The organism is Micromonospora sp. PLK6-60, assembly GCF_019890675.1.
Classification (GTDB): domain Bacteria; phylum Actinomycetota; class Actinomycetes; order Mycobacteriales; family Micromonosporaceae; genus Micromonospora.
Map to the genome: position 1 here is coordinate 1 of NZ_JAIOAA010000018.1, position 110,175 is coordinate 110,175.

Below are 110,175 nucleotides of genomic sequence, written 5' to 3' on the forward strand. Positions count from 1 at the left end.
CGATCCGGAAGAGGCGCCGGCGGCGTACCCGGAAAATGCCCGGGGTCAGCGGGTCTGCATGCCCTCGCGCATCTGGCGGAACAGCGGCCCGGCGGCGTCCACGCCGCGGCCGGCGAACATGGCCATCACGGCGCTGCCGTGGTCGGCCCAGCCGCAGACCGCGAAGTCACCGCCGTCGCCGCTGGTGGTGCCGCACTTCATCACTCCACCGAGCCGCCCGGCGTCGACCTTCCGCAGCCCGGCCACCCGGCCGGCCTCGTCGGCCATCAGCCGGAAGAGGCTGTCCAGGTCCCGCTCCGGCTGCCAGAGCAGGGTGGTGCCGCCGAAGACGAGCACCGAGCGCCGCTCGTCGGCCGGGTCGCGGTAGACCGTGCCGAAGCTGCGGTCCAGCTCGATGTCGGCGGCGAACCCGCTGCGCAGGTAGTCGGCGGTGCTGCGGGCCGCCTCGCTGTCGTCCCGCTGCAGCCCGGCCAGCTGCGCCGGCGTCTCCACCCGGGTGTCCTTCTCCTGGAAGACCCGCCAGCCGGCGACACCGGACGCCACCACCCCGGCGGCGACGACGGCCGCGACGACGCCCAGCACCACCCGCCGGCCACGTGAGCGCGGCCGATCGGCCGCGTCGTCCGGGTCGTGGTTGCTCAGCCGGATCGGCTCGTCGGTCAGGTCGACCGGCTCGGGACCCCCGTCCACCGGACGCTCGGTGAGATGTGCGTCGGACATGTTCGCCACCGTACGCGAACAACCGATGGCGCACGTCGGGTCCGCCGAAGCGCTCCGTAGACTTTGAGCGTGACCGACAGACTGGATGCCCGACGCCCCGACGCCCCGACCCTCGCCGGCCAGTACCAGCCCGGCGAGGTAGAGCAGCGACGGTACGAGCAGTGGGTAGCCGCCGGCCACTTCCGGGCGTCGGCGAGCAGCGACAAGCCCCCCTTCACCATCGTCATCCCGCCGCCGAACGTCACCGGCTCCCTGCACATGGGGCACGCGTTCGAGCACACGCTCATGGACGCGCTGACCCGGCGCAAGAAGATGCAGGGCTTCGAGGCGCTCTGGCTGCCCGGCATGGACCACGCCGGCATCGCCACCCAGAACCTGGTCGAGCGGCAGCTCGCCGGCGAGGGGCTGTCCCGGCACGACCTGGGCCGGGAGAAGTTCGTCGAGCGGGTCTGGCAGTGGAAGGCCGAGTCCGGTGGCGCGATCCTCGGCCAGATGCGCCGGCTCGGCGACGCGGTCGACTGGGACCGTGAGCGGTTCACCATGGACGAGGGCCTGTCCCGGGCCGTGCAGACCATGTTCAAGAAGCTCTTCGACGACGGGCTGATCTACCGGGCGAACCGGATCATCAACTGGTGCCCGCGCTGCCTGACCGCGCTGTCCGACATCGAGGTGGAACACACCGAGGACGACGGCGAGCTGGTCTCGATCCGCTACAGCGACGACGTGGTGGTGGCCACCACCCGGGCCGAGACCATGCTCGGCGACACCGCGGTGGCCGTGCACCCGGACGACGAGCGGTACCGGCACCTGATCGGCACGGAGGTGGCGCTCCCGCTCACCGACCGGCGGATCCCGATCGTCGGGGACGAGCACGTCGACCCGAGCTTCGGCACCGGCATGGTCAAGGTGACCCCGGCGCACGACCCGAACGACTTCGAGATCGGGCAGCGGCACGACCTGCCGTCGCTGACGATCATGGACGAGCGCGGTGTGATCACCGCGCCCGGCCCGTTCCAGGGCCTGGACCGGTACGAGGCCCGCCCGGCGATCGTGGCCGCGCTGCGTGAGCAGGGCCGGATCGTGGCCGAGAAGCGGCCCTACCAGCACTCGGTCGGGCACTGCTCGCGGTGCAAGACCACCGTCGAGCCGCGGCTGTCGTTGCAGTGGTTCGTCAACACCGGCCCGCTGGCCAAGGCCGCCGGTGACGCGGTGCGCGACGGCCGGGTGAAGATCGAGCCGGCGGAGCTGGCCAAGCGGTACTTCGCCTGGGTCGACAACATGCACGACTGGTGCATCTCCCGGCAGCTCTGGTGGGGCCACCGCATCCCCGTCTGGTACGGCCCGGCCGGCGAGATCGTCTGCGTCGGCCCGGACGAGGCGCCGCCGACCGGCGAGGGCTGGCGGCAGGACGAGGACGTGCTGGACACCTGGTTCTCCAGCGGCCTGTGGCCGTTCTCCACCCTCGGCTGGCCCGAGCGCACCCCGGACCTGGCGAAGTTCTATCCGACAAGCGTCCTGGTGACCGGCTACGACATCCTGTTCTTCTGGGTCGCCCGGATGATGATGTTCGGCCTGTACGCGATGGACGGCGTGCAGCCGTTCGACGTGGTCGCCCTGCACGGCATGGTCCGCGACGAGCACGGCAAGAAGATGTCGAAGTCGTTCGGCAACGTGGTCGACCCGCTCGACTGGATCGACCGGTTCGGCGCCGACGCCACCCGGTTCACCCTGGCCCGGGGCGCCAACCCCGGGCAGGACGTGCCGGTCAGCGAGGAGTGGTGCCAGGGCTCCCGCAACTTCTGCAACAAGCTCTGGAACGCCACCCGGTTCGCGCTGCTCAACGGCGCGCACACCGACGGGCCGCTGCCGGCGGCCGACACGCTCTCGACCGTCGACCGGTGGATCCTGTCCCGGCTGGCGCACGTCACCGCCGAGGTGGACGAGCAGTTCGAGGCGTACGAGTTCGCGAAGGTCTGCGACCTGCTGTACCACTTCGCCTGGGACGACGTCTGCGACTGGTACGTGGAGCTGAGCAAGCCGGTGCTCGCCGAGGGCGGCCCGGCCGCCGAGGCCACCCGGCGGGTGCTCGGTCACGTGCTGGACCAGCTGCTGCGGCTGCTGCACCCGGTGATCCCGTTCGTCACCGACGAACTGTGGTCGGCGTTGACCGGCGGCGAGACGGTGCTGACGGCGGACTGGCCGGTGGCGGACCGTACCGGAGTCGACGACGCCGCGGAGGGTGAGATCGGCACCCTCCAACGGGTGGTCACCGAGATCCGCCGGTTCCGGTCCGACCAGGGGCTGCGGCCCACCCAGCGGGTGGCCGCCCGGCTGGACGGCCTGGCCGTGGCCGGCATCGCCGCGCACGAGCCGCTGATCCGTTCGCTGGCCCGCCTCGACGCGGCCGGCGACGACTTCCAGGCCGGCGCCACCCTCGCCATGCCGGGCGAGGTGAGCGTCGCGCTGGACACCCGGGGTGCCATCGACGTGGCCGCCGAGCGGGCCCGGCTCACCAAGGACCGGGCGGCCGCCGAGAAGGAGGCCGCGCAGGCGCGGGCGAAGCTGGACAACCCGGCGTTCGTCGGCAAGGCCCCGGAGCACGTGGTTGCCAAGATCCGTGAGCGGCTGGCGGTGGCCGAGGCGGACCTGATCCGGATCGACGCCGCCCTGGGGGCGCTCGCATCGTGACCGACCGTACCGAATTCGCCGAGGTGGAAGCCGCGCTCAACGCGCGCGGCTTCACCCGGATGCGTTTCGAGCTGGAGAAGATCGAGTCCCTGCTCGACCTGCTCGGCAGCCCGCAGCGGGCATACCCGTCGATCCACCTGACCGGGACCAACGGCAAGACCTCCACGGCCCGGATGATCGACTCGCTGCTGCGGGCGTTCGGGCTGCACACCGGCCGCTACACCAGCCCGCACCTGGAGACCGTCCGGGAGCGGATCAGCCTGGACGGGGAACCGGTGAGCGAGGAGCGCTTCGTCGCCACCTACCGGGAGGTGGCGCCGCTGGCCGAGCTGGTCGACCAGCGCTCCGCCGAGCCGCTCACCTACTTCGACCTGACCACCGCGCTGGCGTTCGCCACGTTCGCCGACGCGCCGGTGGACGTGGCGGTGGTCGAGGTGGGTCTCGGCGGCGCGGAGGACGCGACGAACGTGATCCAGGCCGGGGTCGCCGTGATCACCCCGATCGGGCTGGACCACACCGAGTGGCTCGGCGACACCATCGAGGACATCGCGCTGCACAAGGCGGGCATCATCCACCAGGGGGCCACCGTGATCGCGGCGGCCCAGGAGGAGGAGGCCGCCCGGCCGATCCTGGAGCGCTGCGCCGAGGTCGGCGCCACCGTCGCCCGCGAGGGCGCCGAGTTCGGCGTGCTGCGCCGGGCGGTGGCCGTCGGCGGCCAGGTGCTCACCATCCAGGGCCTGGGCGGGGTGTACGAGGAGATCTTCATCCCGCTGCACGGCGCCCACCAGGCGCAGAACGCGGCGGTGGCGCTCGCCGCGGTGGAGGCGTTCCTCGGCGCGGGCGCGAAGCGTCAGCTCGACATCGACGCCGTCCGGGAGGGTTTCGCGGCGACCAGCTCGCCGGGCCGGCTGGAGAAGGTGCGCAACGCGCCGACCATCCTGCTCGACGGCGCGCACAACCCGCACGGGATGGCCGCCACGGTGACCGCGTTGCAGGAGGAGTTCGCCTTCAGCAAGCTGGTCGGGGTGCTCGCCGTGCTCGGCGACAAGGACGCCGCCAGCCTGCTGGAGCTGCTGGAACCGGTGCTGGACTCGCTGGTGGTCACCCGGAACACCTCACCCCGGGCGATGCCGGTCGACGAGCTGGCCGCGCTGGCCCGGGAGGTCTTCGGGGCGGAGCGGGTGCAGGTCGCCGAGGAGATGCCGGACGCCATCGAGGCGGCCGTCGCGGAGGCCGAGTCGGAGGTGCCGGGCGAGCTGTCCGGGGTCGGCGTGCTCATCACCGGGTCGGTGGTGACCGTGGCCGACGCCCGCCGGCTGCTCAAGCGATGACCGACCCCGGAGCCGACCGGCCCGGCGGGGCCCGGCGCTCGGGGCTGCGCGACCCGGACCGGGCCGTACGCGGCCTCGGCGCGGGCACGCTCGCGCTGGAGGCGCTGGTGCTGCTGCTCGCCATCCAGCCGATCCGGCTGGTCGGCGGGGACCTGGGTGGCCCGGCCATCGCGGCGATCGTGGCGCTGGCCGTGGCGTGCGTGCTGCTGGCCGGCCAGATGAAGCGGCGGTGGGCGTGGCCGGCCGGCACCGCCGTGCAGGGCGCGTTGCTGCTCTGCGGGCTGCTGCACTGGTCGCTGCTGGTGCTCGGGGTCATCTTCGCGCTGGTGTGGGGGTACGCCCTGCACGTGCGGCGGGTCATCCTCGGCTGAGTGTCAGGGCCCCTGCTGTCCGGTAGGCGATGACAGGGGCCCTCCTTGCCGGTCAGGCGTCGGCGGTGAGGGCGCGCCACTCGGTCAGGGCGACGCCGTGGCCGTCCGGGTCGCGGAACGCCGCGGCCCACGCCTCCATCTTCGCGCCCCGGTTGACCACCCGCGGCGCGTACGTGAAGCGCACCCCGGCGTCCCGCAGCCGCTGGTACGCGCCCTGGATGTCGGCGACGTCCAGGTTGACGTGGACCAGCCGGCGGTTGATCGGCGCCGCGCCGTTGACCTGGCGCAGCACCAGCCGGGTGGCGCCGGAGACGAGCACGGCGTTGCCGGACCCCCGGTCGAACTCGGCGAAGCCCAGCACGTCCCGGTAGAACTCCACGGACCGGTCCAGCTCGGACACGAGCAGGGTGATGCCCACCCCGTTGATCGGCGCGGCCGCCTCCACCGGGTCGCCGGCCGGGGCGTACCCGCCGAAGACCGCCTCGTCGAGCTCCTCCGGGCCGGGCGTCGTCGGCTCGTCCAGCGGGACGTCGATCGGGTCGACCGGCACCGTGCTGACCGGCACCGTGTCGGCCGGCTCCGGGTCGAACCGTTCCTCGGCGGGCGGGCGCGGCGACGGGGCCCGCTTGGGCAGCGGCCCGGTGGGCGGCGGCTCGACCAGGATGCCCTCCAGCACCACCGGGCCGCCCGGCCGCTGGTGCACCACCACCGGCTCGCGCTCCTCGGGCCGCAGCGGGACGTCCTCCGCCAGCGGATCCGGCGCCGGCGGGTAGTCGTCGCGGAAGTCGTCCTCCGGGACGCGGTCGGCCCACGGCGGGGCCTCCTGCGCGATCAGCACCTCGTCGATCGGCTCGGTGGCGACGAAGTCGGGGGGAAGGTCCGCCACGGCGGCGCTCTCGGCGTGGGTGGGCACCTCGTCCCAGAGGACCCGGACGTGGCGCGGGTCGTCCAGGGCCACCCGGATCGGCAGCGCCTGGCCGAGCGAGGGCCACTTCGCCACCGGCACCCGCGGCTCGATGATCTTCTTGGACCGGGGCGGCAGGCCGGGCGCGTCGATCACCAGCTGGAGCTCGCACCGGCCGAAGGCGTACTGGGTGGGCGGCTCGGAGGCGCTGTGCACGTGACCGACGCCGACCACCCAGGTCCGGCCGCCGCCGCGCACCGTGGCCAGCGCGATGGCCAGCACCAGCAGGGCCACCCCGAGGGCGACGATCGCCCAGCTGGTCATCCCCAGCCCGAACAGCACCACGAAGGTCGCCACGGTGCCCAGCACCGCGCCGATCAGCTTGCGTACCGGCGCGATGGACCGGCTCCCGCCATTCGCCACAGTGGACCTCCCTGGGGTCAAGGCCAGGCTAGGCCGGAGCGGCAACGCTAGGGAAGGCGCAGCCGCCGCGCCGACGCCGGGACCGGGTCGCTACGCTGACGGTACCCAGCCAGACCGGCTTCCGCGCACAGGAGGAACCCAGCGTGTCCAGCAGCAGCCCGGATGAGCGCTCGCTCGTACTGATCAAGCCGGACGCGGTGCGCCGCGGCCTGGTGGGGGAGATCCTCACCCGGTTCGAGCGCAAGGGCCTGCGGATCGACGCCCTGGAGGTGCGGACGCTGACCGGCGAGTTCGCCGACGAGCACTACGCCGAGCACGTCGACAAGCCGTTCTACCCGCCGCTGAAGGCGTTCATGACGGGTGGCCCGCTGGTGGCGCTGGTGCTCGCCGGCGACCAGGTCATCGAGGTCGTCCGGGGCATGATCGGCAGCACCGACGGGCGCAAGGCCGCCGCCGGCACCGTCCGGGGCGACCTGTCCCTGTCGAACCGGGAGAACCTGGTGCACGCCTCCGACTCGCCGGACAGCGCCAAGCGGGAGATCGCCCTCTGGTTCCCGCAGCTGGGCTGACGTTCTTCCCGACGGCCCCGGTTCCCCCGCGTGGGACCGGGGCCGTCGCCTGCGCTCAGCCGCCGACCCGGGTCAGCTTGTCGGGGTTGCCGACCAGGTAGACGCCGGTGATCCGGCCGCCGGCGGCGGCGACAGCGAGCGTGTAGCGGGCGCCGTTCGGCCAGGTCAGCAGCAGTGCGGGCGCGGCGTTGAGCTCGACGGGCGTGGCCCGTACCCCGGGGCGGCGGCGGCCGTACACCCCGGCGAAGAAGCGGGCGATCCGGTCCGCGCCGGACACCGGGTTGCGGGCCGCGCGGATCCGCCCGCCGCCGTCGGACCAGGCGGTGGCGTCGGCCGCGACCAGGTCGGTCAGCCGGGCCAGGTCGCCGTCGCGCGCGGCGGCGAGGAAGGCGTCGAGCAGCCGGCGCTGCTCGGCCGGATCCGCGGTGAACCGGCGCCGCTCCGCGGCGAGCCGGGCCGCCGCGCGGTGGTGCAGCTGCCGGCAGTCCGCCGCCGACCGGTCCAGGATGTCGGCGATCTCCGCGTACGGCAGGGCGAAGGCGGTGTGCAGCACGTACACCGCCCGCTCCGGCGGGGTGAGCCGTTCCAGCAGGTGCAGCAGGGCGGTGGAGATCGTCTCCCGCAGCTCGACGGTCTCCAGCGGCCCGAACGGCGACGGGTCGGTGGGCACCGGCTCGGGCAGCCACGGGCCGACGTACGTCTCCCGGGTGGCCTGCCGGGCGCGCAGCCGGTCCAGGGCCAGCCGGGTCACCACCCGGGACAGGTACCGGCGCGGCTCGGCGACCGCCCCCCGGTCGACGTCGAGCCAGCGCAGGTACGCCTCCTGGAGCACGTCCTCGGCGTCGTGCAGGCTGCCCAGCAGCCGGTACGCCAGCCCGAGCAGCATCGGCCGGTGCGCGGTGAGCGCACCGGCCGCCTCCGCCGCCCCGGTGGTGGTCACACCTCGATCGGCGGCTGGGTCCGGCTGCTGATCACGATCCGGTTCCACACGTTGATTGTGGCGATCGCGACGACGAGGTCGGCCAGCTCCTTCTCCGACCAGACCTTCGCGGCGGCGTCCCACACCTCGTCGGGCACGCCGTGCTCGCCGAGCCGGGTGACCGCGTCGGTCAGGGCCAGCGCGGTCCGCTCCCGCTCGTCGAAGAACGACGGGGCCTCCCGCCAGGCGGCCAGGACGAAGAGTCGCCGGCTGTCCTCCCCGGCGCCGAGCGCCTCCCGGGTGTGCATGTCCACGCAGAACGCGCAGCCGTTGAGCATCGACGCCCGCACCTTCACCAGTTTCAGCACGGTGTGGTCCAGGTTCGCCCGGGCGTAGCGCTCCAGCCCCAGCACCGCCTGGTACGCCTCCGGCGCCACCGCCGCCAGGTTGATCCGGCTCATCGCCGCCTCCTCGTGTCGTGGGTACGCCCGAACGACGGATCCCGGCCGGGCCGGTGTGACGGCGCGGGCTGTGACGGTGGTCATGGGGGCGCGCTGAGGTGTTAGGAGGGGGCCCTTCCTATACAGAATGCGTTAACAAGGGCCCCCTCCTTTCCTCCGGATACTCGGGGGCGGGGTGGTGGGCGGGTCGAGTACGCTTGACCGCACACAGGCGACGACCCGGCCATCACCGGTGAGCCTCCGGAAGAACGGCCGGGTGACCGGCTCAGTAGAACCGGACGGGACGGCCCGTCACAGCCGGCCAACGAGCGGGCGGTCAGCACCTTGACCGCCAAGCGGGGTGGTACCGCGGGCCCGGCCCGGCACGCCGTCACGGCGCACCGGAACGGGGTCGTCCTCGCAGACCCACAGGAACATGTGAGCTGCTGAGGAGAGCGACAGGCGATGGCCTATCCGTTGCACGACCCGACCGCCGCCGGCGTCCCGGCGAGCCCGGACCTGCCCGCGGTCGAGCGGCGGGTGCTGGAGCACTGGACGGCCGACAAGACCTTCGAGGCCAGCGTCGAGGCCCGCCCGACCGGCGACGACGGCAAGAACGAGTACGTCTTCTACGACGGCCCGCCGTTCGCCAACGGCCTGCCGCACTACGGCCACCTCTTCACCGGGTACGTCAAGGACGTGGTGCCGCGCTACCAGACCATGCGCGGCAAGCACGTCGAGCGCCGCTTCGGCTGGGACTGCCACGGCCTGCCGGCCGAGGTGGTGGCCGAGAAGCAGCTCGGCATCACCAGCAAGGCGGAGATCCTCGACCTTGGGGTGGCCCGGTTCAACGACGCCTGCCGCGCCAGCGTGCTGGAGTTCACCCAGGACTGGGAGCGGTACGTCACCCGGCAGGCCCGCTGGGTGGACTTCGCCAACGACTACAAGACGCTCGACCTGGACTACATGGAAAGCGTCATGTGGGCCTTCAAGACCCTGCACGACAAGGGCCTGGTCTACGAGGGCTTCCGGGTGCTGGCGTACTGCTGGCGGTGCGAGACCCCGCTGTCGAACACCGAGACCCGGATGGACGACGTCTACCGGGACCGGCACGACCCGACGCTGACCGTGTGGTTCGAGCTGACCGGCGACGAGTCCGCGCCGGAGCCGGTGCGCGGGCCGGTCCGGCTGGGCGTCTGGACCACCACGCCGTGGACCCTGCCGTCGAACCTGGCGCTCGCCGTCGGCCCGGACATCGAGTACGCGGTGCTGGAGCGCGACGGCCAGCGGTACGTGGTCGGCGCGGCGCGGCTCGGGGCGTACGCCAAGGAGTTGGAGGGCTACGAGCAGGTCGGCACGGTGTACGGCCGGGACCTGGTCGGGCGCCGGTACACGCCGCTGTTCGACTTCCTGGTCGAGCAGGCGGGCGAGCACGCCTACCAGGTGCTCGGGGCGGAGTTCGTCACCACCGAGGACGGCACCGGGATCGTCCACCTGGCCCCGGCCTTCGGCGAGGACGACCAGAACGTCTGCAACGCGGCCGGCATCCCGACCGTCGTCACGGTGGACGACCACACCCGGTTCACCGCGCTGGTCCCGCCCTACGAGGGCGAGCAGGTCTTCGACGTGAACAAGCCGGTGATCCGGGAGCTGAAGGAGCGGGGGGTGGTGCTCAAGCAGGACACCTACACCCACTCGTACCCGCACTGCTGGCGCTGCGACACCCCGCTGGTCTACAAGGCGGTGTCGTCGTGGTTCGTCGCGGTGACCCGGTTCAAGGACCGGATGGTCGAGCTGAACCAGCAGATCAACTGGACGCCGGGGCACATCAAGGACGGCTCGTTCGGCAAGTGGCTGGCCAACGCCCGGGACTGGTCGATCAGCCGGAACCGGTTCTGGGGCTCGCCGATCCCGGTGTGGAAGTCCGACGACCCGAACTACCCGCGGATCGACGTGTACGGGTCGCTGGAGCAGCTCGAGCGGGACTTCGGGGTACGCCTGAGCGACCTGCACCGGCCGGCGGTGGACGACCTGGTCCGCCCCAACCCGGACGACCCGACCGGTCAGTCGATGATGCGCCGGGTGCCGGAGGTGCTGGACTGCTGGTTCGAGTCCGGCTCGATGCCGTTCGCCCAGGTGCACTACCCGTTCGAGAACCGCGACTGGTTCGAGCACCACTACCCGGGTGACTTCATCGTCGAGTACATCGGGCAGACCCGGGGCTGGTTCTACACCATGCACGTGCTGGCCACCGCGCTGTTCGACCGGCCGGCGTTCCGCAACTGCCTCAGCCACGGCATCCTGCTCGGCTCGGACGGGCGCAAGATGTCCAAGAGCCTGCGCAACTACCCGGACGTCTACCACGTCTTCGACTCGTACGGGTCGGACGCGATGCGCTGGATGCTGATGTCCTCGCCGGTGCTGCGCGGCGGCGACATGCCGGTGACCGAGACGCTGATCCGGGACTCGGTGCGCCAGGTGCTGCTGCCGCTGTGGAACGTCTGGTACTTCTTCTCGCTCTACGCCAACGCGGACGGGCACACCGCCCGGCGCCGGGTGGACAGCACGCACCTGCTCGACCGGTACGTGCTGGCCAAGACGAACGAGCTGGTGTCGACGGTCGGCGCGCAGATGGACGCGTACGACATCTCGGGCGCCTGCGCGTCCGTCCGGTCCTTCCTGGACGCGTTGACCAACTGGTACGTGCGTCGTTCCCGGGACCGGTTCTGGGCCGGCGACGCGGAGGCGTTCGACACGTTGTGGACGGTGCTGGAGACGCTCTGCCGGGTGGTGGCGCCGCTGGCGCCGCTGACCGCGGAGGAGATCTGGCGCGGCCTGACCGGCGAGCGGTCGGTGCACCTGACCGACTGGCCGTCGGCGGACGAGTTCCCGGCCGACCACGAGCTGGTCTCCGCGATGGACAACGTGCGGGCGGTCGCCTCGGCGACGCTGTCGCTGCGCAAGGCGAAGGGGCTGCGGGTCCGGCTGCCGCTGGCGAGTCTGACCGTGGCCTCGCCGGCCGCCGCCCAGCTGCGTCCCTTCGCCGACCTGGTCGCCGACGAGGTCAACGTGAAGGCGGTGGAGTTCACCGACGAGGTGGCGAACTACTGCCAGCAGGTGCTGACCGTGGTGCCCCGGGCGCTGGGCCCGCGGGTCGGCAAGGCGGTGCAGCAGGTGATCAGGGCGGTCAAGGCGGGGGAGTGGGAGTTGGTCGACGGCGCCCCGGTCGCCGCCGGGGTCACCCTCGCCGAGGGCGAGTACGAGCTGCGCCTGGTCGCCGCCGATGTCGAGCACTCCGCGCCGCTGCCCGGCGGCGAGGGCGTGGTCGTGCTGGACACCCAGGTCACCCCGGAGCTGGCCGCCGAGGGGCTGGCCCGGGACGTGATCCGGGTGGTGCAGCAGGCCCGCCGCGACGCCGACCTGGACGTCTCGGACCGGATCACGCTGACCGTCGCCGCGCCGGCCGAGGTGCGGGACGCGGTCAGCGGGTTCTCGTCCTTCGTGGCCCGGGAGGTGTTGGCCGACTCGGTCGAGTTCGCCGACTCGGTCGACGGCTTCACCGGCGAGGTGGGCGAGGGCGAGCGGGTGACCGTGGCCGTGCGCCGGGTATGAGATGCAAGGAGGGGCCCCCTGTTAACGCATTCTGTATAGGAGGGGGCCCCTCCTAACCGCCACCCAGCGGGCCGGCGGGCCTCCCGGTCCGCGCGGTGTGGGGGCGTCCGCTACCGTGACACCGCCTGTTTCGCGTACGACCGCCGGAGGACCAGTGCCCCTGCTCTACACCATCGGCAAGCTCACCGTGGCGCCCGCGCTCCGGTTGGCCTTCCGTCCGCACGTGGAGGGGCTGGAGCACATTCCGGCGACCGGCGGTGCCATCTTCGCCAGCAACCACCTCTCGGTCGCCGACGAGCTGCTCCTCGGCACCGTGGTGCCCCGGCACCTCGCCTTCTGGGCGAAGGCGGAGTACTTCACCGGCACCGGCCTCAAGGGCGGCTTCTCCAAGTTCGTGCTCACCGGGCTGGGGGCGATCCCGGTGGAGCGCGCCGGGGGCCGGGCGGCGCTGTCCGCGTTCGACGCGGCCATCCCGGTGCTCAAGGCCGGCGATCTGGTGGCCGTCTATCCGGAGGGCACCCGCTCCCCGGACGGGCGCCTCTACCGGGGGCGGACCGGGGCGGCCCGGCTGGCGGTGGCCGCCGGTGTGCCGATCATCCCGGTCGGGGTGACCGGCACCGACAAGGCCCAGCCGATCGGCACCCGGGTGCCCCGACCGGGCCGGGCCAAGATCAGCATCAAGTTCGGCAAGCCGCTGGACTTCACCGGCCGGCCCGACGACCGCACGTCGTTGCGGGAGATGACCGACGAGTTGATGGCCGAGATCCAGAAGATCACCGGCCAGGAGTACGTCCCCCGCTACGCCCCCAAGCGCGGCGAACCGGCGGCCTGAGCGGTCACGGTGGGGTGCCCGCGCGGCGCTTCACCTGATCGAGCACCGCGTCCAGGTCGGTGCGCCGGCCACGAACCGGGCCATGCCCCGATTGTCGCCGCTGTGCCGATTCACCGGCGATGCGGGCGCGCATCCCCGGTTCAGGCGCCGTCGGGCGTGACGATCTGCTGGCGCATCCGGTCCAGCAGGGCCGCGCTGTCGTCCAGCGACAGCCGGGTGAACACGCCGGTGGCCAGGCTGCCGTGGTCCACCGAGGTGCAGACCACCACCGCCGCGCCGTCGTCCCGGCCCACCGCGCACCGCTCGTGCCGGCCGCGGACCCCGGTGTCCACCGGCACCGCGGCGTCGAGCGCGTACCGCTCGGTGAGGCGGGCCATCTCCTCGTCCGCGTCCGACTCCGGGCTGAGCCGGATGCCGGTGCCACCGAACACCGTCACCCGCTTGCCCTCCGGCGTGCTGTAGACACCGGCGAAGGTGTCCTCGATCAGCAGGCTGGACCCGCGTACCTCGGCCTCCAGCTCGCGGACCGCGGCCCGGTCGGCCGGATCGTCCCGCAGGCGCAGGCCGGCCACCTGGTCCGGGAGGGTCGCGCTGGCCGGGTACTGGGTGGAGAGCGGCTGCGCCCACCACAGCGGCAGTCCGCAGCAGCAGACCACGCTGAGCAGCAGCACCCAGGGCCAGCGCCGCCGGCGGCGGACCGGCACCGGGACGTACCCCTTGGGGGCCTGCCAGCCCGGTGGCGGGGTGACCGGCGGCGGTGCGGCGGCCCGGCGGCGCTGCTTCGGTGGCCGGGTCGGTGCGGGCGGCGCCGGCCGGGGCGGCGACACCGGGGCCGCCGGCGGAAATCCGCCGGACGGCGGCGCGGACGCCGGGTACGGCGCGGACGCCGGGTACGGCGCGGACGCCGGGTACGGCGTGGTCGGGTGCGGTGCGGGCACCGGGTGCGGCGGGTGTGGCGGGGGTGCCGGGGTGACCGGGCGTGCCGGGTACGGCGGGGTGTGGGCGAGCGTCGGCGGCAGCGCGGGGAAGTCGGTCGACGGCAGCTCCCAGCCGCCGGTGTCGGCGCCGGCCCACGGGTCCACCGGCACCTGGTGCTCGGGCGAGGCCGCCGGCGGCGGAGTCGGCTCGGCCGACTCACCCCAGGCGCGCTTGCGCGACGGCGGGGGCGGGACCGCCGCCGACCCGCTCCACCGGGGCGACTGCGTCTCCACCCGGGTGGGTTCCGGCCCGCCAGCGGTCGACGCGCCGGCCTGGTCGGCGCGGGTGGGGTCAGGGCTGCCCGGGGCGGTCGCGTCGGCCTGGCCGGACCGGCCGGGCCCGGCCCCGGTGGGGGTGGCGGCCGTCGCGTCGGCCTGGTCGGCCCGGGTGGCGGCCGACGCTCCCGAACCGGCCGGCGACCTGAGAGCGTCGGCCGATGCCGGGACGGCGTCGGCCGGGCCGGGAGCGGCATCGCCTGGCGACCCGGGGGCGTCGGCTGGTGTCGGGACGGCGTCGGCCGGCGACCCCGGAGCGTCGGCCGGGCCGGAAGTGGCATCGCCCGGCGACCCGGGAGCGTCGGCTGGTGTCGGGGCGGCGTCGGCTGGTGTCGGGACGGCGTCGGCCGGCCCAGGGGCGGCGTCGCCCGGGGGGACGGGGGCGGTGGGCGGCTCGTCGGCGACCGCCGGATCCGGGTTCCCGCCCGTGGCGGGGGCACCCTGGTCGGCCGGCCGGTCTGCGCCCGGCTGCGGCTCCGGCATCGCGGCAATCTCCTCTCGCGCCAGCTTGCGAGGTTAGTACCGGTCCGCCACCGACGCCGAATCCGCTGCTCCGCGAAGGCGACCCCGGGGGAGCGGGCGACCGCGCGGGCGGTGGGGTGCGGTGGTGCGGTGCGGCGTGGTGGGCGGCGGGGCACCGCGTACCCTTGGGCATCATGAGTGCCCCGTCCACGACGCCGCGCCCGACCGCGGCCAACTCCGTGTGGCCCCGGCTGGAGCCGCTGCTGCCCCAGGTGACCAAGCCCATCCAGTACGTGGGCGGTGAGCTGGGCGCGGTGGTCAAGGACTGGGACGCGGCGACCGTCCGGTGGGCGCTGATGTATCCCGACGCGTACGAGGTGGGCCTGCCCAACCAGGGCGTGCAGATCCTCTACGAGGTGCTCAACGAGCTGCCGGACGTGCTCGCCGAGCGGACGTACGCGGTCTGGCCGGACCTGGAGACGCTGATGCGCGCGCACGGCGTGCCGCAGTTCACCGTCGACGCGCACCGCTCGGTGCGCGACTTCGACGTGTTCGGCGTCTCGTTCTCCACCGAGCTGGGCTACACCAACCTGCTCACCGCGATCGACCTGGCCGGCATCCCGCTGCTGGCGGCCGACCGCACCGACGCCGACCCGGTGATCGTGGCCGGCGGGCACGCCGCCTTCAACCCGGAGCCGATCGCCGACTTCGTCGACGCCGCCGTGCTCGGCGACGGCGAGGAGGCGGTGCTGGAGATCACCCAGATCGTCCGGGAGTGGAAGGCGGAGGGCTCGCCCGGCGGCCGGGACGAGCTGCTGCTGCGGCTGGCCCGCACCGAGAGCGTCTACGTGCCGCGCTTCTACGACGTGGACTACCTGCCCGACGGCCGGATCCAGCGGGTCGTGCCGAACCGCCCGGACGTGCCGTTCCGGGTGCACAAGCGCACGACGATGGACCTGGACGCCTGGCCGTACCCGAAGAAGCCCCTGGTGCCGCTGGCCGAGACGGTGCACGAGCGGTACGCGGTGGAGATCTTCCGGGGCTGCACCCGGGGCTGCCGGTTCTGCCAGGCCGGCATGATCACCCGTCCGGTGCGGGAGCGCTCGATCACCACCGTCGGTCAGATGGTCAAGGAGGGGCTGGAGTTCTCCGGCTTCCACGAGGTGGGCCTGCTGTCGCTGTCGTCGGCCGACCACTCCGAGATCGGCGACATGTGCTCCGGCCTGGCCGAACAGTACGCGGGCACCAACGTCTCGCTGTCGCTGCCGTCGACCCGGGTGGACGCCTTCAACATCGACCTGGCGCAGGAGCTGTCCCGCAACGGGCGGCGGACCGGCCTGACCTTCGCCCCGGAGGGCGGCTCGGAGCGGATCCGCAAGGTCATCAACAAGATGGTGTCCAAGGAAGACCTGATCCGTACGGTCGTCACCGCGTACACCAACGGCTGGCGGCAGGTGAAGCTCTACTTCATGTGCGGCCTGCCCACCGAGACCGACGAGGACGTCCTCGAGATCGCCGACATGGCGCACGAGGTGATCCGGGCCGGCCGGGCCGCCACCGGTTCCAAGGACATCCGCTGCACGGTGTCGATCGGCGGGTTCGTGCCGAAGCCGCACACCCCGTTCCAGTGGGCGTCGATGTCGAGCCCGGAGGTCATCGACAACCGGCTCAAGCTGCTCAAGCAGGCCATCAACTCGGACCGCTCGTTGGGCCGGGCGATCGGCTTCCGCTACCACGACGGCGAGCCGTCGCTGATCGAGGGCCTGCTCTCCCGGGGTGACCGCCGGGTCGGCGCGGTGATCCGCAAGGTGTGGGAGAACGGCGGCCGGTTCGACGGCTGGAGCGAGCACTTCTCGTACCAGCGCTGGGTGGACGCCGCCGCCGAGGTGCTGCCGTCCTTCGGGGTGGACCTCGACTGGTACACCACCCGGGAGCGTACGGAGCTGGAGGTCCTGCCCTGGGACCACCTCGACTCCGGCCTGGACAAGGACTGGCTCTGGCAGGACTGGCAGGACTCGCTGTCGGAGTACGAGCAGGACGACTGCCGGTGGACCCCGTGCTTCGACTGCGGCGTCTGCCCGTCGATGGACACCGAGATCCAGATCGGCCCGACGGGCCGGAAGCTGCTCCCGCTGACCCCGGTCAACGGCATGAAGCTGCCCACCGGCGCCCAGCAGTAGGGTCGCCTCCGGCGACTCGCGGCAGGTCGGCCTGTCCCCGCGCCGGGACGGGCCGACTCGCGGCAGGTCGGCTGTTCCTTCCCGCCCGCCCCGCCCCCGGCCCCGGCCGGGCCGCCCCGGCTGGCCGTCGCGGTGGACGCTGCGTCAGGATGGGGCGGACACGCAGCCAGCACCCGAGGAGTTCACGATCGCCAGAAAGCCTCAACCCGAGGGCGGGCAGGCCCCGGTCGTCCAGCGCGTCCGGATCCGGTACGCCAAGCGCGGGCCGTTGCGGTTCACCTCGCACCGGGACTTCGCCCGGGCCTTCGAGCGTGCGCTGCGCCGGGCCGGCGTGCCGGTGGCCTTCTCCCAGGGCTTCACCCCGCACCCCAAGATCTCCTATGCCTCGGCCGCGCCCACCGGGGTGGCCAGTGAGGCGGAGTACCTCGAGATCGGCCTGCGCGCCGAGGTCGATCCGGGCGAGCTGCGGGCCGCCCTGGACGCCGCGCTGTCGCCGGGCCTGGACGTGCTGGACGCGGTGGTGGCCACCGGTGGCAGTCTCGCCGACCGGATCGAGGCCTCGCGCTGGCGCATCGAGCTGCCCGAGGTCGACCCGGCTGTGCTGGAACGGGCGGTTTCCGCCTTCCTGGCCGCCGACGAGGTACGCGTCGAGCGGATGACCAAGCAGGGCCGGCGCGCCTTCGACGCGCGTGCCGCCGTGATGAGCATCGATGTGCTGCCCGCCGTGGACCCGCCTTCCGGGGCGCCGGCGGTGTCATGTGCGATACTCGAAATGGTCGTGCGGCAGGTCACCCCGTCCGTACGACCCGATGACGTCCTTTCCGGCCTCCGCGCGGTGGCCGACCTGGAGCCGCCGGTACCACCCAGGGTGATCCGGCTGGCGCAGGGCACGGTGACCGCACAGGGGGCGATCGCGGATCCGTTGGAAGCGGACCGCGACGGGGCAACCATCGGATGAGGGCTGGCCGACGGCCAGCGCTCTAGGCAGGCAGACTTCGACGGTCGCGCACGCGCCCGGCGGAAACACCTTTGCGGCAACCCTGCGTGGCAGCGCTCACCCGCGCCCGGGGCGGCCAGAACTGGAGAACGTCCATGCTCGAGAACGAGCCCGAGGGCGGCGAACGGACCGGCGCCCAGCCGGTCGGCGAGTTCGCCGAAGGCAGCACCGAGAACAGCGCCCCCGTCGCGCCGCGCAAGCGGGCCACCCGGCGCCGGGCCGCCCCGCTCAACCAGCCGGAGCAGACCGACGCGCCCGCCGAGGCGCCCGGCGCCGCCGCGTCCGCGACCGACGAGTCGCACCAGGCCGAGGTCGTCGCCCCGGTCGCCGGTGAGTTGGAGACCCCACCCAAGACCACCCGGCGTCGTCGGAAGGCCACCCCGGCCAAGGCGGCCGAGGAGCCGGTCGTCGCCACCGGCGTCGAGGAGGGCTCCGCCGAGCTCGTACCGCCGGTCAAGGTGACCCGGACGCGCCGTAAGAAGGCCGCGGCCCCGGCCGCCGCCGAGCCGGCTCCGCCCGCCGCCGAGCCGGGCGAGGCGACGCCTGCCGTGGAGTCCGTCACCGAGGCGCCCGCCGAGGCCGCGCCCGAGCCGACCGAGCAGGCGGTGGCCGAGCCCGCCGACGAGGAGGCGGTCGAGCCCGCCGCCGGAACCACCCCCGCGGTCGAGGGCCTGACCGGCGCGGTCGCCGCGGCGGCCGAGGCGCCCGCCGGGGAGGTGGCCCCCGGAGCCGCCGTCCCGGGCACCGCCGAGCCGGTGGCCGAGCCGGCGCCGCGCACCCGGCGCCGCCGCGCCGCGCTCACCGCGCCCACCGTGCTCTTCATGGCCCCGCAGCCGGACGAGGTCCAGGTCGTCAGCCTGCCGACCGCCGAGCCGGTCGCCGAGGAGCCCGCCGAGCCGCCCCGGCGCCGCCGCCGGGGCCGCCGGGAGGCCGACCAGGTGGAGGCGGTCGAGCCGACCGAGGAGGTCGAGGAGGCCGAGGAGCCCACCGCCGAGGCCGAGCCGGCCGAGGATGAGGCCGAGGACGAGGACGAGGCCAGCGCTCGCCGCCGCCGTCGCCGGGGCCGGCGTGGTCGTGGCCGCGGCAAGGGCGGGGCCGACGAGGCCGAGGACGAGGCCGAGGAGGGCGTCCGCGCCGAGGCCGAGGAGGACGCCGAGGCCGAGGAGAGCGACGAGGGCGACGAGGGCGAAGGCGACGGGATGACCCGCCGCCGCCGTCGGCGGCGCCGCCGGGGCGCGGGTGACGTCGAGGCGGGGGCCGACGACGGCGTACCGACCGTGGTCAAGATCCGCGAGCCGCGCAAGGTCGCCGACGAGGTGCAGGGCGTCTCCGGCTCCACCCGGCTGGAGGCCAAGCGCCAGCGCCGTCGGGACGGTCGCGAGCAGCGCCGGACCCGCCCGCCGATCCTCAGCGAGTCGGAGTTCCTGGCCCGCCGGGAGGCGGTCGACCGGGTGATGGCCGTACGCCAGCGCGGCGACCGGACCCAGATCGCCGTCCTGGAGGACGGCGTGCTGGTGGAGCACTACGTGACCCGCAACTCGTCGGCCACCATGGCGGGCAACGTCTACCTGGGCAAGGTGCAGAACGTGCTGCCCAGCATGGAGGCGGCCTTCGTCGACATCGGCCGGGGCCGCAACGCCGTGCTGTACGCGGGCGAGGTCAACTGGGACACCACCGGCCTGGAGGGCCGGGCGCGCTCGATCGAGCAGGCGCTGAAGTCCGGCGACTCGGTGCTGGTGCAGGTCACCAAGGACCCGATCGGGCACAAGGGTGCCCGGCTGACCAGCCACGTCGCCCTCTCCGGGCGGCACCTGGTCTACGTGCCGAACGGCAACGCCTCCGGCATCAGCCGCAAGCTGCCGGACACCGAGCGCAAGCGGCTGCGGGACATCCTCAAGAAGCTGGTGCCGGACGGCGCCGGGGTGATCGTCCGAACCGCCGCTGAGGGGGCGAGCGAGGACGAGCTGGCCCGCGACGTCAAGCGGCTCCAGGCCCAGTGGGAGGACATCCAGGCCAAGTCGACCGAGGGTGGCGCCCCGGTGCTGCTCTACGCCGAGCCCGACCTGGTCATCCGGGTGGTCCGGGACCTCTTCAACGAGGACTTCCGGGAGTTGGTGATCGAGGGCGACGAGGCGTACTCGGTGGTCGACTCGTACCTGTCGCACGTCTCGCCGGACCTGGTCGAGCGGCTGCGCCGGCACGTCGGCACCACCGACGTCTTCGCCGAGTACCGGATCGACGAGCAGATCATCAAGGGGCTGGACCGCAAGGTCTTCCTGCCCTCCGGCGGCTCGCTGGTGATCGACCGCACCGAGGCGATGACCGTCATCGACGTCAACACCGGCAAGTACACCGGCTCCGGCGGCAACCTGGAGGAGACGGTCACCCGGAACAACCTGGAGGCGGCCGAGGAGATCGTCCGGCAGCTGCGGCTGCGCGACCTCGGTGGCATCGTGGTGATCGACTTCATCGACATGGTGCTGGAGTCGAACCGGGAGCTGGTGCTGCGCCGGCTCACCGAGTGCCTCGGCCGGGACCGGACCAAGCACCAGGTCACCGAGATCACCTCGCTCGGCCTGGTGCAGATGACCCGCAAGCGGATCGGCGCCGGCCTGCTGGAGGCGTTCAGCGAGACCTGCGAGTGCTGCAAGGGCCGCGGTCTGATCATCCACACCGAGCCGGTGCCGGAGAAGAAGTCCGGTGGCGCGGGGGAGAAGGTCAAGGCGGTGGCCACGGCGGCCACCCCCACCGAGCCCGCCGCCGGCTCGTCCCGCCGGCGGGGCCGCAAGGCCGCGGCCGCCGAACGGGCCGCCGCCGAGCCGGCCGAGGCCGACGCGGAGCAGCCGGAGCGCACCGTGGTGGAGACCACCGACGCCACCGGCGAGGACTACTACGACACCATGGGCTACGACCTGTCCCGGTACGCGGCGGAGACGTCGGCCGCGCCGGCGGTCGCGGACAGCCAGCAGGGCGAGTCGGCCCGGCTGGCCGGGGCGGACGACCCGGACGCGCTGGGCGACGCCGACGACGAGACCGCCGAGTCGGGCGGCGGGCGCCGCCGGTCCCGCCGGGGCGGGGCGCGACGGCGTACCCGGCCCTGACCGGCGGTGCACGCGGAACGGGGGCCCGCCCGGTCGGGAGGGCCCCCGTTCGGCGTTCGCGCGGCCGGCGGGTGTGCCGAAGGGCACACCGACGGCCCTGACCTGGGGGCTCCGCGACTAGGCCCGTGGGGGCCGGTCACGGCCGGGACAGCCCGACCCGCCGCAAGCGGGCCGCTCGGGTGGCCGGGACGGGCCGAGATGCCGCGAGTGGGCCGCTCGCGTCCCCGGGACGGGCCGACCCGCCGCAAGTCGGCCGATTACGTCGCCCGGGGCGGGCCGGTGTGCCGCTGAGCGGGCCGGTTTGGGTGCGGGGGCACCGATGGCGTACGCTGTCTTGCGGTGCACTTTGGTGCGCTGAGTTCCCGCGTGCCCGCGCCGCCGGCGTCACGGACCGGTGTCACGGCCCAGCCGTGGCCCGATCCGGTGTCACGGCCCGGTGTCACCCTCCGGTGTCACCGCCGCCCGGCGAGCCGCCGTGGGAGCAACCTGCCGGTAACGGTGGGAAAAAGACGCTAGCAGCCTCAACGACAGGGAGTCCGCCTCCGATGTACGCGATCGTCAAGACCGGCGGCAAGCAGTACAAGGTCGCCGAGGGCGACGTGATCGAGGTCGAGAAGCTCGCCGGTGCCCCCGGCGACGCGGTGAAGCTCACCGCGGTGCTCCTCGTCGACGGTGACGACCTGGTGACCGACGCGGCGAAGCTTGCCAAGGTCTCGGTGGCGGGCGAGATCGCCGCGCACACCAAGGGCCCGAAGATCCGGATCCACAAGTTCAAGAACAAGACCGGCTACCACAAGCGCCAGGGTCACCGCCAGCCGCTGACCCAGGTGAAGGTGACCGGCATCTCCAACAGCGGGAAGTAGGTCGTCCTTCAATGGCTCACAAAAAGGGTGCGTCCAGCTCGCGTAACGGCCGTGACTCCGCGGCCCAGCGGCTCGGCGTGAAGCGCTTCGGTGGTCAGGTCGTCAGCGCGGGTGAGATCCTCATCCGTCAGCGTGGCACCAAGTTCCACCCCGGTGACCTGGTTGGCCGCGGTGGCGACGACACGCTCTTCGCCCTGGCCGCCGGTGCGGTCCAGTTCGGCACCAAGCGCGGTCGCAAGACCGTCAGCATCGTGCCGCAGCAGTAGTTCTCCGGCGCAAGCGGGCCGCGGACCTCGGGTCCCGGCCCGCTTCGTCTTTTCGCGTGCGGGGCGGACCCCGCTGGAAGGATTGGCGTCGTGACGACGTTCGTTGACCGGGTCGTCCTGCACCTGCAGGCCGGCGACGGCGGGCACGGCTGTGTCTCGATCCACCGGGAGAAGTTCAAGCCCTTCGGCGGCCCGGACGGCGGCAACGGCGGGCACGGCGGCAGCGTCTCGCTGGTGGTCGACCCGCAGGTGACCACGCTGCTGGACTTCCACTTCCGCCCGCACCTCAAGGCCGACAACGGCAAGGGGGGCGCCGGCTCGAACCGGGACGGGGCCAACGGCCGCGACCTGGTGATCAAGGTGCCGAACGGCACCGTCGTGCAGACCCTCGACGGTGAGGTGCTGGCCGACCTGGTCGGCGCGGGCACCACGTTCGAGGCGGCCCGGGGCGGTCGCGGCGGCCGGGGCAACGCCTCGCTGGCCAACGCCCGCCGCAAGGCCCCCGGCTTCGCCGAGCTGGGCGAGCCCGGCGACAAGCTCGACGTGGTGCTGGAGCTCAAGAGCGTCGCCGACGTCGGCCTGGTCGGCTTCCCGTCGGCCGGCAAGTCGTCGCTGATCTCGGTGATCTCCGCCGCCAAGCCGAAGATCGCCGACTACCCGTTCACCACCCTGGTGCCCAACCTGGGCGTGGTACGGGTGGACAACCACACCTTCACGGTGGCCGACGTGCCGGGCCTGATTCCCGGCGCGGCCACCGGCAAGGGCCTCGGGCTGGAGTTCCTCCGCCACGTCGAGCGCTGCGCCGTGCTGGTGCACGTGGTCGACACCGCGACGTTGGAGCCGGGTCGGGACCCGCTGGCCGACATCGACACCATCGAGGCCGAGCTGACCCAGTACGGCGGGCTGGCCGACCGGCCCCGGCTGGTCGCGCTGAACAAGGTCGACGTGCCGGACGGGCAGGACCTGGCCGACATCGTCCGGCCGGACCTGGAGGCCCGCGGCTTCCGGGTGTTCGACGTCTCCGCCGCCACCCGCGAGGGGCTCAAGGAGTTCACCTTCGCGTTGGCCGAGCTGGTCGAGCAGGCCCGCCGCGCGGCACCGCCGGCCGAGCCGACCCGGATCGTGATCCGGCCGAAGGCGGTCGACGACGCCGGCTTCACCATCGAGGCGGCAGCGGACGGGTCGTACACGGTCCGCGGCACCCGCCCGGAGCGCTGGGTGCGGCAGACGAACTTCGACAACGACGAGGCGGTCGGCTTCCTGGCCGACCGGTTGGCCCGCCTCGGCGTCGAGGAGAAGCTGGCCAAGGCCGGCGCCCAGCCCGGTGACCTGGTGCGGATCGGCGAGCGCGAGTTCGACTGGCAGCCGACGCTCTACGCCGGCGTGGACTTCGTCCCGGGCAACCGGGGCACCGACGTGCGGCTGGAGGAGAAGTCCAACCGCCCGTCGGCCGTCGAGCGGCTGGCCGCCCGCAAGGCCCGCCGCCAGCGCCCGGCCGACGAGGTCGAGGCCGCCGCGGCGCCGGAGGCGGACGACGACGAGGACTGGGAGTAGTCGCCTGCCGTCCGGGTTGCCGTCGATGGTCCGAAACCTCCGCGAAATCCACGGCCCCTAGCGTGACGGAATGCTGATCGCGTCCCGTCCCGCCACCGACCCGGAGCTCGCCGCCCTGGTCGTCGCCCAGCAGCGCGAGCTGCGCGAGGCGGACGGCGGCCTCGACGGCCAGGTGACCGTCACCCACGACGACATCCACTACCTGGTGGTGGTCGACGGCGGGCGGGCGGTGGCCTGCGGCGGGGTCCAGTCGCTGGACGCCGACACCGGGGAGCTGAAGCGGATGTACGTCCGCCCGGCCTACCGGGGGCGGGGCATCGCCCGGCAGTTGCTCACCGCGCTGGAGGAGTTGGCCTTCCAGCGCGGGCACACCGTGGTGTGCCTGGAGACCGGCACGTACCTGCCGGCCGCGATCGGGCTCTACACCTCCTGCGGGTACGAGCCGATCCCGGTGTACGGCGAGTACGTCGACAACCCGTTCAGCGTCTGCTTCGCCAAGCGGCTGCCGGTGGCCGCCTGACGGCCCGCGTTCAGGCGCCGGTCTCGGCGTGCGCGGCGGTGACCGGCTTGGACTCCGGGCTGCCGTGCTGGCGCAGCTCAGGGGCGGTCGACGGGGGTGTCCGGCCGGCCGCCGGTGCCCGCGTCGTTGGAGAGCAGCAGGCCCAGCGCGAGCATGCCGAAGCCGAGGAAGAGGTGCAGCCAGTTCCCGGGCCCGTCCACCGGCATCCAGTTCACTCCCTCGTGCCCCTCGGTGGCGAAGCCGTACAGCCAGACCCCCAGGTAGAGCGCGCCGCCGATGGCCAGGAAGCCGCGCGCCCCGGCGACGGTGCGGGCCAGGCCCAGCCCGACCAGGCCGGTGATCAGGTGTACCAGGTTGTGTAGCACCGAGACCTGGAACAGGCCGAGCAGCTTGGCCCCCGAGTGGTGGCCGGCGAAGGTCAGCTCCCCGTAGTGCGTGGTGACGCCCGGGATGAAGCCGAGCACGCCGATCAGCACGAAGAGGGCCGCCACCGCCGCGGCGACCGTCTGGATCCGGGGCCGGCGGCCGGCCGTAGCGCGGCCGCGCACGTCACGTGCCATCCGATGTCACCTCCGCGAGCGCCGCCGACCCGTAGTCGGACACTCCTCACATTCTGTGACCGAACGGCAACGTGTCGTGGAGAAACGGTGAATCAGGCATGGACCCGACTTCGAGGGGTAGGTCAATGGTGACGCCGACGCGAGTCGGCGCGATCCCCCGAGGACTACCGCGACGATCATCCGAGCGGAAGGGACATCATGACTTACGATCTCACGCCCACCACGTCCACGTACGAGTCGACGAACGGTGGCGTCCGGGACCAGGCCCGCCAGGTCGGCGCGGATGCGGCGAACGCGGGCGGCCAGGTCGCCGGCACCGCCAAGGAGCAGGGTAGGGAGGTGGTGGGCGAGGCCACCCGGCAGGCCCGCAACCTCTACGGCGAGGCCCGTAGCCAGCTCACCGCGCAGAGCAGCCAGCAGCAGCAGCGGGCCGCCGGCGGCCTGCGGTCGCTGGCCGAGGAGATGCGCACCATGGCGCAGAACGGCGGCGGCTCCGGTCCGGTCACCGAGCTGGCCCACCAGGCCGCCGACCGGGTGCACGGGGTGGCCGGCTGGCTGGAGCAGCGCGAGCCGGGCGACCTGCTCAACGAGGTGAAGGGCTACGCCCGCCGCAACCCGGGCACGTTCCTGGTCGGCGCGGCGCTGCTCGGCGTGGTCGCCGGCCGGCTGACCCGCAACATCAGCGCCCTGGGCGACGGCTCCACCGGCACGCACTCGGCGTACGACCCGGACCGCACCGCGGTGATCCCCACCCCGCCGGCCCCGCGGGCCGTGCCGGACGCGGTGCCGCCGGGCGGTTACCTCGACCCGCAGCCGGGCAGCTACGCCGACCCGAACACCGGCTACGCCGACCCGACGCCGGGTGGTTACACCGACCCGACCCGGGGCGGGTACGCCGAGCCCACCGGCACCGGCCAGCCGCTGCCGCCGGTGAGCCAGACCGACCCGCTGCCGGGCGTGCCGTCCAGCGGCACCACCCGCCCGTGACCGACCGGACCACCCGAAGGGAGACCTCGGCATGACCATGCCGACACAGGGCCCGGGAGTGGACTCCGGGTACGCGGGCACCACGCCCGGCGCCGACGGGTACGCGGGCGCACCGCACACCGCCGACGAGGTGCGCAGCAGCTCCATCGGTGAGCTGCTGCGCCAGGTCACCACCGACATGTCGACGCTGCTGCGCCAGGAGGTGGAGCTGGCCAAGGCCGAGATCCGCCAGGAGGGGAAGAAGGCGGGCAAGGCCGCCGGCCTCTACGGCGGCGCCGGCTTCGGCGGCTACATGGTGGCGCTGTTCGTCTCCATCGCGGTGTGGCAGTTCCTGGACAACGTGATGGATTCGGGCCTGGCGGCCCTGATCGTGGCCGTCATCTGGGCCGCGGTGGCCGCCGTCCTCTACTCCAAGGCGAAGAAGAACGCGGAGACCGTGCGCGGCCTCAAGCAGACCAAGGACAGCGTGCAGCGCGTCCCCGACGCGCTCAAGCCGCACCCGGAGGGAGTCACCCGATGAGCACCGATCCCGATCAGATCCGCCGGGAGATCGAGGCCACCCGCAACAACCTCAGCTCCGACGTGGACGCGCTGGCGTACAAGGTCAGCCCCGGCCGCATCGTCGACGACCGCAAGCAGCGGGCGCGCAACGCGCTGCAGAATGTGAGGGACAAGGTAATGGGCACCGCTTCCGACCTCGGTCACGCCGGCAGCCACGCCGGCCACTCGGTGGGCGACCACGCCTCGTCGGCGGCCCACACGGTCAGCGACAAGGCGCACTCCGCCGCGTCGACGGTGGGCGACGCCGCGCACCGGGCGCCGTACAAGGTGCGGGAGAAGACCGAGGGCAACCCGCTGGCCGCCGGCCTGATCGCCTTCGGGGTGGGCATGCTCGCCTCGTCGCTGCTGCCGGCCACCCGGCGCGAGCAGCAGGTGGCGAGCCAGGTCAAGGAGCGCGCCGCCGAGCACAGCGACACCGTCAAGCAGAAGCTGGGCGAGGTCGCCAGCGAGGTGCGCGACGAGCTGCGCGAGCCGGCCCAGCAGGCGACCGAGTCGGTCAAGTCGACCGCGCAGGACGCCGTACACGCGGTGCAGGACGACACCCGTAGCGCCGCGCACGACGTGCGGGACTCCGCCCAGCAGTCGCGCGACCAGGTGCGTTACTGACCGCGCCACCGCACGCCGCAGCTCGCGGCCACCGCCCGGCCCGCCGGGAGGTGGCCGCGAGCTGTCGTGTGCGGTGCCCACGGCCGGAATACGACTGATCATGGCGTGGTGTCGTTCCGGCCGGCGCTGGCCGGATAGCGCCCGCACCGTCCTGCGCCCGCAGCCGGCCTGACCGGAGGGTGGGCCGCCCACGGTCGGGCCGCCCACCCGCCTCACGGGCGCAGGTCGGTGCGCGCCCGCCCGGTCTCCGGCGCGAAGGGGTACGAGACGTGCTGGTGCACCAGCCGCCAGTCGCCGTCCACCCGCCGGAACACCCGGGTGCCGCGGGACCAGTGCTCGGTCGGGTCATCCGGCTCGCCGACCACCACCCGGTTGAGCCCCCAGGCGACGGCGAGGTCCCCGGCGGTGCGCACCGTCAGGTCCGGCACCTCCCACCGGACCTGCGCCGGGCCGGCCCGCAGCCCGCGCTCGCAGACGTCCCGGACCTGGTCGACGCCGACGTACCGCAGCGGCGCCTCGTGCTCGTAGGAGACGACGTCGGTGGCGACCGGGGCCATCAGGCCGTCCAGGTCGCCGGCCGCGGTGGCGGCGTACCACCGCCGGTGCAGGTCCCGCACCTCCCGCTCGGCGTCGAGGGTCCCGGAGGTGTCGGCGAACGAGTGGTGCTCGTGGCTGACCAGCCAGCGTCCGTCCTCCCGGCGCAGCCCGAGGGTCAGCCGGAGCCGCGGCTGCGGGTCACCGGCCAGGTCGTCCGGGGTGCCGCAGCGCAGCAGCGCGTGGGCGAACGCGACGGTGTCGCCGACGGTGACCGCCAGCTCGGTGATCTCGAACCGGGCGCCCTGCGCCTGCCAGCGCAGGAACGGCGGCCAGCTGTCGCGGTAGGCGGCCAAACCGCGGGCCTCCGCCGGTACGTCGAACATGACGATGTCGTCGGTGTGGTCGGCCAGTACGCCGGCCAGCTCGCCGCGGTGCACCGCCGCCGCCCAGTCCTCGATCAACCGCCGGATCAGTTCCTCGTCCGTGGCGCTCGCCGCCGGTCCTGTGGTTGTTTCCATGCGCTGCCTCCCGTGGGTCGTGGTCGGGGTCAGCGGTACAACCCGCGCAACGGCCCGAACTCATCGCCCGTGGCGGCGTGGCGGCTGATCAGCCACCAGCGACGCCGGCAGGCCGAACGCGGTCAGGTCGGCGGTCAGGAACGAGACGACCTCGGCGACCCGGTCGCCCCGCAGGGCCAGCACGTCCAGCCCCGAGGGCAGCCAGGCCCCCGCCACCCACCGGTAGGTGCCGAACGCCAGCTGGCCGTTGGCCGCCGTCGGGAGCAGCCGCCACCGCCAGCGCAGCGGCCCGTCGAGCAGGAACGCCCGGATGCCCGCCGGGCCCGCGTACCAGGTGGGCAGCGGGGGCATCGAGTAGCGCGCGTCCTCGGTCAGCAGCGCCACCACCGCGTCGACGTCCCCGGTCTCCCAGGCGGCGGCGTAACGTCGGGCCAGCTCGCGCACCGCCCGGTCGCCCAGCCGGTCCCGGGTCGCCCGCTGGCTCTCCCCGGGCAGCGTGGCGTCGACCGCCCGGCGGGCCCGTTGCAGCGCGCTGTTGACCGCCGCCACGCTGCTGCCCAGCAGGTCGGCGGTCTCCCGGGCGGAGAAGCCGAGGACCTCCCGCAGCAGCAGCACCGCCCGGTGCGGACCGGACAGGTGCTGCACCGCGGCGACGAACGCCAGCTCCACGGACTCCCGGGCCAGCAGCCGCGCCTCCGGGCCGTCGCCCGGCAGCCGGCCGTCGGGGTACGGCTCGAGCCAGGCCGCCTCGGTCGCCGGGGCCGCGGGAGTCAGCTCGGTCGGCAACTCCCGGCGGGCCCGCCGTTCGATCAGGGTGAGGCACCGGTTGGTGGCGATCCGGTACAGCCAGGGGCGGATCGAGCCCCGGTCCTCGTACGTCGCCAGGCTCCGCCAGGCCCGCAGCAGGGTCTCCTGCACGGCGTCGTCGGCGTCGTGGACCGAGCCGAGCAGGCGGTAGCAGTGCGCGTGCAACTCGGCGCGCAGCGGGCCGACCAGTGCCGCGAAGGCGTCCTGGTCGCCGGCGCGGGCCGCGGCGAGCGCCCCGGCGGGGTCGGCGTACCCGGGCTGGTCCATGGCCCGACCCTCTCACCCCGCACCGACAACGCCGCCGGTCGCCGTCTGGGCCCGCCGCAGCCCTACACCGACCGGCAGGACCGGGCCACGGCGCGGTCAGTCGGTGCGGCGCACGTCGGAGAGCAGGAACCCGCTCGGTGGGCGGGCGGGCATCCGGCGCAGCGACAGTGCCAGGTTCTGCGGCGGCACCTCGTACCGCAGCGCGGTGGTCAGCACGGTGACCGCCCGCTTCATCAGCTCGATCGTGATCCACTCACCGGCGCAGCGGTGCCCGCCCAGGTGCTCGCCACCGCCCTGCGGCACGAACGCGTACGGGTCCACCCGCCAGCCGGCGAAGCGTTCCGGGCGGAACCGCTCCGGCTCCGGCCACAGCTGCGGGTGGTGGTTGGTGCCGTACAGGTCGAGCAGCACCCGGCGGCCCTGCGGGAAGTGGTGGCCCTGCCAGTCGAAGCTGTGCCGCACCCGGGCGGCGGCCACCGCGAAGAACGGGTAGTAGCGCCGTACCTCCTGCACGAACTGCTCGGTGGCGTCCCCGCCCGAGCGGACCCGGTCCCGGCAGTGCGGGTGGTCGTGCAGGGCCAGCGCGGCGAAGACCACGAACCGGTCGACGGCGACCGTGGGCCGCAGCACGTTGAGCAGCTCCACCGCGGCGACCCGGCGCGGCAACGGCCGGCCGGCCTCGTCGCGGTGCTCGGCGATCGCCCGCAGGGCGCCGCCCGCCGGCGCCGGCAACGCGCCCCGGCGGACCCGCTCCACCAGGTCGCCCGCCCATTGCTCGCCCCGGTGCCGGGCCAGCCGGCCGCGCCAGTGCCGGGGACCGAGCGCGGCCGCCGAGTCGATCATGGCGTGCAGGTCGTCGGTGCGCCGGGTCACCTCCCGCTCGGCCAGCGGCACCCCCGCCCAGGCGCAGACCGCCCGGGTCAGCATCCGGCCGACCTCGTCGAAGAGCACCACCGGGCCGGACCGCTCCCAGACCGGGATCCGGGCCCGCCACTCGGCCTCGAAGAGCTGACCCAGGTGCCGGACCGCGCTCGGCGTCATCAGCGCCATGAACATCGCCTTGCGGTCGGCGTGCGACGGCCCGTCCAGCCCCTGCACCCCGCCGACCCCGGTCAGCGTCCGCTGTCCCCGCTTCGGCAGGGCGCCGGCGCGCCGGAACCGCTCGGGATCGTAGAAGAGCATCGCCGCCGGCCTGCCACGCAGGCAGATGGTCGGTTCCAGCAGCAGCCGGGTGGTGAAGACGTCACTGCCGTACCGCTCGCACCGGGTGCTGATGAACCGGTATCCCTCGCGGAGGAAGGCCAGGGTGCTGTCCGGGCTGCGGTCGGCGGGGGTGCTCATCGGGTTCTCCTGACGGCGGACGGCGGCCGGCCTGTCCGGGCCCGCCGTGGCCTGTCTACCCAGGTCAGGGGCCCTGAATCCGGTCGGCCCAGGCCGCCCGGGAGGTCGGGGAGGGGCCAGCGCGGAAATGTTGTGCTGGCCCCTCCCCGGACGCCGCGGAACTGGTTGCATCGGTGCCGGACCGGTCGCGCGGTGCGACCACGTCGACCACGGGGAGGACGGATGCGGGACAACAGGCCGCCGTACTGGCGGACGCGGCGGGTGGTGGCGGCGCTGGGGTCCGCCCCCCGGGCCGGGGACGGCCCGGCGGACCCGCCGCTGGTCGGCCCGCCCCGGCGTACGCCCCGGCCGCGCCGGCACTTCACCGCCCACCTGGGTTTCGAGGCGGCCGGCCCGGAGCAGGCGCGCGAGCTGGCCGTGGCGTACGCGGAGGCGCTGGGGCTGCTCCGCCCGGAGCTGGCGCTCGGCGCGGCCGCCTGGTCGCCGGCCGACGCCTGGCACCGCGCCGAGCGGCTGTTCTGCGGCTCGGTCGGGCCGGACGGCGAGCGCTGTGCCGACGTGGCCGGTCACCCGGGCTTCCACCACGCCGCCGGCCCGGGCGCCCTCGGCTGGGGCGAGGGGGACGGGTGAGCCCGCCGGCGGCGGCCTCAGTCCAGGTCGAACTCGCCGTCCTGGGCGCCGGCCACGAAGGCGTCCCACTCGGCCTGGGTGAAGACCAGCACCGGGCCGTCCGGCTCGGCGGAGTTGCGCATGCCGATCAGGTCGTCGACGAAGGCCACCTCGACGGCGCTGTCGGAGGTGTCGCCGTCGGCGCGTTGCCAGACCGCCCGGGAAATGTCGAAATCGCCCTTGGGGTGCTGACTCATGGTGGTTCCTCCATCACCGCACGTCGTGAGGGAACGCCTCCGTTCCCCATCGGGCAGGATAAGCGGATGCCGAGCCTGAACCGTGTAGAGGCGAGCGCGCGTGGCGCGTCGATCATCGTCGAGTCCTACCAGGTGGACCTGGACCTGACCGGTCCCGGTGACCGCTTCCGGTCGGTCAGCGTCATCCGGTTCCGGGCCACCCCCGGCGCCGAGACCTTCCTCGACGTCAAGCCGGCGGCCCTGCGCGCGGTCCGGCTCAACGACCGGGAGCTGGACCCGGCCGGTCTCGCGGACGGCCGGCTGCCGCTGACCGGGCTGGCCGCCGACAACACGGTGACCGTCGACGCCGAGATGGCGTATTCGAACACGGGGGAGGGGCTGCACCGGTTCGTCGACCCCGCCGACGGCGAGACCTACCTCTACGCGATGTCCTTCCTCGACGAGGCGCCGCGCATCTTCGCCGCGTTCGACCAGCCCGACCTGAAGGCGCCGGTCACCCTGTCGGTCACCGCGCCGCCGCACTGGCTGGTGGCCGCCAACGGGGCGGTCGCCGCCACCCCGCGACCCGGCCGCTGGGAGTTCGCGCCCACCCTGCCGCTGGCCACCTACCTCGTCTCGCTGATCGCCGGCCCCTGGCACGTCCGGCGGGACACCCACGACGGCATCCCGCTGGGGCTCTGGTGCCGCCGTTCCCTCGCCGAGCACCTCGACGCCGACCTGGACGAGATCCTCACCATCACCAAGCAGTGCTTCGACCGCTTCCACGGGCTCTTCACCGAGCGGTACCCGTTCGGCAAGTACGACCAGGCGTTCGTGCCGGAGTTCAACGCCGGGGCGATGGAGAACCCGGGCCTGGTCACCCTCCGCGACGACTACCTCTTCCGGTCCGCCGTCACCGACACCCAGCGGGAGCTGCGGGCCACCACCATCGCCCACGAGATGGCCCACCAGTGGTTCGGCGACCTGGTCACCATGAGCTGGTGGGACGACCTGTGGCTGAACGAGTCGTTCGCGGAATACCTGGGCACCCGGGTCACCGCCGAGGCGACCCGGTTCACCCGGGCGTGGACCACCTTCGCGATGCGCCGCAAGGCCTGGGGGTACGCCGCCGACCAGCGCCCCTCCACCCACCCGGTCGCGCCGCAGGAGGTGGCCGACGCGGCCCAGGCGCTGCTGAACTTCGACGGCATCTCGTACGCCAAGGGCGCCAGCGCGCTGCGGCAGCTGGTCGCCTGGCTCGGTGACGACGCCTTCCTGGCCGGGCTCAACGCGCACTTCGCCGCGCACCGGTTCGGCAACGCCACGCTGGCCGACCTGCTGGACAGCCTCGGCAAGGCCAGCGGGCGCGACCTCACCGACTGGGCCGAGCGGTGGCTGCGCCGCCCCCAGGTCAACACCCTGCGGACCGAGACGGTCGTCGACGCCGGGGGCCGCTGGGCCGAGGTGGCGGTGCGGCAGACGGCGGTCGAGGAGCACCCGGTGCTGCGCCCGCACCGCATCGGCGTCGGCCGGTACGCCCCGGACGGCACCGCGCACCGCTTCGAGGTGGACCTCGACCCGGACGCCGACGGCGGCCGGACCGTCCTCACCGCGCTGGCCGGCGTCCCGGCCGACGGGCTGCTGCTGCCCAACGACGGCGACCTGACCTTCGCCAAGGTGCGCCTCGACCCGGCCTCGGCGGCGCTGGTGCCCACGCTGCTGCCCGAGCTGCCCGACCCGCTGGCCCGCGCCCTGCTCTGGCGGGAGGCGCTCGACGCGGCGACCGACGGGGAGCGGCCGGTGCCCGGCCTGGTCGACCTGATCGCGACCACCCTGCCCGCCGAGACCGAGGTGATCATCGCCGAGGACGTGCTCACCCTGAGCCGCTCGCTTGTCGACCGCTATCTCGACGGGCCCACCCGGCAGGCCGCGCTGGCCCGGCTCGCCGACGCCTGCGCCCGGCTGCTCGCCGGCGCGCCGGCGAGCGGCTCGTTGCAGCTCGCCGCGGCCCGGGGCCTGATCGGCGCGAGCACCGACGCGCGGCTGCTGGCCGGCTGGCTCGCCGGCGACGGGGTGCCGGCGGGGCTGGCCGTGGACACCGAGCTGCGCTGGGCGGTGCTGCGCCGGCTGGTGGTGCTCGGCGCCGCGGGCGAGCCGGAGATCGCCGCCGAGCTGGCCCGGGACAACAGCGCCACGGGCGCGGAGCGGGCCGCGTACTGCCGGGCGGCGCTGCCCGAGGCCGGGGCCAAGCGGGCCGCCTGGGAGATCGTCACCCGCAACACCGAGCTGTCCAACCGACTGGTCGAGGCGGCGGCGGAGGGGTTCTGGCAGCCCGAGCAGGCCGAGCTGACCGGGCCGTACGTCGAGCGGTACTTCGCCGAGATGCCGGGGGCGGCGCGGCTGCGTACCGCCTGGGTGGCCGAGCGGGTCGCGGCCCTGGCCTTCCCCCGCTACGCCGTGGCGCAGCCCACCCGGGAGGCGGCCGCGGCGCTGCTGGCCCGCGACGACCTGACCGCGGGCCTGCGCCGGGCGGTCACCGACGCGGACGACGACCTGCGCCGCGCGCTGGTGGCCCGCACGGCGATGGCCGCCACGGTGGCGGCGTGACCGGGGCCGGAGCGGGGGCGACGGCGGCCTAGGATCGCGGGGTGGAGGAAGACATCCGGCGGATCGGGATCATGGGCGGCACCTTCGACCCGATCCATCACGGTCACCTGGTGGCCGCCAGCGAGGTGGCGGACCGGTTCGGGCTGGACGAGGTGGTCTTCGTGCCGACCGGGCAGCCCTGGCAGAAGGCGGACGAACCGGTCAGCCCGGCCGAGGACCGCTACCTGATGACGGTGATCGCCACCGCCTCCAACCCGCGCTTCCAGGTCAGCCGGGTCGACATCGACCGCGGCGGCCCGACCTACACCGTCGACACCCTCCGCGACCTGCACGCCGAGTACGGCCCGAAGGCGCAGTTGTTCTTCATCACCGGGGCGGACGCGCTGGAACGGATCCTCTCCTGGAAGGACCTCGACGAGGTCCTCGAACTGGCCCACTTCATCGGGGTCACCCGGCCGGGCTTCGAGCTCTCCGACAAGCACCTGCCGGCCGACACGGTCAGCCTGATCCAGGTGCCCGCGATGGCCATCTCGTCCACCGACTGCCGCGACCGGGTGGCCCGCGGCGAGCCGGTCTGGTATCTGGTGCCCGACGGTGTGGTGCAGTACATCGCGAAACGGCGGCTCTACCAGCAGGACGACACGGGGAGATGACCCGGTTCGTCCCGATAACCGGCCAGAACTGACCGGTCGTGCCGTCGCCGGGTGTGAGAGGCTTGGAGCATCGCACGGTTGATCGAAGGAGAACGTTGACAATTTCCGCACGCGCCCACGAGCTGGCGACCGCCGCCGCGCAGGCCGCCGCCGACAAGAAGGCGCAGGACATCGTCATCATCGACGTGGGCGACCAGCTCGCCATCACCGACGCGTTCGTGCTCGCCGCCGCCCCCAACGAGCGGCAGGTGCTGGCCATCGTCGACGCCATCGAGGAGCGCCTGCTGGAGCTGCCCGAGAAGGCGAAGCCGGTCCGGCGCGAGGGCGAGCGCGGCGGTCGCTGGGTGCTGCTCGACTACGTCGACGTCGTGGTGCACGTCCAGCACACCGAGGAGCGCGAGTTCTACGCGCTCGACCGGCTCTGGAAGGACTGCCCGCAGGTCCCGTTCGTCGACCGTGACCTCGCCGACTCGACCGCCGGCACCGCCAGCGCCGAATGACCCGACTGATCGTCTGGCGGCACGGCAACACCGAGTGGAACGCCACCAGCCGGGTCCAGGGCCAGACCGACGTCTCCCTCAACGACCTCGGCCGGGAGCAGGCCCGCGCCGCCGCGCCGCTGCTCGCCGCGCTGCGGCCCGACGCCATCGTCGCCAGCGACCTGCGCCGGGCGGCGGACACCGCCGCCGCGCTCGCCGCGCTGACCGGCCTGCCGGTCCGCTCCGACCCCCGGCTGCGCGAACGCCACTTCGGCCGGTGGCAGGGGCTCTTCCTCACCGAGGCCGCCGAGCGGTTCCCCGCCGAGTTCGCCCGCTGGCGGGCCGGCGACCCGGATCCCGGCGCCGGCCTGGAGACCCTCGACGACCTCGGCAAGCGGGTCGCCGACGCGTTCACCGACGCGGCGGAGGCCAATCCCGGCGGCACGATCGTGCTGGCCACCCACGGCGGCGCCGCCCGGCAGGGCGTCGGCCACCTGCTCGGCTGGGACCACGGCGTGCTGCGCAGCGTCGGCTCGCTGGCCAACTGCCACTGGACCGAGCTGCGCCGCGACGACGGGGTGGAGCGGCGCACCAGGCCCGGCTGGCACCTGCGGGCGCACAATGTCGGCCTGATCACCGCCCCCACGCCGGCCGAGTCGGTCTGAGCCCCGCCGCCCCGGGCACCCGGTGACCGGATCCGCTAGCGTGCCGGGCATGTCCGTCGCGGTCGTCACCGACTCCACCGCCTACCTCCCGCCCGATCTGGTGCAGGCGCACCGGCTGACCGTGGTGCCGCTGACCGTGGTGCTCAACGGCGCGGAAGGGCTGGAGGGGGTGGAGACCACCCCGGCGGACGCCACCGCGGCGCTGCGCGGCCGGCGGGTGTCGGTGAGCACCTCCCGCCCCGCCCCCGAGCAGTTCGCCCGGACGTACCGGCGGCTGCTGGACGGCGGCGCCGACGGCGTGGTCTCGGTGCACCTGTCGGCCGAACTCTCCGGCACCGTCGAGGCGGCCCGGCTGGCCGCCGCGGAGGTGGGCGCCGACCGGGTCGAGGTGGTCGACAGCCGCTCCACCGGCATGGGGCTGGGCTTCCCGGTGCTCGCGGCGGCCACCGCCGCGGCGGCCGGCGCGGACCTGGCCGGCGTACGCGACGCGGCGGTCGCCGCCGTCGACCGCACCACCATCTACTTCTATGTCGACACGCTGGAGTTCCTGCGCCGGGGCGGCCGGATCAACGCGGCCGAGGCACTGCTCGGCACCGCCCTGTCGGTGAAGCCGATCATGCACATGCCGGACGGCGCGATCGTGCTCAAGGACAAGGTGCGCACCGCGAGCCGGGGAATCGCCCGGCTGGTCGACCTCGCGGTCGAGGCGGCCGGCGACGGCCAGGTCGACCTGGCGGTGCACCACCTCGCCGCGCCCGAGCGGGCCGACCAGCTGCTGGCGGCGCTGACCGAGCGGCTGGGCGACCGGCTCCGCGACACGTACGTCAGCGAGGCCGGCGCGGTGGTCGCCGCGCACGCCGGCCCCGGCCTCGCCTGCGTGGTGCTGCACCGGGTGTAAGGAGGGTGCCCTTGTTAACGCATTCGGTAGAGGAGGGGCCCCTTATTAACACCCCCCAACAGCGAGCGGTGGCCCACGTGGTGACCGGTGGCGGGCGCGGAGTGGGCCGCGCCGTGGTGGAACGGCTGCTCGCGGCCGGCGGCACGGTGGTGGTGATCGAGCGGGAGCCGGCCGCGCTGGACTGGGTGGCCGGGCATCCCGCCGGCGACCGGGTGGTGCCGGTGACCGGTGACGCCGCCGACGAGGAGGTCACCGGCCACGCCGCCGACCTCGCCGAACAGGCCGCGCCGCTGCGCGGGTGGGTGAACAACGCGGCCGTGTTCCGCGACGCCGCCGTGCACACCGCGTCGGCGGCCGAGGTGTTCGACCTGATCGCGGCCAACCTGCGCCCCGCGGTGACCGGCTCGGCCACCGCCGTACGCCGGTTCCTGGGCGCCGGCACCGGTGGCGCGATCGTCAACGTCTCCTCCCATCAGGCGGCCCGCCCGGTCCCCGGCGCCCTGCCGTACGCGACGGCCAAGGCCGCCGTCGAAGGGCTGACCCGGGCGCTGGCGGTCGACTACGGCCGGTACGGCGTGCGGGTCAACGCGGTGGCGCTCGGCTCGGTGGCCACCGAACGGCACGCGGCCTTCCTCGCCGGCCAGCCGCCGGCCGAGGCGGAACGGATCTCCGGCGAGCTGAACCGGCTGCATCCGCTCGGGCGGATCGGCGGCGCCGACGAGGTCGCGGCGGCGGTGGCGTACCTGCTGTCGGCCGAGGCGAGCTTCGTCAACGGGGTGACGCTGCCGGTGGACGGTGGGCGGGCGGTGCTCGGCCTCGACCCGGAGGCACACTGAGCACTGTGGACCCTATTCCGATCGTTCTCGTGCACGGCACCCGCTTCGCCCGCGGCCAGTGGCAGCCCCAACTGGCCGCGCTCGCCGCCGAGTTCCCGACGACCGCCGTCGACCTGCCCGGGCACGGGAGCCGCTCGGCCGAGCCGTGGAGCCTGGACCGGGCCGCCGACGTGGTCGCCGAGGCGGCTCGTGACCTCGGCGCCGGCCCGGCCGTGGTGGTGGGGCACTCGCTCGGCGGGTACGTCTCGCTGCACCTGGCGCGCCGGCACCCCGAGCTGCTGGCCGGGCTGGTGCTGATGGGTGCCAGCGCGGCCACCACCGGCCCGCTGACCGTGCCGTACCGCCTGATCGCGGCGCTGGTCGGCCGGCTGCCGGCCGACCGGCTGACCCGCTGGAACGACCGGTTGCTGCGCCGGCTCTACCCGCCGGAGGTCGTCGCCGCCACCATCGCCGACGGGTACGCCTTCCACACCCTGCCGATCGCCTGGCGGGACGTCCTCGGCCGGTTCGACGCGGCCAGCCTCGCGGCGGTGACCGCCCCGGTGCTCATCCTCAACGGCGCGCGGGACCGGGTGTTCCGCTCCGGTGAGCGCAGCTTCGCGCGGGCCTGCCCGACGGCCCGGGTCGAGCTGGTGCCGGGCGCCGGTCACCTGGCCAACTTCGATGCCCCGGCGGCCGTCACCGAGGCCGTACGCCGCTTCGCCCGGCAGGTGGCCGAGGCCCGCTAGCACCTCCCCGCCCGACCCGGTCAGCTCGGCGACCGCCTCCGGTGCCGGCTCCGGCGCGGCCCGCCCATAGCAGACCGGCGCATGATCAGGGGGTTGTCCACAGGCCCCGCCGCCGTCCACAGGCGCCCCGCTCGGGCCGGTGCGAGGGGCGCGTTCCGCCCTACCGTCGCGGCGTGTCGGAGGACGAGGAGACCCGGGTGCGGCGGCGGTTGTTCCGAGTGACCGGCGGGACGGTTGGCGCGCCCGCGGGGACGGCGCAACGGCGCGACGACGGCCCGGCGGCGGAGCCGCCGCGACCGCCCGGCCGGTCGGTCCCGGCGGGGCCGGCGGCCGTCCTTCGGCCTCCCGGGCCGCGCCCCGACGGGCTCCCGGGCCACCGGGCCGGGCCGGACTCCGGCGGGGGCGCGGGCCGCCGTGCCGGGGCGGACTCCGACGGGCTCGCGGGTGATCGTGCCGGGCCGGACTCCGACGGGCGCAACCGGGTCCGTCCCGGGCCGCCGGCCGACGGGCTCGCCGGCCCGCCCCACCTCGGCACCGACCGGCCGTTCGAGCCGTCCGGAGGCGGCTCCGCCGACGCGCCCTCGTCCGCCCGCGCGGCCGGCTCGCCGGCCCGGCTACCCGGGCCGGGGGCGTTCGATCCGGGCCGGCGCGGCGTCCGGGCGTTGGCCGCGGTCGCCGCCGTGGTGGTGCTCGGCGCCGCGCTGTGGGCGTGGCGGTCCCGGCCGACGGCCGAGCCGGTCCGCCCACCGGCCCCCGCCGCCGCGGCACCCACCGGACCGGAGGCGCCCGCCGACCCCGGGCCCGCCGGACCGGAGCCGACCGCCGCCGCCGAGCTGGTGGTGGCGGTGGCCGGCAAGGTACGCCGACCCGGCCTGGTCCGGCTGTCGGCCGGTGCCCGGGTCGGTGACGCCCTCGACGCCGCCGGTGGTGCGCTGCCCGGCGTGGACGTGGCCCTGCTCAACCCGGCCCGGAAGGTGACCGACGGGGAGCTGATCCTGGTCGGGGTGACCGCCCCGCCCGGGCCGCTCGCCCCGGCGGCGACCGGCGCGGCGGGCGTGGGACCGGTGGGCGGCGCCGCCCCGGCGGCCGGCGGCCGGGTCAACCTGAACACCGCCACCCTGGCCGAGCTCGACACGCTGCCCGGCGTCGGGCCGGTGCTGGCCCAGCGGATCATCGCCCACCGCGACCAGCTCGGCGGGTTCAGATCGGTCGGCGACCTGCGCCAGGTCGAGGGGATCGGCGACGCCCGGTACGAGCAGCTCAAGGACCTGGTGACGGTGTGACCGCGCGACTGGACGCCGGCCGGAGCGGGGCGGGCGCCGAGCGGCCCGCGGAGGCTCCCGAGCCGGACCGGCCGGACGTACTCGATCTCCGGCTGGCCGGCCTCGCGACGGCGGCCTGGCTGTCCGCGCTGGCCGGGTTGCGGCTGACCGCCGGGACGGCCGCCCTGCTGGCCGCGCTGGCCGCCGGGCTGGCCGGGTTGACCGCCGCCCGCCTGCTCGGTGTCCTCGGCCGTCCCCGCGCCCTCGCCCAGCGGTACGGCTGGATCGCCGTCGCCGTGCTGCTCGGCGTGGTGTGCGGCGCCGGTCTCACCGCCACCCGGCTGGCCGCCCGCGACGCGCCGCCGATTCGTGGTCTGGTCGAGGAGCGGGTCGCGGTCACCGCCGAACTCGTCGTCCGGGACGATCCGCGGCCGCTGCGCGGGGTCGCCGGGCGGCCGGCCACCCTGCTGGTCCCGGCCGAGCTGCGTGCGGTGACCGCCGAGGACGGCCGACGGGTGACCGCCTCCGTGCGGATGCTGGTGCTGGCCACCGGCGACGGCTGGCGGGGGCTGCTGCCCGGCCAGCGGCTCACCGCGCGCGGGCGCACCGCCGCGCCCCGGGGTGGTGACCTGACGGCGGTGGTGCTGACCGTGACCGAAGCGCCGCGACTGCACGGCGAGCCGTCCTGGGCGCAGCGGGCCGCCGGTGCGCTGCGGGCCGGGTTGCAACGCGCGTGTGCGCCGCTGCCCGACGAGCAGGGCGGCCTACTGCCCGGCCTGGTGGTGGGCGACACCAGCCGGCTGCCCGCCACCGTGGAGGAGGACTTCCGGGCCACCGGGATGACCCACCTGAACGCGGTGTCGGGCAGCAACGTGGCCATCGTGGTGGGTGCCGTGCTGCTGCTGGCGCGGTGGGCCCGGGCCGGCCCGGTGCTCGCCGTCGCCCTCTGCGGGGTGGCGCTGGTCGGCTTCGTGATCCTGGTCCGCCCGTCGCCGAGCGTCGTGCGGGCCGCCACCATGGGGGCGATCGGGCTGGCCGCGTTGGCCGCCGGCCGGCCCCGGGCCGCGTTGCCCGCCCTGGCCGCGGCGGTGACCGTGCTGGTGATGGTGGACCCGGAGCTGGCCGGCGACCCGGGCTTCGCGCTGTCCGTGCTGGCTACCGGCGGGCTGCTGCTGTTCGCCCCGCCCTGGGGGGACGCGCTGCGCCGGCGTGGGGTGCCGGCCGGCCTGGCCGAGGCGCTGGCGGTGCCGGCGGCGGCCCAGCTCGCCTGCGGTCCGGTGGTGGCGGGCATCTCCGGCACGGTGAGCCTGGTGGCCGTCCCGGCGAACCTGCTGGCGGTCCCCGCCGTCGCGCCGGCCACCGTGTTCGGCGTGCTGGCCGCCCTCATCTCGCCGGTCTGGCCGGCCGGGGCGGAGTTCGCCGCCTGGCTGGGGAGCTGGCCGGCATGGTGGCTGGTGTGCATCGCCCGGTACGGGGCGCGGCTGCCGGCCGGCAACCTGCCCTGGCCGGGCGGCACGGCCGGGGCCCTGCTGCTCGCCGCGCTGACGGTGGCGCTGCTGGTGGCGACCCGCCGGCCGGTGCTGCGCCGGCTGCTGGCGGTGGTCGCGGTGGCGGTGGTGCTCGGCGCGCTGCCGGTGCGCCTGCTCGCCCCCGGGTGGCCGCCGCGCGGCTGGGTGGTGGTGGCCTGCGCGGTCGGGCAGGGCGACACCGTGGTGCTGCCGGTCGCGCCGGGCCGGGCGGTGGTGGTCGACGCCGGACCGGAGCCGGGAGAGGCGGATGCCTGCCTGCGCCGGCTGGGGGTGCGGGAGGTGCCGCTGCTGGTGGTCAGCCACTTCCACGCGGACCACATCGGCGGGGTGGCCGGGGTGTTCCGGGGACGGCGGGTGGCGGCGGTGCTGGTGCCGGGCTGGTGGGAGCCGGCCGCCGGGCGGGCGCTGGTGCGGGCGGCGGCGGACGCCGGCGGCACGTCGCTGCGGCCCGCCGGGGCCGGTGAACGGTTCCGGTTCGGCGCTGTCGAGCTGGCGGTGCTCGGGCCGCCCTACCCGCTGCGGGGCACCCGCTCGGATCCCAACAACAACTCCGTCATCCTGCGGGCGACCGTGGCCGGGGTCGGCATCCTGCTGCCCGGGGACGCCGAGACGGAACAGCAGCGGGCGCTGCTGGACCGCGCGCCGGCCGGCGCGCTCCGGGCCGACGTGCTCAAGGTGGCCCACCACGGCAGCGCCTACCAGGATCCCGGCTTCCTGGACGCGGTCCGTCCGGCGGTGGCCCTGGTGCCGGTCGGGGTGGGCAACGGGTACGGCCACCCCAGCCAGGAGGTGCTGGGCCGGCTGGTCCGGGGCGGCGCCCGGGTGCTGCGTACCGACACCGACGGGGACGTCGCGGTGGTGCGGGGGCGGGAGGGGCTGGCGGTGGTGGCCCGGGGTGTCGATCCCGGCCGCCGACGCTGACCTGCGCATGTGGTGACTTGCCGGGAACGTCGAGACTGTGGTGAATGTCTGGATTTGCGATGTGTGCGGGTCCGGCCGTCCGAGGGGAGAACGAGCAGGCACGATACGGCGCGGGGCCGTGCGAGTATGGGCGGCGTGACCGCCGCCAGTCTCCCCCCCATTCTGCTCGTCCTGGGCGACGAGGAGCTGCTCGCCACGCGCGCCGTTTCCGAAACGGTGGCGGCGGCCCGCGCGGTCGATCCCGACGTGGACGTCCGGGAATACCAGGCGGGCGCGCTCGCCGTCGGGGAGATCGACGAGATGCTCAGCCCGTCGCTGTTCGGTGGGCGCCGGGTGCTGGTGCTCCGCGCCGGCCAGGATGCCCGCAAGGACCTGGTCACCGCGCTGCTCGCGTACGCGAAGAACCCCGACCCGGAGGTGCAGCTGGTGGTGCTGCACCTCGGCGGCGCCAAGGGCAAGGCCTTCGCCGACGGGCTGCGTGCCGCCGGTGCCACGGTGGTCCCCGCCGCGAAGCTCAAGGGGCACCGGGACCGGGTGGCGTTCGTGCGTGACGAGATCCGCCGCGGCGGCGGCAAGTGCACCGAGGACGCGGCCGAGGCCCTGATTGCCGCGGTCGGCACGGACCTGCGCGAGCTGGCGGCGGCCTGTTCGCAGCTGCTCGCCGACACCGACGGCCGGATCGGGGCGGAGACGGTGTCCCGCTACTACCGGGGCCGGGTCGAGGTGAGTGGCTTCACGGTCGCCGACGCCACCATGGTCGGGGACGTGGCGGGGGCGCTGGAGGCGCTGCGGTGGGCGCTGCACGTCGGGGTCGACCCGGTGCCGATCGCCGACGCGCTGGCCGACGGGGTGCGGACGGTGGCCCGGGTCGCCGCCGCCGGTCGGGGCGACCCGTACCAGCTCGCCAGCTCACTGGGCATGCCCGCCTGGAAGATCAAGAACGCCCAGCAGCGGGCCCGGGGCTGGACGCCGGAGGGGCTGGTGGCGGCGATGCGGGCGGCCGCCGAGTGCAACGCGGCGGTCAAGGGCGGCGCGGACGACCGGGCGTACGCCCTGGAGAAGGCGGTCTTCTCGGTCGCCGCCGCGCGGCAGGGCGGCGGCCGGTGACCGGGGCGCCCCGCACGGCCTGGGCCACCATCCCGGCCGACGAGGAGCGGTTCCGACCGCTCTACGCCCGGCTGCTCGGCCTGCGTTTCGTCAACCCGGGCGGGGTGCTCTGCTTCCTCTTCTTCGAGGGCGCCGTCGCGCTGGCCGTCCTGCTCGCGCTCGCCGAGCTGGTCAGCTGGTGGGCGGTGCTGGTGCTGCCGGCCGCGGTGGCGGTGATGGTCAAGCTCAACGACGTGGTGGCCGAGATGGTGGTCCGGTCCGCGGCTCTGGTGCCCGAGCAGGAGCGGGACCGCTTCCGTCGTGAGCTGGAGCCGGCCGTGGGCCGGGTGGCGGTGGACTGGTCGGCCCGCGCGGTGCCCGGTGTGGTGGTGGGGTCCGGCCCCGCGCTGCCCGCCGCCGGGCGCGAGCTGCCCGGCCGGGAGCGGCGCGAGCCGCCGCGCTGACCGCTCCGGAGGGCTGACCGCGCCGGGAGGGCTGGCCGCGCCGAGGGTTGAGCAGCCCGGGAGCGCCGGCCGCGCTGAGTGAAACGGGCCGGAGACGCAGAACGGGCCGGAGACGCAGACAACCGGAAGCCCCGGGTCGTACCCGGGGCTTCCGGTCAGGTCTGGGCTCGGCCGGTCAGGCCGAGAAGGACGCCACGCGCTTGGCGATGGCCGACTTGCGGTTGGCCGCCTGGTTGCTGTGGATGACGCCCTTGCTGGCCGCCTGGTCCAGCTTGCGAGCGGCATCCCGCATCAGCGCGGTGGCCTTCTCGGTGTCGCCGGCCTCGGCAGCCTCGTGGAACTTCCGGATGGCGGTCTTCAGCGACGACTTGACCGACTTGTTACGCAGCCGGCGCTTCTCGTTCTGCCGGTTGCGCTTGATCTGGGACTTGATGTTCGCCACGCGACAGCCTCGTCTTGATAGCTCGGGTTGGTCAGCTTTCGCGCAACGAGCATGGGTCATCGCCGCGCGAAAAGCCAGGTTACCAGGTCGGCCCGGACGAGCCAAAACGGCTCAGGTCCACCCTCGCCGGGCAGCCAGCCAACCGAGCGCCTGCTCTCCGCTGAACCGCTGGTGGGACCGGATGTGTGGGGAGGCGGTGGAGGGTCCGGCGGCGGCGCTGGTGAGGAAGTAGCCGGCCAGCGCGGCCAGGGTCACGTCGAGCGCGTCCGGCGGCGCGCCGGCGGCGGCCGGGTGGGTGGCGAAGGCCACGTCCGCGTCCGGTCCGTCGGTGTGGCCGGTGAGCAGCAGGGTGACCAGGTCGAACCAGGCCGGGCCGTGACAGAGCCAGGTCCAGTCGCAGAACCAGGCCCGCCCGGCGGGGTCGAGCAGCACGTTGTCCACCCGCAGGTCGCCGTGGATCAGCCCGGTGGCGGGCGCCGCGTACGCCGGCAGCCGCGACTCCAGGACCACCAGCTCCGGCAGCCGCCGGGTGGCCCACGGCGGCAGTCGCGGGGTCGGCTCGTGGCCGGCGGCCACCTCGCCCCAGCTCAGGATGTCCGCCCGGGCCAGGTCGGCCAGGTGGGGCGGGCGGAGCGCGAGCAGCTCCGCCGGGGGCGTGGCGAGCGCGGCGGCCACCTCGGCGTACCCGGCCAGGACGGCGGCCAGCTCCGCCGGCGCCCAGGGCAGCCGGGGCGGGCGGCCGGCGACGGCGTCCAGGCCGATGGCGTACCAGCCGGCCGCGGTCAGGCCCCAGCGGGGGCGGGGGACCGCCAGGCCGGCCGGGAGCCCGGCGAGGACCGCCGCCTCCCGGTAATACCAGTCGGCGAGGTGCCGCTGCTGGGCCAGGTCGGCGGCCTTCACGAACGCCCGGGCCCCGGCGGCGGTCTCCAGCACCGCGGCGAACCCGCGGGTGAAGCCCGCCCCGGCGCTGCGCGCCGACACCACGGGTCCGCCGAGCCGCACGGCCACCGCGTCGCGCAGGGCCGCCGGCAGCGCCGACCACGCCGGACGTACGGCGGTGGCGTGGTACGGCACCGGACTGGCGGCGGTCACGCCTCCAGGATGCCCGACGGTGGGCGGCCCGGTCGGGACCGGATGTCGGCCGGCTCTGCCAGACTGCGGGACCATGCGGACCGACGAGTTCTGGCAGTTGATCGACGAGGCCCGGGCCGGCGCCGGGGGAGAGGCCGACGCGGTGGCCGCCCGGGCGGTCGCGCTGCTCGCCGAGCGCGACCCGGCGGACATCCTCGGGTACGCCCGCCAGCAGCAGCGGGTGTTGACCGCCTCCTACCGGGTGGATCTGTGGGGGGCGGCATACCTGATCAACGGCGGTGCCTCCGACGACGGCTTCGAGTATTTCCGGGGTTGGCTGATGACCCAGGGCCGGGCGGTCTTCGCGAAGGCGGTGGCCGATCCGGACTCCCTGGCCGAGCTGCCACGGGTGCGGGCCGCGGCGCTCAGCGGCGAGGAGTTCGACGGCGAGGAGATGCTGTCGGTGCCGTGGGACGCGTACCGGAAGGCGACCGCGACCGAGCTGCCGGCGGACCGCGACCCGGTGCCCGAGCCGGACCTCAACGACTTCTGGGACTTCGACGACGAGGAGGAGGCCCGCCGCCGGCTGCCGAAGCTGGCCGCCCTCTTCGTCGAGCCGCCGCAGGAGTAGGCCGCTGCGGGAGTAAGAGGCCCTCCGGCCGGCACCGGAGGAGTGATCCGACCGCGTCCGGAGCGACGTGGGAACATAGAGGGGGCCGGCACGCGCCGGCCCGCTCACGTCAGCCGACCAGAACGGACCGCTGTGCCACCGACGCTCGATCCCGGCGCGAACGCTCCTGGTGCCACCGACCCGGCACGGATCAGGAACTTCTGCATCATCGCCCACATCGACCACGGGAAGTCGACCCTGGCCGACCGGATGTTGCAGCTCACCGGCGTGGTCGACCCACGGCAGATGCGCGCGCAATACCTGGACCGGATGGACATCGAGCGCGAGCGTGGCATCACCATCAAGAGCCAGGCCGTCCGGATGCCGTGGACCATCCGGGAGGGCGAGCGGGCCGGTGAGCCGGCCGTCCTCAACATGATCGACACTCCGGGCCACGTCGACTTCACCTACGAGGTGTCCCGCTCGCTGGCCGCCTGCGAGGGCGCGCTCCTGCTGGTCGACGCCGCGCAGGGCATCGAGGCGCAGACCCTGGCCAACCTCTACCTGGCGCTCGAGAACGATCTGAAGATCATCCCGGTGCTCAACAAGATCGACCTGCCGGCCGCCCAGCCGGAGAAGTACGCCGAGGAGCTGGCCCACCTGATCGGCGGCGACCCGGCCGACTGCATCCGGGTCTCCGGCAAGACCGGTGACGGGGTGCCGTACCTGCTCGACGAGATCGTCCGGCAGTTCGACCCGCCGGTCGGCGACGCCGACGCCCCCGCCCGCGCGATGATCTTCGACTCGGTCTACGACGTCTATCGCGGCGTGGTCACCTACGTCCGGGTGATCGACGGCCGGATCGGCGCCCGGGACCGGATCAAGATGATGTCCACCGCCGCGGTGCACGAGCTGCTGGAGATCGGCGTCATCTCGCCGGAGATGGTAAAGGCCGACGCGCTCGGCGTCGGCGAGGTGGGCTACCTGATCACCGGCGTCAAGGACGTCCGGCAGTCCCGGGTCGGTGACACGGTCACCATCAACTCGCGGCCGGCGACCGAGGCGCTCGGCGGCTACAAGGACCCGAAGCCGATGGTCTACTCCGGCCTCTATCCGATCGACGGCTCGGACTACCCCAACCTGCGCGAGGCGCTGGACAAGCTCAAGCTCAACGACGCCGCCCTCGACTACGAGCCGGAGACGTCCGGGGCGCTGGGCTTCGGGTTCCGCTGCGGCTTCCTCGGCCTGCTCCACCTGGAGATCATCCGGGAGCGGCTGGAGCGGGAGTACAACCTCGACCTGATCTCCACCGCCCCCAACGTGGTCTACCGGGCCATCACCGAGGACGGCCAGGAGATCGTGGTGACCAACCCGAGCGAGTACCCCACCGGCAAGATCGCCGAGGTGTACGAGCCGGTGGTGCGGGCCACCGTGCTCACCCCGAACGACTACGTCGGCGCGGTGATGGAGCTGTGCCAGGGGCGCCGGGGCAGCCTGCTCGGCATGGACTACCTCTCCGCCGACCGGGTGGAGCTGCGCTACACGCTGCCCCTCGCCGAGATCATCTTCGACTTCTTCGACCAGTTGAAGAGCCGCACCAAGGGCTACGCCTCGCTGGACTACGAGCCCTCCGGCGAGCAGGCGTCCGACCTGGTCAAGGTGGACATCCTGCTGCACGGCGAGCCGGTGGACGCGTTCAGCGCCATCGTGCACAAGGACAAGGCGTACACGTACGGCACCAGCATCGCCGCCAAACTGCGCAGCCTGATCCCGCGGCAGCAGTTCGAGGTGCCCATCCAGGCCGCCATCGGCAGCCGGGTGATCGCCCGGGAGACCATCCGGGCGATCCGCAAGGACGTGCTCGCCAAGTGCTACGGCGGTGACATCAGCCGTAAGCGCAAGCTGCTGGAGAAGCAGAAGGAGGGCAAGAAGCGGATGAAGATGGTCGGCCGGGTGGAGGTCCCCCAGGAGGCCTTCATCGCCGCCCTCTCCTCCGACTCCGGCGACGGCAAGCCCGCCGGGAAGAAGTGACGCGGCTCCGGCCCACCGGAGTCACCTGCTGATCGAGCGCGACACCCCAGAGTGCCCCTGGGGTGTCGCGCTCGTTCTTGTTGCCCGAGGAAATTTTCGGCGGCTCGCCGCGCCCTGATGATCGTGGAAGCACCCTGCTGAGCTGCGGCTATCGTCCGCCGAAGGGGCGATCGACGCAGCCGCGGGCATCGACCATCCGGCACCTGTTCGGGCTGAGTCGGTTTGGTTTCTCGGCGGGTCGGGCATCTAGCGGTCACGACAAGAAACACACCAAACGGTGTGAACTTAGCTTTTCGAGGAGAATCGACATGGAGCTCACCGTCTGGGGCATTCTCACCGCCCTGTTCGTCGGTCTGATCGTCGGCGCGCTCGGCCGGCTGGCCGTCCCCGGCCGCAACCCGATGCCGATCTGGCTGCACATGCTCATCGGTGTGGGCGCCGCGCTGCTCGGCACCGTCCTGGCCCGGGCGATGGGCATCGCCACCGAGACCGCCGGCATCGACTGGCGTGAGCTGCTCGTCCAGGTCGTGCTGGCCGCCATCGCCGTCGCCCTGGTCTCCGGGGTGGGCCGCCGCCGCCACGTCACCCACCGGTAATTCCGCGACACCTCGCGACCTGCGCGGGCGCCCGACCGATCCGGTCGGGCGCCCGCTCGCATCTGGTCGGGCGCCCGCTCGCATCTGGTCTGGCGCCCGCTCGCATCTGGCCGGGTGCCGCTCGCATTGGCTCTGTCTCGTTCCTCGGCCGAGTCTTGTCTCGTTCCTCGGTCGGGGCGCCGCCCGCCGGCGGCACGGGGTCTACCCGATTCGCCCAGGATGGCGCGCGTCGATGCCCGACGGGCCTTCCGGCGTCCCCGGCCGTTGGCGGGTCGGCACCTGCGGGTTGCTCCGACAGGGGCGCCCTGAGCAGGGAGAACGGCGCGCGTCGTCCCGGATCGGGTGACAGTGCACCGGGTGCGGCAGAAATTCGGTTTGGCAATTCGGCGGGCCGGGAATCTATTGCTCCGACAGGAACCACACAACTGGTGTGACTGAGTCTTGAAGGAGGAGGGCGACCATGGAGCTCACCGTCTGGGGCATCATCACCGCCCTGTTTGTCGGTCTGATCGTCGGGGCGCTCGGCCGGCTGGCCGTCCCCGGCCGCAACCCGATGCCGATCTGGCTGCACATGCTCATCGGTGTGGGCGCCGCGCTGCTCGGTACGGTTCTCGCCCGGGCGATGGGCATCGCCACCGAGACCGCCGGCATCGACTGGCGTGAGCTGTTCGTCCAGGTGGTGCTGGCCGCCATCGCCGTCGCCCTGGTCTCCGGGGTGGGCCGCCGACGCGGCGTATCGCGCTACTGATCCCACGCACCCCCAGCGGGCGCCCGACCCTCGTGGTCGGGCGCCCGCTCGCGTGTACCCGCCGGTCGCGGGCGACTCGTCCCGATCTGCCGCTCCGCCGCGCTCCTGCGGTACGGTCGCCTCGCGCGGCTCGCCGCCTCCCCCTGTCGTAAAGAAATTTTTCCTACTAAGGTGCGGCGGAGAAGGTTAGTGCCAAGACGGCGCGAGGGAGAGTGGCGTGAACAGGTGGAAGCGGCTGGCTCCGGTCACCGCCTTCGTGGCGTCGGCCGCGATGGTGCTCACCGGCTGCGGAGGCTCCGGCGACGACGCGGAGTCCGCCGACAACAGCAAGCTGACGGTCTGGATGATGGGCGAGGGCGGCGACGAGCAGACCGCGTTCCTCGACGGCGTCGAGACGGAGTTCCGCAAGAAGCACCCCGACACCGACGTGGTGGTCCAGTACGTTCCCTGGCTCGAGGCGCCGAAGAAGTTCCAGGCCGCACTCGCCGGTGGTGAGGGGCCGGACGTCACCGAACTCGGCAACACCGAGACCCAGGGCTGGGCGGAGCAGGAAGCCCTCGCCGACGTCTCCGACAAGTTCAACGGCTGGACCGAGGGCAAGGACATCCTGCCCGACCTGGTCAAGAACGCGCAGCTCGACGGCAAGCAGTACGGCGTGCCGTGGTACGCGGGCGTGCGCGCCGTCTACTACCGCACCGACTGGTTCGCCGAGGCCGGCGTGCAGCCGCCGAAGACCTGGGACGACATGGTGGCCGCCGCCAAGGCCGTCCAGGCCAAGAAGCCCGGAACGTACGGCATCGCCCTGCCCGGCAACTCGGAGCTGCCGTTCTACTCCTTCCTCTGGGGCGCCGGCGCGGAGATCGCCACCAAGGAGGGCGACACCTGGAAGTCCGGCTACCGCACGCCGGAGGCCCAGAAGGCGGTCAAGTTCTGGACCGACCTGGTCACCGTGCACAAGGTCGCCCCGCCCGCCGCGGCCGGCTGGAACGAGGTGGACGCCCGTACCCAGTTCGCCACCGGCAAGGCCGCGATGGCCTTCGCCGGCAGCTGGCAGGGGGGCGCGATGAAGAAGGACAACCCCGAGATCGAGAAGGTCTGGGGCACCTTCCCCATCCCCGGCCCGGACGGCCAGGCGGCCCCCGCGTTCGCCGGCGGCTCCGACATCGCCATCTGGAAGGACAGCGAGCGGGCGGCGCTGGCCTGGGACTACGTCACCGTCCTGCTGAGCAAGCAGAAGGACAAGGAGTTCGCCGGCAGCCTCGGCTTCTTCCCGGTCTACTCCGATCTGGTCGGCGGCGGTGAATACACCAACGACAAGGTGATGGCGTCGTTCGCCACCGCCATGCAGAACACCAAGCTGACCCCGCTGACCCCCAAGTGGGTCGAGGTCAGCCGGACCAAGACGGTGACCCAGGCGATGAACAGCGCGGTCATCAAGGGCCAGAAGACGGTCGAGCAGGCCACCGCCGACGCGGCCACCGAGATGGAAGGCATCTTGAACAGCAAGTGAGCGTACTGAACAAGAGCACCGGGACGGCCGCCGCGCGGGACACCCCCGCGCGGCGGCGGCCCCGCGTGGACCGCCTGCCGTACCTGCTGCTCCTGCCCTGCCTGGCGATCATCACGGTGCTGCTGCTCTGGCCGCTCGGCCAGGTCGTCGCGATGTCGTTCTTCAAGCTGAACAACGTCCGACAGTTGCGCGGCGACCGCGAGTGGCCGTGGGTGGGGCTGGCCAACTACACCCAGATCCTGGGCGACCCGTTCTTCCGTACGGTGCTGCGCAACACGGTGCTCTTCGCCGCCGCCAACGTGGTGCTGACGATGATCCTCGGCACCCTGGTCGGCCTGCTGCTCAACCGGCTCGGCAAGCGGATGGCCACCTTCGTCGCCAGCTGCGTGATGCTGGCCTGGGCGACCCCGGCGCTGACCGGCACCATCGTCTGGAAGTGGATCTTCGACGACACCAGCGGCCTGGTCACCTGGCTGTTCAACAAGCTGCCCGACGGGCTCTCCACGGCCCTGTTCGGGCGCAGCGACTGGACCGGGTACGGCTGGTTCAACTCGCCGCTGCTCTTCTTCGCCATCCTCACGCTGGTGGTGGTCTGGCACTCCTTCCCGTTCATCGCGGTGAGCGTGCTCGCCGGACTCAAGAGCGTGCCCAGCGAACTCCAGGAGGCCGCCCGGGTCGACGGGGCCGGCCCGTGGCGGGTGTTCTGGTCGGTCACCTTTCCGGTGCTGCGGCCGGTCTTCGGGATCCTGGTGGTGCTCTCCACCATCTGGGACTTCAAGGTCTTCACCCAGCAGTTCGTGCTGGCCGGCGGCACCCAGGACCGCTCGACCTTCATGCTCTCCATCTACTCGTACGCCGAGGCGTTCTCCCCACCGCCCAAGTACGGTCTCGGCGCGGCGATCGCGGTCATCCTGACCGTGATCCTGCTCCTGGTGACCGGCCTCTACGTCCGCATGGTGCTCCGACAGGAGGAGGAGGCGTGAAGCGGATCGCGCTGAACGGTGCCGGCCTGCTGGTCGCGCTCTTCGCGGCCTTCCCGGTCTACTGGATGGTCGCCACCTCGCTCAAGCCGAACAGCGAGATCTTCGCGTCCACCCCACGGCCGGTGCCCGCCGAGCCGACGCTGGCGCACTACCGGGAGATCCTCGGCGGCAACCTCATCCCGGGCGTCACGTTCCTCGACTTCTTCCTCAACAGCGTGCTGGTCGCGGTCGCCACCGTGCTGCTCAGCGGCCTGGTGGCGTTGCTGGCCGCGACCGCGGTCGCCCGGTTCCGATTCAAGCTCCGGACCAGCTTCCTGATCATGCTGCTGGTGGTGCAGATGATCCCCCTCGAAGCGCTGGTCATCCCGCTGTTCCTGATGATCCAGCGGCTCGGGCTCTACAACACCCTGCCCAGCCTGATCCTGACCTACCTCGGCTTCTCGCTGCCGTTCGCGGTGTGGATGCTGCGCGGCTTCGTCGCCGCGGTGCCGAAGGAGTTGGAGGAGGCGGCGGCCATCGACGGCGCCAGCCGGGCGCAGACCTTCCGCCGGATCCTCTTCCCGCTGGTGGCGCCCGGACTCGTGGCGACCAGCATCTTCTCGTTCATCACCGCCTGGAACGAGCTGATCTTCGCGCTGACCTTCATCAACGACCAGCAGAAGTACACCCTGCCGGTCGCGATGACGTTCTTCTTCGGCCGCGACGACACCGCCTGGGGGTCGGTGATGGCCGCCTCCACGCTGTTCACGCTGCCAGTGATCGTCTTCTTCCTGCTGGTGCAGCGGCGGATGGTCTCCGGCCTGGTCGCCGGCGCGGTGAAGGGGTAAGGAAGGGCCCCTTATTAACGCCTCCGGTAGAGCAGGGCCCCCTGTTAACACCGGTCCACACCCGCGCGCGGCTGCCCGTAGGCTCGTCGCCATGACGGGCAGACTGGTGGCGGTGAACCTCGGCGTGGTGACCGAGGCGGAGTGGGCGGGCGACGCGAGCGGCCGCAGCGGGATCGACAAGCGGCCGGTCGGCGGTCGGGTGGCCGTCTCGCCCGAGGGCGTCGCCGGCGACTTCATCGGCGAGCGGGCCCACCACGGCGGCCCCGACCAGGCCGTCTACGCGTACGCCGAGGAGGACGCCGGTTGGTGGTCGGCCGAGCTGGGCCGGGAGCTGCCGCCCGGCGCCTTCGGCGAGAACCTGACCACGTACGCCGTGGACGTCACCGGGGCGGTGATCGGTGAGCAGTGGTCGATCGGTTCGGCGCTGCTCCAGGTGACCAAGCCGCGCACCCCGTGCACCACCTTCGCCGGCTACTGGGGGATGCCGGATCTGATCAAGCGGTTCACCGTGCGCGCGGCGCCGGGGGCGTACCTGCAAGTGCTCCGGCCGGGCGACGTGGGCGCCGGTGATCCGATCGAGGTGGTGCACCGGCCCGGGCACGGCGTCACCATCGGCGAGGTCTTCCGGGCGATGAACCTGGAGCCGGCGCTGCTGCCACGCCTGATCGAGGCGACCGACCTGCCCGAGCCGCTGCGCGAGAAGGCCCACCGCCGGCTCTCCGGCAGCCGCCCCTGACCGCATCTCGGGCCTGACGTGACCCGCCAGCACAGGCGCCACAGGAGTCAGGCGGCGCCGAGAAAGTCAGGCGGCGCGGAGGGGGTCAGCGGCACGCGGGAGGTCAGTCGGCGCGGAGGAGTCAGGCGGGCCGGCCCAGGAGTCAGGCGGCGCCGGGGGAGTCAGGCGGGCGGCACAGGAGTCGGGCGGCGCGGAGGGATCAGGCGTCGGCGAAGACCTCGGCCAGCACCTGCGCCTGGTCCGGCCGGTCATCGGTGATCTTGTTCCACCGGCCGGCGCGGGCGGTCCACTCCAGCTCGCCGAAGCGGACCCGCTTTACCCCGTGGTCCTGGGCGTGCGAGACCAGCCAGTGCGCGTACCGCCAGCCGTCGCGCGGGTCGGGGGCGGGCACGGCCAGGCCGGTGAGGTCGGCGGCGGCGCTGCTCAACCCCCAGTCCAGGGTCAGCCCCCGGGTCAGCGCCAGCGTCGCCGCCTGCCCGCGCATCGTCGGGTACGGGCCGACCGCGCAGGCCACCGCGCCGGTCGCCTCGCCGAGCAGCGCCCGGGTCAGCACCGCCGACTCGTCCGACCACTTCTGGTACGCCTCCGGGAACGCCGACCGCTGCACCTTCTGCGCCGCGTCGGTGACCCGCATCCGCTCCCAGCCGCGCACCTTGGCCAGCGCGGCGTAGAACTTGTTGGCCGCGTACCTCGGGTCCCGGATCTCCGCCGGGGTGCCCCAGCCCTGGCTCGGCCGCTGCTGGAACAGGCCCACCGAGTCCCGGTCGCCGCCGGCCAGGTTGCGCAGCCCGGACTCCTGGAACGCGGTGGCGAGCGCGACCACCACGGCCCGCTCGGGCAGTTGCCGCTGGATGCCGATCGCGGCGATGGTGGCGGCGTTGGCCATCTGGTCGCCGTCGAGCACGACCCGGCCGTCGGCCTGCACCACGCAGGACCGGTCGGCCACCGGGAGGCGCAGCTTGTCGCCCACCTGACGGGCGAGGACCCAGAGGCCCACCACGGCGACGAGAACGACGACCACTCCACCGGCCACGACTGCCCGAGTTCGCACCCGCACCTCCCGTTCCACAGTCCGACAAGAGTACGTTCCGGAGCCCGGCATGCGGGTCGTCCGACCGGTTGGCCTCCGTTCCGTGTCGCGCCGGCTGCACAGAGTGTCGGGATTTCCCCGCCCCGGCACCCGGAAACCGGGCGAGCCGCCCGGCGGCCGGGAAGCGGGCCAAGACGCCAGGCGGCCGGGGATCGGGCAAGCCGCCGGCGGCCGGAAACCGGGCGAGCGCCGGGCGGCCGGAAACCGGGCAACACGCCAGGCGGCCGGGGACTGGGCAAGTCGCCCGGCCGCCGGAAGGCCGGTCAGTCGACCGGTACCCAGGCGGCCGGCCGCTTCTCCCGGAAGGCCGCCACGCCCTCCCGGCCCTCCTCGGACAGGAAGTAGCCGGTGGAGCGGGCGGCCAGGTCGGCGAGCTCGGCGCGCAGGTCGGTGCCGGCCGGCCGGCGCAGCAGCTCCTTCGCCCCGGCCAGCGCCCCCGGCGCGCCCCGCACCAGCGACGCGCAGCAGCGCGCCACCGCCGCGTCCAGCTCGGCGGCCGGCACGGCGGCGGTGACCAGGCCGACCTCGGCGGCCCGGCGGCCGTCGAAGGTGTCGCCGGTGAGGTACAGCTCGGCGGCCGCCCGGGGCTGGAGCCGGGGCAGCACGGTGGCGGAGATGACCGCCGGGATGACCCCGATCCGGACCTCGGTGAAGGCGAAGGTGGCCTCCTCGGCGCAGATCGCCAGGTCGGCCGCCGCGATCAGGCCCAGCCCCCCGGCCCGCGCCGGCCCGGCCACCCGGGCCAGCACCGGCTTCGGGCACTCCCAGACGGCGGCGAGCACGTCGCCCAGCTTGCCCGCCGGCACCGAACCGCTGGCGTACGCGGCGGCGGTCTCCTTCAGGTCCGCCCCGGAACAGAAGACCGGGCCGGTGTGGTCCAGCACGATCACCCGGACCGCGTCGTCGGCGGCGGCGGCGGCCAGCCCGGCCAGCAGTTCGGTCATCAGCGGGGTGGACAGCGCGTTGCGGTTGTGCGGGCTGTCCAGGGTGAGGGTGGTCACCCCACGGGCCGTGGAGACCCGCACGAGCGCGTCGGAGGAGGTCATGCCGGGCACACTAGTGGCCATGCCCGGCGCTCTTCCAGAAGGTGATCCCGTCCCGTCGGACGGCTCGCTGCCCGCCACCGCCACCGCCACCGTGGGCGGGCGCGGTTTCGGCGTCTACGTCCACGTGCCCTTCTGCGCCAGCCGCTGCGGCTACTGCGACTTCAACACGTACACCGCGGCCGAGCTGGGCGGCGGCGCTGACCGCGAGTCGTACGCGGACAGCGTGCTGGCTGAGCTGGCGCTCGCCGCCCGGGTGCTGGGCGACTCGCCGCCGCCCCGGGTGGACACGGTCTTCGTCGGCGGCGGCACCCCGACCCTGCTCCCCGCCGACGACCTGGCCCGGATCCTGGACGGCATCGACCGCACCTGGGGGCTGGCCGCCGACGCCGAGGTGACCACCGAGGCCAACCCGGAGTCGGTCACCCCGCAGTCGCTGAAGACCCTGCGGGCGGCCGGCTACACCCGGATCTCGCTGGGCATGCAGTCCGCCGCGCCGGGCGTGCTGGCGATCCTCGACCGGCGGCACAGCGCCGGCCGGGCCACCGCCGCCGCGCTGGAGGCCCGCGACGCCGGGTTCGACCACGTCAACCTGGACCTGATCTACGGCACGCCGGGGGAGCGCGCCGAGGACTTCGCCGCCTCCCTGGACCAGGTCGTCGCGGCGGGCGTGGACCACGTCAGCGCGTACGCCCTGATCGTGGAGGACGGCACCCGGCTGGCCGCCCGGATGCGGCGCGGCGAGCTGCCGTACCCCTCCGACGACGTGGCGGCGGACCGTTACCTGGCCGCGGAGGCCGCCCTCGGCGCGGCCGGCTTCTCCTGGTACGAGGTCTCCAACTGGGCCCGCTCCGAGGCGGCCCGGTGCCGGCACAACCTGCTCTACTGGACCGGCGCCGACTGGTGGGGCCTCGGGCCGGGGGCGCACAGCCACGTCGGCGGGGTGCGCTGGTGGAACGTCAAGCACCCCACCGCGTACGCGAAGCGCCTCGCCGCCGGGGAGTCCCCGGGCCTGGCCCGGGAGCTGCTCACCCGGGACGAGGCGCACATGGAGGACGTGATGCTGCGGCTGCGGCTCGCGTCCGGCCTGCCGCTGGCGGCACTGGACGCGGCGGGCCGGGCCGGGGCCGAGCGGGCCCTGGCCGGCGGCCTGCTGGCCCCCGACCGGTACGCGGCCGGCCGGGCCGTGCTCACCCTGCGCGGCCGGCTGCTGGCCGACGCCGTGGTGCGCGACCTGCTGCCCTGACCGGTACGCCCGGCCGGCGGGGTGGCCGGCCGGGCGAGGGTCGTCACTTGATGAAGCTGGCCGACATCGGGTAGCGGTACAGGGTGCCCTCGTTGGCCTTCATGCCGGCGATGATGCCCAGCACGATCTGGATCAGCACCACGGCGACGCTGGGCAGGAAGAGCAGGCACCAGCTGACGAAGAGCAGCACGAAGGCGATCGCCGACCAGAGCAGCTGGAAGTTCAGCGCGGCCAGGGCGTGCGCCCGCGCCGCCGGGGACTTCTGCCCCTGCACCAGGTAGGCGATCAGCGGGGCGACGAAGCCCAGCGGCCCGAAGCTGATCAGCGCGCCGACGGCGCCGCCGAAGTGCGCCACCAGCGCCCAGGTCTTGTCCTCGTTGCCGGAGTAACCGGCCGGGGCGCCGTAACCGCCGGCCGGGTAGCCACCGGCGGAGTAGCCGCCGCCTGGCGGAGGGTAGCCGCCCGGCGGGGGCTGGCCCCCGGGTGGGGGATAGCCGCCGGGGCCCGGCGCGCCGGACAGTGGTGCGGTGGGCTCGTTGGCCGACGAAGGGCCGAAGGGAGCCGACGGTGGGGTCGGCTCCGGCTGCTGCGGGCCGGGTTCACCCGATCCCGGAGGGCGAGGTGGTTCAGTCATGGACGTCACGGTAGGTGTTGCCGGCAAGGGCGCACCAGAGCGAGACCGGTGTCCGCACCGGGACGTTCGGTCACTCTCCGCGCCGACGGCCGGCCCGCCGGGGCCCGGACGGACCGGCGGTCCGTCGTTGATCATCGCGCGGGCGGGTACGCCGACGTAGACTGGCACTCGCTACAGTCGAGTGCCAGACGTTCGCCCGGCGCGGGGCGCGTACCGGGTGGATCCGGCAGGAGGTGGGAGATGGGTCTCGACGACCGCAAGCTCGCCGTGCTGCGCGCGATCGTCGAGGACTACGTCGCGACGCAGGAGCCGGTGGGCAGCAAGGCCCTGGTCGACCGGCACCAGCTGGGCGTCTCCCCGGCCACCGTGCGCAACGACATGGCGGTGCTGGAGGAGGAGGGCTACATCCGGCAGCCGCACACCAGCGCCGGCCGGGTGCCCACCGACCGCGGCTACCGGCTCTTCGTCGACCGGCTCTCCCGGGTCAAGCCGCTCAGCCCGGCCGAACGCCGGGCGATCGAGCGCTTCCTGGTCGGCGCGGTCGACCTGGACGACGTGGTGCACCGCACCGTACGCCTGCTGGCCCAGCTCACCCGGCAGGTGGCCGTGGTGCAGTACCCGTCGCTGGCCCGGTCGAAGGTGCGTCACCTGGAGCTGGTGCCGATCTCCACCACCCGGCTGATGGTGGTCATGATCGCCGACACCGGCCGGGTGGAGCAGCGGCTGGTCGAGATGCCCGGCCCGATCACCGGCGACGACGTGAACGACCTGCGCCGGCTGGCCAACGAGAAGCTGGTCGGCAGCCGCCTGTCGGAGACCCCGCCACTGGTCCAGGCGCTGGTCGACGAGTCCTCGCCGCAGCTGCGACCGGCGATGGCCACGCTCTCCAGCGTGCTGCTGGAGACCCTGGTCGAGCGGCACGAGGAGCGGATCGCGCTGGCCGGCACCGCCAACCTGACCCGGGGCGGTCTGCTCGACTTCCAGGGTTCGCTGCGACCCATCCTCGAGGCGCTCGAGGAGGAGGTCGTGCTCCTGAAGCTGATCGGCGAGGCGGAGCCGAGCACCACCCGGGTGCTGATCGGCGACGAGAACGAGATCGACAACCTGCGGGCCGCCTCGGTGGTCAGCACCGGGTACGGTCCGGGCGCGACCATCGTCGGTGGGCTCGGCGTGCTCGGACCCACCCGGATGGACTACCCCGGCACCATCGCCACGGTGCGCGCCGTGGCACGCTACGTGGGCGAGTTGCTGGCCCAGAACTGACCCAAGGCAGGGCCGGCGGCCGGCACCGGCCGGCGACCGGCGCAACCGCGAGACGAACACGAGGACACGGAACGCAGTGGCCAGGGACTACTACGGCATCCTCGGCGTGAGCCGGGAAGCCTCCGATGACGAGATCAAGCGCGCCTACCGCAAGCTGGCGCGGCAGTACCACCCGGACGTCAATCCGGACCCGGAGGCACAGGAGAAGTTCAAGGACATCAACGCCGCGTACGAGGTCCTCTCGGACGACCGGAAACGGCAGATCGTCGACCTGGGCGGTGACCCGCTCGCCCCGGGCGGCGGGGGTGGTGGCGCCGGCGGCCCCGGCGGCGCCGGCCCGTTCGTCGGCTTCCAGGACATCATGGACGCCTTCTTCGGCGGGGCGGCCGGCGGCGCGCGCGGGCCACGCCCGCGCACCCGGCCGGGCGCCGACGCCATCCTGCGCCTGGAGCTGGATCTCAACGAGACCGCCTTCGGCGTCGAGGCGCCGATCACCGTCGACACCGCGGTGCTCTGCACCACCTGCTCCGGCGCCGGCACCGCGGCCGGCACCCACCTGGCCACCTGTGAGGCGTGTGGCGGCCGGGGCGAGGTGCAGTCGGTGCAGCGCACCTTCCTCGGCCAGGTGGTCTCCGCCCGGCCGTGCACCGTCTGCCAGGGCTACGGCACCACCGTCCCGCACCCCTGCCCGACCTGCGCGGGCGACGGTCGGGTGCGCACCCGCCGGTCGCTGACCGTCAAGATCCCGGCCGGCGTCGAGGACGGCATGCGGATCCGGCTGGCCCAGCAGGGCGAGGTCGGCCCGGGCGGCGGCACCGCCGGCGACCTCTACGTGGAGATCCACGAGCGGCCGCACGACGTGTACTCCCGCAAGGGTGACGACCTGCACTGCCGGGTGACGGTGCCGATGACCGCCGCCGCGCTCGGCACCCGGCTGACCATCAAGACGCTGGACAGCGAGGAGACCGTCGACGTCAAACCCGGCACCCAGCCGGGCAGCACGCTGCGGCTGCGGGCCCGGGGCGTACCGCACCTGCGCGGCACCGGCCGGGGCGACCTCTACGTCCACCTGGACGTGCGGACTCCGACCAAGCTCGACGTCGACCAGGAGCGGATGCTGCGCGACTTCGCCAAGACCCGGGGCGAGGAGGTCGCCGAGCTGACCAAGCAGGGCGGCTTCTTCTCCCGGATGCGCGACGCGTTCAACGGGCACGCCTAAGGTGTCGGCGCCGCTGTTCCTGGTCGAGGCGCTGCCCACCGGCGACACGCTGACCCTGGACGGCCCGGAGGGGCGGCACGCGGCCACCGTCCAGCGGCTGCGGGTCGGCGAGGAGCTGGTGCTCGCCGACGGCCGGGGCGGCACGGCGGCCGCCGAGGTCACCGCCGTCGGCAAGGGCACGCTCGACACCCGGATCACCTCCCGGGGGTACGTCGACGCGCCCGTCCCGCGGCTGGTGGTGGTGCAGGGCATCGCCAAGGGCGACCGGGGCGAGTTGGCCGTGCAGGCGATGACCGAGGTCGGGGTCGACGAGATCGTGCCCTGGGCGGCGTCCCGCTCGGTGGCCCAGTGGCGGGGCGACCGGGGCGTACGGGCCCGGGAGAAGTGGGCGGCCACCGCCCGGGAGGCGGCCAAGCAGGCCCGCCGGGCGTGGCTGCCGGTGGTGGCCGGCGCGCCGGACGAGTCGACCACCACCGTCACCCGCCGGCTGGCCGGGGCGGGCGCGGCCTTCGTGCTGCACGAGGAGGCCGAGGAGCGGCTGAGCACCGCCGAGCTGCCCGAGACCGGGGAGATCGTGCTGGTGGTCGGCCCCGAGGGTGGCATCGCCCCGGCCGAGCTGTCCGCCTTCCGCGAGGCCGGCGCCCACCCGGTCCGCCTCGGCCCCACGGTCCTGCGCACCTCCACCGCCGGCGTGGCCGCCCTCAGCGTCCTCGCGGCCCGCCTCGGCCGCTGGTAGCCGCCGCCCGGCGGCCCCGCCCCGCCTCGGCCGCTGGTGGCCGCCGCCTGGCGGCCCCGCCCGGCCCGGCCGCCGGCGTCAGCCGGCTCGGTGGCCGCGTCTCCCGGCTGGCTGGACGACCCGCCGTCGGGCGACACGGCGAGTGTCCCGGCACCGCCGTTGGGCCCCGGCGGTCACCGCCGGCTCCGGGCGGCCCCCTTCGGAACGCATACCCGGCCGGCCGGGGCTACCCTTCCGATCGCCTTTGCTCTGCTGCGGCGGGAGCAACGCTTCTCGGCGTCGTTGCTCTGCTGCGGCGGGAGCAACACGCCCCGGCGCCTTTGCTCTGCTGCCCCGGGCGCGACACCTACCGCCGATAAGTGTCGCCTCCGCCGCAGCAGAGCAAAGGGTGGGAGGGGGATGGGTGGGCGCCGGGTGGGTCTGCGGGCAGCGGATGGGGCGCCGGCACGGGGGGCGTGGTCGAACCGACGGAGCACCCGGCCGTGCGCGGACGGGGAGTGCGGCGTCAGGTGCGCAGGTATGACGCGCCGTTGAGGTCGACGATCGTGCCGGAGGCCCATTCGGCCTCGGGGCTGGCCAGCCAGTGCACGGCGGCGGCGATCTCCTCGGGACGGGCCACCCGGTTGAACGGGGACTGGGCGCGGATCGCGTCGCCCCGCTCGCCGGCCAGGTGCGTCGTGGTCATGTCCGTCTCGACGAAGCCGGGCGCGACCGTCGCCACCGCGATGCCGTACGGCGCCAGCGCGAGCGCCAGCGACTGGCCCAGCGCGTTCAGGCCCGCCTTGCTGGCCCCGTACGCGGGCTGCTCCGGCTCGCCCCGGAAGGCACCCCGGGAGGAGACGTTGACGATCCGCCCACCCCGCCCACGCATGTGCTGGGCGGCGCACCAGGTCACGTTGGCGGCCCCGGTCAGGTTGGTCTCCACGACCAGCCGCCACTGCTCGCGCCACTGCTCGTAGGTGGCGCCGAAGACCGGGTGAGGACTGTCCCGCGGGCCGTACACCCCGGCGTTGTTGACCAGGACGTCGAGCCCACCCAGGGCCTGTGCCGCCGCGTCGACCATGGCGCGTACGCCGTCCGGGTCGGTCAGGTCGGCGCGGACCACCACGTGTCCGTCGCCGGGCAACTCGGCCCGTAGTGCCTCGGCGAGGTCCGCCGAGTCCCGGTGGTGGATCGCCACCCGGTCCCCGCCCGCCGCGAACGCCCGTGCCACCGCCCGACCGATGCCGCGCGAGGCCCCCGTCACCAGTACCGCCCGTCCCGCCATGGCCGCTATCCTGCCGCAGCCGGGGATGGCAGCCGGCACGGCGGTCGCGTCCCGGCACGGGCGGTCGCGTCCCGGCACGGGTGTTAACAAGGGGCCCTTCCCATACACGAGGCGTTAATAAGGGGCCCTTCCTTACACTGCCCGGATGGGAACCGACTGCCTGTTCTGCCGGATCGTCGCCGGGGAGATCCCGGCCACCATCGTGCGGGAGACCGACCGCACCGTCGCCTTCCGGGACATCGATCCCAAGGCGCCCACCCACGTGCTGGTCATTCCCAAGGAGCACTACGCCGACGTGGCGACGCTCGCCCTGGACGACCCGGGCCTGGCCGGCGAGGTGCTGGCCACCGCGGCGGCGGTGGCCGAGGAGGAGGGGCTGGACGCCGACGGCTTCCGGCTGATGTTCAACACCGGGGCGAACGGCGGTCAGGAGGTGTTCCACGTCCACGCGCACCTGCTCGGCGGCGCCCCCCTCGGCCCGATGCTGTGCGTGTAAGGAGGGGCCCCTTATTAACAGACGTCTGTTAATAAGGGGCCCCTCCTTACACTGCAACCATGATCAGCGTTGACGATCGGTTGGACCGGATGGTGCGGCGGGTGCAGGCCGACGCCCGGGTACCCGCTCTCGCGGCCGCCCTGCACCGGGCCGACCGCCCGCTCTGGACCGGCGCGGTGGGCGGCACAGGCAACGACACCCCGCTGGACGCGGACACCGTGTTCCGGATCGGCTCGGTCACCAAGACCTTCACCTCGGTGCTGGTCATGCAGTGCCGGGACGAGGGGCTGCTCGACCTGGATGACCCGATCGGGCGGCACCTGGACCTCCCGGCGCACGGGGACGCCACCGTACGCCGGCTGCTCTCGCACACCGCCGGCCTGCAACGCGAGCCGTACGGCGACGTGTGGGACAGCCTGCGCGCCCCGGGCGTCGACGAACTCCTCGCCGATCTGGCCCGGGCCGAGCGGGTGTTGCCCCCGGCGCGGCGCTACCACTACTCGAACCTGGGACTGGCCCTGCTGGGCGAGCTGGTGGCCCGGCTGCGCGGCGGTACCTGGGCGGAGGTGCTTGCCGACCGGGTGCTGGCCCCCCTCGGGCTGACCGGCACCGGGCCGGTGCCGGGTGAGCGGGCGGCGACCGGCTTCCTGGTCGACGCGTACTCCGACGAGGCCCACCCGGAGCAACCGACCGACTTCGGCGCGGTCGCGCCCGCCGCGCAGCTCTGGAGCACCGCCCCCGACATGGCCCGGTGGGCGGCGTTCCTGGCCGACCCGGCGGCGCTCGACCCGGCCGGCGCGGTGCTCGCCCCGGCCACCCTCGACGAGATGCGCTGGCCGCTGACCGTGACCGACGAGACCTCCTGGGGCGGCGGCTTCGGGCTGGGCCTGATCCTGGTGCCGCAGGAGAGCCGGGTGATGCACGTCGGCCACGACGGGGCGATGCCCGGCTTCCTGGCCGCCGTCTACGGCCGGCGGGGCGGCGAGGGTACGGCGGGCGCGATGGGCGCCGCGGTGCTCGCCTCCTCGGGCACCGCCGCGGAGATCTTCGACCTGCCGCACCGGTTGCTCGCCGCCGCGGCCGAGCACGACCCGGCGGAGATCGCGCCGTGGCGGCCCGGTCCGGCCGCCCCGGCGCACCTGCGCGGGGCGCTGGGCCGCTGGTGGGGCGAGGGTTTCGAGTACGTCTTCTCCTGGCACGACGGCACGCTGCGGGCCCGTGGCGCCGGCGACCCGGCCGGCAAGCCGCCGGCGGTGTTCGCGCCGCTGCCGGACCGGCCCGACGTGTTCCGGACGGTCGCCGGCCGGGAGGTCGGTGAGCTGCTGCGGCTGACCCGCGACGAGCGCGGCGTGGTGGTCCGGATGCACTGGGCGACCTACCGGTTCACCCGCCACCAGGAGACCTTCGACGGGTACGACTTCCGTGCCGGTAGTTGACCTTCAAGCAGTGGAAATGGACGAGGTGCCCCGGGTGTTGACCCGATACGATGGGGGCAACGTCCGTCCGCCGGGCCAGCGAGGTTCGGCGCCGAGATCGAGAGCAGGTGGCGCAGGGCCCGACGGGCCCGAGCTATGACCGACACCCCACCTCCCGCCCCGCCCCGGGTGCAGACCAGGATCACGGTTCCCGACCCGAAGATCATGGTGAACCTGCTCGGCGCGGGCGACGAGATCCTGCGCCTCGTCGAACGCTCGGTCACCAGCGACGTCCACGTGCGGGGCAACGAGATCACCATCACCGGCGCGCCCGCGGAGAACGCCCTCGCCGAGCGCCTCTTCAGCGAGTTGCTCGAACTCATCGAGAAAGGCGAGACCCTGACCACTGACGCGGTGCGGCGCACCGTCGGCATGCTCGAGCAGGGCAGCGCCGAGCGGCCCGCCGAGGTCCTGACGCTCAACATCCTCTCCCGTCGCGGGCGCACCATCCGTCCCAAGACCCTCGGGCAGAAGAAATACGTCGACTCGATCGACGCGAACACCATCGTCTTCGGCATCGGCCCCGCCGGCACCGGCAAGACCTACCTGGCCATGGCCAAGGCCGTCCAGGCCCTGCAGGCCAAGCAGGTCAACCGGATCATCCTGACCCGGCCGGCGGTCGAGGCGGGGGAGCGGCTGGGCTTCCTGCCCGGCACGCTCAACGAGAAGATCGACCCGTACCTGCGGCCGCTCTACGACGCGCTGCACGACATGCTCGACCCGGAGACCATCCCCAAGCTGATGGCCGCCGGCACCATCGAGGTGGCGCCGCTGGCATACATGCGGGGCCGGACGTTGAACGACGCGTTCATCATCCTCGACGAGGCGCAGAACACCACGCCCGAGCAGATGAAGATGTTCCTCACCCGGCTCGGCTTCGGTTCCAAGATCGTGGTCACCGGTGACGTCACCCAGGTGGACCTTCCCGGCGGGACGAGCAGCGGCCTGCGGGTGGTCCGGGAGATCCTGAACAACGTCGAGGACGTGCACTTCGCCCAGCTGTCCAGCTCCGACGTGGTCCGGCACCGGCTGGTCGGGGAGATCGTCGACGCGTACGCCCGCTGGGACGAGCGGGAGAACCAGCAGGCGCAGGGCGTGCACGCCGTGCCGGGGCGGCCCGCCCAGGGCGGCCGGGCCGGCCGGCGCCGTTAATTCCACCAGAGGAAGCCAGTTGTCCATCGAGATCGCCAACGAGTCCGGTGCCGAGGTCGACACCGACGCCGTGCTCGCCGTGGCCCGGCACGCGCTCGACGAGATGGGGGTCAACCCCCTCGCCGAGCTTTCCGTGCTGCTGGTCGACGTCGACTACATGACCGAGCTGAACCACCGCTGGATGGGTGGGGACGGCCCGACCGACGTGCTCGCCTTCCCCATGGACGAGGGCAGCGTCGACCACGGTCCCGGGGAGTCCGCCGCCACCGGCGGCGAGCCGGCGCTGCTCGGCGACATCGTGCTCTGCCCGGAGGTGGCGGCCAAGCAGGCGGCCACCGCCGGCCACGCCACCGCCGACGAGCTGCACCTGCTCACCGTGCACGGGGTGCTGCACCTGCTCGGCTACGACCACGCCGAGCCGGAGGAGGAGCGCGAGATGTTCGGGCTCCAGGCCCGGCTGCTGGCCAGCTGGCGGTCGACCCGGTCCCGGTGATGTCCTCCCCGACACTGGCGGCCGGCGCCGCACCCGGCCTGCCCGACCTGCAACTGATCTTCTTCGCGGCGGGCCTGGTGGTGCTCGCCGGGCTGATCGCGATGACCGAGGCCGCGCTGGCCGCGGTCTCCCCGGCGCGGGCCACCGAGCTGGCCCGGGACGGGGCGCGCGGCGCGCGTGCCCTCCAGGTGGTGGCCGCTGACGTGGTCCGCCACCTCAACCTGTTGCTGTTGCTGCGGCTGCTGGCCGAGTTGACCGCCACCACGCTTGTCGCGCTGGTCGCCGTGGACACCTTCGGCGCCGGCTGGCGGGCCGCGTTGGTCACCGCGGGCGCGATGACGGTGGTCAGCTTCGTGGTGGTCGGCGTGGCGCCGCGCACCATCGGCCGGCAGCACGCGCACGCGGTGGGGCGCGGGGTGGCCCCGCTGGTGCGCTGGCTGGGCCGGGCGTTGAACCCGCTCGCCTCGCTGCTGATCCTGATCGGCAACGCGGTGACCCCGGGCAAGGGTTTCCGGGAGGGTCCGTTCGCCACCCAGGTGGAGTTGCGGGAACTGGTCGACCTGGCCGAGCAGCGCGGTGTGGTGGAGCACGGCGAGCGGCAGATGATCCACTCGGTCTTCGCCCTGGGCGACACGATCGCCCGGGAGGTGATGGTGCCGCGCACCGAGATGGTCTGGATAGAGGAGGGCAAGAACCTCTCCCAGGCGCTCGTGCTCTTCCTGCGCTCCGGCTTCTCTCGGATCCCGGTGATCGGGGAGAGCGTGGACGACGTGCTCGGCGTGCTCTACCTCAAGGACCTGATCCGGCGTACCCAGGGTGGGGATCCCCGCACGACCCGGCTGCCGGTGTCGGAGCTGATGCGCCCGGCGACCTTCGTGCCGGAGTCCAAGCCGGTCGACGACCTGCTGTCGGAGATGCAGGCCGCCCGCAACCACCTGGTCATCGTCGTCGACGAGTACGGCGGCACCGGCGGGCTGGTCACCATCGAGGACATCCTGGAGGAGATCGTCGGTGAGATCACCGACGAGTACGATGTCGAACGCCCGCCGGTCGAGCGGCTGGCGGACGGGTCGGTCCGGGTGACCGCCCGACTGCCGGTGGAGAACCTGGGCGAACTGTTCGACACCGACCTGCCCACCGACGAGGTGGAGACGGTCGGGGGCCTGCTCGCCCAGGCGCTGGGCCGGGTGCCGATCCCCGGGGCGGCGGCCGAGGTGGCCGGGCTCCGGCTGGTCGCCGAGGGCACCACCGGCCGGCGCAACCGGATCGACACGCTGCTGGTCAGCCGGGTCGGGTCGGACGAGGGGCAGGACGCCCCGGGGCGCGGCGAGCAGGCCGAGTCCCGTGACCAGCAGAACCAACCCGAGGAGAGGCAACCCGCCGATGCCTGAGTCCGCCGCCGTACCGGCCGCCCGGCCGACCCCGTCCGATCCGGCCGAGTTGAGCGCCGAGGACGGCAAGCTGGTCGTCCTGGCCCGGGGCGCGCGCGCTCGGGTGGGCGCCGTGGAGGGCGCGGCGGTCCGCGACCAGGACGGCCGGACGTACGCCGCGGCGAGCGTCGCGCTGCCCTCGTTGACCCTGACCGCGCTCCAGCTCGCGGTCGCCTCGGCGGTCGCCGCGGGGGCCAGCCGGCTGGAGGCGGCGGTGGTGGTGACCGAGGCGTCGACGCTGGACGGGGCGGGGCACGCGGCGGTCCGCGACCTGGCCGCCGACGCGCCGATCCACGTGGCGGCGCCGGACGGCACGGTGCTGGGCACGGTGGTCGAGTGAGCGGCGCCGGTCAGCCGCAGGAGCGTCCGTACCGGGCGGGGTTCGCCTGTTTCGTCGGGCGGCCGAACGCGGGCAAGTCGACGCTTACCAACGCGATCGTCGGGCAGAAGATCGCGATCACCTCGAACAAGCCGCAGACCACCCGGCACGTGATCCGGGCCGTGCTGCACCGGCCGGACTCCCAGCTCGTCCTGGTCGACACCCCGGGGCTGCACCGTCCCCGTACGCTGCTCGGCGAGCGGTTGAACGACCTGGTCCGGGAGACCTGGAGCGAGGTCGACGTGATCGGGCTCTGCATCCCGGCGAACGAGCCGATCGGCCGCGGTGACCGGTTCATCACCGGTGAGATCGCCGAGCTGAAGGCCACCGTGATCGCGGTGGTCACCAAGACGGATCTGGTGGACCGCAAGCGGCTGGCGGAGCAGTTGCTCGCGGTGAGCCAGCTGGGGGAGTTCGCCGAGGTGGTGCCGGTCAGCGCGGTTTCCGGGCACCAGGTGGACACCCTGGTCGACGTGATGACCGGCTACCTGCCGCCGTCGCCGCAGCTCTATCCGGACGACATGCTCACCGACGAGCCGGAGCAGGTGCTGGTGGCCGAGCTGATCCGGGAGGCGGCGCTGGAGGGGGTCCGCGACGAGCTGCCGCACTCCATCGCGGTGGTGGTCGAGGAGATGATCCCCGAGGGCAAGCTCATGAAGATCTACGCCGACGTGTACGTCGAGCGGTCCAGCCAGAAGGCGATCGTGATCGGCCACCGGGCCAGCCGGCTCAAGCAGGTCGGTACGACCGCCCGTAAGCAGATCGAGGAGCTGCTGGGCGGCCGGGTCTACCTGGACCTGCACGTCCGGGTGGCCAAGGACTGGCAGCGCGATCCGAAGCAGCTGCGCAAGCTGGGCTTCTGACGGCTCCGGGGGCGCTCTGCCACCTCGTCCCGGTTTGTCGGGGAGCGCGGCCCGGCCGGTGATCCGTACCGGTCTGGCATATGGGATCTTTCACTTTCGTTCGGGGCGGCTGGCCGTTTTCCGGGTACGGCCAGCAGGGTAGGGAAGGACTGCTCCCCTGCCCCCGGACAATAGATGCAGGCTGATGCGCAACCGATACCTCGATCTCCTCCGCTTCCTGGCCATCGTTCGCGTTGTCGTCTACCACGTCACCGGTTACGCGGTGCTGACCCTGGTCTTCCCGGCCATGTCGGTCATGTTCGCGCTGGCCGGGTCGCTGATGGCGGCCTCGCTGGACCGGTCCGGTCCGCGGGCGGTGGGGCGCCGGCTGCGCCGCCTGCTGCCCTCGCTGTGGGTGGTCGCGGCGGTCTTCGTGCCGGCGATGCTGCTGACCGGCCTGCCGCTGACCAGCAAGGTGCTGCTCTGGTTCTTTCCGATCGCCGACCCGCCGGCCAACGGGTGGGGCGCGCTCGCGCTGAGCATCATCTGGTACCTGCGGGACTACCTGTGGTTCGTGCTCGCCTCGCCGGTCGCGCTCTGGCTGTTCCGCCGCTGGCCGCTGGCCACCCTGCTCGCCCCGTACGTCCTGCTCGCGGCGATCGAGTTCGGCCTGCTGCCGGCGGCGCCGGCGGTGCTGCGCGAGTTCGGCCTGTACTTCGGCGCCTGGCTGCTCGGCTTCGCCCACCACGACGGCATGCTCCGCCGGCTCGCCAACCGGGTGCTGCTGCCGGTGGTGGCGCTCGTCGGCGGCGCGGGCGCGGCCTGGATCGCCACCCACCCGGGTCCCCGGGGCTACGACCTCAACGACATCCACCTCGGCAACGCGCTCTGGTCGACCGCCTTCATCCTGGTCATGCTCGGCCGGGCGCCCGCCACGGCGGACTGGGTGGAGCGCAGCCCCCGGTTCAGCCGGGCGGTCACCGTGGTGAACCGGCGGGCCCTGACCATCTATCTCTGGCACATGTCGTTCGTGGTCGCCCTCACCCCGCTGGTCGACCTGGTGGGGATGTCCCGGACCGACCCGGTCGGCCTGGCGATCCGGGTGGTGCTGGTGTTCGCCCTGGTCGGCCTGGTCACCCTGCTGGTGGGCTGGGTCGAGGACGTGGCGGCCCGGCGCCCTCCGGAGCTGGTCCCGGGTGGCCGGCCCGGCGGCGGCGCGGCGCGTACGGTGCCGACCAGCCCGCCCCCGGCCGGCGCGGCCGGGCTGCCGGTGGGCGCCGACCGGGCGGTGGCCGGCGCGTCGCCCCGGGTGCCCGGCCCCCGCGACCACGCGGAGATGACCGGCTACCTCAGCGGGCGGTGAGGGTCACGTTGCCGCTGCCGGCGCTCACGTCGAGCAGCACCGACGCCCCCGGATCGTCGGCGATGCCCAGGTCGGCGTCGCCCGAGCCGGTGCTGGACCGCACCCGGTAGCGGCCGGCCGGCACCACCACCTGCACGTCGCCGCTGGCCGCGTGGGCGCGGGTGGGCACCGAAGCGGTGACGTCCAGGGTGACGTTGCCGGAGGACGCCTCGGCGTCCACCGCCCCGGCCAGCCGGCTGCCGGTGATGTTGCCGGAGCTGGCGCGCAGCCGGACCGGGCCGGCCACGTCGGTCACCTCGATGTTGCCGGAGCCGGTCTCCACCCGCACCGCGCCGCCCGCCCCGCGTACCTGGACGTCGCCCGAGCCGAGCCGGAACTCCACCGGCCCGGTGTCGCTGAACTCGACGTCACCGGAGCCGGTCTCGCCCCGCACCTCGACGCCCTTGGGCACGGTCACCTCGTAGGAGACCGAGCAGCGCCGCCCGCAGTCGGCGTCCAGCACCAGTTCGGTGCCGTCGATCCGCCAGGTCTCCGCCGGCTGGTCACCCTGGTAGCGCACCGTCCGCTTGACCCGCACCTCACCGGCCCGGCCGGTGCCGCGCAGCACCACGTCACCCGAGCCGGGGCGTACGGCGACCCGGTCGACCCGGGCCGACTCGGTGGTGTCGAAGTCCAGTCGCCGGGAGGGCAGGGTGTCACACCCGGCGAGGACGATCAGCAGGGCGGCGACGCCGGCGGCGGGCAGGGCGCGGGAAGCGGGCATGGCTGCACGCTACGGTCGCCCACCCCGGCACCACATCCGGGTTCCGCCGCCACCGCACCCCGAACGGACCCTGATTTCCCACCCCGAGAGAGAATGACCGGATGGCCGGATACCGCCGTCAGCTCTACCGCGACGACGCGGTGGTGCTGCGTGTGCAGAAGCTCGGCGAGTCCGACCGGATCATCACCCTGCTCACCCGCCGGCACGGCCGGCTGCGCGCGGTGGCCCGGGGGGTACGCCGCACCACCAGCAAGTTCGGCGCCCGGTTGGAGCCGTTCGGCCACGTGGACGTGCAGCTCGCCGGCGACCCGTCGGGCAACCTCGGCAGCTCGCTGCACAGCATCAGCCAGGCCGAGGGGATCGACCTGTACGGCAAGCGGTTCCTCGGCGACTACCCCCGCTACACGGCGGCAAGCGCGATCGCCGAGACGGCCGAGCGGCTCACCCCGGTCGAGCGGGAGCCGTCGCTGCGGCTGTTCCAGCTCACCCTGGGCGCGCTGAAGTCGCTGGCCAAGGGGGAGCACGCCACCACGCTGGTGCTCGACGCGTACCTGCTGCGCGGGATGTCCCTGGCCGGCTGGGCGCCGGCGCTGACCGCGTGCGCGGTCTGCGGCGAGCCGGGCCGGCACCGGGCGTTCTCCGTGCCGGCCGGGGGCGCGGTCTGCCCGGACTGCCGGCCGCCGGGGGCCGCCCATCCGGCCCCGGCCACCATCGACCTGATGTCCGCGCTGACCACCGGGGACTGGGTGCTCGCCGACGCCACCGACACCGGCGTACGCCGGGAGTGCAGCGGCCTGGTCGCGGCGCACCTGCAGTGGCACCTGGAACGCGCGCTACGCTCGCTGCCGCTGGTCGACCGGGGGGCGACCCCGGCGGCCGGACCGGTCCGGGCGGCCGGGCCCGGCGCGGTGCCGGCCCCGGCGGCCGACGCCGGGACAGTGGACGTGAGCAGGGAGACGACCGAGTGATCCGTTCGATGAGGGCCGGCCGGCGCGCGTCGGTGCCGCCGACACCGCACCCGTCGGGTGCCCGGCCGCCGGCGCTGCCCGCCGAGGCGCTGCCGAAGCACGTCGCGGTGGTGATGGACGGCAACGGCCGGTGGGCCAAGGATCGCGGGTTGCCCCGCACCAAGGGGCACGAGCAGGGCGAGTTCTCCCTCTTCGACACCATCGAGGGCGCCATCGAGCTGGGCATCCCCTACCTGTCGGCGTACGCGTTCTCCACCGAGAACTGGCGGCGCTCGCCGGAGGAGGTCCGCTTCCTGATGGGCTTCAACCGGGACGTCATCCGCCGCCGCCGGGACCAGCTGGTCGACCTGGGCGTGCGGGTGGTGTGGTCGGGGCGGGCCGGTCGGCTGTGGAAGAGCGTCATCTCGGAGTTGCAGACCGCGGAGGAGATGTCGCGGGGCAACTCGACGCTGACCCTGCAGTTCTGCGTGAACTACGGCGGCCAGGCGGAGATCGCCGACGCCGCCGCGGCGATCGCCCGCGAGGTGGCCGCCGGGCGGCTGCACCCCGACAAGGTCACCGAGAAGACGGTCCAGAAATACCTCTACCACCCCGAGGTCCCCGAGGTGGACCTCTTCCTGCGGCCCTCCGGCGAGCAGCGCACCTCCAACTTCATGCTGTGGCAGAGCGCGTACGCCGAGCTGGTCTTCCTGGACACGCTCTGGCCCGACTTCGACCGCCGTCACCTCTGGTATGCCTGCGAGCTCTACGCCCAGCGGGACCGGCGCTTCGGTGGTGCGCTGCCCAACCCGGTCGCGCCGCAGGTCTGAGTTCCCGGCACCGCAGTGTTCTCCCGGACGTCACGCAACACACCCTTCGCGGTACCCGTGCGGGGCGCCCACAGCGGTTAGATTCGCGCTGAGGGCGCAGCCATTTCCGCAGCTGGCGGGAGTGTGGTGACCAGCGAGGGCTGCCCCGCCTGGGGACGGCAGTCGCGACCCGCCCATTGAGGGTGGTCACTGCCCGGACGAATGGGTGCTGACTGCTGATGACGGTACGCGGTGCTGCCCCGACCGAATCCGGTGACCGGCGTCCGGGGCGGCTCCGGGCGGACGGCCCGGTCCTCTGCCGCCTGCTCGGGGCGGCCGGCTCGTCGACGATCGTGCTGGGCGGGCTGGTGGCGGGTGTGCGGCCGGCCGGCGAGGTGGCGATCGACCTGCCGCCCGTGCTCGCGCTCCGGGCCTCGACCGGGCTGTCGGTGTCCGTGGTCTACGTCGGGCTCACCATGCTGCTGCTCGCCTGGTGGCGGGTGGGCGCGTCGGTGCGTACCGCCGACGGGGTGTCGCCGCGCGGCCTGGCGACGACGCTGGTGTGGTGGGCGCTGCCGTTCGCCGTCGCCCTGCCGGTCTTCAGCGGCGACGTGCACAGCTACCTGGCCCAGGGGGCGATGACGAGCGCGGGCCTGGACGCCTACCGGGTGGGACCGGCCGCGTTGGGTGGTCCGCTCACCGTGAACGTGCCCGACATCTGGCAGCGCACGCCGGCGCCGTACGGCCCGGTCTTCCTGCACCTCGCCGCCGGGGTGACCGACGTGACCGGCGGTCGTGTCTGGGTGGGCATCGTCGGGATGCGGGTGCTGGCGCTGCTGGGGGTGGGGCTGCTGGTCTGGTCCGTGCCCCGGCTGGCGCGGGCCTGCGGGGTGCGGCCCGCCGCGGCGCTGTGGCTGGGGGTGCTCAACCCGCTCGTGCTGCTGCACCTGGTCGGTGACGCCCACAACGAGGCGGTGATGCTGGGTCTGATGTGCGTGGGCCTGGTCCTGGCGCTGCGGCGTCGACCGGCGCTCGGCGTCGTGTTGATCACGCTCGCCATGCTCGTCAAGGCCCCGGCGGCGCTGGCGCTGGCCTTCGTCGTACCCGTCTGGGCGGGTCAGCTCGGCGGTCGTCGACCGGCGTTGCGGGCGGCGCTGTGCACGGCGGCCGTCTCCGGCGGGACCGCCCTGCTGGTCACCGCGGTGGCCGGGACCGGCTTCGGCTGGGTACGGGCGCTGGGCACGCCCACCCACGCCCGCACCTGGATGTCGCTGAGCACCGACCTGGGCTGGGCGGTCGGCACCGTGCTGCACCGGCTGAGGGGCCTGGACGTCGAGGAGGTCCGGCACGCGGTGTGGCTGGTCGGTCTCGTCGTCGCCGCCGGCGCCTGCCTGGTGCTGTGGCGGCGCGGCGGGCGGCACCGGCCGGTCGGCACGCTCGGGTTGTGCCTCGGGGTGGTGGTCCTCGCCGGCCCGGTGGTGCATCCGTGGTATCTGCTGTGGGCGCTGGTGCCGCTCGCCGCGGGCGCCCGGGACCGAGCGACCCGCCGGGTGGTCGCGGCCGGTTCGGTGGCCCTCGTGTTGCTGGTCCTGCCCGGCGGCGTCCAACCCAGCCTGCCCGCGCTCGCCGGCGCGCTGGTCGGCACGTCGACGGTCCTCGTGGCGGCGGCCTGCGTCCACCTGTGCCGCCGACGTGCCGCGGTAGCTCCGTCGGCCGCGGTACCTCCGTCGGCGGCCGACCCGACCGGTGGCGAGCCGGTGCCGGCGAGCGTGGGTGAGCAGCGGAACACCCGGGCCGCGGCGGCCGACGACCAGCTCTCCGGCGCGGTGAGCGCAGGATCATAGCGCCCGACCCGGTCCGGTGAGGCTTACCGGGGTGACCGCTGGGGTATCACCTGGACAGCAGCCAACGCGGAGGTGAACCACATGATTCAGAAGCGGATCGGGCAGTGGGCGGTCATGGCGGTCGCCGTGCCGCTGGCAGCGGCCGGCGCGCGCCGACTCAGCAGCACCCTGGAGGCCCGTCGCGGCCCGACCGGGGTCAGCCGCCTGCTCACCAAGGGCGCCGACCTGCTCCGGCCGCAGAAGGCCAAGCGTCGTCGGTTCTTCTGACCTCGACGGCCGGTCCCGCCGGCCGTCCCGCGGACGCCCCGCATCCGGCTTTCCGGCCGGAGTGCGGGGCGTTCCGCTTACCATCGGCGCAGGGCGCGCCGCCGGGACGCGTCACCTACGGGGGTGGGGGATGCGCGATCTCCGGTACGAGATGACGGCCGCCCTGGCCGGGGCGGACCTGGCCGACCCGGGGCAGCGGGAACGGATCGCCGACCTGTGCGCCGGGGTGGCCGAGCGGTACTGCGCCGACCTCGGGCACACCCCGGCGGTGCGCTCCGGCGAGATCGCCGAGCTGGCCACCGGGGAGCCGGTGGCCGGCTGGGCGCCCGCCGAGGAGACCCCGCGGGGTTGGTGAGGCTTCGGCCCGCCCCTCGGGTTCCGGCACCTGTCCAGGGCTCAGGGCACCTGACCGGGGCTCAGGCCTCCACCTCGGAGCGGTCGCCCGCCCAGAGCGTGTGGAACGCGCCGTCCCGGTCCACCCGGCGGTAGGTGTGTGCGCCGAAGTCGTCCCGCAGCCCCTGGATCAGCGCGGCCGGCAGGCGCTCCGCCCGCAGCGCGTCGAAGTAGGCGAGCGACGACGAGAAGGCCGGGGTGGGCACGCCGGCGCGGGCCGCGTCGGCCACCACCCGCCGCCAGCCGGGCACCCCGTCGGTGACCCGCTCGGCGAACCACGGGGCGACCAGCAGCGTGGCCAGCTCCGGCTCGGCGTCGTACGCCTCCTTGATCCGGTCCAGGAAGCGGGCCCGGATGATGCAGCCGCCCCGCCAGATGGTGGCGGTACCACCCAGGTCGATGTCCCAGTCGTACTCCCGGCTGCCGGCGCGGATCTGGTCGAAGCCCTGCGCGTACGCGACGATCTTGCTGGCCAGCAGCGCGCGCCGGACGTCCTCGACGAACGTCTCCCGGTCGTCCACCTGCCACTTGGCGCCCGCGTCACCGAAGGCCCGGCGGGCTGCCGCCCGCTGGTCGGCGTGCCCGGACAGTGACCGGGCGAAGGTGGCCTCGGCGATGCCGGTGATGGGGATGCCCAGGTCCAGCGCGCTCTGCACGGTCCAGCGGCCGGTGCCCTTCTGCTCGGCCTGGTCGAGCACGACGTCGACGAACGGCCGGCCGGTGGCCGCGTCGGTGTGCCCGAGCACGTCGGCGGTGATCTCGATCAGGAACGACTCCAGCTCGCCGCCGTTCCACTCCCGGAAGATCTCCGCGATCTCCGCCGGGCTCGCCGACAGGCCGGCCCGCAGCAGGTCGTACGCCTCGGCGATGAGCTGCATGTCGGCGTACTCGATGCCGTTGTGCACCATCTTCACGAAGTGACCGGCGCCGTCCGGGCCGATGTGCCGGCAGCACGGCGTGCCGTCGACGTGCGCGGAGATCTTCTCGAAGATCGGGCCGAGCTTGCGATAGGACTCGGCCGAGCCGCCGGGCATGATGCTCGGGCCGCGCAGCGCGCCCTCCTCGCCGCCGGAGACGCCGGTGCCGACGAAGTGCAGGCCGTGCCCGCGCAGCGTTTCCTCCCGGCGGCGGGTGTCGGCGAAGTGCGCGTTGCCGCAGTCGACGACGATGTCCCCCTCCTCCAGCAGCGGGATCAGCTCGTCGATCACCGCGTCGGTGGGGGCGCCCGCCTTCACCATGACGATCACCGCCCGGGGGCGCTCCAGCGAGGCGACGAAGTCGGCCAGGGACTCCGAGGCGACGAAGGTGCCCTCGTCGCCGTGCTCGGCCACCAGGCTGCGGGTGCGCTCCGGCGACCGGTTGTGCAGCGCGACCCGGAAGCCGTTGCGGGCCAGGTTGCGGGCCAGGTTTCGCCCCATCACCGCCAGCCCGGTGACCCCGATCTGCGCCGTCGCCTGCTGTGCCATGCGCACCGCCACCCTTCGTCTCCGGTACCCGTCCTGTGACCGTATCGCGGCCGGCGGAGAACCGGGCCAGTGGGTCGACGGGCGGTGAGCGGCTCGTTCCGTTGGGTCGTCAGCTCTCGGCCAGGCGGGCCTCGACATGGGCGACCTTGGCGTGCATGGCGTCGGTGACCCCGGGCCGGATGTCGGCCTTGAGCACCACGCTGACCCGAGGTGCCCGCGCCGAGACGACGTCGACGGCGCGCTTCACCACGGCCATCACCTCGTCCCACTCACCCTCGACGGTGGTGAACATGGCGTCGGTGCGGTTCGGCAGGCCGGACTCGCGGACGACCCGGACGGCGTCGGCGACCAGCTCGCCCACGGACTCACCCACGCCGAGCGGGGTGATCGAGAACGCGATCAGCATGCCGCCGATGGTGCCAGTAATTCGGGTGCGGCTGCGTCCGACCGTCGGCTAGCGTCTCCGGCATGCGTAACTGACGCCCCTTCCGAGCCCCGGTCCGCCGCCGTTCCCGGCCCGTGGACCCGTCCTGCTCCGGGCGTCCGCATCCCCTCCCCGCCGTCGGGCGGAGACCGTCGTGATCGGGCTCGCCGGAGCGCATCCGCGCGTCGCGATCGGCGCGCCCCCGACCGACAGGAGGCCCCGGATGCCCGCCAAGCGCAGTCCGAAGAAATCCCGCAAGCCGTCGCCGTCCCTGGTGGACATGACCCCGACGGATCTCGACGCCCGCACCGTGGCGCCGGTCGCCGTGCCGCCGGTGGTGGCGACGCCGACCGGGGCGACGCCGCCGACGGCCGGCCCGCGTACCACCGGCGGCGCGCGCCTGACCGGCCGCGGCCAGCGGGTCGGCCAGAACCGGTTCTACGCCTTCCGGCGCAGCTGACCGGCTCCGCCGGGCGGCCTCCGGCCGTCGCGGCCTTGTGGTGGTCGGACGGCCCGCTGCCGTAGCCGCCTTGTGGTGGGTGCGGCCCTGGGTGTCGCGGCCTTGTGGTGGTCGGGCGGCCCGCCGCTGTCGCGGCCTTGTGGTGGTTGCGGCCCTGGCTGTCGCGGCCTTTGAGCGGTCGGCGGCCTGGCCCGTCGGCAGCCGGCCCGTCCCAGCCAGGTCGGGCGGTGAGGTATTCGAGCGTGATGACTCTGAGGTATAAATATACCTCAGAGTCATCACGCTCAATGGCACCAGCCGGGGTCGCCGGCCTCGGCGCCCTCGGCCGATCCGCCCGTCGACCGAGCCGCCCGCCCGCTGGCCGAGCCGCCTCCTCATGGCCTCGCGCCCGCGCGCCAACGACGTCCGCCGGCCTGCGCGTCCGCCGGCCTGCGCGTCCGCCGGCCTGCGCGTCCGCCGGCCTGCGCGTCCGCCGGCCCGCACGTCCGCCGGCCCGCACGTCCGCCGGTCTGCGCTTTCGCCGGTCTGCCCGTGCGCCGCAGGCTCAGCCGAGCAGCGGGCGGAAGGTGCCGAGCAGGACGCTGACCGTCAGCGCCGCGCCGGCCACCAGCCCCGCCCCGGCCACCAGCAGGCCGTCCGCGAGCCCGAAGCGCTGCGGCCGGGCGACAGTGCGGGGCACCCCGGCGTCGAAGCCGCGGGCATCCATCGCCACGGCCAGCCGGGTGCCGCGCCGGATCGCGCCGACCAGCAGCGCGAACGCGGTGGACCCGAACAGCCGCAGTTTCGCCAGCGGGTTGCGGCCGGCGTCCACGCCGCGCGCCCGGCGGGCCATGCTGATCATCTGCCACTCCTGCTCCAGGAGCGGCACCAGCCGGAACGCCGCCAGCGCGCCGATGGCGAACCGGGCCGGCGCCTTCGCGTTCTGGACCAGCGCGTCGGCCAGGTCGGTGGCGTCGGTGGTGGCGAAGACGATCACCCCGGGCAGCGCCACCGCCAGCAGCCGCAGCACCAGGCCGAGCGCGGTGACCAACACCCCGGAGGTGACCAGGACGGGGCCGGCGTCGAGCAGCACCGGGCCGGACCGGTCGGCGGCGAAGAGCACCAGCGTGACCAGGATGCCGGCGGCGCCGGCCAGCAGCGGCCAGGCCCGCCGGGCCAGCACCCGGTAGCGGACGCCGAACAGCGGCAGCACGGCCAGCTCGACCGCGAGTGCGAGGGCGGGGGCTACCGGGTCCAGCGTGGCCAGCAGGATGAACGAGAAGACCAGCGCGGCGGCCAGCTTCGCCACCGGGTTGCGCCGGGCCAGCGGCGCACCGGGCGCGGCGACCGGCTCGATGCTGATCACCGCCGACGCTCCCGGGTGGCCGTCCGGTCGGGGCCGTTGCCGGCTGCGACGGCGGTCGGCGTAGCGACGTGGCCGGGCGGATGCGGTGCGGCCGTGCCGCTCATCGGCGCTCCAGGGTGACGGTCCGGTCGGCCAGCGCGGCGACGAAGTCCGCGTCGTGGGTGACCGTGACGATGCCGTGGCCGGCGTCGCGCAGCTCGGCGAAGAGGTCGACAAGCGCCAGCCACGTCCGCCGGTCCTGGCCGAACGTCGGCTCGTCGCAGATCAGCAGGCGGGGCGCGGTGGCCAGGGCGGTCGCCACGCTCAGCCGCCGCGCCTCCCCACCGGAGAGGGTGTACGGGTTGGCGCCCGCCAGTCGGCTCAGGCCCAGCCGCTCCAGCAGCGCGTCCACGGTGGCGCGTACCGCCGGCTCGGGCTGGCCGGTGCGGCGCGGCCCGAGCGCCAACTCGTCGTGCACGGTGCCGGTGACGAACTGGTGCTCCGGGTCCTGGAACACCGAGCCGATCCGCCGGGTCAGGGCGGGGGCTCGCCAGCGGTGCGGGGGAGTACGGGCGTCCCGGCCGGCGAGTGCGGCGGAGGCGGTGGCCGTACCGGTGCCGGGGCGGAGCAGCCCGCCCAGCAGCAGGGCCAGGGTGGACTTGCCGGCGCCGTTCGGGCCGAGCACGGCGAGCGCCTCGCCGGCGCGTACCCGGAGGTCGGTGGGGCCGAGCCGGGGTGGCAGGCCGAGCCGGTCGGCGGTGAGCAGCAGGTACCCGGCCGGGCCGCCGGCCTGCCGCTGCGGCACGGTCCGGCCCGGCACCCAGACGCCCTCGGCGGCGAGCGCGTCGCCGTGCCGGGCGAAGACCTCGGCGGACGGTCCGTCGGCCCGGACCCCGCCGCCGGCCGCCAGCACGACCACCCGGTCGACAAGCGGCAGGGCCTCGGCCACCCGGTGCTCGACCAGGATCAGCGTGGTGTCGTCGTCCGTGGCGCGGGCGACGGCGGTGCGGACCAGTGCCGCGCCGGCCGGGTCGAGGTTGGCGGTGGGCTCGTCGAGCAGCAGCAGGTCCGGCCGGAGGGCGAGCGCACCGGCCAGGGCCAGCCGCTGCTGCTCGCCGCCGGAGAGCGCGGCGGTGGGCCGGTCCCGGCGGTACGGGAAGCCGACCCGGTGCAGCGCCTCGTCCACCCGGGGCCAGATCTCCTCGGCCGGTACGCCCCGGTTCTCCAGCCCGAACGCGACGTCGTCGCCGCTGCGGGCCATCACCAACTGGCTCTCCGGGTCCTGGAAGACGATGCCGACCCGTTCCCGGGCCTTGCGCGGGTCGAGCCCGTCGACCTCGGCGGTGCCCTCCTGCTCGCCGGAGTCCTCGGCGAGCAGGCCGGCGAGCGCGGCGAGCAGGGTGCTCTTGCCCGCCCCGGAGGGGCCGAGCAGCAGCACCCGCTCGCCGCGCTCGATGCGCAGGTCCAGCCCGCGTACCGCCCAGCGTTTCCGCCCGGCGTGCCGCCAGCCGAACCCGCGCAGCACCACCTCGCTCACCCGGCCGCGCCCCCTTCCACTGCGCCGGCGGTCAGACCGCGGCGCGTTCGCGGCCGGCCGGGAAACGGTCCAGCACGCCGGTGTTGGCCAGGGCACGGGTGAGCAGCCAGCCACCCAGACCCGCGACGATCGCGGCACTGACCACGGTCAGCGCCCCGTACGTCAGCCGGTAGCCCATCCCGTACTCGCTGTTCCAGACGAAGAAGTCGAACAGGGCGGCGCTCAGGCCGGTCAACGCCCCGGCCAGCAGCGCGGTCGGCAGCCGGAACGAGCGGTAGGCGAAGGCGGCGAAGGCCAGCTCCGCGCCGAGCCCCTGGATCAGGCCCTGCACGATGGTGATGCCGCCCCACTCCGCGCCGAGCAGCGCGGACACGGTCGCGGCGACCGCCTCGCAGAACAGTGCCGCGCCCGGCTTGCGGATGATCAGGCCGCCCAGCACCGCCGGGACCAGCCAGACGCCGTAGAGGATCGCCTGGGTGGCCGGCGCGGCGGCGAAGGCCGGGTCGCTGGCCTTCCAGACCAGGCCCCAGGCCCAGAAGATGACGCCGAAGGCCACGGCGATCACCGCGGCGACCACGATGTCGATCGTGCGCCACTGCCTGCTGTTGGTGGTGTTGTCCATGCGGTGCTCCCAGTCCAGTGAACGAACCAGGAGAAGACGCACGCCGTGACCGGACGAACCGGACGACGGCGCGGCTGGAGGTCGACCGAACTCCCTGCGCTGGCATTACCCAGATCAGGTTCGAGGGTCTGCGGGCCTCGGCCCGCACTCTCAGCGCTGTGCGCTCCCCTGTCGGAGGTGAAGTTGTCTCTCCTGCCAGACGCTAGCACCGACCCGGGGCGCCGGCCCAGGTGGGCGGCTGGGGCGGGGCGAAACCGGTTAGGCTGCCGATCATGCGGGTCGACGCACGGGGTCTCACGTTCGAGGTACGCGTCGGTGGGCCGGCGGACGGCGAGCCGGTGCTGCTGCTGCACGGCTTCCCTCAGCACAGCGGCGAGTGGGACGACGTGACGCCCGCGCTGCACGCCGCCGGGCTGCGCACGTACGCGCTGGACCAGCGCGGCTACTCGCCGGGGGCGCGGCCGGCGGCGGTCGAGGCGTACCGGATCCCGGAGCTGGTGGCCGACGCGGCCGGCGTGCTGGACGCGCTCGGCGTGCCCGCCGCGCACCTGGTCGGGCACGACTGGGGCGCGGTCGTGGCGTGGGGGCTGGCAGCGGCCCACCCCGACCGGGTGCGGACGCTGACCGCGGTCTCCGTGCCGCACCCGGCGGCGATGGCGCGGGCGCTGGCCGACGACCCACGGCAGAAGGCCCGCTCGTCGTACATGGCGCTGTTCCGGATGCCCGGCAAGGCGGAGAAGGTGCTGCTCGGGCTGCGCGCCGCCGCGCTGCGCCGGATGCTCGGCGGGGTCGGCGACGCCGCCCGGGTGGCCCGCTACGCCGACCCGATGCGCGAGCCGGGCGCGCTGACCGCCGCGCTGAACTGGTACCGGGCGATGACCGGGTCGGACCTGCGGGCGGTCGGCCCGGTGACGGTGCCCACCAGCTACGTCTGGAGCGACCGGGACGTGGCCATCGGGCGGACCGCCGCGCAGGGCTGCGCCGGGCACGTGACCGGGGACTACCGCTTCGTCGAGCTGACCGGGGTCACCCACTGGATCCCCGACGAGGCGCCCGACCGGCTCGCCGAGGCGATCATCGCCCGGGCCGGCCGGTGAGCGCGTCCGCCGCGCCGGCCCGGCCGCACACCCGCGCCTCGCTCGCCGCCCAGCTACGCGCCCTCGGCGTACGCCCCGGCGGGACCGTGCTGGTGCACGCGGCCCTGCGCCGGCTGGGTTTCCTCTGCGGCGGGCCCGAGGCGGTGCTGCTCGCCCTGCGCGACGTGCTCGGCCCGGACGGCACGGTGGTGGTGCCCACCCACACCCCGGACAACAGCGACCCGGCGGGGTGGAGCAACCCGCCGGTGCCGGCGGACTGGTGGCCGGTCATCCGGGCGGAGCTGCCGGCCTTCGACCCGGCGGTCACCCCCAGCCGGTTCATGGGCGCCCTGGCCGAGCTGGTCCGGACCTCGCCCGGGGCTCGGCGCAGCGACCACCCGCACGTGTCGTTCGCCGCGCTCGGCCCGGCCGCCGAGCGGATCGTCGCCGGCCACGCGCTGGCCGACATGCTCGGCGAGGGCTCCCCGCTGGCCCGCCTCTACGACCTCGACGCCGACGTGCTGCTGCTCGGCGTCGACCACGGCCACAGCACCTCGCTGCACCTGGCCGAGTACCGGCAGCCGGCGGCGCCCCGGCAGCGCTGCGGCGCGGCGGTGCGCGCCGGCGACGGCGGTCGGGACTGGGTGTGGTGGGACGACGTCGACCTGGACGAGAGCGACTTCGACCGGATCGGCGCCGACCTGGAGGCCACCGGCGCGGTCCGGCTCGGCCCGGTCGGTGACGGGACCGGCCGGCTGGTGCGGCAGCGGGCGGCGGTCGACTTCGCGGTGGGCTGGCTGGCCCGCCACCGACGGACGGAGGAAACATGACGGTGAGCGCGGAGGCGTACCTGGCGGTGGTCACCGAGACGATCGACCGGGTGGCGCGGACCCAGCGCGCCGCCGTCGGGCGGGCCGCCGACCTGATCGCCGAGGCGCTGCGGGCCGACGGCATCGTGCACGCGTTCGGCACCGGCCACTCCGAGGCCCTCGCCATGGAGATCGCCGGCCGGGCCGGCGGGCTGGTGCCCACCAACCGGATCGCGCTGCGCGACCTGGTGCTGCGCGGCGGCGAGCCGGCCGACATCCTGGGCCCGAAGCTGGAACGCGACCCGGCCGTGGCGCACCGCCTCTACGCGCTGGCCCCGGTGCGCCCGGCGGACATCTTCGTGCTGGCCTCCAACTCCGGGGTGAACGGGGCGATGGTGGAGTTCGCCGCCCTGGTCGCCGAGCGGGGGCACCGCCTCGTCGCGATCACCTCGGCGGAGCACTCGGCCCGGATGACGTCGCGCCACCCGTCCGGGCGCAAGCTCGCCGACTTGGCCGACGTGGTGCTGGACAACGGCTCCCCGTACGGCGACGCGACGCTCCCGTTGCCCGGCGGCGGCGCGGTCGGCGCGGTCTCCTCGATCACCGCGGCGCTGCTGGCGCAGCAGGTCGTGGCGGAGGTGGTGGCGCGGCTGCTGGCGGCGGGGGAGCGGCCCCCGGTCTATCTGTCGGCGAACATCGCCGGCGGCGACGAGCACAACGACGCGCTGGAGGCCCGCTACGCCGGCCGGATCCGCCGCGGGTCATGAGCCGGTTTCGCCATCGTCGCGGCGGGGCACTTCCGGCGCTGCCGGCGGGACGCGATCTCGTCGGCGTCGTCGGTTGAGTGAGAGGTGACGCCGAGTGTCGAAGGAAACCGAGAAGCAGCGCTGGCAGCGCAACTTCGCCGATCTGCTCCAGGAGTTGCGGGTCGCGCAGACCGGCGTCCAGATCCTCTTCGCGTTCCTGCTCACCCTGCCGTTCAGCAACGGCTTCACCCGGACCAGCGAGTTCCAGAAGGACGTCTACATCGTCGCGTTGCTGGCCGCGGCGGCGGCCACCGCGATGATCATCTCGCCGGTCGCCTTCCACCGGGCGCTGTTCCGCCAGGGCCGCAAGCCGGAGCTGGTGCGCTTCGCGCACACCATGGCCACCGGCGGGCTCGCCTTCATGCTGATCGCGATGGTCAGCGCGGTGCTGCTGATCACCGACTTCGTGCTCAGCCGGCCGATCGCGTTCCTGCTCACCGCGGTCACCGCGATCTGGTTCCTGGCCTTCTGGGTGATCCTGCCGTTCGCCCGCCGCAACTGGGGCGACGAGGACATCACCGACGACGAGGACCTGCCCGCCGGGGACTGACCCTGCCGCCGGCCCGAATCGGCGGTGCCCGCAGCGCTACCCCTGGGTAACACCCAGGGGTAGCTTTGTGTTGTCGAGCACGTCGATGTCACGCGCGTCGGCGTCGAGCACGGCGATGTAGCCGGACCGAGGTGCGAGGGGGCAGCCGATGACCACGACCCAGGACAGCACACCCGTCTCCGACGGCGCCGGGCCACTGCCGAAGGAGGCCGGCCAGGTCAGCGAGAAGGAGGCCCGCCAGGTCGCCGAGGCGGCCCGGGAGGCCGCCTGGGACCGGCCCAGCTTCGGCAAGGAGCTGTTCCTCGGCCGGTTCCGGCTCGGCCTGATCAACCCCTGGCCGCACTCGGACGCGGCCGACGACGCGCGCGCCGAGGAGTTCCTCACCGCGCTGCGCGCCTTCCTCACCACCGAGGTGGACGGCCCGGCCATCGAGCGCGACGCCCGGATCCCGGACGAGGTGCTGCTGGGCCTGGCCCGGCTCGGCGCCTTCGGCATGAAGATCGACCGGAAGTACGGCGGGCTCGGGCTGAGCAACCTGCACTACTGCCGGGCGCTGATGCTGGTCGGCTCGGTCAGCCCGGCGATCAGCGCGCTGCTCTCCGCCCACCAGTCGATCGGCGTCCCGCAGCCACTGAAGATGTTCGGCACCGCCGAGCAGAAGGAACAGTTCCTGCCCCGGCTCGCCGGCGGCGAGGTGTCGGCGTTCCTGCTCACCGAGCCCGACGTGGGCTCCGACCCGGCCCGGCTCGCCACCGTCGCCACCCCGACCTCCGACGGCACCGGCTACCGGCTCAACGGGGTGAAGCTGTGGGCCACCAACGGCACCCTCGCCACTTTGCTGGTGGTGATGGCCCGGGTGCCGGCCGCCGACGGGCGCCGCGGCGGGATCACCGCCTTCGTGGTCGACGGCGACGCCGAGGGCATCACCGTCGAGCGGCGCAACGCCTTCGTCGGCCTGCGCGGCCTGGAGAACAGCCTCACCCGCTTCCACGACGTCTTCGTGCCGAAGGAGAACGTCATCGGCGGCGAGGGCAAGGGCCTGAAGATCGCACTGACCACGTTGAACACCGGGCGGCTCTCGCTGCCCGCGATGTGCGTGGGCGCGGGCAAGTGGTCGCTGAACGTGGCCCGGGAGTGGGCCGCCGACCGGGTCCAGTGGGGACGGCCCGTCGGCGAGCACGAGGCCGTCGCCAAGAAGCTGGCCTTCATCGCCGCCACCACGTACGGCATGGAGAGCATGCTCGACCTCTGCTGCCTGCTCGCCGACGACGACCGCAACGACATCCGGATCGAGGCCGCGCTGGTCAAGCTCTACGCCAGCGAGATGGCCTGGCAGATCGCCGACGAGCTGATCCAGATCCGGGGCGGGCGCGGCTACGAGACCGCCGAGTCGCTGGCCGCCCGGGGGGAACGGCCGGTCGAGGTCGAGCAGATCCTGCGCGACCTGCGGATCAACCGGATCTTCGAGGGCTCGACGGAGATCATGCACCTGCTGATCGCCCGGGAGGCGGTCGACGCGCACCTCTCCGTCGCCGGCGACATCATCGACCCGGACGCGGGGCTGGGCCGCAAGGCGAAGGCCGGTGCCCGGGCCGGCGCCTTCTATGCGAAGTGGCTGCCCACCCTCGCCGTCGGCAAGGGCCAGACGCCGGGGGCGTTCGCCGAGTTCGGCCCGCTCGCCGGGCACCTGCGGCACGTCGAGCGGACCTCCCGCAAGCTGGCCCGGTCCACCTTCTACGCGATGTCCCGCTGGCAGGGCAAGATGGAACGCAAACAGGCGTTCCTCGGCCGGGTGGTGGACATCGGCGCGGAGCTGTTCGCCATGTCGGCGGTGTGCGTACGGGCCACCGCCGAGCGCGGCACCCACCCGGAGAACGTCGAGCTGGCCGACCTGTTCTGCCGGCAGGCCCGGATCCGGATCGACCAGCTCCTCGCCGGCCTCTGGGAGAACACCGACTCGGTGGACGTGGCGGCGGCCAAGCGCATCCTCGCCGGCCGGTACGCCGCCCTGGAGGAGGGCGTGGTCACCCCGCCCGCCGACCTGCCGTGGGTGGCCCGCTGGGAGCCCGGCCCCTCCACCGCCCAGGACGTCCGCCGCCGCATCCCCCGCCCCGAGTGAAAGGAGGGGCCCCCTGTTAACGCATTTTGTATAGGAGGGGGCCCCTGTTAACGCCTCGCACCGAGCGCGGACGCGGGCGCGGGGCGGTGCGAGGGCGGCGCTGGCGTGGGGGCAGCGCTGGGGCGGTGCGGGTCGCCCGGTCAGCGCTCGGCGGTGTGGGTCGCCCGGTCAGCGGGCGATGGCCCAGGCCAGGATGGCGGCGAGCAGCAGCCCGTTGAGACCCGCGAGCACCAGGTAGGCCGACGGCGGGATCCGGCGGCCCTTGCGGACGTAGCTCACCAGCACGCCCGCGTACACCAGCAGGGCCACGGCGACGGCGATCAGGAAGTACAGCACCGGGACACCCTAACGGCTGCCCCGCAGGCCGAGTCGACGCAGCTCCAGTGCGGCGAGCGCGTCGAGCGTCTCGTCGTCGCCGCGCCGCCACGCCTCGGCCACGTCGGGCGCCACCCGGGCCAGCCGGCCCAGCGGCTGACCGGTGAGCGCCCGCAGCGCGAGCAGGTCCCGCCCGGCGGGCGCGGCGGCGAGCCGCTTCGCCGCGCCGGCCCGGCGCATCCAGCGCACCCGCAGCGGCAGCCAGCCGAAGAGCACCAGGCCGAGCGGGAAGATCAGCACCGCCACGGCCAGCGCCAGGGCCAGCTGCTCGACCAGCTGCTGCTGGTCGCGGCCGGCCTCGGCCATCGCGCGGGCGGCCTCGGCCGCCTTGGTGAACGGGGCGGTCAGCTCGTCGCCCACCAGCGGCACCCGGCCGACCTTCCCACCGGCGTCGGCCAGGTTGTCGGCGAGGCCACCGCCCGCGCCCTCCAGCTTCTGCCCGGGTACGGCCAGCTTCTGCACCAGATCGTGCAGCCACAGCGCGAAGCGGATCGAGGCGTACACCCAGGCGACCACGAGCAGATCGGTGAGGAGCTGACGGGCGGCGGTCGGGAAACGATCGGCGTAGATCTTCACGCCGGACAGCGTGCCACGCTCCGGCCCGGCTGGCACTCCGTGCCGGCCCCTCGACAGCCCGGCGCGCAGCCTGCGAAGTGTTAAGAAGGGGCCCCTGCTATACCGCAGGCGTTAATAGGGGGCCCTTCCTTACGTGCAGCCGGCGCAGGTGCCGAAGATCTCCAGGGTGTGGCTGACGTCGGAGAAGCCGTGCTGGGCGGCGACCCGTTCGGCCCAGGTCTCCACGGCCGGGCCGGCCACCTCGACGGTCCGGCCGCAGGACCGGCAGACCAGGTGGTGATGGTGGCCGTCGCTGCACCGGCGGTAGAGGTGCTCGCCGCCGGGCGGTCGCATCACGTCGATCTCGCCGGCGTCGGCCAGCCCCTGCAGGGTGCGGTAGACGGTGGTCAGCCCGACCCGCTCGCCGCGCTGGCGCAGCATCGCGTACAGATCCTGGGCGCTGTGGAAGCCCTCGACCTCGGCGAGCAGCGCGCTCACCGCCGAGCGTTGCCGGGTGTTCCGGACCACGGTGCCGGACTCGGTCATGCCACCTCCCCGCGTCGGTCGGTCACTTCGCCTCCCCGGCGTGGCTGACCGCGTCCGCCACGATGTGCGCCACGTGCTCGTCGACAAGCGTGTAGGCGATCTCGCGCCCGCGCCGTGAGCCGCGCACCACTCCGGCGCCGCGCAGCACCCGCAGGTGCTGGGAGACCAGCGGCTGGGGTGCGCCGAGCTTGTCGACGATCTCGTGCACGCACCGTTCACCCTGCGCCAGCTCGCTCACGATCGCCAGCCGGATGGGCGCGGCGAGGGCGCGCAGCAGGTCACCCGCGCCCTCGAAGGCCTCGTATCCGTTCGTGCCGGTCACCCGACAACGGTAACCAATTGCACGGGTGGCCGGCTCACCGGAGGACTACCTCGGGCGGCTCGGTGGCCGGCGCGGGGTGCGGGGTGCGGTGCCGGCGCAGCGCCCGCCACCCGGCCGCGGCCAGCGCGACGACCAGGAAACTGGCGATGGCGAGCAGCACCACCGAGGCGCCGGGCGCGGTGTCCGCGGTGGCGGCCACCAGCACCCCGCCGCCGGCGGCCAGCAGCCCGAGCGCCATCGCCGCGGCCATGGTGGTCCGGAACCCCCGGGTCACCTGCTGCGCGGTCGCCACCGGCACCACCATCAGGGCGCTGATCAGCAGTACGCCGACCGCGCGCATGGCGATCGTGACGGTCACCGCGGTGGTCACCGCGATCAGCATGTTCAGCGCCCGGACCGGCAGCCCGGAGACCCGGGCGTACTCCTCGTCGTGGCAGACCGCGAAGAGCGCCGGGCGCAGCACCAGCATGGTCACCAGGATTGCCACGCCGAGCACCGCGATGGTGGTCAGGTCGGCCGGCGACGTGGTGGTCAGCGACCCGAAGAGGTACGCGTTCAGCGAGGCGTTGCTGGCGTCGGAGAGCCCGACCAGCATCACCCCGCCGGCGATACCGCCGTAGAAGAGCAGCGCCAACGCCAGGTCGCCGGAGGTGCGGCCCCGGGAGCGGACCAGCTCGATCACGATCGCGCCGAGCGTCGCGGCGATCACCGCCACCAGCACCGGGGACCGGTTGAGCAGCAGCCCGGCGCCGACCCCGGTCAGCGCCACGTGCCCGATCCCGTCGCCGATCAGCGCCAGCCGGCGCTGCACCAGATAGATCCCGAGCGCCGGGGCGGCCAGCCCGATGACCAGGGCGCCGACCAGGGCGCGCAGCATGAAGTCGTACTGGAAGAGGTCCATCACATGCTCCACAGCCCGGCGGGCTCCTCGTCGCAGTGCGGGTGCACGTGGTCGTGGTCCGGCTCCGCGTGGTGGCCGGCGGGTTCCGGCACCGGGCCGTCGTGGGCGATGCCGCCCTGGTGTACGACGACCGCCCGGCTGATCAGCGGGCGCAGCGGCCCCAACTCGTGCGCGACCAGCAGCACGGTGCCGCTGCCGGCGACGAAGCCGCGCAGCGCCCCGGCGAACGCCTCCTGGCTGGCGGCGTCCACCCCGGCGGTGGGCTCGTCGAGGACCAGCAGCTCCGGCTCGCCGGCCAGCGCCCGGGCGATCAGGGTGCGCTGCTGCTGGCCGCCGGAGAGGGTGGCCACCGGGTCGCCGGCCCGGTCGGCCAGCCCGACGGCGCGCAGCGCGGCGGCGACCGCCTCCCGGTCGGCCCGCCCCGGCGGCCGCAGTACGCCCCGGCGGGCCAGCCGGCCGGAGGCCACCACCTCGCCCACCGTGGCCGGTACGCCGCTGCCGGCGCCCAGCCGCTGCGGGACGTACCCGATCCGCCGCCACTGCCGGAAGCGGCGCTGCGGGCTGCCGAAGAGGGTGACCGACCCGGCGGTCAGCGGCACCAGGCCGAGCACCGCGCGGATCAGGGTGGACTTGCCGGAGCCGTTGGCGCCGAGCACGGCGACCACCTCGCCGGCGGTGACGGTCAGCGAGACGTCCCGCAGCACCGGGCGGCCGTCGTAGCCGACCGCCGCGTGGGCGATCTCGATCACGGGTGCGTTCATGTCGCCGCCTCGCTTCACTCGGCGCCGGCAGGAGACCTGCCGGGGCCGGGCCGGTGATTCGCTCGCTGCCGCTCGCTCATGAGCAGTCCAACGCGGTGCGCAGGGTTTGGAGGTTGGTCCGCATCGCGGACAGGTAGTCGCCCTCGGCGGGCGGGCCCTCGATCGGGTCGAGCACGGCGGTCCGCGCGCCGACCTCGCGGGCGAGGGTCTCGGCGACCTTCGGGCTGACCAAAGTCTCGAAGAAGATCGTGGTGGCCTGGTGCTCGCGGGCCTCCGTCGCCACCTCGGCGAGGCGCTGCGGCGACGGCTCGGACTCCGGGGTCAGCCCGGTCAGGCCGATCTGCTCCAGCTGGTAGCGCTCGGCCAGGTAGCCGAAGGCGGTGTGGCTGACCACGATCTCCCGGCGCTGGCAGGTCGCCAGCCCGGCGCGCAGGTCGGCGTCCAGCTTCGTCAGCTCACCGCGCAGCGCCGCCGCGCGGGCGGTGTAGTCGGCGGCGTGCGCCGGGTCGGCCTCGGCCAGCCGGGCGGCGAGCCGGTCGCCGAGGGTGGCCAGCCGGGTCGGGTCGAGCCAGACGTGCGGGTCCTTGCCGCCGCTCTCCTCGTGGCCGTGGTCCGCGCCGTCCTCGTGGTCGTGGTCGTGGCCGCCGGCCGCCGCGTCGCGCAGCGGCTGCACGGTGGTCACGTCGAAGGCCCGGTCGGCGGCGTTCTGGTCGATCGCCTCGTCGACGGCGGGCTGGAAGCCCTTGAGGTAGACGACCACCTCCGCCTCGCTGAGCTGGCCCACCTGGCGCGGGTTGAGCTCCAGGTCGTGCGGCTCGGCGCCCGGCTTGGCCAGGTTGGTGACCCGTACCGCGTCGCCGCCGACCCGCTCGGCGAGGAACTGGAGCGGGTAGAAGGCGGCCACCACGTCCACCCCGCGCGGGTCGGCGCCCGCGCCCTCGTCCGAGCAGGCGGCGGTGCCGCCGAGGGTCAGCAGGGCGGCGGTCGCGGCGGCCAGGGCGCGCGGGGCGGTGCGGAGCGTCATGTCAGCAACTCTCCGCGATAACGAAATTGATTGTCAAAAACGCATGGGTGCATGTCACAGCAGCTTGATCAGCGCGACCGTGCTGAGCAGCGTGAGCATCACCAACCGGAGCATCCGGGTCTGCGGGGCCTGCACCGCCCAGGTCGTGGCCAGCAGCCAGAGCAGGGCCGCGGCCAGCGCCAGCAGCAGCACCCCACCCACCGGGCCCGGGGCGAAGAACGCCACCAGGACCAGGGCCAGCGTGGCCAGGAACACCGTCGTCGGGTTGACCCGGGCCAGCCGGGCCAGCAGGGGGCGCTGCGTACGCTGCATCCCACAGACTCTACGAGGAGGACGCCGGTGCTGGTGACCAACCGGTTCGTGGTCGACGAGGGCCAGTCGCCCAGTTTCACCGAGCGGGCGCACGCCGCGCTGACCGCGCTCGCCGCCCGCCCCGGCTACCTGCGCGGGGAACTGCTCCGGGCGTACGACGACCCCCGGCACTGGTGCCTGCTCACCGAGTGGGAGTCGGTCGGGGCGTACCGGCGGGCGTTGGGCGGGTTCGACGTCAAGGTGCACGCCACCCCGCTGCTCGCCGAGTCGCTGGACGAGCCGTCCGCGTACGAGACGCTGGCCAGCGCCGCCCCGGACGGGGAGATCGTCGAGCTGGCCAGCGATCGGGCCGCACGGCCGTACCGCTGAGCCGGCGGGCACTACCCTGCACGGTATGACCGCTCCCGGACCGCCGTACCCCGTGTCGCCCGGCCAGGGCGGCGGCCCGCCGGCTCCGCCGCCCGGCGGTCACCCCACGTCCCCCGCCGGTTCCGTGCCGGGTTCCCCGGCCGGTCCCGTGCCCGGTTCCGCGCCCGGGGTCCCGGCAGGTTCCGCGGTCGCTGGTCCGCCCGGTTCCGCGCCCGGTGTCCCGGCCGGGGCGGGCGCGCCGGCGCCGCCGGCCGGCCCCGGGGTGGCCCCGCCGTTCGCCGCGCCGCCCACCGAGGGCCGGCAGTCCCGGCTCTGGCTCGGGCTGGGCGTCGGGGCGCTGGCCGTGCTGCTCTGCTGCGGCGGGGGCGGCGCGGCCGTGGTCGGCCTCGGGATCAGCAACATGCAGGCCATCCGCGAGCAGGGCCGGACCGTGACCGAGCACTACTACCAGGGGCTGCGCGAGCGGAACTACGACGAGTCCTACGACGCGCTCTGCGACCCGGCCCGGCGGCGCGAGTCGCGCGCCGAGTTCGAGCGGCGGGTCTCCCAGCAGCCGCAGGTGACCGCCTACCGGGTCGGCGAGGTGGACGCGACCAGGCTCACCGTGCCGGTCGACGTGACCTTCGAGGGCGGGCAGCAGCGCACCCAGCAGGTGACCCTGGCCCCGGACAACAACACCGGCGACATCGAGGTCTGCGGGATCAACTGACCGCGAGACCGCCTCGGGGCCGGGCCGGGTCACCCCGGTATTCTGCTGGGCTCGGGCCCCCGGTCGCCGTACCGTTGTCCCGAACCGACCTGTTCCATCCACATCTCGCCCCCGCCGACCGCCAGCCGGCGTAGGAGGAAACATGCCAGCCGACCGTATCGACGCCGTCGTCAGCCTCGCCAAGCGCCGGGGCTTCGTCTTCCCCTCCAGCGAGATCTACGGGGGTACCCGGTCGGCCTGGGACTACGGCCCGCTCGGCGTCGAGCTGAAGGAGAACGTCCGCCGGCAGTGGTGGCGCACCATGGTCCAGCAGCGCGACGACGTCGTCGGCCTGGACTCGGCAGTCATCCTGGCCCGCCAGGTCTGGGAGGCCAGCGGCCACATCGCCGAGTTCGTCGACCCGCTCACCGAGTGCCAGGCCTGCCACAAGCGGTTCCGCGCCGACCACCTGGAAGAGGCGTTCGAGGCCAAGCACGGCCGGCCGCCGACCTCCCTGGCGGAGATCAACTGCCCGAACTGCGGCAACAAGGGCACCTTCACCGAGCCGAAGATGTTCAACGGCCTGATGAAGACCTACCTCGGCCCGGTGGAGAGCGAGGAGGGCCTGCACTACCTGCGCCCGGAGACCGCCCAGGGCATCTTCGTCAACTATAAGAACGTCGAGACGGTCGCCCGCAAGAAGCCGCCGTTCGGCATCGCGCAGACCGGCAAGTCGTTCCGCAACGAGATCACCCCGGGCAACTTCATCTTCCGGACCCGCGAGTTCGAGCAGATGGAGATGGAGTTCTTCGTCGAGCCGGGCACCGACGAGCAGTGGCACGAATACTGGCTCTCCGAGCGCTGGAACTGGTATCTCGACCTCGGCCTCTCCGAGGCCAACCTGCGCTTCTACGAGCACCCCAAGGAGAAGCTCTCCCACTACTCGAAGCGCACCGTCGACATCGAGTACAAGTTCCAGTTCGGTGGCACCGAGTTCGCCGAGCTGGAGGGCATCGCCAACCGCACCGACTTCGACCTGAGCACGCACAGCAAGCACTCCGGCGTCGACCTGTCGTACTTTGACCAGACCAAGGGCGAGCGCTGGATGCCGTACGTGATCGAGCCGGCCGCCGGCCTGACCCGCGCGGTGCTGGCGTTCATGCTCGAGGCGTACGACGAGGACGAGGCGCCGAACACCAAGGGCGGCGTGGACAAGCGCACGGTGATGCGCTTCGACCCGCGCCTCGCGCCGGTGAAGGTGGCGGTGCTGCCGCTGTCCCGCAACGAGGCGCTCTCGCCGAAGGCCAAGCAGCTCGCCGCCGACCTGCGCAAGCGCTGGATCGTGGAGTTCGACGACTCGCAGGCGATCGGCCGTCGCTACCGCCGGCAGGACGAGATCGGCACGCCGTTCTGCGTCACGGTCGACTTCGACACGCTGGACGACAACGCCGTCACGGTCCGGAACCGGGACACCATGGGCCAGGAGCGCATCTCGCTGGACCAGGTCGAGCGCTACCTCATCGAGCGCCTCCCCGGCTGCTGAGGGTGTAAGGAGGGGCCCCTTCTTAACGCATTCGGTAGAGGAGGGGCCCCCTGTTAACACCCGGCACCGGGCTCGGTCCGCGGTTCGGCGCGCACCCCGACGGCCACGCCGAGACCGGACCGGGCCGCGTACGCGTCCTCCACCGTTCGGCGTACCCGGGCCGGCTCCCGCCGGATCTGGGCCGGCGTGACGTGTAGGACCAGCACCCCCAGCCGGCCGAGTTCGTTGTGCCGGTCCATCGTCCGCGCCCAGTCGCCCGGGCTGAAGTGGTGCTCCCGGGAGTCCACCTCCAGCGCCACCGCGGCCTCGGCCAGGTAGCCGTCCGGCGTAGGCAGCGTCCGACCGTCGGCGGTCAGCAGGCGCGGGTTCCAGAGGATCTCCGGCAGCAGCCGACTCGCCCCCAGGCACTCCCGCAGCTCGGCCTCGGGCGCCGACCGGGTGCCCGAGACGACCTCCGAGAACGCCTTGCGGATCAACGCCGTGCGGCTGCGCCGGGCCCGTCGGATCTCCGCGTCGAGGGCGCCGAGGTCGGTGAAGTCGCGCTGGACGGCCTCGGCCACGATCGCCCGTACCGTGCGCAGGTCGCGCAGGTCCCGGGCCGCGTCGACCACGGCCCGGGCCGGCGAGCAGACCGGGTAGAGCGCCGTCCGCCGGGCCTTGTCGTCGAGCGCCAGCGCCCGCGCGACCACCGCGTGCCCCGACGACTTGCGGCGCGCGTGATGGCGGCACGATCAGGTGTACGTCGTCCGTCCGCGGGCTGTAGCGGAAGCCGTACCAGGACAGCGCGGCCAGCCCGGTCAACTGGGCGCCGTCGCCGGCGTACAGGGCGGCCGAGATCCGGCGCTGCTCGTCGGTGAGGGCGCCGGTGAACAGGGCGTACGTCGCCGGCAGCACGCGTTGCCAGAGCCCCCGCCGGGTCTGCCGGTACAGGTACATGTCGTCGAAGCCGTCGGCGAGGAGTTGGGCGCGGGTGACCAGTTGCTGCTGGCGGTGCGCCGTCTCCGCCAACTGCGGTGAACAGTCGGGCATGGGCGCAGCCTGGCCCAGCCCGCCGGTCGCGTGGCGCCCCGCGCCGCTGGCCTGTGGACCGAGCGGCGCCCTGTGGAGAACGCCCGGACGCCGGCCGGTTGTGATATGCGCCCTGTTAACAGGGGGCCCCTGCTATGCAGAAGGCGTTAAGAAGGGGCCCTTCCTTACACTTGGGCGGTGACTGCCGTGACGTTGCCTGCGCTGACCATCGGGCCGCACCGGGTGTGGCCGCCGGTGGTGCTCGCGCCGATGGCCGGCATCACCAACATCGGCTTCCGCCGGCTCTGCCGGGAGCAGGGCGGCGGCATCTACGTCTGCGAGATGATCACCACGCGGGCGCTGGTCGAGCGGAACCCGAAGACGCTGCGCATGATCGCCTTCGGCGCCGACGAGCAGCCGCGCAGCCTCCAGCTCTACGGCACCGACCCGGAGATCACCGCCGCCGCCGTGCGGATCGTCGTCGAGCGGGATCTCGCCGACCACATCGACCTCAACTTCGGCTGCCCGGTGCCGAAGGTGACCCGTCGGGGCGGCGGCTCGGCGTTGCCGTGGCGCCGCCGGCTCTTCGCCCGGCTGGTCCGGGCCGCGGTGGACGCCGCGTCACCCGCCGGGGTGCCGGTCACGGTCAAGATGCGCAAGGGCATCGACGACGACCACCTGACGTACGTCGAGGCGGGGCTCGCCGCCCAGGACGCCGGCGTCGCCGCGGTCGCCCTGCACGGGCGTACGGCCGCGCAGCGTTACTCGGGCACCGCCGACTGGGATGCCATCGCCACCCTGAAGCAGGCGCTGGACGTCCCGGTGCTGGGTAACGGCGACATCTGGGAGGCGGACGACGCGCTGCGGATGGTCGCCCACACCGGCGTCGACGGCGTGGTGATCGGCCGGGGCTGCCTGGGCCGGCCGTGGCTCTTCGCCGACCTGGAGGCCGCCTTCACCGGCCGGCCGGAGCGGCGGCTGCCCAGCCTGGGCGAGGTGGCGGTGACCATGCGTCGGCACGCCGAGCTGCTGGTCGACCAGTTCGTGGCCGGGGCCCGGAACCCGGCGCGGGGCGAGCGGGACGGCTGCACCGACTTCCGCAAGCACGTCGCCTGGTATCTCAAGGGCTTCCCGGTCGGCAGCGAGCTGCGCCGCTCGCTGGCCATGATCGAAAGCCTGGCCCAGCTCGACGACCTGCTCGGCAAGCTCGACCCCGAGGTGCCGTACCCGGTGGAGAACCTGGGCCAGCCGCGCGGCCGGACCAACTCCCCGGGCAAGGTCTTCCTGCCGGACGGCTGGCTGGCCAGCCGGGACGACGACACCGTGCCCGACGGCGCCGAGCTGGACGACTCCGGCGGCTGAGCCGACGAAAAAGGGCCCGACCTCTCGTGGAGGTCGAGCCCTTTCCGGTGTACGTCAGGAGGCGGTGTAGCCGCGGGTGGCGATCCAGTCGGCGAGGTTGTCCACGCTGATCCGGTAGGAGGCGGTGTTCGGGTTGGCGGAGTCCGCGATGGTCACGGTCTTCCCGCCGTCGCGGTAGCCCACGACCGAGATGTAGTGCCCGCCCTCGAAGGAGTGGGTGTTGCCGTCGGTGTCGGTGGCGGTGCCGGCGATGTTGGCGACCACGGCGCGGCCGTTGTCCACGGTGCGCACGATGTCCGAGCGCAGCTTGTCGGTCTGCTTGTCGTCGGCCTTGCCGGACTTGATCTCGACCGACTTGTAGACGTCCTTGCCGGTCTCCTTGTTCAGGACCGGGGTGATGTCGTTGATGGAGTTGGTGCCGGCCTCGGTGGTGCCCATCTCCTTGGCCATGGCGTCGACGTCGATGTTCTTGCCCTGCACGGACAGGGCGTTGCGGGTGGCGGCCGGGCCGCAGTAGTAGAAGTTGGGCTGGGCCTCGTAGCGCACGCCGAGTTCCCGCTCGCCGCCGCGCTGGGTGCTGACCTGTGCGGTCTTCTCGGCCGGGGTGGCCTGGGCGGCGATGGCGGGTCCGGCGATGCCGCCGGCGGTGGCGGCGATGCCGGCGATGGTCAGGGCGCTCTTGCGGATCAGATCGGTACGCATGTGCGACTCCTCTGTTCGGGGGTGCGCGGCAGCCAGGGGGTGGGGTGCCGCGGAAAGTCTTTGGGGGTTGGGCGGCCCGGCGGTCAGCGGTGGTGACCTGCTCGGGTGGCCCGGGGATGTAACGACGACCGGCGGCGGGTCATTCCCCGGGGGCTGAGGCCCGGGTGGTGGTGCCGCGGGCTGGGGCCCGGGCGTCGTGGTGCCGCGCGGTGAGCCATGTACAACGCCGGCGACCCGGCCCCGATTCCACCGCCACGGTGACCCCGCCCACGGCACACCCACCCCCGAACCGGACACCTCACTCCCGAACCCGACACCCTCACTCCCCAATCCGCACCCCCACGCACCCCCGGCGGGGCTCCTGCTGCTGCGGCTGGCCATGATCGTCGTCGGGGGGTACCTGGCGCTGCGAACCGGACATTCCACCCACTGCCCCGAGCCCACATCCCGGGTCGCTCGCGAAGTTGGCGGGTGGAACCGGGCATTTTGCCGCTAGCTTCATGATCGACAAGGCGTGGCGGCGTGCGTGGAGCGGCCGAGGGCGGGGGTGCCTCTCGGCCGCTACCAACTTGATGTCGCTAACGAATCACCGCGCCGGGCATACCGGACAATCAGACCGGCATGGGCGGCTGCCTGATTCGTTTACGACATCAAGTTGGTAGGCGCCGCATGCGCCCCCGCCGGCCGCATCGCCCCGCCGGCCGCATCGCCCCGTCGGGCCGCATCGCCCCGTCGGGCCGCATCGCCCCGTCGGGCCGCATCGCCCCGTCGGGCCGCATGCCCCGTAGGCCGCATGCGCCCCCGTCGGGCCGCGTGCGCCCCCGGCCGGGACGCCGAGGCGGTCGAGGCGATGCGGCGCGCGCTCGCGCTGGCCGTCAACCCGGCGTCGGTCGCATGCGCCCCGCCGCCCGCGCATGCCCCCGTCGGCCCCATGCGCCCCCGTCGGTCGCATGCGCTCCCGTCGGTCGCATGCGCTCCCGTCGGTCGCAATGCGCTCCCGTCGGTCGCATGCGCTCCCGTCGGTCGCATGCGCTCCCGTCGGCCGCATGGACCGCCGCCGGGTGCCTGGGCGCGGAATCACCCGAGGCGGGAAGGCAGGCGGATGGGGTGGGGGAGTCAGGCGGGGGTGGGGACCTTGTCCAGGAAGCCGTGGACCGCGCATACCCGGCCCTCGGCGTCGCGGACCGCGACGTCGAAACCGATCACGATCGGCTCGCCGCCCGCCGCCGGCACCAGCTCCCAGCCGAACCGGATTACGTCGTGGTGCCCGTCGACGGGCCCGTGCGGGCGCAGGACGTGCCCCGGGAAGGTCTGCTGGACGCCGGCGATGACGGCGCTGATCTGCTCGTGGCCCCGCACCTCGGCCAGCGGGTCGGTGTAGGTGGCGTCCGGGGTGAAGAGGTCGCCGACCGCCGCGGTGCGGGCGTCGCCGTCGGCCTCGTTCCACACCGCGAGGTAGCGGTCGACCAGGTCGGTGTACGTGTTCATCGGAGGACATCCCTTCGTTGGTTGGTGACGCCGAGAACCCTCGCACCGGCCGCCGCGCGGTGTCGATTACCTCGGAGGTAGCCCCCGACCGGACGCTCCGTGTCCGGTGTCGCATTACCCGGCAGGTAATCGACGCGCGCTCCGGTACCCGGCAGAGTGGTGCCGACGACCACCACCACGAACGGGGGACGTGATGCGCGCCTACCGCCAGCAGCGGCGAGCACTGCCGGAGTCGGCATGACCGCCACGGCTCCCGCTTCGGTCGCCACCCCGGTCGGCGAGTCACTGCGGCGGTGGCGGGAGGTGCGCCGGCTCAGCCAGCTGGAACTGTCCCTGCGCGCGGAGATCTCCACCCGGCACCTGAGCTTCGTCGAGACCGGCCGGTCCCGGCCCAGCCGGGAGATGGTGCTGCGCCTCGCCGGGCCGCTCGACCTGCCGCTGCGCGAACGTAACCGGCTGCTGCTGGCGGCCGGCTACGCGCCCGCGTACCCGGAGACCGCCCTGGCCGCGCCGCGGATGGCCGCGGTTCGGGCGGCCGTACGCCAGGTCCTGGCCGGCCACGAGCCCTACCCGGCGGCGGTGGTCGACCGGGGTTGGCACCTGGTGGACGCCAACCGCAGCCTCGGTCTCCTCACCGACCTGGTCGCGCCGGAGTTGCTGGCCGGTCCCGTGAACGTGCTGCGGGTCAGCCTGCACCCCGACGGTCTGGCCCCGCACATCGCCAACCTCGGTGAGTGGCGCGGGCACCTGCTCAGCCGGTTGGGCCGCCAGATCGAGCTGACCGGTGACGCCGAGCTGGCGGCCCTGGAGGAGGAACTGCGCGGCTATCCGTGCGAGGACCGGGAGCCCGTGGTGGAGCTGCCCGGCCCGGGCGAGATCGTGGTGCCGCTGCGGCTGCGCCACGACGGTGGGGAGTTGGTCTTCCTCAGCACCATCGCGACCTTCGGCACCCCGCTGGACGTCACCCTGGCCGAGCTGTCCATCGAGTCGTTCTATCCGGCCGACGAGCACACGGCGGCCGTCCTCCGCGCCCGCGCCTGGCGACTCGACGGCTAGCGCGCCCCGCGCCCCGAACTGTTAAGAAGGGGCCCCTGCTCTACCGGAGGCGTTAACAGGGGGCCCCTCCTTTCCGGCGGGCCAGGGGATGTCGGGGGAGGGGTGGAAGGTGATGCCGGCGGTGCGCCAGCGCGGGGCATGGGCGGCCAGCCGGTCGCGGAAGCGGGCCCAGTCGTGGGTCGAGCGCGGGGACCAGCCCAGTTCGGCGACGGCGGGCAGCCGGGGCAGCAGCATGAACTCGATCTCGGCCAGCGAGGTGACCGACTCGGTCCACAGCGGCGCCGCGACGCCGAGCACGGCCTCCGCCGGTACCCCGGTCAGGTGGCTGCCCGGGTCCCAGTCGTATGCCCGGCGCACGTCGATCAGGCCGGCCCAGTCGTGCCCGATCGGTGTGTCGGCGGCGTACTTCATGTCGAGGTAGGTGCGGTTGCCGGGGGAGAGGATCACCCGGGCGCCCCGGCGCACCGCGTCGGCGGTCTCCGGGTCGTCGCCGTTGGTGCCCCACCACTGGAGCACCCGCCCCTCGGCGTGCGCGGCGGGGGCGAGCTGGTGCCAGCCGATCACGGTCTTGCCCGTCGCGGCCACGATCCGCTGTGCCCGCTCGACGAAGCCGGTGTACGCCGCCCCCTTCACCTTGAACGCCTCGTCCCCGCCGAGGTGCAGCCACGGTCCCGGGGTGAGCGCCGCCACCTCGCGGACCACGTCCGCGACGAAGTCGTACGTCCGCTCGTCGGCCGGGTCGAGGTAGCTGAAGCCGACCTCGGTGCCGGTGTACGGCGGCGGCGGGATCTTGCCGGGCGCCAGTTCCGGGTACGCGACGAGGGCGGCGTTGGTGTGCCCCGGCAGGTCGATCTCCGGCACCACGGTGACGTGCCGGCGGGCCGCGTACGCGACGATCCGCCGGTAGTCGTCCTTGGTGTACCAGCCGCCGGGGCCGCCGCCGACCTCGTTTGCCCCGCCCACCTCGGCCAGCTTCGGCCAGGAGTCCACCGCGATCCGCCAGCCCTGGTCGTCGGTGAGGTGCAGGTGCAGGTGGTTGAGCTTGTACCGGGCCAGGTGGTCGACCACCCGCAGCACGTCGTCCACGCCGAAGAAGTGCCGGGCCACGTCGAGCATCGCCCCCCGGTACGGGAAGCGGGGCCGGTCGACGATCGTGCCGCCGGGCACCGCCCAGCGCTCGGTGACCGGCGTCGGGCTCTCGATCGCCGCCGGCAGCAGCTGCCGCAGCGTCTGCGCGCCGTGGCAGAGGCCGGCGGCGGTGGCGGCGGTGATCCGGATCCCGGCCCGGGTCACGTCGAGCCGGTAGCCCTCGGCACCGAGCTGCGCCCCACCCACCAAGTCGGCCCCCGCGCCCGCCAGGTCGGCAGCGCCCGCCGCGCCGGCCGCGCCGGCAGCGCCCGCCGCGCCGAGAGCCGCCGTCACGCCCGCCGTGCCGGCAGCGCCCGTCGCGCCGAGAGCGGGGTCGGCCGGGGCGAGGGTGAGCACCAGCGGCCCGCCCGGCTCGGTGCCGGCCGTCTCGGTGACCGGCAGCGGGTAGCCGGTCGCCGGGCGGAGCGCGGCGGCGAGCAGGTCGGCCGCGTCGCGGGCGGCCGGGTCCGGGCTGACCCGGAGCACCGCGTCCGCCGGCAGCGTGAAGTCGGCCGCCGGGTCGGGGTGGACCCGCTCCGGGGCGGGGACCACGTCGCCCAGGCGGACCGGCGCGGCCGGGGCGAGCAGCTCACCGGCCACCTCGGCGGCGGCCCGGGCCAGCTCGGCGGCGGCCGGCCGCTGGGCGGGGAGGCCGGCCCGGTCGAGCGGCTCGGCACCGGGCTCGGGGCGGCGGGCGGCGGGGGTGGTCGACACGACGACGGCTCCCAGGGGTGTATTTGCGTGGGATATGGCAAAGGTCAGGTTCGGCGGATGCAGTGCGGTCAAGGGTACGAGGTGAATCGGAATTGCGTGATCGTGCTCGTGGAAGCGTTCCCAAAAACCGGTACGGACGCGGACAGTACGGGCGGCTGTGCCAATTGTCACCGAACGGTCCCAGGCCCCTCGATGTTCGCTTAACCTTCGCCCACCGACTGGCGACGGCACCGGATTAGCGGTGGTCGGCCCCGGGGTAAGAGGCAGCTAAACCTTCGTTAAGTGTCAATGCGGACGCGCGTGGGAGGCTCTGGTGGCAGCGCAGGATGCGGCGGACAACAAGTACGTCTACGACTTCGCCGAGGGCAACAAGGATCTCAAGGACCTGCTCGGCGGCAAGGGAGCCAACCTGGCCGAGATGACCAATCTGGGCCTGCCGGTCCCGCCCGGGTTCACGATCACCACCGAGGCGTGCAAGGCGTACCTCGCCACCGGCCGGGAGCCGGACGGTCTGGCCGCCCAGATCGCCGCGCACCTGGAGTCCCTGGAGCGGGAGATGGGCCGCCGGCTCGGCGACCCGGACGACCCGCTGCTGGTCTCCGTCCGCTCCGGGGCCAAGTTCTCCATGCCCGGCATGATGGAGACCGTCCTCAACGTCGGCCTCAACGACCGCAGCGTCGTCGGGTTGAGCAACCAGGCCGGGCAGAACGACCGCTTCGCCTGGGACTCGTACCGCCGGCTGATCCAGATGTTCGGGAAGACCGTCTGCGAGGTGCCGGGCGAGGAGTTCGAGCACGCGCTCGAGGACGCCAAGCGCGCCAAGGGTACGCACAACGACCTCGACCTGGACGCCGACGACCTGCGCGGGCTGGTCGACGCGTACAAGAAGATCTTCGCCAAGCACACCGGCCGGGAGTTTCCCCAGGAGCCGCGGGAGCAGCTCGACCTGGCCATCCGGGCGGTCTTCGAGTCGTGGAACGCCGAGCGCGCGATCCTCTACCGCCGCCAGGAGCGCATCCCGGCCGACCTGGGCACCGCGGTCAACGTGGTGGCCATGGTCTTCGGCAACCTCGGCCCGGACTCCGGCACCGGCGTCGCCTTCACCCGCGACCCGGCCAGCGGGGCGCAGGGCATCTACGGCGACTACCTGGCCAACGCCCAGGGCGAGGACGTGGTCGCCGGCATCCGCAACACCGTGCCGTTGCAGGAGCTGGAACAGCTCGACAAGAAGTCCTACGACGAGCTGCTCGGCATCATGGCCCGGCTCGAGGAGCACTACCAGGACCTCTGCGACATCGAGTTCACCATCGAGCGCGGCAAGCTCTGGATGCTGCAGACCCGGGTCGGCAAGCGCACCGCCGCCGCCGCGTTCGTCATCGCCGGGCAGCTCGTCGACGAGGGCCTGATCGACCTGGACGAGGCGCTGCACCGGGTCAACGGCGCGCAGCTGGCTCAGCTGATGTTCCCGCGCTTCCAGCTCGACCACGAGTTCCAGCCGGTGGCCAAGGGCATCGGCGCCTCCCCGGGCGCCGCCTCCGGCAAGGTGGTCTTCACCTCCGCCCGCGCGGTCGAGCTGGCCGCCGAGGGGGAGTCGGTCATCCTGGTCCGCCGGGAGACCAACCCGGACGACCTCAACGGCATGATCGCCGCCAAGGGCATCCTCACCTCGCGCGGCGGCAAGACCAGCCACGCCGCCGTGGTGGCCCGGGGCATGGGCAAGACCTGCGTCTCCGGCGCCGACGAGCTGGAGGTCGACGTACCGGGCAAGAAGTTCACCGTGGCCGGGCAGACCGTCCGCGAGGGTGACGTGGTCTCCATCGACGGCACCACCGGCAAGGTCTACCTCGGCGAGGTGCCGGTCATGCCGTCCGAGGTGGTGCAGTACTTCGAGGGCAGCCTCGACCCCGAGCACATCGACAACGCGCTGGTCCGGGCCGTACACCGGATCATGACGCACGCCGACGGCAAGCGGCGGCTGGCGGTGCGGACGAACGCCGACACCGGCGCGGACGCGGCCCGGGCCCGGCGCTTCGGCGCCCAGGGCATCGGCCTGTGCCGCACCGAGCACATGTTCCTCGGCGACCGGCGGGAGCTGGTCGAGCGGCTGATCCTGGCCCGCACCGACGCCGAGCGGCAGGACGCGCTGGGCGCGCTGCTGCCGTTGCAGCGGGAGGACTTCATCGACATCTTCCGGGAGATGGACGGCCTGCCGGTCACCGTGCGGCTGATCGACCCGCCGTTGCACGAGTTCCTGCCCCCGCTGGAGCAGCTCGCGGTGAACGTCGCGGTCGCCCAGGAGCGCGGCGAGGACGTCGCCAAGGAGGAGGCGCTGCTCGCCGCCGTGCGCCGGATGCACGAGGAGAACCCGATGCTGGGCCTGCGCGGCGTACGCCTGGGCCTGGTCATCCCGGGCCTGTTCGCCATGCAGGTCCGGGCCATCGCGGAGGCCGCGGTGGCGGTCACCGAGGCCGGCGGGACCGCCTGCCCGGAGATCATGGTCCCGCTGGTCGGCGCGGTGCAGGAGCTGGAGACGGTACGCGCCGAGGCCGAGAAGATCATCGCCGAGGTGGTCGGCGACAGCGGCGTCGAGGTGCTGATCGGCACCATGATCGAGGTGCCCCGGGCGGCGCTGACCGCCGGGCAGATCGCCGAGGCGGCCGAGTTCTTCTCCTTCGGCACCAACGACCTGACCCAGATGGGGTGGGGCTTCTCCCGGGACGACGTCGAGGGCGCGTTCTTCTGGCGCTATCTGGAGCTGGGCATCTTCGGTATCTCACCGTTCGAGTCGATCGACACCGAGGGGGTCGGCCGGCTGGTCCGGATCGCCGCGGAGGAGGGCCGGGCCGCCCGCCCGGGGCTGAAGCTCGGCGTCTGCGGCGAGCACGGCGGCGACCCCGACTCGGTGCACTTCTTCCACGCCGTCGGCCTCGACTACGTCTCCTGCTCCCCGTTCCGGGTGCCGGTGGCCCGGCTGGAGGCCGGCCGCGCCGTCGTGGAGACCGCCGGCTCCGACTCGCGCTGACCGGTTGCGCCGTCCTGGCCCGCCCGCGCCCGCAGGTGCGGGCGGGCCACGGCGTCGGTCAGCCCGCCCGACGGGGGAGCGGCGCGTGCGGGTCGGGCGGCAGGAACGACGGGGTGCGCGGGTGCTGGGTGTCGACCACCGAACCGGCCCGGGCGGCGACCGCGCGGGCCTCGTCGTGCAGGGTGTCGAGGTCGGTGGCCCGGTCGGTGACCAGGGTCAGCAGGGCGTTGCGCCCGGCCGGGTAGGTGAGCACGCAGCCGGCGTCGGTGCGCAGCACCGACTCCCGGAAGCCACCCCGCCGCACGGTGTCGGCGACCCGGTTGCCGAGGCCGAAGGAGGCGGCAGCCAGCGCGGCCAGGTGGGTGGCGTCCGTTGTCGGGAGGTCACTGGAGATCAGCAGACCGTCGGTGCCGGCCAGCACCGTCCCGGTCACCTCGGGGCGGCGTCGGCGCAGCCCCCGCAGCTCCGTGCCCATCAGCGTGTCAGCGTCCACGAGCGTCTCTCCCACCGTCTCGGTTGCGGGCGGTCGTCGGTCACTTTCTGCTGCCGCCACGCTACCGGGGGCCATGCGCGGCCCGCAGGCCCGTCCCGGCCGGCGATCGGTCGGCAACTTGGGTCTGTTCGGCGGTTGCGTCCGCGATGCCGGCCGGTCGCCGGGAGGCCGCCGAGCCCGTCCCGGCGTACCCTGAGTTCGCTCGAAGCCTGTCGGGAGCGAAGGGTGGCCGCATGACCAACGTCTGGGAGAGCCTCACCGTCGACGCGCGCGATCCGGCGCGGCTGGCCCGGTGGTGGGCGGAGGCGCTCGGCTACCAGATCGTCGCGGAACGCGCCGACGAGGTGGAGATCCGGCCCGCCCCGGACCGGTTGCCCGGCCTGGTCTTCGTGCCGGTGACCGACGCCAAGACGGCCAAGAACCGGCTCCACCTGGACCTGCGACCGGAGAGCCAGGAGGCCGAGGTCGAGCGGCTGGTCGACATGGGCGCCCGGCACGTGGACGTCGGGCAGGGCGGGGCCGAGTGGGTGGTGCTGGCCGACCCGGAGGGCAACGAGTTCTGCGTGCTCCGTGAGCGCGAGGAGTGAGCCGGTTTTGCGAGCCCCGCAGTCGCGAACTGAGGTGGCGGGGTGAGCGCGAGGAGTGAGCCGGTTTTGCGAGCCCCGCAGTCGCGAACTGAGGTGGCAGGGTGAGAAAAGGAGTGACGCCGGACGCCCGGCTGGTCGACGAGCCGCCGAAGGACGGTGGCTACGGCCGGTCGCCGTACGAGCGGGACCGGGCCCGGGTGCTGCACTCCGCCGCCTTCCGGCGGCTGGCGACCAAGACCCAGGTGCACGTCGCCGGGACCGACGACTTCCTGCGTACCCGGCTGACCCACTCGCTGGAGGTGGCGCAGGTCGCCCGGGAGATGGGGGCCCGGCTGGGCTGCGACCCGGACGTGGTGGACACCGCCGGGCTCGCCCACGACCTGGGTCACCCGCCGTTCGGTCACAACGGTGAGGACGCGCTGGACCGGCTGGCCGCGTCCTGCGGCGGCTTCGAGGGCAACGCGCAGACCCTGCGCGTGCTGACCCGGCTGGAGGCGAAGGTGATCGGCCCGGACGGGACGTCCGCCGGCCTGAACCTGACCCGCGCCTCGCTCGACGCGGTCACCAAGTACCCCTGGCCGCGCCGCCCCGGCGAGCGCAAGTTCGGCGTGTACGCCGACGACCGCCCGGTCTTCGACTGGCTGCGGGCCGGCGCCCCGCCCGCCGCCGCGCCGGACGGCCGGCCCCGGCGCTGCCTGGAGGCCCAGGTGATGGACTGGGCCGACGACGTCGCATACTCGGTGCACGACGTCGAGGACGGCATCCACGGCGGGTACGTCACCCTGCACCCGCTGCTCGACGACACCGACGAGCGGCGCGCGCTCTGCGCGGACGTGGCCGCCATCTATTCCGGCGAGTCGTCGGACGACCTGGCCGAGGTGCTGGTCGAGTTGCTCGCCGAGCCGGTGCTGGCCCCGCTCGCCGGCTACGACGGGAGCCACCGGGCGCAGGCCGCGCTGAAGACGACCACCAGCGTGCTCACCGGCCGGTTCGTCTCCGCCGTGGTGGCCGCCACCCGGGCGCACTTCGGCCCCGGGCCGCACCGCCGCTACGGCGCCGACCTGCTGGTGCCCCGGCGGATCCGGGCCCAGTGCGCCCTGCTCAAGGGCATCGCCCTGCGCTACGTGATGCGCCGCCCCGGCGCCCGGGACCGGTACGCCCGCCAGCGGGAGATCCTCACCGAGCTGGTCGCCGCGCTGGCCAACCGGGCCCCGGACGCGCTGGACCCGGTCTTCGCCCCGCTGTGGCGGGCGGCCCCCGACGACGCGGCCCGGCTGCGGGTGGTGATCGACCAGGTGGCCTCGCTCACCGACCCGGCGGCGGTGGAGTGGCACCGGCGGCTGTGCGGCGGTGGGCAGGTCGGCGCGATCGGGACTTAGGCTAACCTAAGCAGCATGACGGAACGCCCCGCGAAGAAGGTCGTCACGGCCCGGGTCCTGCGCACCTCCCGGCCCACCCCCCACCTGGTCCGGCTGGTGCTCGGCGGTGCGCAGCTGGCCGGCCTGCCGCTGGGCGAGCACACCGACCACTACGTCAAGCTGGTCTTCGCGCCGCCGGGGGTGACCTACCCGGAGCCGCTCGACCTGGCCGAGGTGCGCCGGACGATGCCCCGCGAGCAGTGGCCGCGGCTGCGCGCGTACACCGTGCGGGCCTGGGACGCGGCGGCCGGCGAGCTGACCATCGACGTGGTGCACCACGGCGAGCAGGGGCTGGCCGGGCCGTGGGCCGCCGCCCTGCGCCCCGGCGACGAGGTGCGCTTCGTCGGCCCGGGCGGCGCGTACGCCCCCAGCCCGACCGCCGACTGGCACCTCATGGTCGGCGACGAGAGCGCGCTGCCGGCCATCGCCGCCGGCCTGGCCCGGCTGCCCGCCGGCGCCCCGGCCACCGTCTTCGTCGAGGTCGACGGCCCGGCCGACGAGCAGCCGCTGGCCAGTGCCGGCGCGGTGCGGCTGACCTGGCTGCACCGGGGCGACCGGCCGGTGGGCGAGGCGCTGGTCGCCGCGGTCCGGGCGCTGGAGTTCCCGCCCGGTGAGGTGCACGCCTTCGTGCACGGCGAGGCGACCTTCGTCAAGGAGCTGCGGCACCTGCTGCGGATCGAGCGCGGGGTGCCCCGGGCGGCGCTCTCCATCTCCGGCTACTGGCGGCGCGGGATGACCGACGAGGGCTGGCGGGCCAGCAAGGCCGAGTGGAACGCCCAGGTCGAGGCCGAGGAGTCCGCCGTCGTCGGGTGACCGCGCGCCGTCCGGCCGACGGCGTCCCCGGCCGGTGAAGAGCCGCCATATCGTACGTACCGGGCCGGCGCCGGCCGCACGATGTGACCATGGCGGAGCAGGCGACGCAGGAGACCGGGCGCACCGGTCGGCTCGACCCGGTGGTGCTGGCGTGCAGCGTCGGCGGGGTGCTGGCGGTGGTGGCCTGGGGGGTGTTCGGGAGCGACTCGCTCGGCCGGTTCGGCGAGGCCGGCCTGACCTGGGCGATCACCACGTTCGGCTGGTTCTTCGTGGTCGCGGCGGACGCCTTCCTGGTGCTCGCGGTGGTCATCGCGGCGTCCCGGTTCGGCCGGATCCGGCTCGGTGCCGACGACGACGAACCCGAGTTCAGCACGCTCGCCTGGATCGCCATGATGTTCAGCGCCGGGATGGGCATCGGTCTGGTCTTCTTCGCGGTCGCCGAGCCCATCCAGCACTACGCGTCCCCGCCACCGGCGGCCGGCATCGAACCGCAGACCGGGGCCGCCGCCGCCACGGCGATGCAGTACACCCTCTTCCACTGGACCCTGCACCCGTGGGGGATCTACGCGATCGCGGCGCTGGCGCTGGCGTACTCGACCTTCCGGCGCGGGCGGGGCAACCGGATCTCGGCCGCCTTCCACCCGCTGCTCGGCCGGCGGGCGGACGGGGCGGCCGGGCGCGCCATCGACCTGCTGGCCGTCTTCGCCACCGTGTTCGGCTCGGCGACCAGCCTGGGGCTCGGCGCCCTCCAGGTGGCCGCCGGGCTGGACCTGGTCGCCGGCCTCTCCGACACCCGCGCGCTGGAACTGGTGGTGATCGGCGCGCTCACCCTCGCCTTTGTCATCTCCGCCTTCTCCGGTCTGCACCGGGGGGTGAAGTGGCTGTCGACCACGAACGTGGTGATCGCCGTGGCGCTGATGCTCTTCGTCTTCGTGGTCGGCCCGACGATCTACACGCTGGAGGTGCTGCCGGCCTCGGTCGGCGACTACCTGAGCAACCTGCTGCGGATGTCGACCCGGACCGGGGCCTTCTCCGACCCGTCCTGGCTGGGCTCCTGGACGATCTTCTACTGGGCGTGGTGGATCTCCTGGGCGCCGTTCGTGGGCACCTTCATCGCCCGGATCTCCCGGGGCCGCACGGTGCGCCAGTTCCTCACCGGGGTGCTGCTGGTGCCCAGCGGGGCCAGCGCCGTCTGGTTCGCGGTGCTGGGCGGCACCGCGCTGCGTACCCAGGCCACCGGCACCCGGGACCTGGTGGCCGACGTCGGGGCCAGCTCCGAGCAGGCGCTGTTCGGCCTGCTGGACTCGCTCCCGCTGGCCGCCGTGACAAGCGTGCTGGCCATGGTGCTGGTGGCGCTCTACTTCGTCACCAGCGCCGACTCGGCCTCCCTGGTGCTCGGGTCGCTGACCTCCCGTGGCGCGCTGCGCCCGCACCGGGTGCTGGTGGTGCTCTGGGGCGTACTCATCGGCGCGGTCGCGGCGGCCCTGCTGGCCGCCGGCGGCCTCGCCGCACTCCAGCAGGCGACCATCCTGGTCGCGTTGCCGTTCGTGGTGGTGATGCTCGGCCTGGCTGTCGCGTTGTTCCGGGAGATGGCCCAGGACCCGGCGGTGCGGCCGGCCACCCGCCGGCAGCGGTCGGGCCTGGCCGCGGCCGTGCGGGCCGCCCGGTCGTACGAGGAGGAGGACCCGCCGCCGGTCACCCGCTGGCTGCGCCGCCCGCCGCGCTGACGCGGCCTTCCTCGGCATGTAGTAGAGGTGCTACATTTCGTGGCACTAATACGCCAGTCTGAGGGATGACCATGACAGCGGTTGAACTCGCGGGGGCGACCCGGGCTCCCGACCCACCCGACTCGGACGTCGTCCTCGACGTCCGCGACCTGCGGATGCGCTACGGCACCGTCGACGTGCTGCACGGCGTGGACCTCACCGCCCGGCGCGGCGAGGTGCTCGCCCTGCTCGGCCCGAACGGCGCCGGCAAGACCACCACCATCGAGATCCTGGAGGGCTTCCGGCTGCCCTCGGCCGGTGCGGTACAGGTGCTCGGCACCGACCCGGCCCGCGGCGACGAGCGGTGGCGGGCCCGGCTCGGCGTCGTGCTCCAGTCCTGGCGCGACCACGGCAAGTGGCGGGTGCGGGAGCTGCTGCGCCACCTCGGCGACTTCTACGCGCCGTACTCGACCGACCGGATCCCCCGGCCGTGGCCGGTCGACGACCTGCTGGCGACCGTGGGCCTGACCGCGCACGCCGACACCCGGGTGGCCCGGCTCTCCGGCGGGCAGCGCCGGCGGCTCGACGTGGCGGTCGGCATCGTGGGCCGCCCGGAGCTGCTCTTCCTGGACGAGCCGACGGTCGGCTTCGACCCGGCGGCCCGGCGCGAGTTCCACGAACTGGTGCACCGCCTCGCCGACCTGGACGAGACCACCATCCTGCTGACCACCCACGACCTGGCCGAGGCGGAGAAGCTGGCCGACCGCATCCTCATCCTGGCCGGCGGCCGGATCATCGCCGAGGGCTCGCCGGACCAACTGGCCCGCCGGGTCGCCGGGGACGCGGAGGTCCGGTGGACCCGCGACGGCGAGCGCTACGTGCACGCCACCGCCGACGCCACCGGCTTCCTGCGCGACCTGCTCCGCGAGCACGGCGACCGGGTGCGGGAGCTGGAGGTGCGCCGGGCCAGCCTGGAGGACGCGTACCTGGCGCTGGTGCACGAGGAGGAGACCGGGATCCGCACCGGCCGGGCCGAACGGGTGTGGCAGCAGGAGGGGAACCGATGAACCCGACCACCAACGCCCTCCGCGCCGGCCTGCGGCGCGGCCTGATCGAGCTGCGCGCCACCTTCACCAACGGCCAGGACCTGTGGAACTACTTCTTCCCCACGGCGGTGCTGCTGGTCGCCGTGTTCTGGATGCGTGGCTCCACCGTGCCCGGCACCGACTTCTCCCTCGGCGCCCGGACGCTGCCCAGCGCGCTCGGCATGGGCCTGCTCTTCGGCGGGCTGCTCGGGCTGGCCCAGCAACTCATCATCGACCGGGAGGACGGCACGCTGCTGCGCGCCAAGGCGGTCCCGAACGGGATGCTCGGCTATCTGGTCGGCAAGCTCGTGCTGATCTCGGCGATCTCGCTGATCGGCGTGGCCATCCAGCTCACCCCCGGGCTGTTCTTCCTGGACGGGCTGCGGCTCGGCGACCCCGGCGCCTGGCTCACCCTGGCCTGGGTGGTGCCGCTGGGCCTGGTGGCGACCCTGCCGCTGGGCGCGGTGATCGGCTCGGTGATCGAGAATCCCCGGAACATGGGCCTGGTGGTCCTGCCGATCTTCGGCCTCATCGCGCTCTCCGGCATCTTCTACCCGATCAACGGCCTGCCCGGCTGGGTGCAGGGCGTCGCCCAGGTCTTCCCGCTGTACTGGCTAGGCTTGGGCATGCGCTCGGCGCTGCTCCCGGCCGACCTGGCCACGGTGGAGCTCGGCGGCTCCTGGCGCCACCTGGAGACGCTCGGCGTGCTCGGTGCGTGGGCGGTGCTCGGGCTCGCGCTGGCCCCGGTGGTGCTGCGCCGGATGGCCCGCCGGGAGTCCGGCTCCCGGGTGGCGGCCCGGCGGGAGCGGGCCATGCAGCGGGTCGGATGAGAGGGCGTCGATGAGCGAGACGGTGCACAACCGCATCGCGGTGCTGCGCGCCGAGCGGGGCGTCTCCCGGCGCCAACTGGCCGACGCGCTGGGCGTGCACTACCAGACGGTGGGCTACCTGGAGCGCGGCGAGTTCCGGCCCAGCCTGCACCTGGCGTTGCGGATCGCCGCCTACTTCGAGGTGCCGGTGGAGGTGGTCTTCTCCATCGAGCCCTTCCCCCGCATCGGCGACCCGTCGACCGCCGCCGGCCGTACCGCCTGACGGCGACGCGGGGGCCCGGCCTGCGCCGGCGCCCCCGCGTCGTTC

General features: G+C 73.9%; 107 protein-coding genes and 1 riboswitch. Of the genes, 72 read left to right on the forward strand and 35 right to left on the reverse strand.

The window, feature by feature from the left end:
• Nucleotides 1–45: 45 nt before the first annotated feature.
• Nucleotides 46–720, reverse strand: coding sequence for a hypothetical protein (locus K7640_RS25110; protein ID WP_222957381.1), 675 nt, complete (start codon nucleotides 718–720; stop codon nucleotides 46–48).
• A gap of 69 nt (nucleotides 721–789) precedes the next feature.
• Here K7640_RS25110 and K7640_RS25115 point away from each other — a divergent pair, with 69 nt between their 5' ends.
• Genes K7640_RS25115 through K7640_RS25125 form a run of 3 tightly spaced genes read left to right on the forward strand, consistent with a single transcriptional unit; the run spans nucleotide 790 to nucleotide 5,110 of the window.
• Nucleotides 790–3,408: a valine--tRNA ligase gene (locus K7640_RS25115; RefSeq protein WP_222957382.1), complete on the forward strand. Its 2,619-nt coding sequence runs from the start codon at nucleotides 790–792 to the stop codon at nucleotides 3,406–3,408.
• Entirely contained in the window at nucleotides 3,405–4,739 is a 1,335-nt protein-coding gene (locus tag K7640_RS25120) for a folylpolyglutamate synthase/dihydrofolate synthase family protein (RefSeq protein ID WP_222957383.1), read from the forward strand. Before K7640_RS25115 ends, K7640_RS25120 begins: the two co-directional genes overlap by 4 nt.
• Nucleotides 4,736–5,110 (forward strand): DUF4233 domain-containing protein, encoded by a 375-nt coding sequence (locus tag K7640_RS25125; protein ID WP_222957384.1) that lies wholly within the window; start codon nucleotides 4,736–4,738, stop codon nucleotides 5,108–5,110. Before K7640_RS25120 ends, K7640_RS25125 begins: the two co-directional genes overlap by 4 nt.
• Nucleotides 5,111–5,162: 52 nt before the next feature.
• On the opposite strand, the gene K7640_RS25130 is transcribed toward K7640_RS25125, so the two are convergent.
• Entirely contained in the window at nucleotides 5,163–6,437 is a 1,275-nt protein-coding gene (locus K7640_RS25130; RefSeq protein ID WP_222957385.1) for a VOC family protein, read from the reverse strand.
• Between the two features lie 143 nt (nucleotides 6,438–6,580).
• Between K7640_RS25130 and ndk the strand changes: the two genes are divergently transcribed.
• Nucleotides 6,581–7,006 carry a nucleoside-diphosphate kinase gene (gene ndk / locus K7640_RS25135; RefSeq protein ID WP_222957386.1) on the forward strand — a complete coding sequence of 142 codons (426 nt, stop codon included), beginning with the start codon at nucleotides 6,581–6,583 and terminating at the stop codon, nucleotides 7,004–7,006.
• Between the two features lie 55 nt (nucleotides 7,007–7,061).
• Here the strand turns inward: ndk and sigJ are convergent, their stop codons facing one another.
• Nucleotides 7,062–7,946: an RNA polymerase sigma factor SigJ gene (gene sigJ / locus K7640_RS25140; RefSeq protein WP_308042701.1), complete on the reverse strand. Its 885-nt coding sequence runs from the start codon at nucleotides 7,944–7,946 to the stop codon at nucleotides 7,062–7,064.
• Entirely contained in the window at nucleotides 7,943–8,386 is a 444-nt protein-coding gene (locus tag K7640_RS25145; protein ID WP_222957387.1) for a carboxymuconolactone decarboxylase family protein, read from the reverse strand. Before K7640_RS25145 ends, sigJ begins: the two co-directional genes overlap by 4 nt.
• Nucleotides 8,387–8,830: 444 nt before the next feature.
• Between K7640_RS25145 and ileS the strand changes: the two genes are divergently transcribed.
• Both ileS and K7640_RS25155 read left to right on the forward strand, forming a co-directional pair.
• Nucleotides 8,831–11,977 carry an isoleucine--tRNA ligase gene (ileS, locus tag K7640_RS25150; RefSeq protein ID WP_222957388.1) on the forward strand — a complete coding sequence of 1,049 codons (3,147 nt, stop codon included), beginning with the start codon at nucleotides 8,831–8,833 and terminating at the stop codon, nucleotides 11,975–11,977.
• Between the two features lie 154 nt (nucleotides 11,978–12,131).
• Nucleotides 12,132–12,809, forward strand: coding sequence for a 1-acyl-sn-glycerol-3-phosphate acyltransferase (locus K7640_RS25155; protein WP_222957389.1), 678 nt, complete (start codon nucleotides 12,132–12,134; stop codon nucleotides 12,807–12,809).
• A gap of 140 nt (nucleotides 12,810–12,949) precedes the next feature.
• On the opposite strand, the gene K7640_RS30405 is transcribed toward K7640_RS25155, so the two are convergent.
• The gene (locus K7640_RS30405) at nucleotides 12,950–14,020 is read right to left on the reverse strand and encodes a hypothetical protein (RefSeq protein ID WP_255609921.1); all 1,071 of its coding nucleotides are present in this window, start codon (nucleotides 14,018–14,020) and stop codon (nucleotides 12,950–12,952) included.
• Between the two features lie 698 nt (nucleotides 14,021–14,718).
• Between K7640_RS30405 and K7640_RS25165 the strand changes: the two genes are divergently transcribed.
• The 7 genes from K7640_RS25165 to K7640_RS25195 all read left to right on the forward strand — a co-directional run bounded on the left by K7640_RS25165 (nucleotide 14,719) and on the right by K7640_RS25195 (nucleotide 24,005).
• Entirely contained in the window at nucleotides 14,719–16,704 is a 1,986-nt protein-coding gene (locus K7640_RS25165; protein ID WP_222957390.1) for a TIGR03960 family B12-binding radical SAM protein, read from the forward strand.
• 244 nt (nucleotides 16,705–16,948) lie between these two features.
• Nucleotides 16,949–17,662, forward strand: coding sequence for a TIGR03936 family radical SAM-associated protein (locus K7640_RS25170; RefSeq protein ID WP_222957475.1), 714 nt, complete (start codon nucleotides 16,949–16,951; stop codon nucleotides 17,660–17,662).
• Nucleotides 17,663–17,796: 134 nt separating this feature from the next.
• A complete protein-coding gene (locus K7640_RS25175; RefSeq protein ID WP_222957391.1) occupies nucleotides 17,797–20,802 on the forward strand; it encodes an Rne/Rng family ribonuclease in 3,006 nt (1,001 codons plus the stop codon).
• Nucleotides 20,803–21,347: 545 nt separating this feature from the next.
• Nucleotides 21,348–21,665 carry a 50S ribosomal protein L21 gene (gene rplU / locus K7640_RS25180; RefSeq protein WP_222957392.1) on the forward strand — a complete coding sequence of 106 codons (318 nt, stop codon included), beginning with the start codon at nucleotides 21,348–21,350 and terminating at the stop codon, nucleotides 21,663–21,665.
• 11 nt (nucleotides 21,666–21,676) lie between these two features.
• Nucleotides 21,677–21,931: a 50S ribosomal protein L27 gene (gene rpmA, locus K7640_RS25185; protein WP_088975624.1), complete on the forward strand. Its 255-nt coding sequence runs from the start codon at nucleotides 21,677–21,679 to the stop codon at nucleotides 21,929–21,931.
• Between the two features lie 90 nt (nucleotides 21,932–22,021).
• On the forward strand, nucleotides 22,022–23,485 hold the full coding sequence (gene obgE / locus K7640_RS25190) for a GTPase ObgE (RefSeq protein ID WP_222957393.1): 1,464 nt from the start codon (nucleotides 22,022–22,024) through the stop codon (nucleotides 23,483–23,485).
• Between the two features lie 70 nt (nucleotides 23,486–23,555).
• On the forward strand, nucleotides 23,556–24,005 hold the full coding sequence (locus K7640_RS25195) for a GNAT family N-acetyltransferase (RefSeq protein ID WP_222957394.1): 450 nt from the start codon (nucleotides 23,556–23,558) through the stop codon (nucleotides 24,003–24,005).
• Between the two features lie 77 nt (nucleotides 24,006–24,082).
• On the opposite strand, the gene K7640_RS25200 is transcribed toward K7640_RS25195, so the two are convergent.
• The gene (locus K7640_RS25200; protein WP_222957395.1) at nucleotides 24,083–24,565 is read right to left on the reverse strand and encodes a DUF4383 domain-containing protein; all 483 of its coding nucleotides are present in this window, start codon (nucleotides 24,563–24,565) and stop codon (nucleotides 24,083–24,085) included.
• A 198-nt stretch (nucleotides 24,566–24,763) separates the two neighbouring features.
• On the opposite strand from K7640_RS25200, the gene K7640_RS25205 reads away from it, so the two are divergent.
• The 3 genes from K7640_RS25205 to K7640_RS25215 are packed head-to-tail and all read left to right on the forward strand — an operon-like array spanning nucleotide 24,764 to nucleotide 26,719.
• Entirely contained in the window at nucleotides 24,764–25,552 is a 789-nt protein-coding gene (locus K7640_RS25205) for a hypothetical protein (RefSeq protein WP_222957396.1), read from the forward strand.
• A 31-nt stretch (nucleotides 25,553–25,583) separates the two neighbouring features.
• Nucleotides 25,584–26,072 carry a phage holin family protein gene (locus tag K7640_RS25210; protein ID WP_222957397.1) on the forward strand — a complete coding sequence of 163 codons (489 nt, stop codon included), beginning with the start codon at nucleotides 25,584–25,586 and terminating at the stop codon, nucleotides 26,070–26,072.
• Complete coding sequence (locus K7640_RS25215) at nucleotides 26,069–26,719, forward strand: DUF3618 domain-containing protein (protein ID WP_222957398.1); 651 nt, start codon at nucleotides 26,069–26,071, stop codon at nucleotides 26,717–26,719. Before K7640_RS25210 ends, K7640_RS25215 begins: the two co-directional genes overlap by 4 nt.
• A gap of 212 nt (nucleotides 26,720–26,931) precedes the next feature.
• Here the strand turns inward: K7640_RS25215 and K7640_RS25220 are convergent, their stop codons facing one another.
• The 3 genes from K7640_RS25220 to K7640_RS25230 all read right to left on the reverse strand — a co-directional run bounded on the left by K7640_RS25220 (nucleotide 26,932) and on the right by K7640_RS25230 (nucleotide 30,189).
• Nucleotides 26,932–27,774, reverse strand: coding sequence for an SgcJ/EcaC family oxidoreductase (locus K7640_RS25220; RefSeq protein WP_222957399.1), 843 nt, complete (start codon nucleotides 27,772–27,774; stop codon nucleotides 26,932–26,934).
• Between the two features lie 60 nt (nucleotides 27,775–27,834).
• Nucleotides 27,835–28,848, reverse strand: a complete 1,014-nt coding sequence (locus tag K7640_RS25225; RefSeq protein ID WP_222957400.1) for a sigma-70 family RNA polymerase sigma factor — start codon at nucleotides 28,846–28,848, stop codon at nucleotides 27,835–27,837.
• Nucleotides 28,849–28,944: 96 nt separating this feature from the next.
• Complete coding sequence (locus tag K7640_RS25230; RefSeq protein ID WP_222957401.1) at nucleotides 28,945–30,189, reverse strand: cytochrome P450; 1,245 nt, start codon at nucleotides 30,187–30,189, stop codon at nucleotides 28,945–28,947.
• Between the two features lie 222 nt (nucleotides 30,190–30,411).
• Here K7640_RS25230 and K7640_RS25235 point away from each other — a divergent pair, with 222 nt between their 5' ends.
• A complete protein-coding gene (locus K7640_RS25235) occupies nucleotides 30,412–30,819 on the forward strand; it encodes a hypothetical protein (protein ID WP_222957402.1) in 408 nt (135 codons plus the stop codon).
• Between the two features lie 17 nt (nucleotides 30,820–30,836).
• Here K7640_RS25235 and K7640_RS25240 read toward each other — a convergent pair whose 3' ends face one another.
• The gene (locus K7640_RS25240; RefSeq protein WP_222957403.1) at nucleotides 30,837–31,055 is read right to left on the reverse strand and encodes a DUF397 domain-containing protein; all 219 of its coding nucleotides are present in this window, start codon (nucleotides 31,053–31,055) and stop codon (nucleotides 30,837–30,839) included.
• A gap of 66 nt (nucleotides 31,056–31,121) precedes the next feature.
• Here K7640_RS25240 and pepN point away from each other — a divergent pair, with 66 nt between their 5' ends.
• The 11 genes from pepN (at nucleotide 31,122) to K7640_RS25295 (ending at nucleotide 43,162) form a co-directional block, all read left to right on the forward strand.
• Entirely contained in the window at nucleotides 31,122–33,641 is a 2,520-nt protein-coding gene (gene pepN / locus K7640_RS25245; RefSeq protein WP_222957404.1) for an aminopeptidase N, read from the forward strand.
• Nucleotides 33,642–33,682: 41 nt separating this feature from the next.
• Entirely contained in the window at nucleotides 33,683–34,294 is a 612-nt protein-coding gene (gene nadD / locus K7640_RS25250) for a nicotinate-nucleotide adenylyltransferase (protein WP_222957405.1), read from the forward strand.
• 95 nt (nucleotides 34,295–34,389) lie between these two features.
• On the forward strand, nucleotides 34,390–34,794 hold the full coding sequence (gene rsfS / locus K7640_RS25255; protein WP_222957406.1) for a ribosome silencing factor: 405 nt from the start codon (nucleotides 34,390–34,392) through the stop codon (nucleotides 34,792–34,794).
• Nucleotides 34,791–35,438 carry a histidine phosphatase family protein gene (locus K7640_RS25260; protein WP_222957407.1) on the forward strand — a complete coding sequence of 216 codons (648 nt, stop codon included), beginning with the start codon at nucleotides 34,791–34,793 and terminating at the stop codon, nucleotides 35,436–35,438. The genes rsfS and K7640_RS25260 overlap by 4 nt, the downstream gene beginning before the upstream one ends.
• A gap of 49 nt (nucleotides 35,439–35,487) precedes the next feature.
• A complete protein-coding gene (locus K7640_RS25265; protein WP_222957408.1) occupies nucleotides 35,488–36,336 on the forward strand; it encodes a DegV family protein in 849 nt (282 codons plus the stop codon).
• Nucleotides 36,337–36,404: 68 nt separating this feature from the next.
• The gene (locus K7640_RS25270; RefSeq protein ID WP_222957409.1) at nucleotides 36,405–37,172 is read left to right on the forward strand and encodes an SDR family NAD(P)-dependent oxidoreductase; all 768 of its coding nucleotides are present in this window, start codon (nucleotides 36,405–36,407) and stop codon (nucleotides 37,170–37,172) included.
• Between the two features lie 5 nt (nucleotides 37,173–37,177).
• Nucleotides 37,178–37,900: an alpha/beta fold hydrolase gene (locus K7640_RS25275; RefSeq protein ID WP_222957410.1), complete on the forward strand. Its 723-nt coding sequence runs from the start codon at nucleotides 37,178–37,180 to the stop codon at nucleotides 37,898–37,900.
• A 173-nt stretch (nucleotides 37,901–38,073) separates the two neighbouring features.
• A complete protein-coding gene (locus K7640_RS30900; RefSeq protein ID WP_308042705.1) occupies nucleotides 38,074–39,183 on the forward strand; it encodes a helix-hairpin-helix domain-containing protein in 1,110 nt (369 codons plus the stop codon).
• Nucleotides 39,180–41,612 (forward strand): ComEC/Rec2 family competence protein, encoded by a 2,433-nt coding sequence (locus K7640_RS25285; protein ID WP_374198123.1) that lies wholly within the window; start codon nucleotides 39,180–39,182, stop codon nucleotides 41,610–41,612. The genes K7640_RS30900 and K7640_RS25285 overlap by 4 nt, the downstream gene beginning before the upstream one ends.
• Before the next feature lie 126 nt (nucleotides 41,613–41,738).
• The gene (gene holA, locus K7640_RS25290; protein WP_222957411.1) at nucleotides 41,739–42,719 is read left to right on the forward strand and encodes a DNA polymerase III subunit delta; all 981 of its coding nucleotides are present in this window, start codon (nucleotides 41,739–41,741) and stop codon (nucleotides 42,717–42,719) included.
• Nucleotides 42,716–43,162 carry a hypothetical protein gene (locus K7640_RS25295; protein WP_222957412.1) on the forward strand — a complete coding sequence of 149 codons (447 nt, stop codon included), beginning with the start codon at nucleotides 42,716–42,718 and terminating at the stop codon, nucleotides 43,160–43,162. The genes holA and K7640_RS25295 overlap by 4 nt, the downstream gene beginning before the upstream one ends.
• A 175-nt stretch (nucleotides 43,163–43,337) precedes the next feature.
• Here the strand turns inward: K7640_RS25295 and rpsT are convergent, their stop codons facing one another.
• The gene (rpsT, locus tag K7640_RS25300; RefSeq protein ID WP_222957413.1) at nucleotides 43,338–43,604 is read right to left on the reverse strand and encodes a 30S ribosomal protein S20; all 267 of its coding nucleotides are present in this window, start codon (nucleotides 43,602–43,604) and stop codon (nucleotides 43,338–43,340) included.
• Between the two features lie 111 nt (nucleotides 43,605–43,715).
• Nucleotides 43,716–44,696: an aminoglycoside phosphotransferase family protein gene (locus K7640_RS25305; RefSeq protein ID WP_308042706.1), complete on the reverse strand. Its 981-nt coding sequence runs from the start codon at nucleotides 44,694–44,696 to the stop codon at nucleotides 43,716–43,718.
• A gap of 73 nt (nucleotides 44,697–44,769) precedes the next feature.
• Here K7640_RS25305 and K7640_RS25310 point away from each other — a divergent pair, with 73 nt between their 5' ends.
• The 8 genes from K7640_RS25310 to K7640_RS25345 all read left to right on the forward strand — a co-directional run bounded on the left by K7640_RS25310 (nucleotide 44,770) and on the right by K7640_RS25345 (nucleotide 52,716).
• Nucleotides 44,770–45,306 (forward strand): DUF4240 domain-containing protein, encoded by a 537-nt coding sequence (locus tag K7640_RS25310; RefSeq protein WP_222957415.1) that lies wholly within the window; start codon nucleotides 44,770–44,772, stop codon nucleotides 45,304–45,306.
• Nucleotides 45,307–45,438: 132 nt separating this feature from the next.
• Complete coding sequence (gene lepA, locus K7640_RS25315; RefSeq protein ID WP_222957416.1) at nucleotides 45,439–47,316, forward strand: translation elongation factor 4; 1,878 nt, start codon at nucleotides 45,439–45,441, stop codon at nucleotides 47,314–47,316.
• A 308-nt stretch (nucleotides 47,317–47,624) separates the two neighbouring features.
• On the forward strand, nucleotides 47,625–47,912 hold the full coding sequence (locus tag K7640_RS25320; RefSeq protein WP_222957417.1) for a GlsB/YeaQ/YmgE family stress response membrane protein: 288 nt from the start codon (nucleotides 47,625–47,627) through the stop codon (nucleotides 47,910–47,912).
• A gap of 460 nt (nucleotides 47,913–48,372) precedes the next feature.
• The gene (locus K7640_RS25325) at nucleotides 48,373–48,660 is read left to right on the forward strand and encodes a GlsB/YeaQ/YmgE family stress response membrane protein (RefSeq protein WP_222957418.1); all 288 of its coding nucleotides are present in this window, start codon (nucleotides 48,373–48,375) and stop codon (nucleotides 48,658–48,660) included.
• Between the two features lie 217 nt (nucleotides 48,661–48,877).
• Nucleotides 48,878–50,170 (forward strand): sugar ABC transporter substrate-binding protein, encoded by a 1,293-nt coding sequence (locus K7640_RS25330; protein WP_222957419.1) that lies wholly within the window; start codon nucleotides 48,878–48,880, stop codon nucleotides 50,168–50,170.
• Nucleotides 50,167–51,153: a carbohydrate ABC transporter permease gene (locus tag K7640_RS25335; RefSeq protein ID WP_222957420.1), complete on the forward strand. Its 987-nt coding sequence runs from the start codon at nucleotides 50,167–50,169 to the stop codon at nucleotides 51,151–51,153. Before K7640_RS25330 ends, K7640_RS25335 begins: the two co-directional genes overlap by 4 nt.
• Nucleotides 51,150–51,980 carry a carbohydrate ABC transporter permease gene (locus K7640_RS25340; protein ID WP_222957421.1) on the forward strand — a complete coding sequence of 277 codons (831 nt, stop codon included), beginning with the start codon at nucleotides 51,150–51,152 and terminating at the stop codon, nucleotides 51,978–51,980. The genes K7640_RS25335 and K7640_RS25340 overlap by 4 nt, the downstream gene beginning before the upstream one ends.
• A 91-nt stretch (nucleotides 51,981–52,071) precedes the next feature.
• Entirely contained in the window at nucleotides 52,072–52,716 is a 645-nt protein-coding gene (locus K7640_RS25345; RefSeq protein ID WP_222957422.1) for an MOSC domain-containing protein, read from the forward strand.
• 199 nt (nucleotides 52,717–52,915) lie between these two features.
• Here the strand turns inward: K7640_RS25345 and K7640_RS25350 are convergent, their stop codons facing one another.
• Together K7640_RS25350 and K7640_RS25355 are read right to left on the reverse strand one after the other, a co-directional pair.
• Nucleotides 52,916–53,773, reverse strand: a complete 858-nt coding sequence (locus tag K7640_RS25350; RefSeq protein WP_222957423.1) for a hypothetical protein — start codon at nucleotides 53,771–53,773, stop codon at nucleotides 52,916–52,918.
• 296 nt (nucleotides 53,774–54,069) lie between these two features.
• Nucleotides 54,070–54,852: an enoyl-CoA hydratase-related protein gene (locus tag K7640_RS25355; RefSeq protein WP_222957424.1), complete on the reverse strand. Its 783-nt coding sequence runs from the start codon at nucleotides 54,850–54,852 to the stop codon at nucleotides 54,070–54,072.
• A gap of 19 nt (nucleotides 54,853–54,871) precedes the next feature.
• Between K7640_RS25355 and hemW the strand changes: the two genes are divergently transcribed.
• Nucleotides 54,872–56,095: a radical SAM family heme chaperone HemW gene (gene hemW, locus K7640_RS25360; RefSeq protein ID WP_222957425.1), complete on the forward strand. Its 1,224-nt coding sequence runs from the start codon at nucleotides 54,872–54,874 to the stop codon at nucleotides 56,093–56,095.
• 43 nt (nucleotides 56,096–56,138) lie between these two features.
• On the opposite strand, the gene K7640_RS25365 is transcribed toward hemW, so the two are convergent.
• Nucleotides 56,139–56,729: a DUF4870 domain-containing protein gene (locus K7640_RS25365; protein ID WP_222957426.1), complete on the reverse strand. Its 591-nt coding sequence runs from the start codon at nucleotides 56,727–56,729 to the stop codon at nucleotides 56,139–56,141.
• 240 nt (nucleotides 56,730–56,969) lie between these two features.
• On the opposite strand from K7640_RS25365, the gene hrcA reads away from it, so the two are divergent.
• The 3 genes from hrcA to K7640_RS25380 all read left to right on the forward strand — a co-directional run bounded on the left by hrcA (nucleotide 56,970) and on the right by K7640_RS25380 (nucleotide 59,947).
• A complete protein-coding gene (hrcA, locus tag K7640_RS25370; protein ID WP_222957427.1) occupies nucleotides 56,970–57,992 on the forward strand; it encodes a heat-inducible transcriptional repressor HrcA in 1,023 nt (340 codons plus the stop codon).
• Between the two features lie 76 nt (nucleotides 57,993–58,068).
• Nucleotides 58,069–59,211, forward strand: coding sequence for a molecular chaperone DnaJ (gene dnaJ / locus K7640_RS25375; RefSeq protein ID WP_222957428.1), 1,143 nt, complete (start codon nucleotides 58,069–58,071; stop codon nucleotides 59,209–59,211).
• 1 nt (nucleotide 59,212) lies between these two features.
• Nucleotides 59,213–59,947 (forward strand): 16S rRNA (uracil(1498)-N(3))-methyltransferase, encoded by a 735-nt coding sequence (locus K7640_RS25380; RefSeq protein ID WP_222957429.1) that lies wholly within the window; start codon nucleotides 59,213–59,215, stop codon nucleotides 59,945–59,947.
• Nucleotides 59,948–60,452: 505 nt separating this feature from the next.
• Here the strand turns inward: K7640_RS25380 and K7640_RS25385 are convergent.
• Nucleotides 60,453–61,214 (reverse strand): SDR family NAD(P)-dependent oxidoreductase, encoded by a 762-nt coding sequence (locus K7640_RS25385; RefSeq protein ID WP_222957430.1) that lies wholly within the window; start codon nucleotides 61,212–61,214, stop codon nucleotides 60,453–60,455.
• A gap of 145 nt (nucleotides 61,215–61,359) precedes the next feature.
• Between K7640_RS25385 and K7640_RS25390 the strand changes: the two genes are divergently transcribed.
• From K7640_RS25390 to K7640_RS25425, 8 genes are all read left to right on the forward strand, one after another.
• Nucleotides 61,360–61,710, forward strand: coding sequence for a histidine triad nucleotide-binding protein (locus K7640_RS25390; protein WP_222957431.1), 351 nt, complete (start codon nucleotides 61,360–61,362; stop codon nucleotides 61,708–61,710).
• 59 nt (nucleotides 61,711–61,769) lie between these two features.
• Complete coding sequence (locus tag K7640_RS25395; protein ID WP_222957432.1) at nucleotides 61,770–63,146, forward strand: serine hydrolase; 1,377 nt, start codon at nucleotides 61,770–61,772, stop codon at nucleotides 63,144–63,146.
• Nucleotides 63,147–63,281: 135 nt separating this feature from the next.
• Entirely contained in the window at nucleotides 63,282–64,337 is a 1,056-nt protein-coding gene (locus K7640_RS25400) for a PhoH family protein (protein ID WP_222957433.1), read from the forward strand.
• A 19-nt stretch (nucleotides 64,338–64,356) separates the two neighbouring features.
• On the forward strand, nucleotides 64,357–64,830 hold the full coding sequence (ybeY, locus tag K7640_RS25405) for an rRNA maturation RNase YbeY (protein ID WP_222957434.1): 474 nt from the start codon (nucleotides 64,357–64,359) through the stop codon (nucleotides 64,828–64,830).
• A complete protein-coding gene (locus K7640_RS25410) occupies nucleotides 64,806–66,221 on the forward strand; it encodes a hemolysin family protein (protein ID WP_222957478.1) in 1,416 nt (471 codons plus the stop codon). Before ybeY ends, K7640_RS25410 begins: the two co-directional genes overlap by 25 nt.
• Complete coding sequence (locus K7640_RS25415) at nucleotides 66,214–66,600, forward strand: cytidine deaminase (protein ID WP_222957435.1); 387 nt, start codon at nucleotides 66,214–66,216, stop codon at nucleotides 66,598–66,600. The genes K7640_RS25410 and K7640_RS25415 overlap by 8 nt, the downstream gene beginning before the upstream one ends.
• Nucleotides 66,597–67,502, forward strand: a complete 906-nt coding sequence (gene era / locus K7640_RS25420; protein ID WP_222957436.1) for a GTPase Era — start codon at nucleotides 66,597–66,599, stop codon at nucleotides 67,500–67,502. Before K7640_RS25415 ends, era begins: the two co-directional genes overlap by 4 nt.
• Before the next feature lie 184 nt (nucleotides 67,503–67,686).
• Nucleotides 67,687–68,844 (forward strand): acyltransferase, encoded by a 1,158-nt coding sequence (locus tag K7640_RS25425; protein WP_222957437.1) that lies wholly within the window; start codon nucleotides 67,687–67,689, stop codon nucleotides 68,842–68,844.
• Here K7640_RS25425 and K7640_RS25430 read toward each other — a convergent pair.
• A complete protein-coding gene (locus K7640_RS25430; RefSeq protein WP_255609925.1) occupies nucleotides 68,831–69,607 on the reverse strand; it encodes a DUF4097 family beta strand repeat-containing protein in 777 nt (258 codons plus the stop codon). The two genes, K7640_RS25425 and K7640_RS25430, sit on opposite strands and share 14 nt — an antisense overlap.
• A 101-nt stretch (nucleotides 69,608–69,708) precedes the next feature.
• Here K7640_RS25430 and recO point away from each other — a divergent pair, with 101 nt between their 5' ends.
• The 5 genes from recO (at nucleotide 69,709) to K7640_RS25455 (ending at nucleotide 73,829) form a co-directional block, all read left to right on the forward strand.
• The gene (recO, locus tag K7640_RS25435; RefSeq protein WP_222957438.1) at nucleotides 69,709–70,575 is read left to right on the forward strand and encodes a DNA repair protein RecO; all 867 of its coding nucleotides are present in this window, start codon (nucleotides 69,709–69,711) and stop codon (nucleotides 70,573–70,575) included.
• Between the two features lie 8 nt (nucleotides 70,576–70,583).
• Nucleotides 70,584–71,384 carry an isoprenyl transferase gene (locus K7640_RS25440; RefSeq protein ID WP_222957480.1) on the forward strand — a complete coding sequence of 267 codons (801 nt, stop codon included), beginning with the start codon at nucleotides 70,584–70,586 and terminating at the stop codon, nucleotides 71,382–71,384.
• A gap of 218 nt (nucleotides 71,385–71,602) precedes the next feature.
• Complete coding sequence (gene mptB / locus K7640_RS25445; protein WP_222957439.1) at nucleotides 71,603–73,207, forward strand: polyprenol phosphomannose-dependent alpha 1,6 mannosyltransferase MptB; 1,605 nt, start codon at nucleotides 71,603–71,605, stop codon at nucleotides 73,205–73,207.
• An 81-nt stretch (nucleotides 73,208–73,288) separates the two neighbouring features.
• Nucleotides 73,289–73,474 carry a hypothetical protein gene (locus tag K7640_RS25450; RefSeq protein ID WP_222957440.1) on the forward strand — a complete coding sequence of 62 codons (186 nt, stop codon included), beginning with the start codon at nucleotides 73,289–73,291 and terminating at the stop codon, nucleotides 73,472–73,474.
• Nucleotides 73,475–73,604: 130 nt separating this feature from the next.
• Nucleotides 73,605–73,829 (forward strand): thioredoxin reductase, encoded by a 225-nt coding sequence (locus K7640_RS25455; RefSeq protein ID WP_222957441.1) that lies wholly within the window; start codon nucleotides 73,605–73,607, stop codon nucleotides 73,827–73,829.
• A gap of 61 nt (nucleotides 73,830–73,890) precedes the next feature.
• On the opposite strand, the gene gndA is transcribed toward K7640_RS25455, so the two are convergent.
• Nucleotides 73,891–75,333 (reverse strand): NADP-dependent phosphogluconate dehydrogenase, encoded by a 1,443-nt coding sequence (gene gndA / locus K7640_RS25460; protein WP_222957442.1) that lies wholly within the window; start codon nucleotides 75,331–75,333, stop codon nucleotides 73,891–73,893.
• A gap of 109 nt (nucleotides 75,334–75,442) precedes the next feature.
• Nucleotides 75,443–75,739 carry an MTH1187 family thiamine-binding protein gene (locus K7640_RS25465; RefSeq protein ID WP_222957443.1) on the reverse strand — a complete coding sequence of 99 codons (297 nt, stop codon included), beginning with the start codon at nucleotides 75,737–75,739 and terminating at the stop codon, nucleotides 75,443–75,445.
• Nucleotides 75,740–75,911: 172 nt separating this feature from the next.
• On the opposite strand from K7640_RS25465, the gene K7640_RS25470 reads away from it, so the two are divergent.
• Complete coding sequence (locus K7640_RS25470) at nucleotides 75,912–76,217, forward strand: hypothetical protein (RefSeq protein ID WP_255609926.1); 306 nt, start codon at nucleotides 75,912–75,914, stop codon at nucleotides 76,215–76,217.
• 544 nt (nucleotides 76,218–76,761) lie between these two features.
• Here the strand turns inward: K7640_RS25470 and K7640_RS25475 are convergent.
• The 3 genes from K7640_RS25475 to K7640_RS25485 form a co-directional block, all read right to left on the reverse strand.
• Nucleotides 76,762–77,562 (reverse strand): energy-coupling factor transporter transmembrane protein EcfT, encoded by an 801-nt coding sequence (locus tag K7640_RS25475; RefSeq protein ID WP_222957444.1) that lies wholly within the window; start codon nucleotides 77,560–77,562, stop codon nucleotides 76,762–76,764.
• Nucleotides 77,563–77,662: 100 nt separating this feature from the next.
• Complete coding sequence (locus tag K7640_RS25480) at nucleotides 77,663–79,078, reverse strand: ABC transporter ATP-binding protein (protein WP_222957445.1); 1,416 nt, start codon at nucleotides 79,076–79,078, stop codon at nucleotides 77,663–77,665.
• A 31-nt stretch (nucleotides 79,079–79,109) separates the two neighbouring features.
• Nucleotides 79,110–79,700 (reverse strand): ECF transporter S component, encoded by a 591-nt coding sequence (locus K7640_RS25485; protein WP_222957482.1) that lies wholly within the window; start codon nucleotides 79,698–79,700, stop codon nucleotides 79,110–79,112.
• Between the two features lie 73 nt (nucleotides 79,701–79,773).
• Nucleotides 79,774–79,880, reverse strand: a riboswitch (TPP riboswitch).
• A gap of 92 nt (nucleotides 79,881–79,972) precedes the next feature.
• Between K7640_RS25485 and K7640_RS25490 the strand changes: the two genes are divergently transcribed.
• The 5 genes from K7640_RS25490 (at nucleotide 79,973) to K7640_RS25510 (ending at nucleotide 85,060) form a co-directional block, all read left to right on the forward strand.
• On the forward strand, nucleotides 79,973–80,797 hold the full coding sequence (locus tag K7640_RS25490; RefSeq protein ID WP_222957446.1) for an alpha/beta fold hydrolase: 825 nt from the start codon (nucleotides 79,973–79,975) through the stop codon (nucleotides 80,795–80,797).
• On the forward strand, nucleotides 80,794–81,606 hold the full coding sequence (locus tag K7640_RS25495; protein ID WP_222957447.1) for an aminoglycoside N(3)-acetyltransferase: 813 nt from the start codon (nucleotides 80,794–80,796) through the stop codon (nucleotides 81,604–81,606). The genes K7640_RS25490 and K7640_RS25495 overlap by 4 nt, the downstream gene beginning before the upstream one ends.
• Entirely contained in the window at nucleotides 81,603–82,352 is a 750-nt protein-coding gene (locus K7640_RS25500) for a sugar isomerase domain-containing protein (RefSeq protein WP_222957448.1), read from the forward strand. Before K7640_RS25495 ends, K7640_RS25500 begins: the two co-directional genes overlap by 4 nt.
• Before the next feature lie 94 nt (nucleotides 82,353–82,446).
• Entirely contained in the window at nucleotides 82,447–82,941 is a 495-nt protein-coding gene (locus K7640_RS25505) for a DUF6328 family protein (RefSeq protein WP_222957449.1), read from the forward strand.
• A gap of 148 nt (nucleotides 82,942–83,089) precedes the next feature.
• Nucleotides 83,090–85,060, forward strand: coding sequence for an acyl-CoA dehydrogenase family protein (locus tag K7640_RS25510; RefSeq protein WP_222957450.1), 1,971 nt, complete (start codon nucleotides 83,090–83,092; stop codon nucleotides 85,058–85,060).
• Nucleotides 85,061–85,228: 168 nt separating this feature from the next.
• Here K7640_RS25510 and K7640_RS25515 read toward each other — a convergent pair whose 3' ends face one another.
• From K7640_RS25515 to K7640_RS25550, 8 genes are all read right to left on the reverse strand, one after another.
• Nucleotides 85,229–85,396, reverse strand: a complete 168-nt coding sequence (locus K7640_RS25515; protein WP_222957451.1) for a hypothetical protein — start codon at nucleotides 85,394–85,396, stop codon at nucleotides 85,229–85,231.
• Nucleotides 85,397–85,405: 9 nt separating this feature from the next.
• Nucleotides 85,406–86,011, reverse strand: coding sequence for a hypothetical protein (locus K7640_RS25520; protein WP_222957452.1), 606 nt, complete (start codon nucleotides 86,009–86,011; stop codon nucleotides 85,406–85,408).
• A 129-nt stretch (nucleotides 86,012–86,140) separates the two neighbouring features.
• Nucleotides 86,141–86,536: a Fur family transcriptional regulator gene (locus K7640_RS25525; RefSeq protein WP_222957453.1), complete on the reverse strand. Its 396-nt coding sequence runs from the start codon at nucleotides 86,534–86,536 to the stop codon at nucleotides 86,141–86,143.
• 22 nt (nucleotides 86,537–86,558) lie between these two features.
• The gene (locus tag K7640_RS25530; RefSeq protein WP_222957454.1) at nucleotides 86,559–86,858 is read right to left on the reverse strand and encodes a metalloregulator ArsR/SmtB family transcription factor; all 300 of its coding nucleotides are present in this window, start codon (nucleotides 86,856–86,858) and stop codon (nucleotides 86,559–86,561) included.
• A gap of 34 nt (nucleotides 86,859–86,892) precedes the next feature.
• The gene (locus tag K7640_RS25535; RefSeq protein WP_222957483.1) at nucleotides 86,893–87,759 is read right to left on the reverse strand and encodes a metal ABC transporter permease; all 867 of its coding nucleotides are present in this window, start codon (nucleotides 87,757–87,759) and stop codon (nucleotides 86,893–86,895) included.
• Nucleotides 87,759–88,520 carry a metal ABC transporter ATP-binding protein gene (locus K7640_RS25540; RefSeq protein ID WP_222957455.1) on the reverse strand — a complete coding sequence of 254 codons (762 nt, stop codon included), beginning with the start codon at nucleotides 88,518–88,520 and terminating at the stop codon, nucleotides 87,759–87,761. The genes K7640_RS25535 and K7640_RS25540 overlap by 1 nt, the downstream gene beginning before the upstream one ends.
• A gap of 76 nt (nucleotides 88,521–88,596) precedes the next feature.
• The gene (locus K7640_RS25545; protein ID WP_222957456.1) at nucleotides 88,597–89,544 is read right to left on the reverse strand and encodes a metal ABC transporter substrate-binding protein; all 948 of its coding nucleotides are present in this window, start codon (nucleotides 89,542–89,544) and stop codon (nucleotides 88,597–88,599) included.
• Nucleotides 89,545–89,598: 54 nt separating this feature from the next.
• Nucleotides 89,599–89,856, reverse strand: coding sequence for a DUF6703 family protein (locus tag K7640_RS25550; RefSeq protein ID WP_222957457.1), 258 nt, complete (start codon nucleotides 89,854–89,856; stop codon nucleotides 89,599–89,601).
• A gap of 27 nt (nucleotides 89,857–89,883) precedes the next feature.
• Between K7640_RS25550 and K7640_RS25555 the strand changes: the two genes are divergently transcribed.
• The 3 genes from K7640_RS25555 to K7640_RS25565 all read left to right on the forward strand — a co-directional run bounded on the left by K7640_RS25555 (nucleotide 89,884) and on the right by K7640_RS25565 (nucleotide 92,456).
• Entirely contained in the window at nucleotides 89,884–90,225 is a 342-nt protein-coding gene (locus K7640_RS25555) for an antibiotic biosynthesis monooxygenase (RefSeq protein WP_222957458.1), read from the forward strand.
• Between the two features lie 262 nt (nucleotides 90,226–90,487).
• Entirely contained in the window at nucleotides 90,488–90,934 is a 447-nt protein-coding gene (locus tag K7640_RS25560; protein ID WP_222957459.1) for a hypothetical protein, read from the forward strand.
• Nucleotides 90,935–91,076: 142 nt separating this feature from the next.
• Nucleotides 91,077–92,456, forward strand: coding sequence for a glycine--tRNA ligase (locus K7640_RS25565; protein ID WP_222957460.1), 1,380 nt, complete (start codon nucleotides 91,077–91,079; stop codon nucleotides 92,454–92,456).
• A 53-nt stretch (nucleotides 92,457–92,509) separates the two neighbouring features.
• Here the strand turns inward: K7640_RS25565 and K7640_RS25570 are convergent, their stop codons facing one another.
• On the reverse strand, nucleotides 92,510–93,145 hold the full coding sequence (locus tag K7640_RS25570; RefSeq protein ID WP_255609927.1) for a hypothetical protein: 636 nt from the start codon (nucleotides 93,143–93,145) through the stop codon (nucleotides 92,510–92,512).
• Between the two features lie 517 nt (nucleotides 93,146–93,662).
• Between K7640_RS25570 and dusB the strand changes: the two genes are divergently transcribed.
• Nucleotides 93,663–94,826: a tRNA dihydrouridine synthase DusB gene (gene dusB, locus K7640_RS25575; RefSeq protein ID WP_222957461.1), complete on the forward strand. Its 1,164-nt coding sequence runs from the start codon at nucleotides 93,663–93,665 to the stop codon at nucleotides 94,824–94,826.
• Nucleotides 94,827–94,880: 54 nt separating this feature from the next.
• Here dusB and K7640_RS25580 read toward each other — a convergent pair whose 3' ends face one another.
• Nucleotides 94,881–95,528, reverse strand: coding sequence for a C39 family peptidase (locus K7640_RS25580; RefSeq protein WP_222957462.1), 648 nt, complete (start codon nucleotides 95,526–95,528; stop codon nucleotides 94,881–94,883).
• 1,116 nt (nucleotides 95,529–96,644) lie between these two features.
• A complete protein-coding gene (locus K7640_RS25585) occupies nucleotides 96,645–97,016 on the reverse strand; it encodes a nuclear transport factor 2 family protein (RefSeq protein WP_222957463.1) in 372 nt (123 codons plus the stop codon).
• Between the two features lie 237 nt (nucleotides 97,017–97,253).
• Between K7640_RS25585 and K7640_RS25590 the strand changes: the two genes are divergently transcribed.
• Nucleotides 97,254–98,072, forward strand: a complete 819-nt coding sequence (locus K7640_RS25590) for a helix-turn-helix domain-containing protein (protein WP_222957464.1) — start codon at nucleotides 97,254–97,256, stop codon at nucleotides 98,070–98,072.
• Between the two features lie 21 nt (nucleotides 98,073–98,093).
• Here the strand turns inward: K7640_RS25590 and K7640_RS25595 are convergent, their stop codons facing one another.
• Nucleotides 98,094–99,821 carry a family 20 glycosylhydrolase gene (locus K7640_RS25595; RefSeq protein WP_255609949.1) on the reverse strand — a complete coding sequence of 576 codons (1,728 nt, stop codon included), beginning with the start codon at nucleotides 99,819–99,821 and terminating at the stop codon, nucleotides 98,094–98,096.
• Between the two features lie 406 nt (nucleotides 99,822–100,227).
• Here K7640_RS25595 and ppdK point away from each other — a divergent pair, with 406 nt between their 5' ends.
• On the forward strand, nucleotides 100,228–102,936 hold the full coding sequence (gene ppdK, locus K7640_RS25600; RefSeq protein WP_222957466.1) for a pyruvate, phosphate dikinase: 2,709 nt from the start codon (nucleotides 100,228–100,230) through the stop codon (nucleotides 102,934–102,936).
• A gap of 58 nt (nucleotides 102,937–102,994) precedes the next feature.
• Here the strand turns inward: ppdK and K7640_RS25605 are convergent, their stop codons facing one another.
• Nucleotides 102,995–103,429: a roadblock/LC7 domain-containing protein gene (locus K7640_RS25605; protein WP_222957467.1), complete on the reverse strand. Its 435-nt coding sequence runs from the start codon at nucleotides 103,427–103,429 to the stop codon at nucleotides 102,995–102,997.
• 233 nt (nucleotides 103,430–103,662) lie between these two features.
• Between K7640_RS25605 and K7640_RS25610 the strand changes: the two genes are divergently transcribed.
• The 7 genes from K7640_RS25610 to K7640_RS25640 all read left to right on the forward strand — a co-directional run bounded on the left by K7640_RS25610 (nucleotide 103,663) and on the right by K7640_RS25640 (nucleotide 110,130).
• A complete protein-coding gene (locus K7640_RS25610) occupies nucleotides 103,663–104,016 on the forward strand; it encodes a VOC family protein (protein WP_222957468.1) in 354 nt (117 codons plus the stop codon).
• 101 nt (nucleotides 104,017–104,117) lie between these two features.
• Nucleotides 104,118–105,395 (forward strand): deoxyguanosinetriphosphate triphosphohydrolase, encoded by a 1,278-nt coding sequence (locus tag K7640_RS25615; RefSeq protein ID WP_374198124.1) that lies wholly within the window; start codon nucleotides 104,118–104,120, stop codon nucleotides 105,393–105,395.
• 15 nt (nucleotides 105,396–105,410) lie between these two features.
• Nucleotides 105,411–106,247 carry a siderophore-interacting protein gene (locus K7640_RS25620; protein ID WP_222957469.1) on the forward strand — a complete coding sequence of 279 codons (837 nt, stop codon included), beginning with the start codon at nucleotides 105,411–105,413 and terminating at the stop codon, nucleotides 106,245–106,247.
• Nucleotides 106,248–106,336: 89 nt separating this feature from the next.
• The gene (locus K7640_RS25625; RefSeq protein ID WP_222957470.1) at nucleotides 106,337–107,974 is read left to right on the forward strand and encodes a BCCT family transporter; all 1,638 of its coding nucleotides are present in this window, start codon (nucleotides 106,337–106,339) and stop codon (nucleotides 107,972–107,974) included.
• Nucleotides 107,975–108,045: 71 nt separating this feature from the next.
• Nucleotides 108,046–109,020 carry an ABC transporter ATP-binding protein gene (locus K7640_RS25630; RefSeq protein WP_374198125.1) on the forward strand — a complete coding sequence of 325 codons (975 nt, stop codon included), beginning with the start codon at nucleotides 108,046–108,048 and terminating at the stop codon, nucleotides 109,018–109,020.
• Nucleotides 109,017–109,868, forward strand: a complete 852-nt coding sequence (locus K7640_RS25635) for an ABC transporter permease (protein ID WP_222957471.1) — start codon at nucleotides 109,017–109,019, stop codon at nucleotides 109,866–109,868. Before K7640_RS25630 ends, K7640_RS25635 begins: the two co-directional genes overlap by 4 nt.
• Before the next feature lie 10 nt (nucleotides 109,869–109,878).
• Complete coding sequence (locus tag K7640_RS25640) at nucleotides 109,879–110,130, forward strand: helix-turn-helix transcriptional regulator (RefSeq protein ID WP_222957472.1); 252 nt, start codon at nucleotides 109,879–109,881, stop codon at nucleotides 110,128–110,130.
• The last annotated feature ends 45 nt before the right edge of the window (nucleotides 110,131–110,175 follow it).

Coding starts and splice junctions, on each gene's coding strand:
- K7640_RS25110 (WP_222957381.1), bottom strand. CDS start 720: ATGTCCGACGCACATCTCACCGAGCGTCCGGTGGACGGGGGTCCCGAG.
- K7640_RS25125 (WP_222957384.1), top strand. CDS start 4,736: ATGACCGACCCCGGAGCCGACCGGCCCGGCGGGGCCCGGCGCTCGGGG.
- K7640_RS25145 (WP_222957387.1), bottom strand. CDS start 8,386: ATGAGCCGGATCAACCTGGCGGCGGTGGCGCCGGAGGCGTACCAGGCG.
- ileS (WP_222957388.1), top strand. CDS start 8,831: ATGGCCTATCCGTTGCACGACCCGACCGCCGCCGGCGTCCCGGCGAGC.
- K7640_RS25165 (WP_222957390.1), top strand. CDS start 14,719: ATGAGTGCCCCGTCCACGACGCCGCGCCCGACCGCGGCCAACTCCGTG.
- K7640_RS25175 (WP_222957391.1), top strand. CDS start 17,797: ATGCTCGAGAACGAGCCCGAGGGCGGCGAACGGACCGGCGCCCAGCCG.
- rplU (WP_222957392.1), top strand. CDS start 21,348: ATGTACGCGATCGTCAAGACCGGCGGCAAGCAGTACAAGGTCGCCGAG.
- rpmA (WP_088975624.1), top strand. CDS start 21,677: ATGGCTCACAAAAAGGGTGCGTCCAGCTCGCGTAACGGCCGTGACTCC.
- K7640_RS25195 (WP_222957394.1), top strand. CDS start 23,556: ATGCTGATCGCGTCCCGTCCCGCCACCGACCCGGAGCTCGCCGCCCTG.
- K7640_RS25200 (WP_222957395.1), bottom strand. CDS start 24,565: ATGGCACGTGACGTGCGCGGCCGCGCTACGGCCGGCCGCCGGCCCCGG.
- K7640_RS25205 (WP_222957396.1), top strand. CDS start 24,764: ATGACTTACGATCTCACGCCCACCACGTCCACGTACGAGTCGACGAAC.
- K7640_RS25210 (WP_222957397.1), top strand. CDS start 25,584: ATGACCATGCCGACACAGGGCCCGGGAGTGGACTCCGGGTACGCGGGC.
- K7640_RS25215 (WP_222957398.1), top strand. CDS start 26,069: ATGAGCACCGATCCCGATCAGATCCGCCGGGAGATCGAGGCCACCCGC.
- K7640_RS25220 (WP_222957399.1), bottom strand. CDS start 27,774: ATGGAAACAACCACAGGACCGGCGGCGAGCGCCACGGACGAGGAACTG.
- K7640_RS25225 (WP_222957400.1), bottom strand. CDS start 28,848: ATGGACCAGCCCGGGTACGCCGACCCCGCCGGGGCGCTCGCCGCGGCC.
- K7640_RS25230 (WP_222957401.1), bottom strand. CDS start 30,189: ATGAGCACCCCCGCCGACCGCAGCCCGGACAGCACCCTGGCCTTCCTC.
- K7640_RS25235 (WP_222957402.1), top strand. CDS start 30,412: ATGCGGGACAACAGGCCGCCGTACTGGCGGACGCGGCGGGTGGTGGCG.
- K7640_RS25240 (WP_222957403.1), bottom strand. CDS start 31,055: ATGAGTCAGCACCCCAAGGGCGATTTCGACATTTCCCGGGCGGTCTGG.
- pepN (WP_222957404.1), top strand. CDS start 31,122: ATGCCGAGCCTGAACCGTGTAGAGGCGAGCGCGCGTGGCGCGTCGATC.
- K7640_RS25260 (WP_222957407.1), top strand. CDS start 34,791: ATGACCCGACTGATCGTCTGGCGGCACGGCAACACCGAGTGGAACGCC.
- K7640_RS25265 (WP_222957408.1), top strand. CDS start 35,488: ATGTCCGTCGCGGTCGTCACCGACTCCACCGCCTACCTCCCGCCCGAT.
- holA (WP_222957411.1), top strand. CDS start 41,739: ATGGGCGGCGTGACCGCCGCCAGTCTCCCCCCCATTCTGCTCGTCCTG.
- K7640_RS25310 (WP_222957415.1), top strand. CDS start 44,770: ATGCGGACCGACGAGTTCTGGCAGTTGATCGACGAGGCCCGGGCCGGC.
- K7640_RS25320 (WP_222957417.1), top strand. CDS start 47,625: ATGGAGCTCACCGTCTGGGGCATTCTCACCGCCCTGTTCGTCGGTCTG.
- K7640_RS25325 (WP_222957418.1), top strand. CDS start 48,373: ATGGAGCTCACCGTCTGGGGCATCATCACCGCCCTGTTTGTCGGTCTG.
- K7640_RS25345 (WP_222957422.1), top strand. CDS start 52,072: ATGACGGGCAGACTGGTGGCGGTGAACCTCGGCGTGGTGACCGAGGCG.
- K7640_RS25355 (WP_222957424.1), bottom strand. CDS start 54,852: ATGACCTCCTCCGACGCGCTCGTGCGGGTCTCCACGGCCCGTGGGGTG.
- hemW (WP_222957425.1), top strand. CDS start 54,872: ATGCCCGGCGCTCTTCCAGAAGGTGATCCCGTCCCGTCGGACGGCTCG.
- K7640_RS25365 (WP_222957426.1), bottom strand. CDS start 56,729: ATGACTGAACCACCTCGCCCTCCGGGATCGGGTGAACCCGGCCCGCAG.
- hrcA (WP_222957427.1), top strand. CDS start 56,970: ATGGGTCTCGACGACCGCAAGCTCGCCGTGCTGCGCGCGATCGTCGAG.
- K7640_RS25385 (WP_222957430.1), bottom strand. CDS start 61,214: ATGGCGGGACGGGCGGTACTGGTGACGGGGGCCTCGCGCGGCATCGGT.
- K7640_RS25390 (WP_222957431.1), top strand. CDS start 61,360: ATGGGAACCGACTGCCTGTTCTGCCGGATCGTCGCCGGGGAGATCCCG.
- K7640_RS25395 (WP_222957432.1), top strand. CDS start 61,770: ATGATCAGCGTTGACGATCGGTTGGACCGGATGGTGCGGCGGGTGCAG.
- K7640_RS25400 (WP_222957433.1), top strand. CDS start 63,282: ATGACCGACACCCCACCTCCCGCCCCGCCCCGGGTGCAGACCAGGATC.
- K7640_RS25415 (WP_222957435.1), top strand. CDS start 66,214: ATGCCTGAGTCCGCCGCCGTACCGGCCGCCCGGCCGACCCCGTCCGAT.
- K7640_RS25425 (WP_222957437.1), top strand. CDS start 67,687: ATGCGCAACCGATACCTCGATCTCCTCCGCTTCCTGGCCATCGTTCGC.
- K7640_RS25430 (WP_255609925.1), bottom strand. CDS start 69,607: ATGCCCGCTTCCCGCGCCCTGCCCGCCGCCGGCGTCGCCGCCCTGCTG.
- recO (WP_222957438.1), top strand. CDS start 69,709: ATGGCCGGATACCGCCGTCAGCTCTACCGCGACGACGCGGTGGTGCTG.
- K7640_RS25440 (WP_222957480.1), top strand. CDS start 70,584: ATGAGGGCCGGCCGGCGCGCGTCGGTGCCGCCGACACCGCACCCGTCG.
- mptB (WP_222957439.1), top strand. CDS start 71,603: ATGACGGTACGCGGTGCTGCCCCGACCGAATCCGGTGACCGGCGTCCG.
- K7640_RS25450 (WP_222957440.1), top strand. CDS start 73,289: ATGATTCAGAAGCGGATCGGGCAGTGGGCGGTCATGGCGGTCGCCGTG.
- K7640_RS25455 (WP_222957441.1), top strand. CDS start 73,605: ATGCGCGATCTCCGGTACGAGATGACGGCCGCCCTGGCCGGGGCGGAC.
- gndA (WP_222957442.1), bottom strand. CDS start 75,333: ATGGCACAGCAGGCGACGGCGCAGATCGGGGTCACCGGGCTGGCGGTG.
- K7640_RS25465 (WP_222957443.1), bottom strand. CDS start 75,739: ATGCTGATCGCGTTCTCGATCACCCCGCTCGGCGTGGGTGAGTCCGTG.
- K7640_RS25485 (WP_222957482.1), bottom strand. CDS start 79,700: ATGGACAACACCACCAACAGCAGGCAGTGGCGCACGATCGACATCGTG.
- K7640_RS25490 (WP_222957446.1), top strand. CDS start 79,973: ATGCGGGTCGACGCACGGGGTCTCACGTTCGAGGTACGCGTCGGTGGG.
- K7640_RS25500 (WP_222957448.1), top strand. CDS start 81,603: ATGACGGTGAGCGCGGAGGCGTACCTGGCGGTGGTCACCGAGACGATC.
- K7640_RS25510 (WP_222957450.1), top strand. CDS start 83,090: ATGACCACGACCCAGGACAGCACACCCGTCTCCGACGGCGCCGGGCCA.
- K7640_RS25525 (WP_222957453.1), bottom strand. CDS start 86,536: ATGACCGAGTCCGGCACCGTGGTCCGGAACACCCGGCAACGCTCGGCG.
- K7640_RS25535 (WP_222957483.1), bottom strand. CDS start 87,759: ATGGACCTCTTCCAGTACGACTTCATGCTGCGCGCCCTGGTCGGCGCC.
- K7640_RS25540 (WP_222957455.1), bottom strand. CDS start 88,520: ATGAACGCACCCGTGATCGAGATCGCCCACGCGGCGGTCGGCTACGAC.
- K7640_RS25545 (WP_222957456.1), bottom strand. CDS start 89,544: ATGACGCTCCGCACCGCCCCGCGCGCCCTGGCCGCCGCGACCGCCGCC.
- K7640_RS25550 (WP_222957457.1), bottom strand. CDS start 89,856: ATGCAGCGTACGCAGCGCCCCCTGCTGGCCCGGCTGGCCCGGGTCAAC.
- K7640_RS25565 (WP_222957460.1), top strand. CDS start 91,077: ATGCCAGCCGACCGTATCGACGCCGTCGTCAGCCTCGCCAAGCGCCGG.
- K7640_RS25580 (WP_222957462.1), bottom strand. CDS start 95,528: ATGCGTACCGATCTGATCCGCAAGAGCGCCCTGACCATCGCCGGCATC.
- K7640_RS25585 (WP_222957463.1), bottom strand. CDS start 97,016: ATGAACACGTACACCGACCTGGTCGACCGCTACCTCGCGGTGTGGAAC.
- K7640_RS25590 (WP_222957464.1), top strand. CDS start 97,254: ATGACCGCCACGGCTCCCGCTTCGGTCGCCACCCCGGTCGGCGAGTCA.
- K7640_RS25610 (WP_222957468.1), top strand. CDS start 103,663: ATGACCAACGTCTGGGAGAGCCTCACCGTCGACGCGCGCGATCCGGCG.
- K7640_RS25620 (WP_222957469.1), top strand. CDS start 105,411: ATGACGGAACGCCCCGCGAAGAAGGTCGTCACGGCCCGGGTCCTGCGC.
- K7640_RS25625 (WP_222957470.1), top strand. CDS start 106,337: ATGGCGGAGCAGGCGACGCAGGAGACCGGGCGCACCGGTCGGCTCGAC.
- K7640_RS25630 (WP_374198125.1), top strand. CDS start 108,046: ATGACAGCGGTTGAACTCGCGGGGGCGACCCGGGCTCCCGACCCACCC.
- K7640_RS25635 (WP_222957471.1), top strand. CDS start 109,017: ATGAACCCGACCACCAACGCCCTCCGCGCCGGCCTGCGGCGCGGCCTG.
- K7640_RS25640 (WP_222957472.1), top strand. CDS start 109,879: ATGAGCGAGACGGTGCACAACCGCATCGCGGTGCTGCGCGCCGAGCGG.